Below are 111,930 nucleotides of genomic sequence, written 5' to 3' on the forward strand. Positions count from 1 at the left end.
GGCGGTGAGGCGCCGGTGGTCAGCGGCGGTGACGCGGCCGTCGTCCTCAAGGACGGGAAGAACTCCAAGGCCGGAACGGCGCTCCTGGAGTACCTCGCGACGCCGGAGGCCGCGGCCGTCTGGGCCGAGGCGGGCGGCTTCCTCTCCCCGAACAAGAAGCTCGACCTCGCCTCCTACGGCGACGACGTCAGCAGGGCCACCGCCAAGTCCCTGGTGGGCGCCGGGGACTCGGTCCGCTTCGACATGTCCGACCAGGCACCGGCGGCCTTCGGCGGCACCAAGGGCACGGGCGAGTGGAAGATCCTCCAGGACTTCCTGCGCGACCCGTCCGACCCGAAGGCGACCGCCGCGCAGCTGGAGGCCGCGGCGGCCAAGGCATACAAGGGCTGACCGGTCATGACCTCGACCCTGGTGAAAGAGGCGAGCCCGCCCACCGCCCCCGGACCGGCGCCGCTGCGGCGCCCCCGGCGGCGCCGGGCGGCCGTCGCCCTGCTCTTCGTCCTCCCCGCGCTGCTCCTGCTCGGCGCGCTCGTCGTCTACCCCGTGCTGTTCTCCGTCGGCCGCAGCTTCTTCGACGCCTCGGGAACCCGCTTCGTGGGCGGCGAGAACTACACCGAGATGTTCCGCGACCCGGCCACCCTCAAGGCCATCCGCAACACGGCGATCTGGGTCGTGATCGCACCCACGCTGCTGACCGGCCTCGGCCTGATCCTCGCCGTCCTGGTCGAGAAGGTCCGCTGGGCCACCGCCTTCAAGCTGCTGCTCTTCATGCCGATGGCGGTGTCCTTCCTCGCCGCCGGCATCATCTTCCGGCTCGCCTACGACCACGACCCGGACAAGGGCGTCCTCAACGCCGCCGTGACCGGCGTCCACGACGCCTTCGCCGACACCGCCTCCTACCCGACCGCGCGGGCGCGCGAGGGACAGGACGGCGGCCTGGTCAAGGCGGCGGACGGCGCGTACCGGACGAGTGCCGGGGTGTCCCCCGGGGAAACGGTGGCGCTCGGGCTCGTCGGGGTGCTGCCCGACGACCTGCCGTCCGGCACGGAGCCGGCGTACGGCGCGGCCGGACGCGAGGCGGCGCCCGGTGAGGTGCGCGGTGTCGTCTACCTGGACTTCACGCCCGGCGGGGGAGGGGAGCAGGGCAGGGTGGACCGGCGCGAGAGCGGGCTGCCCGGAATGACGGTAGAGGCCGTGCGCGACGGACGTACGGTCGCCACCGCCACCACCGCGTCCGACGGCTCCTTCCGCTTCGAGTCGCTGGCCGACGGCTCGTACGCCGTCGAGCTGCCCGCCTCGAACTTCGCCCCGCCCTACGAGGGCGTCTCCTGGCTCGGGCCCGCGCTGGTCACGCCCGCGATCATCGGCGCGTACCTGTGGATCTGGACCGGGTTCGCGATGGTGCTGATCGGCGCCGGCCTGTCGTCGCTGCCGCGCGACGCGCTGGAGGCGGCGCGGATGGACGGCGCGAACGAGTGGCAGATCTTCCGGCGGATCACCGTACCCCTGCTGGCGCCGGTGCTCACGGTCGTCTTCATCACCCTCGTCATCAACGTGATGAAGGTCTTCGACCTCGTCTACATCATCGCGCCCGGGCCGGTGCAGGAGGACGCGACGGTGCTCGCGACGCAGATGTGGCTGGTGTCGTTCGGCGGCGGCAACAACCAGGGGCTCGGCAGCGCGCTGGGCGTACTGCTCCTGCTGCTCGTCGTCCCGGCCATGGTCTTCAACGTCCGCCGCTTCAAGAGGAGTCAGCGATGAGGAGTCAGCGATGAACGCCGTCCGGCGCTATCTGGGCAACGGAGTCGTCCAGGCCTTCCTCGTGCTCGTCGGTCTCGTGTGGATGACGCCGCTGGCCGGGCTCTTCCTCTCCTCGCTCCGGTCGGCCGAGGAGACGGCGGAGGGCGGCTGGTGGACGGCGCTGGCCAGTCCCGGGCAGCTGTCCCTCGACAACTACTCGGCGCTGCTGGGCAACTCGGGCATCACCCAGGCCTTCTGGAACACGGTGCTGATCTCGGTGCCGACGACGGTGCTCGTCGTGGTCGTCGGGGCGCTCGCCGGGTACGCCTTCGCGTGGCTGGACTTCCCGGGGCGCGAGGCGATCTTCCTGATCGTCGTGGCGCTGCTGGTGGTGCCCGTGCAGATCGGGCTGCTGCCGGTCGCCAAGCTCTTCGGGCAGCTGGGGCTGTTCGGGACCATCCCGGGTGTGGTGCTGTTCCATGTGGCGTACGGGCTGCCGTTCGCGGTGTTCCTGCTGCGGAACTACTTCGCCGAGATGCCCAAGGAGATGCTGGAGGCCGCCCGCATGGACGGCGGCACCGAATGGCGGATCTTCATCCGGCTGGTGCTGCCGGTGGGGCGGCCGGCCATCGCCAGCCTCGCCATCTTCCAGTTCCTGTGGGTGTGGAACGACATGCTGGTGGCGCTGCTGTTCGCGGACAGCTCGGCGCAGCCGCTGACCGTGGAACTCCAGTCGCAGATCCGGCAGTTCGGGAGCAACATCGACGTGCTGGCGCCGGGGGCCTTCCTGTCGCTCGTCGTGCCGGTGGTCGTGTTCTTCGCCTTCCAGCGGCACTTCGTGCAGGGGGTCATGGCGGGGTCGGTGAAGTAGTGAGGGGCGGGGCGGTGAGGATTCTCCAGTGAGGATCCTCACCGCCCCGCCCCTCCAACGCCGAACGGGCCGGCTTAGGCCGATGCCGGCGGGTACAGCGACCTCGGCAACTGCGACGCCGCCGCCGAGTCCAGCAGCCACAGGGTGCGGGCGCGGCCCTTCGCGCCGGCCGCCGGGGCCTGGATCTCACCCGCGCCCGACAGGGCCATCGCGACCGCGTTCGCCTTGTCCTCGCCCGCCGCGAGCAGCCACACCTCGCGGGCCGCGCGGATCGCGGGCAGGGTGAGCGAGACGCGGGTCGGCGGCGGCTTGGGGGAGCCGTGGACGCCGATCACCGTGCGCTCCGTCTCCCGCACGCCCGGGTGCTCCGGGAACAGGGAGGCGACGTGCGTGTCCGGGCCGACGCCCAGCAGCAGGACGTCGAAGGACGGCACCGCGGCGTGGTTCTCGGGGACGGACGCCTCCGCCAGCTCCCGCGCGTACGCCGCCGCGGCGGCCTCCGCGTCGTCGCCGTGCGGGCCGTCGGACGCCGGCATCGCGTGCACCCGCTTCGGGTCCAGCGGCACCGAGTCCAGCAGCGCCCGGCGCGCCTGGGTGACGTTGCGCTCCGGGTCGCCCTCGGGCAGGAAGCGCTCGTCGCCCCACCACAGGTCGAGACGGCTCCAGTCGATCGCGTCCCGGGCCGGGGACCCGGCGAGCGCCGCGAGCAGGCCGTTGCCGTTGCGCCCGCCGGTGAGGACCACGGACGCGCTGCCCCGGGAGGCCTGCGCGTCCACGATCTTCGTGATCAGGCGGGCCGCGGCTGCCTCGGCCATCAGCTCCTTGTCGCGGTGCACGACCAGCTGAGGGGTCTCGCTCACTTCGCCGCCGCCTTCCTCACCGGTGTCTTCTCCTGCGCCGCGTCCTTCGCGCGGGCCTTCGCGACCGTTTCGACGGGAGCGGCGACCGCGACGGCGCCCTCCCGGCCGCCGGCGTCTCCTTTGGCCGGGGAGTTCAGCCGCTCCACCCCGTAGCGCAGCGCCGAGGCGTAGGTGTCGTCCGGGTCGAGGCGCCGCAGCTCCTCCGCGATCAGCTCGGCCGTGTCGCGGCGCTTGAGCGCCACCGCGCGGGACGGCTGCCCCTGGATCGACAGGTTCGCGAGCGACCCGTCGGCCCGGTCCAGGACGACCGGGCCGCAGTCGGTGTCCATCCGGACCGCCGTCAGACCCGGGCCGCTCGACGCGGACCGCTTCACCGGCACGTCCAGCCGGTCCGCCAGCCACATCGCCAGCAGCTCGCAGCTCGGGTTGAACTCCTCGCCCTCCACCTCGACCGCCTGCACCTGGCAGTCGACCTGGTCCAGGGCCGCCGCCAGCATCGAGCGCCACGGCGTGATGCGCGTCCACGACAGGTCGGTGTCGCCCGGCGCATAGGCGTCGGCACGGGCCGCCAGCTCCCGGACCGGCTCCTCGCAGGCGTAGGTGTCGGTGACCCGGCGCTGGGCGAGGGCTCCGAGCGGATCCCGGGCCGGGTCCAGCGGCGCGTTCACCGGCCACCACACCACGACCGGCGCGTCCGGCAGCAGCAGCGGCAGGACCACCGACTGGGCGTGGTCGACGACGTCGCCGTACAGCCGCAGCACGATCGTCTCGCCGGTGCCCGCGTCGGCGCCGAGGCGCACCTCGGCGTCCAGCCGGGACCTGGTCCGGTCCCGGGGTGAGCGCGAGACGCGCTTGATGACGACGAGCGTGCGCGAGGGGTGCTCGTGCGCGGCGTCGCTCGCGGCCTTCAGCGCGTCGTAGGCGTTCTCCTCGTCGGTGACGATGACCAGCGTCAGCACCATGCCGATGGCCGGGGTGCCGATGGCCCGGCGGCCGAGGACCAACGCCTTGTTGATCTTGCTGGCCGTGGTGTCCGTGAGGTCCGTCTTCATGGGCGGCGCCAGCTCCGTCCGTCTCGCTCCAGCATGTCGTCGGCCTCGACGGGGCCCCAGGTGCCGGCCGGATACTGGGCCGGCGTGCCGTGCTGGTCCCAGTACACCTCGATCGGGTCGAGGATCTTCCAGGACAGCTCGACCTCCTCCGTGCGCGGGAAGAGGTTCGCGTCGCCGAGCAGCACGTCCAGGATGAGGCGCTCGTACGCCTCGGGGCTGGACTCCGTGAAGGACTCGCCGTACGCGAAGTCCATGGACACGTCCCGGATCTCCATCGACGTGCCCGGCACCTTGGAGCCGAACCGGACCGTGACGCCCTCGTCGGGCTGGACGCGGATGACGATCGCGTTCGAGCCCAGTTCCTCGGTGGCCGTCGTGTCGAAGGGGGAGTGCGGGGCCCGCTGGAAGACGACCGCGATCTCCGTGACGCGTCGGCCCAGGCGCTTGCCGGTGCGCAGGTAGAAGGGGACGCCCGCCCAGCGGCGGTTGTCGATGCCGACCTTGATCGCGGCGTAGGTGTCGGTCTTCGACTTGGGGTCGATTCCCTCTTCCTCCAGGTAGCCGACGGCCTTCTCGCCGCCCTGCCACCCGGCCGCGTACTGCGCGTGCACGGTGTCCCGGCCCAGGTCCTTCGGGATCCGGACCGCGCCGAGCACCTTGGTCTTCTCGGCGGCCAGCGCGTCCGCGTCGAAGGAGGCGGGCTCCTCCATCGCGGTCAGCGCGAGCAGCTGGAGGAGGTGGTTCTGGATGACGTCGCGGGCGGCGCCGATGCCGTCGTAGTAGCCGGCCCGGCCGCCGATGCCGATGTCCTCGGCCATCGTGATCTGCACGTGGTCCACGTACGACCGGTTCCAGATCGGCTCGAACATCGTGTTGGCGAACCGCAGCGCCAGGATGTTCTGGACGGTCTCCTTGCCCAGGTAGTGGTCGATGCGGAAGACCTGGTCGGAGCCGAAGACCTCGTGGACGATCGCGTTCAGTTCCTCGGCCGACTTCAGGTCGTGGCCGAACGGCTTCTCGATCACCGCGCGGCGCCAGGAGCCGCTGGACTGGTCGGCCAGCCCGTGCTTCTTCAGCTGCTGGATGACGACCGGGAAGGACTTCGGCGGCACCGAGAGGTAGAAGGCGAAGTTGCCGCCCGTCCCCTGTGCCTTGTCCAGCTCCTCGATGGTGCCGCGCAGCCTCTCGAAGGCGTCGTCGTCGTCGAAGGTGCCCTGGACGAAGCGCATCCCCTGGATGAGCTGCTGCCAGACCTCCTCGCGGAACGGCGTGCGCGAGTGTTCCTTGACGGCGTCATGCACGACCTGGGCGAAGTCCTCGTGTTCCCAGTCGCGGCGGGCGAATCCGACGAGCGAGAAGCCCGGCGGCAGCAGACCCCGGTTGGCGAGGTCGTACACGGCGGGCATGAGCTTCTTGCGGGAGAGGTCGCCGGTGACGCCGAAGATGACCAGACCCGACGGCCCCGCGATGCGCGGGAGCCGTCGGTCTGCGGGGTCACGCAGCGGGTTGCTGCTTGACAATTCTCAGCCCTTCGAGGGAGCGAGGCGCTTGAGCTCCGCCTCCGTGGACTTGAGCAGGTCGTTCCAGGACGCCTCGAACTTCTCGACGCCCTCGTCCTCCAGGAGCTGGACCACCTCGTCGTAGGAGATCCCGAGCTTCTCGACCGCGTCGAGTTCGGCACGGGCCTGCTCGTAGGTGCCGGCGACGGTGTCGCCGGTGATCTCGCCGTGGTCCTCGGTGGCCAGCAGGGTGGCCTCCGGCATGGTGTTGACCGTGTTCGGCGCGACCAGGTCGGTGACGTACATGGTGTCGCTGTACGCCTTGTCCTTCACGCCGGTCGACGCCCACAGCGGACGCTGCTTGTTGGCGCCGGCCTTCTCCAGGGCCGCCCAGCGGTCGGTGGAGAACAGCTCCTCGTACGCCTGGTAGGCGAGGCGGGCGTTGGCGACGGCGGCCTTGCCGCGCGCGGCCTTGGCCTCGTCGGTGCCGAGCGCGTCGATCCGCTTGTCGATCTCGGTGTCCACGCGCGACACGAAGAAGGACGCCACGGAGTGGATCTGCGAGAGGTCCAGGCCGCGCTCCCTGGCCTTCTCCAGGCCGGTCTGGAAGGCGTCCATGACCTTGCGGTAGCGCTCCAGCGAGAAGATCAGCGTGACGTTGACGCTGATGCCCAGACCGATGGTCTCGGCGATGGCCGGCAGGCCCGCCTCGGTGGCCGGGATCTTGATGAAGGTGTTCGGCCGGTCCACCAGCCAGGCCAGCTGCTTGGCCTCGGCCACCGTCGCGTGCGTGTTGTGCGCCAGGCGCGGGTCCACCTCGATGGAGACCCGGCCGTCCTTGCCGCCGGTGGAGTCGAAGACGGGGCGCAGGATGTCGGCGGCGTCGCGGACGTCCGCCGTGGTGATCATGCGGATGGCCTCTTCGACCGTGACCCCGCGCACCGCGAGGTCGGCGAGCTGCTGGTCGTAGCCGTCGCCCTGCGAGATCGCCTTCTGGAAGATCGACGGGTTGGTGGTGACGCCCACGACGTGCTGCTGGTCGATCAGCTCGGCGAGGTTGCCGGACGTGATCCGCTTGCGGGACAGGTCGTCCAGCCAGATCGCCACGCCTTCATCGGAGAGGCGCTTGAGTGCGTCTGTCATGGAAATTGCATCTCCTACGTGTCGTATACGGGCGTCAGCGCCGAGCCGCGGCGAGGGATTCCCGCGCGGCGTCGGCCACGTTCTCGGCGGTGAAGCCGAACTCCTTGAAGAGCACCTTGCCGTCGGCCGAGGCACCGAAGTGCTCCAGCGAGACGATGCGGCCGGCGTCTCCCACGTACTTGTGCCACGTCAGGCCGATACCGGCCTCGACCGCGACACGGGCACGCACGGACGGGGGCAGGACGCTGTCCCGGTACCCCTGGTCCTGCTGCTCGAACCACTCGACGGACGGCATCGACACCACGCGCGTGGGCACACCGTCGGCCTGGAGCCGCTCGCGCGCCTCGACGGCGACGTGCACCTCGGAGCCGGTGGCGATGAGCACGACCTCGGCGTCGCCCCCGTCGGCCTCGAACAGGACGTAGCCGCCCTTGGCCGCGTCGTCGTTGGGCTCGTACGTCGGCACGCCCTGGCGGGTCAGCGCCAGACCGTGCGGCTGGCCCTTGCCGAACTCCTTCGTCCAGCGGCGCAGGATCTCGCGCCAGGCGATCGCCGTCTCGTTGGCGTCCGCCGGACGGACCACGTTCAGACCCGGGATGGCGCGCAGCGCGGCCAGGTGCTCGACCGGCTGGTGGGTCGGGCCGTCCTCGCCGAGACCGATGGAGTCGTGCGTCCACACGTACGTCACCGGCAGGTGCATCAGCGCCGACAGGCGGACGGCGTTGCGCATGTAGTCGGAGAAGACCAGGAACGTTCCGCCGTAGATGCGGGTGTTGCCGTGCAGCGCGATGCCGTTCATCTCCGCGGCCATCGCGTGCTCGCGGATGCCGAAGTGGATGGTGCGGCCGTACGGGTCCGCCTCGGGCAGCGGGTTGCCCGCCGGGAGGAAGGAGGACGTCTTGTCGATCGTCGTGTTGTTCGAGCCGGCCAGGTCGGCCGAGCCGCCCCACAGCTCGGGCACGAACGCGCCGAGGGCCTGGAGCACCTTGCCGGACGCGGCGCGGGTGGCGACGCCCTTGCCCGTCTCGAAGACCGGGATCTTCTCCTCCCAGCCCTTGGGCAGCTCACCCTTGGCGACCCGCTCGTACTCGGCGGCGCGGTCGGGGTTGTTGTCCCGCCACTGCTGGAAGGCCTTCTCCCACACGGCACGGGCCGCCTGGCCGCGCTCCAGGGCGCCGCGGGTGTGCTCGATGACCTCGTCGGAGACCTCGAAGGACTTCTCCGGGTCGAAGCCCAGGACGCGCTTGGTGGCCGCGACCTCCTCGTCGCCGAGGGCCGAGCCGTGCGCCGCCTCGGTGTTCTGCGCGTTCGGGGCGGGCCAGGCGATGATCGAGCGCATGGCGATGAAGGACGGCCGGTCGGTGACCTTCTTCGCCGCCTCGATGGCGTCGTAGAGCGCGTTCGGGTCCAGGTCCCCGTCCGGCTTCGGGGCGACGCGCTGCACGTGCCAGCCGTACGCCTCGTAGCGCTTGCAGGTGTCCTCGGAGACGGCGGTCTCGGTGTCACCCTCGATGGAGATGTGGTTGTCGTCCCAGAGCAGGACCAGGTTGCCGAGCTTCTGGTGGCCCGCGAGGGAGGACGCCTCGGAGGAGATGCCCTCCTGGAGGCAGCCGTCACCGGCGATGCAGTAGATGAAGTGGTCGAACGGGGAGGTGCCCTCGGCGGCCTCCGGGTCGAACAGGCCGCGCTCGTAGCGGGCGGCCATCGCCATGCCCACCGCGTTGGCGACACCCTGGCCCAGCGGGCCGGTCGTCGTCTCCACGCCCGTGGTGTGGCCGTACTCCGGGTGCCCGGGGGTCTTGGAGCCCCAGGTGCGGAAGGACTCCAGGTCCGCCAGCTCCAGGCCGAAGCCGGCCAGGTACAGCTGGGTGTAGAGGGTCAGGGACGAGTGGCCGGCGGACAGCACGAAGCGGTCGCGTCCGACCCAGTTCGCGTCGGCGGGGTCGTGCCGCATCACCTTCTGGAAGAGGGTGTAGGCGGCGGGCGCCAGGCTCATCGCCGTACCCGGATGGCCGTTGCCAACCTTCTGTACGGCATCGGCGGCCAGGACGCGGGCGGTGTCCACGGCCCGCTGGTCCAGTTCGGTCCACTCGAGGTCTGTGGTGGTCGGCTTGGTGCTCACCCTGAGTCAGGGCTCCTCTCCACATGTCGGATGCCGGTGCACGTGGGCGCCCACCGGCTGCCGGCGCGTCCGTGAGATCGGCCGGCCGCTGTCGAGCCTACCCCCGTAAGTACGTGCGTTTTTCCGCTGGAATCCAGACTGCCGGGACTCTTCTCGATCCGCCTGTCGACTGGGCGAAACCGCATTCGGCATGTGAATACGGCGCCGCTCATCTGACTGCTCAATCGACTCTCCGAACGCACGTCGGAGCACCCCTTCCAACACGACCCCACCCCGGCGAAGGCCGAGGTATGGGCAACGTCTAAAGTGGCGTGGTACGCGCGAGCCTTTACCGCCACTTCACACGGTCGGGCTTGCTGGGATGTCTCTGTCAGGGGTGTGCGTGACGGCCGTTGAATCCCGTCCTGCGGGGGTAATCGGGACGAGCCAGAGCCCGAGTCACCGGCCGTTCGGGGCCCGTGTCAAGGCGTTCGTGGCGCTGACCAAGCCGCGGATCATCGAGCTTCTGCTGATCACCACGGTTCCGGTGATGTTCCTCGCCGAACAGGGTGTTCCGGATCTGGGGCTGGTGCTGCTGACCTGCGTCGGCGGTTACCTCTCGGCCGGCGGCGCGAACGCGCTGAACATGTACATCGACCGCGACATCGACGCGTTGATGGACCGCACCTCGCAGCGCCCCCTGGTGACCGGCATGGTCAGCCCGGTGGAATGCCTCGTCTTCGGCATCACCCTGGCCGTCGTCTCCACCCTGCTGTTCGGCCTCACCGTCAACTGGCTGTCGGCCTGGCTCTCCCTCGGCGCGCTCCTCTTCTATGTGGTCGTCTACACGATGATCCTCAAGCGCCGCACCTCGCAGAACATCGTCTGGGGCGGCATCGCCGGCTGCCTGCCGGTGCTCATCGGCTGGTCGGCCGTGACCAACTCGATGTCCTGGGCGCCGATCATCCTCTTCGGGGTGATGTTCTTCTGGACGCCGCCGCACTACTGGCCGCTGTCCATGAAGGTGAAGGAGGACTACGCGCGCGTGGGCGTGCCGATGCTCCCCGTCATCGCCTCCAACAAGGTGGTCGCACGGCAGATCGTCATCTACAGCTGGGTGATGGTCGTGGTGTCGCTGCTGCTGACCCCGCTGGGCTACACCGGCTGGTTCTACACGGCCGTCGCCCTGCTGGCGGGCGGCATGTGGCTGTGGGAGGCGCACGGTCTCCAGAACCGTGCCAAGGCCGAGGTCACGGGCGGCAAGCTCAAGGAGATGCGGCTCTTCCACTGGTCCATCACCTACGTGTCGGTGCTGTTCCTCGCGATCGCGGTGGACCCCTTCCTGCGCTGAGGCCCCCGGGGGCCGTGTCCGACGGGCGGGGTGCGTGGCCAAGGCCACGCACCCCGCCCGTCGCCGTTCGATCTACCCGTCGGTAGCATCCTGCTCATGGCAGACACGCAGCAGGTGGACACGCAGCAGGGGGACCCGAAGGCCGACCGGCGCGCCGAGCGCCGGGTGGCGCGCCTCGCCCGGTCGATCGACTCCTTCTCCAAGGCGCACGGCGGCGCCGAGGCCCAGGTGGCCTACCTCGGTGAGCGCGGCGCCCGGATCGTCCTCGTGGGCGAGGACGGCGCCTGGGGAGACCTGGTCGCGCGCTCCCACGAGACGGCCCGGCAGGCCGTGGAGAAGTCCGGACTCACCGTCCACGAGGACTTCGACGGCGAGTTCGCCGCGAAGGTGACGACGGGCCGCTACGAGTGGTCGCGCATGGCCGGCATCCAGGTCGGCGGCCCGAGCAACACCTGAGACCGGGTTCACCCGTTAGGACCGTAGGAAGCCGTACGGCGCACGAGCCGTGACGGCCCGCGGTCCCGTCACGGGGGAGTCCGGATGATCGAAACGCCGTCCCTGGTGGACCAGTACTGCCACGGCGTCCTGAGAACGGAGCTGGGCCTCGGCACCTTCGAGGCCCAGCTGGCCCGCACCGAGGGTCCGCCCGCGCCGGGCACCACCCTCTTCGACACCCAGACCGGCTTCGCGGTACGCCGCTGGTGCCCGCCCCTGCTCGGCCTGGAACCGCACTGCCCGCCCGCCCGCTACCTGGCCCGGCGCCGGGAGCTGGGCGTCATGGAGGCCGACCGCAGGCTGCTGCGCGGCAGCGGCATCACCACCTACCTGGTGGACGCGGGGCTGCCCGGCGACCTGACCGGACCGGGGGAGATGGCGTCCGCGGCGGACGCCGACACCCACGAGATCGTGCGCCTCGAACTGCTGGCCGAGCAGGTCGCCGACACCTCCGGCACCGTCGAGTCCTTCCTCGCCAATCTCGCCGAGGCGGTCCACGGGGCCGCCGCGGGCGCGGTCGCCTTCACCTCCGTCGCGGGCGTACGGCACGGACTCGCGCTCGCCCCCGAACCGCCCGGCCCCGGCGAGGTGCGCGGGGCCGCCGGGCGCTGGCTGAGCGGGCGCGAGGTGGGCGGGGAACTGAGCGACCCGGTGCTGCTGCGGCACCTGCTCTGGATCGCCGTCGCCTCCGGACTGCCGCTCCAGCTGCACGCGGGCCTCGGCGAGCCGGGCCTGCGCATCGACCGCACCGACCCGGTCCTGCTCACGGACTTCGTCCGGGCCACCGCGGGTCTCGGCACCGACCTGGTCCTCCTGCACGGCTACCCGTACCACCGCCACGCCGCCCACCTGGCGGGCGTCTTCCCGCACGTCTACGCCGACTCCGGCGCCGCGCTGGTGCGCACCGGCGCCCGCGCCGCGACGGTGCTCGCGGAGATCCTGGAGCTGGCCCCGTTCGGCAAGATCCTGTTCTCCAGCGGCGCCCAGGGCCTGCCCGAGCTGCACGTGGTGGCCGCCCGCCTGTTCCGCGAGGCCCTCGGCCGGGTGCTGGGCACCTGGGTGGCCGAGGGGGCGTGGTGCCTGGGGGACGCGCAGCGGGTGGCCGCCATGATCGCGTCGGGGAACGCGGGCCGGGTCTACGGCCTGGAACCGGTCCCGGCGGGCGCGGTCAGGCCCGGCTGAGCGTCGCCTCCGCCGAGGGGCCGGGCACGCCGGCCGCCGGCTCGCACGCCCGCTCGCGCAGCGCCAGCACCACCCGAAGGACGCCGATCCACACCAGGCACGAGCCGAGCATGTGCAGCCCGACCAGGACCTCGGGCAGGTCGGTGAAGTACTGGACGTAGCCGATGACGCCCTGGGCCAGCAGCACCAGGAACAGGTCGCGGGTACGGGACAGCGGCCCCTTGGGCGCGTCCACGGCCTTCAGCACGAACCACAGGGCGAACGTCAGCGTCACCACGATCCACGCCAGCACGGCGTGCGCCTTGCTCACCGTCTCCCAGTCGACCGGCATCCGCTCGACCTCGCTGGAGTCGCCCGCGTGCGGACCGGCGCCGGTGACGACCGTGCCGACCGCGATCAGCAGTACGGAGACGACGGTCAGCACCCACACCATCTGCTGCACGGGCTTGCCGACCAGGGGCCGCGGTGCCGCGTCGCCCTCCCGGGTGCGCTGCCACATCACGGTCGCGACCGCGATCAGCGCGCTGGACAGCAGGAAGTGCGCCGCGACCGTGTACGGGTTGAGACCGACCAGGACCACGATGCCGCCGAGGATCGCGTTGCCCATCACGATCCAGAACTGCGCCCAGCCCAGCCGGGTCAGCGAGCGCCGGAACGGCTTCTGCGACCGCGCGGCGATGATCGCCCAGCCGACCGCCGCGCACAGCACGTACGTCAGCATGCGGTTGCCGAACTCGATGACGCCGTGGACGCCCATCTCGCTGGTGTTGGTGAGCGAGTCGTCGGTGCACTTGGGCCAGGTCGGGCAGCCGAGGCCCGAGCCGGTCAGGCGCACCGCGCCGCCGGTGACCACGATGACCACCGACATGATCAGGGCGACGAGGGCCGCCCGCCGGACCGTCCGGGGATCCGGGGTCCAGCGCGCGGCGATGAAGGCGAGCGGGTTGCGCACGGCGGCTGCGGCGTCGGCGCGGGTCACGTTTGGCACGCCGTCCATCGTAGGGGTCCGCTTGTGCACGCTTTCACGAGGGTCCGTCCGGGGCGCACGGTCCTACTCCCAGCGGAAGAACTTCCCGGCGGCCGCGAGTCCCGCGACCGCCCACACGGCGAGGACCGCCAGGTTCCCCCACGGCATCCCGGCACCGTGCTGGAGCACGTCGCGCAGCCCGTCCGACAGGGCGGAGATGGGCAGCAGCCCCAGCACGTCCTGCGCGGCGTCCGGGAACCTGTCCAGCGGCACGATCACCCCGCCGCCCACGAGCAGCAGCAGGAAGACCAGGTTGGCGGCGGCCAGCGTGGCCTCCGCCTTCAGCGTGCCCGCCATGAGCAGCCCGAGCCCGGAGAAGGCGGCGGTGCCCGCGACCAGGAGCAGCAGCACGGCCGCCGGGTTGCCGTGCGGCGACCAGCCCAGCGCGAAGGCGATCACCGTCAGCAGGACGATCTGGAGCACCTCGGTGACCAGCACCGACACCGTCTTCGCGGCCATCAGGGCCCAGCGGGGCAGCGGCGAGGCGGCCAGCCGCTTCAGCACCCCGTACCGGCGTTCGAAGCCGGTGGCGATGGCCTGCCCGGTGAACGCCGTGGACATGACGGCGAGGGCGAGCACGCCGGGGGCGAGGAAGTCGACCGCCTCCTCGGTGCCGGTGTCGACGATGTCCACGGTGCTGAACAGGACGAGCAGCAGCGTCGGGATGATCACCGTCAGCAGCAGCTGCTCGCCGTTGCGCAGCAGCATTCTCGTCTCCAGCGCCGCCTGCGCCGCGATCATCCGTCCGAGGGGCGCGGCACCGGGCTTCGGTGCGTACGTACCGGTCGTGGTGGTCATCCGCGCAGCTCCTTGCCGGTCAGCTCCAGGAACACGTCCTCCAGGGTGTGCCGCTCCACCGAGATGCGGTCCGGCATCACCCCGTGCTGGGCGCACCAGGAGGTCACCGTCGCCAGCAGCTGCGGGTCGACCTTGCCGACGACGCGGTAGGAGCCCGGCGTCAGCTCAGCCGCCGCCGAGTCCGGGGGCAGCGCCTTGAGGAGGGAGGCCACGTCCAGTCCCGGCCGGCCGGTGAACCGCAGGGTGTTCTCGGCGCCGCCGCGGCACAGCTGCTCGGGCGATCCCTGGGCGATGACCCGGCCCGCGTCGATGATGGCGACGTCGTCGGCCAGCTGCTCGGCCTCGTCCATGTGGTGGGTGGTGAGGATGACGGAGACGCCGTCGCCGCGCAGGTCCCGCACCAGGTCCCAGGTGGCGCGGCGGGCCTGGGGGTCCAGGCCGGCCGTCGGCTCGTCCAGGAACACCAGCTCCGGACGTCCGACCACCGCCATCGCCAGGGCGAGCCGCTGCTGCTGCCCGCCGGAGAGCCTGCGGTACGTGGTCCGGCCGCACGAGCCCAGGCCGAGCCGCTCGATCAGCGCGTCGACGTCCAGCGGGTGGGCGTGCAGTCTCGCGACGTGGCGCAGCATCTCGTCGGCCCGGGCGCCGGAGTAGACGCCGCCGGACTGGAGCATCACCCCGATCCGGGGCCGCAGCTCGGCGCCCTGCCGCACCGGGTCCAGGCCCAGGACGCGCACCGTCCCGGAGTCCGGTCTGCGGTATCCCTCACAGGTCTCGACGGTCGTCGACTTGCCCGCTCCGTTGGGGCCGAGTACGGCGGTGACGCCCGCCCCGGCCACCAGGTCCAGGCCGTCCACCGCGGTCTTCGTGCCGTACCGCTTCACCAGGGCCTGCACCTGGACCACGGGCTCGCTTCGCATGGGTCACGAGTCTAGGTAGACGGCGCGGCGCCCGGGCGCGGGGGTGCGGGATCTCCCCCGCACGGGGCGGGAGCGGTGCGTTTCCGGGCCGTCGGTCGCGGGGGCGGTGCGTATCCGTGCCGTCAGTCGCGGGGGCGGTGCATCGGCAGCCACCGTTCGGCGTAGGCGACCGCGTCCGGCAGGGGGAACAGGCGTGCGAGGGCCGCGCCGATGGTGCCGCGGGCGACCGGCCGGTCGCGTTCGAAGTCGTGGCCGAGTTCGTCGAAGCGGTCCGACGTGATCGACACCTCGGTCACCCGTTCCCAGCCCACCGGCCCCGGGCGCCCCACCTCCACCAGAGGAGAGGGGGTCCGGTATTCGGCCAGATGGAAGGCGGTGCACGCCTCGTAGCCCGCGCCGAGCAGCAGGACCCGGGCGCCGAGCCGTTCCAGCGTGGCCAGCGGGCTTCGCTCGCCGAGCCGGCAGTCGGTCGCGTGGCCCTCGACCACCTCGGCGGCGCGTGCCCCGAGGGCCGCGAACGAGGTCTGCGGATGTGCGCTGCGCAGGGCGCCGGGCCAGGTGCGCACGGTTTCCGGGACCACCCCGACGCCGCGCGAGGGCGTGATCAGCGGGTCGTAGGCGGGTGTCGCGGTGCGTACGGTGTCCCACCACTCCTCGGGAACCGGAGGGCTGGTCCACAGGGCCGGGTCCGACAGGTCACCCGTCTGCGTCGGGACCACCAGCGTGCCGGCCGGACCGAGGACGTCGAGCAGTCCCTGGACCGCCGCGACCGGCCCTCCGCAGACCCAGCCGAGTGAGCTGAGGGAGGTGTGCGCGAGGAGCGTGTCGCCGGTCCGCACACCCAGGTCGCGCAGTCCCGCCGCGATGGTGCCGCGGGTGACGAGTGGGCCGGTCGGAGGGGGTGTGGGCATGCCGGGGAGTGTCCCGCAGGCCCGCTCGGAACGCCACCGGATTGATCGATCAAAGATCGTTTCCGCAGGTCAGATTAGGTATACCTAAGTGACGCAGGGCACCGTAGGAAGATCCGGACGCGGCTTGCCCGCCTCCGAGGAATTACGCAACAATGGCGTTGTGAAAAACGTTGGCGAGGCTCCGCAGGAGGAACTCGCGACCGGTGAGCGGTCCACCCGCAACCGTGTCGCGCGCTCCATCCTGGACCACGGGCCGTCGACGGTCGCCGAACTCGCCGGGCGCCTGGGACTCACCCAGGCGGCGGTCCGGCGCCACCTCGACGCCCTGGTCGCCGACGACGTGGTCGAGGCACGCGAGCAGCGGGTCTACGGCACGCGCACGCGTGGACGCCCCGCCAAGGTCTTCGCGCTCACCGACTGCGGCCGCGACGCCTTCGACCAGTCGTACGACAAGCTGGCCGGGGACGCCCTGCGCTGGATCGCCGAGCGGGAGGGCGGGGAGCAGGCGATCGCCGCCTTCGCCCGGGCCCGGATCGCCGCCCAGGGCGGCGCCTACCGCGAGGCGGTCGAGTCCGCCCCGCCCGAGGAGCGCACCGAAGCCCTGGCCAGGGCCCTCAGTGCGGACGGGTACGCTGCTACCGCGCGGAGCGCACCCCATCCGCAGCAGGGCGAGCAGCTGTGCCAGCACCACTGCCCGGTCGCCCACGTCGCAGAGCAGTTTCCGCAGCTGTGCGAGGCGGAGACGGAATTTTTCGCCGAGCTGCTCGGTACGCATGTACAGCGGCTCGCGACCATCGCGCACGGCGACGGGGTCTGCACCACCTTCATTCCGAAGACCTCGCACGCGCCGCCCGCGGCGCACACGTCCAAGAACACCGCTAACGCATCCGCAAGCACGGCCGGGAGGAACCCCGCATGACTCTCCCCACGGAGACTGCCCACCCCGAGCTCGAGGGCCTGGGCAAGTACGAATACGGCTGGGCCGACTCCGACACGGCCGGCGCCTCTGCCAAGCGCGGCATCAACGAGGACGTCGTCCGCGACATCTCCGCGAAGAAGAACGAGCCGGAGTGGATGACCAAGCTCCGCCTCAAGGGCCTGCGCCTCTTCGAGAAGAAGCCCATGCCGAACTGGGGCTCGGACCTGTCGGGCATCGACTTCGACAACATCAAGTACTTCGTGCGCTCCACGGAGAAGCAGGCGGAGTCCTGGGAGGACCTGCCCGAGGACATCAAGAACACCTACGACAAGCTCGGCATCCCCGAGGCGGAGAAGCAGCGCCTCGTCGCCGGTGTCGCCGCGCAGTACGAGTCGGAGGTCGTCTACCACCAGATCCGCGAGGACCTGGAGGAGCAGGGCGTCATCTTCCTGGACACCGACACGGCCCTGAAGGAGCACCCGGAGCTCTTCAAGGAGTACTTCGGCACCGTCATCCCCGTCGGCGACAACAAGTTCGCCTCGCTGAACAGCGCGGTGTGGTCCGGCGGCTCCTTCATCTACGTGCCGAAGGGCGTGCACGTCGAGATCCCGCTCCAGGCCTACTTCCGTATCAACACGGAGAACATGGGCCAGTTCGAGCGGACCCTGATCATCGTCGACGAGGGTGCCTACGTGCACTACGTCGAGGGCTGCACGGCGCCGATCTACAAGAGCGACTCGCTGCACTCCGCCGTGGTCGAGATCATCGTCAAGAAGAACGCCCGCTGCCGCTACACGACCATCCAGAACTGGTCGAACAACGTCTACAACCTGGTCACCAAGCGCGCCGTGGCGTACGAGGGCGCGACCATGGAGTGGATCGACGGCAACATCGGCTCCAAGGTGACGATGAAGTACCCGGCCGTCTACCTGATGGGCGAGCACGCCAAGGGCGAGACCCTGTCCATCGCCTTCGCGGGCGAGGGCCAGCACCAGGACGCCGGCTCCAAGATGGTCCACATGGCGCCGAACACCTCGTCCAACATCGTCTCGAAGTCCGTGGCGCGCGGCGGCGGCCGTACGTCCTACCGCGGTCTCGTCGAGATCGGCGAGGGCGCCCACGGCTCCAAGTCGAACGTGCTGTGCGACGCGCTGCTCGTCGACACCATCTCCCGCTCCGACACGTACCCCTACGTGGACGTCCGCGAGGACGACGTGTCCATGGGCCACGAGGCGACCGTCTCCAAGGTCTCCGAGGACCAGCTCTTCTACCTGATGAGCCGCGGTCTGACCGAGTTCGAGGCGATGGCGATGATCGTGCGCGGCTTCGTCGAGCCGATCGCGAAGGAGCTGCCCATGGAGTACGCCCTCGAGCTCAACCGGCTGATCGAGCTGCAGATGGAAGGCGCGGTCGGCTGAGGCCCGTCCTTCGCAGCACTCCCCGATTTCTTGACGCAGGAAGAGAGCAGACCGACAGCCATGGCTGAGGCTCAGAACATCCCCGTGGGGTCCACCACCGCGGGCCAGATCGCGGTGGCCGCCGAGTCGACCGTCGCCACGCGCATGAGCGCGCCCGCGTCCTTCGACGTGGCGGACTTCCCGGTCCCCCACGGCCGCGAGGAGGAGTGGCGGTTCACGCCGCTGGAGCGGCTGCGCGGGCTGCACGACGGCACCGCGGTCGCCACCGGCGACGGCGTGAAGGTCGACGTCGACGCGCCCGAGGGCGTGGTCGTCGAGACCGTCGGCCGCGACGACGCGCGCATCGGCCGGGCCGGCACCCCGGTGGACCGGGTCGCCGCCCAGGCGTACTCCGCGTTCGAGAAGGCGGGTGTGATCACCGTCCCCAAGGAGACGGTCCTCACCGAGCCGATCCGCATCGCCGTGCACGGCGACGGCGGCACCGCCTACGCCCACCAGGTCGTCGAGCTGGGCGCCTTCGCCGAGGCCGTCGTCGTCATCGACCACACCGGTGACGCCGTGCTCGCCGCCAACGTCGACTACGTCCTGGGCGACGGCGCCAAGCTGACCGTCGTCTCCGTCCAGGACTGGGACGACAAGGCCGTGCACGTCGGTCAGCACAACGCGCTGATCGGCCGGGACGCCGGCTTCAAGTCCTTCGTCGTCACCTTCGGCGGCGACCTGGTCCGGCTGCACCCGCGCGTCGCCTACGCGGGACCCGGCGGCGAGGCCGAGCTGTTCGGCCTGTACTTCACCGACGCCGGCCAGCACCAGGAGCACCGCCTCCTGGTCGACCACAACGTCCCGCACTGCAAGTCCAACGTCGTCTACAAGGGCGCGCTCCAGGGCGACGACGCGCACGCGGTCTGGATCGGCGACGTGCTGATCGAGGCCGCGGCCGAGGGCACCGACACCTACGAGATGAACCGCAACCTCGTCCTCACGGACGGCGCGCGGGTCGACTCGGTGCCCAACCTGGAGATCGAGACCGGCGAGATCGTCGGCGCCGGCCACGCCTCCGCCACCGGCCGCTTCGACGACGAGCAGCTCTTCTACCTGATGGCGCGCGGCATCCCCGAGATCGACGCCCGCCGCCTGGTGGTCCGCGGCTTCTTCGCCGAACTGGTCCAGCAGATCGGTGTCCCGGACATCGAGGAGCGCCTGATCGCCAAGATCGAGGAAGAGCTGGAGGCGTCGGTCGCATGACCTTCGTACGCGTCTGCGGAGCGGACGAGCTGGAGGAGGACACCCCCAAGAGGGTGGAACTCGACGGCACGCCGATCTCCGTCGTGCACACCGAGGGCGAGCTGTTCGCGATCCACGACATCTGCTCGCACGCGAACGTCTCACTGGCCGAGGGCGAGGTCGACGACTGCCACATCGAGTGCTGGCTGCACGGCTCGCGCTTCGACCTCCGTTCCGGCAAGCCCGACAGTCTTCCGGCGACGCGCCCCGTCCCCGTTTACCCCGTAAAGATCGAAGGGGACGACGTGCTCGTCTCCCTCACCCAGGAGTCCTGAGGCACCCATGGCAACGCTTGAAATCCGAGACCTGCACGTCACCGTCGAGGCCGACAACGCCACGAAGGAGATCCTCAAGGGCGTCGACCTGACCGTGAAGCAGGGCGAGACGCACGCCATCATGGGCCCGAACGGCTCCGGCAAGTCGACCCTCGCCTACTCCCTCGCGGGTCACCCCAAGTACACGATCACCAGCGGCACCGTCCTGCTCGACGGCGAGGACGTCCTGGAGATGTCCGTCGACGAGCGCGCCCGCGCCGGCCTCTTCCTCGCCATGCAGTACCCGGTCGAGGTCCCCGGCGTCTCGGTCTCCAACTTCCTGCGCACCTCCGCCACCGCCGTCCGCGGCGAGGCCCCCAAGCTGCGCACCTGGGTGAAGGAGGTCAAGGAGGCCATGCAGAACCTCAACATGGACCCCGCCTTCGCCGAGCGCAACGTCAACGAGGGCTTCTCCGGCGGTGAGAAGAAGCGCCACGAGATCCTCCAGCTGGAGCTGCTCAAGCCGAAGGTCGCGATCCTCGACGAGACCGACTCCGGCCTCGACGTCGACGCCCTGCGGGTCGTCTCCGAGGGCGTCAACCGCGTCCGCGAGACCGGTGAGGTCGGCACCCTGCTGATCACCCACTACACGCGCATCCTGCGCTACATCAAGCCCGACCACGTCCACGTCTTCGCCAACGGCCGGATCGCCGAGTCCGGCGGCCCCGAGCTGGCCGACAAGCTCGAGGCCGAGGGCTACGAGGCATACACGAAGGGTGGCGCATCCGAGTGACACAGCTGCCGGGCCTCCTCGACACTGAGGCGATCCGCAAGGACTTCCCCATCCTGGACCGCCAGGTCCACGACGGGCGCAAGCTCGTGTACCTGGACAACGCGGCGACCAGCCAGAAGCCGCGACAGGTGCTGGACGCGCTCAGCGAGTACTACGAGCGCTACAACGCCAACGTCCACCGCGGTGTGCACGTCCTCGCCGAGGAGGCCACGGCGCTGTACGAGGGCGCGCGCGACAAGGTCGCGGAGTTCATCAACGCGCCCTCGCGGGACGAGGTGATCTTCACCAAGAACGCCTCGGAGTCCCTGAACCTCGTCGCCAACATGCTGGGCTGGGCCGACGAGCCGTACCGCGTGGACCACGAGACCGAGATCGTCATCACGGAGATGGAGCACCACTCCAACATCGTGCCGTGGCAGCTGCTCGCGCAGCGCACCGGCGCGAAGCTCCGCTGGTTCGGCCTGACCGACGACGGCCGCCTCGACCTGTCCAACATCGACGAGGTCATCACCGAGAAGACGAAGATCGTCTCCTTCGTGCTGGTCTCCAACATCCTGGGCACCCAGAACCCGGTCGAGGCGATCGTGCGCCGCGCCCAGGAGGTCGGCGCGCTCGTGTGCGTCGACGCCTCCCAGGCCGCGCCGCACATGCCGCTGGACGTACAGGCCCTCCAGGCCGACTTCGTGGCCTTCACCGGCCACAAGATGTGCGGCCCGACGGGCATCGGCGTCCTGTGGGGCCGCCAGGAGCTGCTGGAGGACCTCCCGCCGTTCCTCGGCGGCGGCGAGATGATCGAGACCGTCTCGATGCACTCCTCGACGTACGCCCCGGCGCCGCACAAGTTCGAGGCGGGCACGCCCCCGGTCGCGCAGGCGGTCGGTCTGGGCGCGGCGATCGACTACTTGCAGTCGATCGGCATGGACAGGATCCTTGCGCACGAGCACGCGCTGACCGAGTACGCGGTCAAGCGGTTGCTGGACGTCCCCGACCTGCGCATCATCGGCCCCACCACGGCCGAGGAGCGCGGCGCGGCGATCAGCTTCACGCTCGGCGACATCCACCCCCACGACGTGGGCCAGGTCCTCGACGAGCAGGGCATCGCGGTCCGGGTCGGCCACCACTGCGCCCGCCCCGTCTGCCTGCGCTACGGAATTCCTGCGACCACGCGAGCGTCGTTCTATCTGTACTCCACGCCGGCCGAGATCGACGCACTGGTCGACGGCCTGGAGCACGTACGGAACTTCTTCGGCTGACGGGACGAGCGAAGAGCATGAAGCTGGACTCCATGTACCAGGAAGTCATCCTGGACCACTACAAGCACCCGCACGGGCGGGGCTTGCGGGATGGCGACGCCGAGGTCCACCACGTCAACCCGACATGCGGCGACGAGATCACCCTCCGCGTGAAGTACGACGGCACGACGATCAGTGACGTCAGCTACGAGGGCCAGGGCTGCTCGATCAGCCAGGCGAGCGCCTCCGTGCTGAACGACCTGCTGGTCGGCAAGGACCTCGCCCAGGCGCAGCGGATCCAGGAGACCTTCCTGGAGCTGATGCAGTCCAAGGGCAGGATCGAGCCCGACGACGAGATGGAGGAGGTCCTGGAGGACGCGGTCGCGTTCGCCGGGGTCTCGAAGTACCCGGCCCGGGTCAAGTGCGCCCTGCTGAGCTGGATGGCCTGGAAGGACGCGACGGCCCAGGCGCTGGACGTCGCCGACGCCGAGAAGGAGACGACGGCATGACTGAGACCGTGGAAATGAAGCCTGCCTCCGAGGAGGAGGTCCGCGAGGCCCTGCTGGACGTGGTGGACCCCGAGCTGGGCATCGACGTCGTCAACCTGGGCCTGATCTACGGCGTCCACATCGACGACGCGAACATCGCGACCATCGACATGACCCTGACGTCGGCGGCCTGCCCGCTGACGGACGTGATCGAGGACCAGGCCAAGTCCGCCACGGACGGCCTCGTCAGCGAGCTGCGCATCAACTGGGTCTGGATGCCGCCGTGGGGTCCGGACAAGATCACGGACGACGGCCGCGAGCAGCTGCGGGCGCTCGGCTTCAACGTCTGAGACGGTCTGAGCCGCACCGCATTCCAGAACGGCGACGCCCATCGGGCGTCGCCGTTCTCGTGTCGTCGGGCCCTGCGTTATGTACGCTCGTACACATGGGATATCTGCTCCTGGCCGGAGCCATCGCCGCCGAGGTCGCCGGAACCACCGCCATGAAGTACAGCGAGGGCTTCAGCAGGCTGGTCCCCTCGCTGCTGACGGCGCTCGGGTACGTGCTCTCCTTCGCGCTGCTCGCGCAGACCCTGAAGGTGCTGTCCGTCGGCACCGCGTACGCCATCTGGGCGGGCGTGGGCACGGCCGCCATCGCCACGATCGGGGTGGCGTTCATGGGGGAGGGGATGACGCTCACCAAGGCCGCCGGGATCGCGCTGATCATCATCGGGGTCGTCGTCCTCAATCTGGGCGGCGCCCACTGATGTCCCGCCGCTACGACCCCGAGCGGCGCCAGCGCCTCATCGACGCGGCGATCCGGGTGGTCGGCCGCAAGGGCATCGCCGGCCTCAGCCACCGCACGGCCGCCGCCGAGGCGGACGTACCGCTGGGGTCGACGACGTACCACTTCGCGACCCTGGACGAGCTGCTGGTCGCCGCCCTGCGCCAGGCCAACGAGGGCTTCGCCAAGGTCGTGGCCGCGCACCCGGGCCTGTCCGACCCCGACGCCGACCTGCCGGGCGAACTGGCCCGCGTGCTCGGCGACTGGCTGGCCGGCGACCGCACGGGCGTGGAACTGGAGTACGAGCTGTACCTGGCCGCGCTGCGCCGCCCCGCTCTGCGTCCGGTGGCGGCGGAGTGGGCCGAGGGCGTCGCCGGCCTGCTCTCCCACCGCACGGACCCGCTCACGGCGCGGGCGCTGGTCGCGCTGATGGACGGCGTCTGCCTCCAGGTGCTGCTGACGGACACGCCGTACGACGAGGAGTACACCCGGGAGGTCCTGGCCCGGCTGATCCCGCCGACCCCACCGGGCCGGTGACCGCGGGGCGAGACGGCCGCGGGGTCGGCTCGCATCGGTGGGCGGCGGCCGGTTAGGTTGCCCTCATGACCGACACGACTGCTCCCCGCACCACCGGCGCCGTGGCCGCCGGGCTTGCCACCATCGCCGCCGACGGCACCGTCCTCGACACCTGGTTCCCGGCCCCCGAACTGTCCGCCGAGCCGGGCCCCTCCGGCACCCAGCGCCTCACGGCCGAACAGGCCGCCGGCCTTCTCGGCGCCGGCGCGACCGCCGCGGTCGGTCCGGACGCCCGCCGCGGTGTCGAGGTGGTCGCGGTCCGTACGGTCATCTCCTCGCTGGACGAGAAGCCGGTCGACACGCACGACGTCTACCTGCGCCTGCACCTGCTCTCCCACCGCCTGGTCAAGCCGCACGGCCAGAGCCTGGACGGCATCTTCGCCCACCTCGCCAACGTCGCCTGGACCTCGCTGGGCCCGGTCGCCGTCGACGACGTCGAGAAGGTCCGCCTCAACGCCCGCGCCGAGGGCCTGCACCTCCAGGTGACCTCGATCGACAAGTTCCCGCGCATGACGGACTACGTCGCCCCCAAGGGCGTGCGCATCGCCGACGCCGACCGCGTCCGCCTCGGCGCGCACCTCTCCGAGGGCACGACCGTGATGCACGAGGGCTTCGTCAACTTCAACGCGGGCACGCTCGGCACCTCGATGGTCGAGGGCCGTATCTCCGCCGGCGTCGTCGTCGGCGACGGCTCCGACATCGGCGGCGGCGCCTCCACCATGGGCACCCTCTCCGGCGGCGGCAACGTCCGCATCGTCATCGGCGAGCGCTGCCTGGTCGGCGCCGAGGCGGGCGTGGGCATCGCGCTCGGCGACGAGTGCGTGGTCGAGGCCGGCCTCTACGTCACCGCCGGCACCCGCGTGACGATGCCCGACGGCCAGGTCGTCAAGGCCCGCGAACTCTCCGGCGCCTCCAACATCCTCTTCCGCCGCAACTCGGTCACGGGCACGGTCGAGGCCCGCCCGAACAACGCGGTGTGGGGCGGCCTGAACGAGATCCTCCACAGCCACAACTGACCCGCCCCGGTCACCGGGCAGCGCCCCCTCGGACGGTCCCCGGGCCGTTCGGGAGGGCGCTCTCGTGGTTCTGGGGGAAGCGTCGTCCGGGGCCGGGGTCCTCTGGGAGGATGTGACGTCCGGTCACATGGGGGAGGGGTGCGTGAAGGAGGAGACGGGGTCCGGGACGGATTGGACCGCCGCCTACTCGGCGGTGCGGAACACCTACGAGCGGTACTGCGACAAGCTCCAGGATCTGCTCGCGCTGGTCCTGGACACGTACGGCATCGAGTACGTGCAGATGGAGGGCAGGGCCAAGGACGTCGCGAGTTTCACGGAGAAGATCCAGCGGAAGGGCGGGAAGTACGACGATCCGCTGGCCGAGGTGACGGATCTGGCGGGGATCCGCATCATCGCGTACTACGTGGAGGACGTCGAAAGGATCGCCAGCATCATCCGGCAGGAGTTCTCCGTGCTGGAGGAGCACAGCGGGGACAAGCAGGCGGAGCTGGCGGACAACGAGTTCGGGTACGCGTCGTTCCATCTGGTTCTGGAGCTGGCCGAGAAGCGGAGTTCACTTCTGGAGTGGCAGGAGTTCGCCGGCCGCAAGGCGGAGATCCAGGTACGGACCGCGCTCCAGCACGCGTGGGCCGCGGTCAACCACAAGCTGGACTACAAGAAGTCCCAGGACAGCCCCAGGGAGTTGCGGCGGCGCCTGTTCCGGCTGAGTGCCCTCTTCGAGCTGGCGGACGAGGAGTTCTCGAAGATCAGGCTCGAGGGGGAACGGATCTCCGCCGACTACGTCCGTGAGGTGCGCAGCGGCACCTACGACCTGGAGGTCAACGTCGACTCCGTGACGGCGTGGATCCGCGAGGATCCCCTGGTGGCGCGGGTGCGGCAGATCGCCCACCGGATCGGCTGGCCGCTGCTCGGCGACTCCGACCCCGTGCCGCCCGTGGACCGCAGGGACCTGGTGCACTTCCTGAACACGCAGGACATGACCCGCATCGGTGACCTCCGGGACGCCCTGGACCAGGGCGAAACCCTGATCGAGCCCGTCCTGCGACGGTTCATCGACGACGAGGAGGAACCGCACCCCACCTCCGTGGAGGACCTGATGACCCAGTTCCTCCTCGTCTACAAGAAGGCCCCCGTGGAGGTCTGGAACGCCTACTACGAGCCCACGGACGCGTTCTCGGCGGCGCGCGACCTGGTGCCGTAGGGGGCGTTCGCACGATCGCGACCCCACGCGCCCCCGCACGTACGGATGACGGCCCGTGACCTCGCGGCGGACTTGGCGGATGAACGGGTGGACGCAGAGTCCGATCAGACGCCGATCCGACGAGACGAGGGCCTGGTATGACGAACGAGCGGGCGAGGACCATGGCGCGTTGGCTGGCCGGGACGGGGGCCGCCGTGCTGGTGTGCTGGGTTCCGGCGGGAGCCGCGCACGCCGACGAGACGACCACCGGTTCGCACAACGGCCCCCGGGTCGGGCTCCTCAACGTCCACGTCGGGCAGATCGACGACCCCGCCGAGGACGTACTGGAGCACACCCTGCTGTTCGGCGACGGCTACGCCTGGAACTGAGCCGCCTCGGACGTCAGTTCCCGGTACGCCGCCAGCAGTGCGTCGGTCGTCTGCCGGTCCGTGGCCCGCAGGGGTGCGCGGACCGGGCCGCACGGCAGGCCCAGCGCGCAGAGCAGCGCCTTCGTGGTGACCGCGCCGGGCAGGCCCGCCGCCATCATCGGCTCGATCAGGGCGAGCGCCCGCCGCTGGAGGCGTGCGGCCCCCGCGGTGTCCCCCGCGTCGAAGGCGTCGAGGAGGGCGCGGAACAGTCCCGGGACGACGTTCGCGACCGTGCTGACGTACCCGGTGGCGCCGATCGCGTACAGGGCGAGGATCTGCTCGTCGCAGCCCGCGTAGTACGCCAGGCCGGTGCGGGACAGGACCTTCTGGGTGCCCAGCAGGTCGTAGGAGCAGTCCTTGACGGCGACGACGCGCGGGTGGCCGGCGAGGCGGACGAGGGTGTCGGGCTCGATGCGGGTGCCGGTGCGGCCGGGGATGTCGTACAGGGCGAGGGGGAGTCCGCAGGCGTCCGCGATCTCCCTGAAGTGCGCTTCCAGGGCGTCCTGCGGCGGGCGGCTGTAGTACGGCGCGACCACCAGCAGTCCGTCCGCGCCGGCCTTCTCCGCCGCCAGGGCCAGCTCGACGGTGTGCCGCGTGTCCGCCGTACCCACCCCGGCGACCAGTGCCGCCCGGTTCCCGACCGCCTCCCGCACCGCCGTCACCAGCGCCGACTTCTCGGCGTCCGTGGTGGTCGGCGACTCGCCCGTGGTGCCGGACAGCACCAGGCCGTCGCAGCCCGCCGCCACCAGCCGGTCGGCGAGCCGCTGGGCGCCGTCGAGGTCCAGCGCCCCGGAGTCGGTGAAGGGCGTGATCATCGCGCACAGGGCACGGCCGAAGGGGGGAGGGGCGGGGCGGTCGTCGTCTGTCGTCATGGGAGTAGTGTCGGCAGCCCCACACTGTAGCTCCACTTAATTTTTCTACGAGGTATGTGTAAGGAGTGCTGTAGGGAGGGGGTGCGGCCCGGCCGGGACCAGGGCAGGGGTAGTGCCCGGCGTCACGGGGTACCCGGGGTGCTTCCAACCGAGAGGAGGAGGTACACCGTGACCGGAACCATGCACACCAGGCCGGTGCACGACGAGCACCATTCCGTGGGCGAACTCGTCGGTCAGGCCACCGAGCAGCTCTCCCGGCTCGTGCGCCAGGAAGTGTCCCTCGCCAAGCTGGAGCTGGCGGAGAAGGGCAAGCGCGCGGGGCGCGGCGGCGGCATGCTCGGTGCCGCGGGCGCCGTCGCGTACGTCGGCCTGTTCGCCCTCGCCGGCACGGCCACCGCCGCGCTCTCGCTGGTTCTGCCCGTGTGGGCCGCGGCGCTCATCGTGACGGCGGCGCTGTTCGTGATCGCCGGCATACTCGCCGCGACCGGTCGCGCCCAGCTCCGTCGAGCCGTACCCCCCAAGCCCGAGGAGGCCCTCGGCAGCGTCAGGGCCGACGTGGACCAGATCAGGGAAAGGGCGCATCGATGACCGACGCGACGAGCGGGGACCGCCCGAGGACCGGTTCCACCGCGCAGCCCACCGGGGCCAAGGGCCCCGACGAACTGCGCAGGCAGATCGAACAGACCCGCAGCCAGCTCGGCGACACCGTGGAGGAACTGGCGGGGAAGGCGGACGTGAAGGGCCGCGCCAAGGCCCGGGCAGCCGACCTGCGGGACAAGGCCGGCGCCATGACCGTGCAACTGCGCAGTTCCGCCTCGCACGCGGGCCACACCGTGCAGGACAAGGCGGGCCGGGCCGGTCACTCCGCCGAGGAGCACGTGCCGGACCGGGCGCGCGGCGCCGTGCGGACGGGGCTGGGGCATCCGCGGGTGCTGCTGGTCGCCGGCGCGGCTGCGTGCGCCCTGGCCACGGCGGGCGTGCTGCGCCACCGCCAGCAGGGGCACCGCTGAACCACTGCGCACGCATGCGCACGCGAGCGACGAGGGACACCGCCCACGGGGTGCCCCTCGTCGCTCGCGTCGTACCGGCCGTAGAGGTGGCGCGGGGCGGCACTTGACCTCAACCAAGGTCGAGGTCACAGGGTGGTGCGTGCACCCGACGACCACCGACCAGTGGAGGCCGGCATGACCCGCCGTACCGACGCACACCCCGTACTCGACCGTCCCGACGTCGAGTCGCCCTTCTTCAGCACCTGGCGGGTGGGCACCCCCGAACGGCAGCGCCTTGCCGTCGACGCCGTCGCCCGCACCTGGGAGCGCCGTCCCTGGCCCGCCGACGGCCTGCTCGGCTACCACGTCTACACGGGTCACGACGGCAGCACACTGCTCCACCACTCGCAGTGGGCGAGCGAGCACGCCTACGAGGCCTTCACGAAGACCCACCGGCAGGAGCGCGTCGACGAGATCGACACCGCCGTGCCGGGCATCGAACGGCTCGGCCTCGGCCGGTACCGGCGCTACCGCAGCGGCACCCGCGAGAACGGGACCGCGCCCGTCCCGGGGTGCGTCGTGATCGTCGACGTCGAGTTCGAGAGCCCCGACCCCGACCGGCAGCGCGCCTGGGTCGACGCCGTCTTCGAGGCGCTGGAGAGCGAGCCGGAGCAGCACCCCGGCGGCATCTCCGCCCACTTCCACCTCAGCACCGACGGCACCCGCGTCCTCAACTACGCGGAGTGGGAGAGCGCCCAGGCCCACATCGACGCCCTCGCCGCACCCGGTGAGGGGATCGGCTCGGCGACGGCCGCGTGGCGGCGGGTCCAGAACTGGCCGGGCCTGAAGAGCAGTACGGTCGCCCGCTACGACCACGCCCTCGGCCTCGTACCCCGCTGAACCCGCCCCACCACGGCTCAGGTCACGGACGGAACCGCAGCACCTGCGGGTCGTGGTCGCTGACCTGGTCGTGGAACTCGGCGTTCACGTGCACGCTGTCGTACGACAGCCGCCCCGCCCACCGGATCGACGGACTGACCAGGATCTGGTCGAGGACCTGGCTGTTGCCCTGGTAGACGTACGAGTAACGCTCGCTCCTGGGCAGCGACTTGACCGCCGACCACAGGGCGCCGCCGTCCTCCAGGATGCGCGCGGTCTGCGAGAACTCGAAGTCGTTGATGTCGCCCAGCGCGACGACGTCGGCGTTCCGCTGCGCGGAGAGGATGTCCTTGACGAAGGTGTTCACGGCCTTCGCCTGGAGGTGGCGCTGGGTCTCCGAGGAGCGCGACGGCGGCTGGTACTGCGCCGTCAGGCCCTGGTCGCCGCCCTTGGAGTTGAAGTGGTTGGCGATGACGAAGACGGTGCGGCCGCGGAAGACGAACTCGCCTGCCAGCGGCTTGCGGCTGTTCTCCCAGGCCGGGTTCGCCGGGTCGACACGACCCGGGGAGTGCGTCAGCTCGGCCTCGCCGCGCACCCTGCGCACGCCCGTCGCGGTGGTCGCGTCGCCGCCCGCGCGGTCCGTGAACGAGACCCGCTCGGGGTTGAACAGGAAGGCCTGGCGGATGTTGCCGCCGGGCTCGCCGCCGTCCGCCTTGTCGACGGGGTCGATGCCCCGCCACTCGTAGCGCGGGCCGCCGGCCGCGGCGATCGCGTCGATCAGCCTGCCGACCGTCGCGTCGGCGGCCACCGTGCCGTCGTCCGTGGCGCCGTTGTTGTCCTGGATCTCCTCCAGGGACACGATGTCGGGCGACTTCAGGTTGTGCACGATCGCGTCGGCGTGCGCGGCGAAGGTGTCGTCCGAGGGGTCGAGGTTCTCGACGTTGTACGTCGCCACCGCCAGTTCCCGGCCGCTCTGCGGGCGGGTCGACTCACGCTCGGTCCCCCCGCTCCGAAGGGCGCCGATCTCGCTCGCCACCAGCGTGTAGCCGCCGAACTGGTTGTAGTCGAGCGGCCCGGCGGTGGTGCCGGCGAGGGTGTCGCCCACGTTGGCGTCGGGGAAGTCGGCCGGCTTGCCGAGCGACTGGATCTGGAGCCGGCCGGTGTTCTGGGCGTCGTAGGAGCCGTAGACGGCGCCGCCGCGGCGGTTCCGGTTCTCCCAGGGCTTCACCGTGACCCACAGCTCGGTGTACGGGTCGGAGGCGCCGGCCACCCGGGCGTCGGTGACCCGGACGGTCATGCCCTCCAGCGACTCGTAGCGGTCCAGGGCGTACCGGTCGGGGCGCAGCCGCAGGCCGTTGACGGACCCGTTCGCCGCCGGGTCGCCGTCGGGGGCGTACGCGCCCGGCACGGAGCGGGCGGAGAGGGTCGTCGCCGCCGGGAGCGCGTTGCCGCCGGAGACGACGGTGACCGTGGGGCGGGTGATCTCCGTCAGCGACTGGTTGCCCGAGGACGTGCCGCCCGGGACGTACTCCGAGACCGTGCCCGAGACGGTGACCGCGTCACCGACGGCGACCGCCGGGGCCGCGTTCGTGAAGACGAAGACGCCCTCGCTGGTGGCCGGGTCGGCGTCGGGCCGCGGATCCTGGATCCAGAACCCCTTGGAGGAGCCGTAGCCGCGGACACCGGTGACGATTCCGGCCACGTCCGCGACCTGCTTGCCCGCGTACGGCGACAGACGGGTGGTGCCCTGGATGTCGTGGACCCGCACCGGGCCCTCGGATGCGGAGCCGGCCCGCGCGGGCGAGGTGAGGACGAGGGTGGACGCCGCCGAGCACACTGCTGCGACGGTGAGCGCGGCGAGGCGCTTGGAGGACTTGCTGGCCAACGGGATCCCTCCGGGGACGTGACGTGGCGCCGGGACGAGGGTGGACGGCGGAGGGCCACAGGGCGCACGGACCCGCGTCACACACGTGTCCCCCCGCTCACCCCCCGCTTTCTACGCGCGTCAATCTCGTGCCTGGCCACGCGAGTTGTCAAGGTTTCGGCCATGTACGCCGTCCGACGGGGAGATGAACCGGGCGGCATGGGTTCAAACCCGTCTAGGCTGGGCCGTCGAGCCGTACGGCATCCGGATTCGGCCGTACGGCGGTCAAGGCGCGCGAGGAGAAACAGCCGATGTCAGACAGCTCCACCCTGCCGCCCGCACGGCTGCGCACCGAAGCGGAGCTGGCCCGCGAGGCACTGTCCACGCCGGTCCTCGCCCGGGCCGCGCGGCTGGCCCGCTGGGCCGGGGCGGACACCCGCGTCGACGCCGGGGGCGGACTCGCCGAGGAACAGCTCCCGGCCGCCGCCGAGCAGCTCGGACTGACCGGCGACGACGCGGCGGCGTACGCGAGCGAGGCATGGCGGATCGCCGTCGACACCGGCCTCGTCGAGATCACCGACGAGGAGGCGGGCACCGTCGCCGCGGGCGAGGACCTCGCCCTGCTGACCGGCGGCTCGCCGCAGGACGTGCTCGGGCTGTGGGTCACCGCCCTGGAGGCCGTCCTCGCCGACGCGAGCGTCCCCGACCTCGACGACCTGGTCGACGCCATGGCCGAGGGCGGCGAGGTCGACCTGTCCTCCCTCGACTGGGACCCGGAGGCCGAGGCAGAGTTCCTCGACGGCGTGCTCGGCAACCTCTACCTGCTCACCGTCGGCGAGGACGGCCCCGGCGAGGCCCCGGTGCCGCTGCCCGCGCTGGCCGCCTCCGTGATCGTGCCCAGCGACATGGGCGAGCCCAGCAACGAGGTGCTGGAGCAGGTGTCGGACGCGATGATGCGCCTGGACGACCAGTTCAGGCTGCTGGAACCGGTCGGGCTCGTCGAGTACCAGCCGGTCGACGAGGCCCTGATGGCCGACGCCGACGAGGAACCCGCGGCACCCGTCGACGAGACCGACGTCGCCCGCTACGGCATGGTGCGGCTCACCCCGCTCGGACTGTACGGACTGCGCGCCCGGCTCCTGGAGGCCGGCTTCGACGCACCGGCCGTCGGTGACCTGGCCGACAAGGGCGCCGACGCGCTCCTCGACGGCACCGCGCCCTTCCCGCCCGCCGCCGCGCACGCCGAGACCGAGCTGTGGCTGGCCGGGCGGAGCCCGCTCGACGCCGCCCGCGAGCTGCTCGCGGCGGCCCGCGGTTCCGACCCCGGCGCACCCCTGCGCCGGCTCCGCTGCCAGCAGGCCCTCTCGCTGGTCGGCAAGGAGGCCGAACCCGCGCTGCGCGAGGTCCTCGGCGACGCCGAACTGGGCGGCCTCGCCCGGGTGTGGCTCACCGAGCACGGTGCGCGGGACGTGCCGGCGCCGCCGCAGGAGATGGTCTTCTGGCTGACCATCGACACCCTCGCCGCGCAGCTCGCGGCCGAGGGCAACTCCGAGGAACTGCGGGCCCTGGTGGAGGGCCTGGCCCGGCAGCACAGCGGGTTCTTCGACACGGCCTGGCGGGTCGAGCACCCCGCCACACCGGACGTCCTGGAGGCGATGGGGCGGCTGCACCCCGACAAGAAGATCGCCAAGGAGGCCCGGAAGGCGGCGTTCAAGGCACGGTCGCAGCAGGGCGGCTGAGCGGCACGGCCCGGGCGTGCGGGGAGAGGTCTCCGCCAGTTCAACTCCCGTTCAGTGACGGGCGGGATCCCTGTTCAGCCACGGACGGAACCGTGACGCCGGACCGAGGTCCGCCACCCTCCACGGCACGCCCACCGTCACAGGAGACACCATGTCGCTCACCCGCAGGGACTTCGCCAGTCGATCCGCGCTCACCGGCGCCGGAGTGGCACTGGCGGGCAGCGTCGGCGCCCTCGCGACCGCCCCGAACGCCCTCGCGTCCACGGAGGCCGAGAGCGCGGCGGACGAGCACGGCAGCGGGCACGACCACGACCACCACCACGGTGGCGTCGGCTACGGGCCGCTGATCCCCGACCCCGACGGCATCCTCGCGCTGCCCGCCGGCTTCCGCTACGAGATCATCACCTACTCCGGGCGGACCCGGCTGGAGTCGGGCGAGTACACCCCCTCCAACCACGACGGCACCGCCGCCTTCCACGGCCCGCGCGGCACCACCCTCCTCGTCAACAACCACGAACTCGGCGGCCACCGCGACGACTGGCCGCACCCCGTCCCGCTCACCGAGGGCCTCGTCTACGACCCGGCCGCCGCCGGCGGCTGCACCGTCGTCGAGGTCCGGCGCGGCGGCCACGTCGCCGAATGGGTCGGCATCGCGGGCACCGCCACCAACTGCGCCGGCGGCAGCACCCCGTGGGGCACCTGGCTGACCTGCGAGGAGACCGAGGACCGGGCAGGCGAGGAGGGGATGACCAAGGACCACGGCTACGTCTTCGAGGTCGACCCCGAGGACCGGCGCGCCAACCGCGACCCCAAGCCGGTCAAGGCGCTCGGCCGCTACGCCCACGAGGCCGTCGTCATCGACCCCAAGCGCGGGCACGCCTACCTCACCGAGGACGCCTCGGGACCCAACGGACTGCTCTACCGCTGGACCCCGCCGGAGCACTTCCGGCACGGCCGGGGGCGGCTGCGCGGCCTCGCCGACGACGCCGGGGTCCTCCAGGCCTTCAAGTGCTTCGACTCCGGCGGCAAGTTCGTCGACGACCTCTCCCGGGCGACCAGGACCGGCACGGTCTACGGCGTCGACTGGGTCGACGTCCCCGACCGCGACGCGCGGACCACTTCGGTGCGCAAGCAGTTCGCCGCCGGGGAGGTCACCCGCGCCCGCAAGCTGGAGGGCATGTGGTGGGCGGACGGCGGCACGTACATCGTCTCCTCCTACGCCCGTGACGAGAGCCCGGGCCGCCCGCACGACGGGCAGGTCTGGTTCTACGACGCCAAGCGCCGCACCCTGACGCTGAAGGTCCTCCTCGGCGTCAACGCCGACCCGTCCGCCGACGGCGCCTTCGACGGCCCCGACAACATCACCGTCTCCCCGTACGGCGGCCTGGTCATCGCCGAGGACGGCGAGGGCGTCCAGCACCTCTTCGGCGCGACCGACAGCGGGCGCACCTACCCCATCGCCCGCAACGAACTGAACGTCGGCGACGAGGACGACCCTTCGTACAGCGAGTTCACCGGCGTCACCTTCTCTCCCGACGGCCGCACCCTGTACGCCAACATCCAGACGCCCGGCATCATGCTGGCGATCACGGGGCCGTGGAAGCGCCAGAAGCGCCGGTAACTAATTCGCTCGCCCGAACGGCGGCCGCCCTTTTAGAGTGATGAACGTCCAGGTGCGAAGGCAGGACCTACTTCCACTGATAATGGGGCGGTCGCGGGTTCGAGTCCCGTCACCGGCACAACGCGCCGGTGTAGCTCAGGGGTTGGAGCACCTTGTCGGTTCCGCCGACCTGAACTCTGGACACCCACAACTTCATGCACCTCCCGGTGCGCGGGCCGCGGCTACTTCTTCTCTCAAAAGAATCCCATGCCGCTGCCCACTTGATCTCGGGAGGCCCAGCAGTCGAAGGGTGCCTGGTGCGCAGGCAGCGGATACTTCCTTTGATCGGACGGTTGCGGGTTCGAATCCCGTCATCGACTTCGGGTCGGTGTAGCTCAATTCGGCAGAGCATCCGCACAGTCCCGTCGCCGATTCTGGCCTCGGGCACCCTTCTGCTGCCGTGTCTCCCTCCGGAAATGTTCGGGATTTCGAGCTTTCGAGAATTCGGGGGAATTCACCATGGCGCGTTTCAACACCAGGACCGCGAAGGCGCAGCCCACCTCGCGCGTGACCTCGACGGGCCGCGTGCTGCGCACCTGCGAGGGCGGCCGGGGCACCGAGCGCGACGCGCGCTCCGAGCTGTACCTGCTCGCGGTCGCCAACTTCGTCTCCCAGCAGACCTTCTACGAGTCCGGCGCCGCCCGCGACGAGCGCTTCGTCACGCTGGTGCGCGAACTCGCGGTCGCCGACCCGTCCTGGACGGCCGGCCTGCTCGGCTGGCTGCGCGGCGAGGGCAACCTGCGCACCGCCTCGATCGTCGGCGCCGCCGAGTACGTCAAGGCGCGGCTCGACCACGGTGTCACCGAAGGACCGGCGAACCGGCAGGTCGTCGCCTCCGTGCTGCGGCGTCCAGACGAGCCCGGTGAACTGCTCGCCTACTGGACCGCGACCTACGGCCGCGCCGTGCCGAAGCCGGTCAAGCGGGGGATCGCCGACGCCGTACGGCGGCTCTACCACGGCAAGTCGCTGCTGAAGTACGACACCGCGTCCAAGGGCTACCGCTTCGGCGACATCCTCAACCTGGTGCACGCGGCGCCCGACCCCGACAAGCCGTGGCAGGGCGAGCTGTTCCAGTACGCCCTCGACCGCCGGCACAACCCGGACACCGCGGTGCCGCCCGCCTCGAACCGCGTCCTGACCGCGCACCGCGAGCTGATGGCGCTGCCCGCCCCCGAGCGGCGAGCGGTGGTCACGGCACCCGACGGTGCCGAGCGGCTCGCGGCGGCGGGCATCACGTGGGAGATGCTGGCCGGCTGGCTCCAGGGGCCGATGGACAAGGCCGCCTGGGAAGCGGTGATCCCGTCCATGGGAGCGATGGCGCTCGTCCGCAACCTGCGGAACTTCGACGAGGCCGGTGTCTCGGACGAGGTCGCTGCCCGGGTCGCGGCGCGGATCGGCGACCCGGCCGAGGTGGCACGCTCGCGGCAGTTCCCCTTCCGCTACCTCGCCGCCTACCGGCACGCGCCGTCGCTGCGCTGGTCGTACCCGCTGGAGCGGGCGCTCGGCCACTCGCTGGCCAACGTGCCCGCGCTGGGCGGCCGGACGCTGGTCCTCGTGGACCGGTCGGGCTCGATGTTCTACTCGCGGATGTCGGACCGCTCCGAGCTGACCCGGGCCGACGCGGCCGCCGTCTTCGGCGCGGCGCTGGCGCTGCGGGCGGCCGACGCGGACCTGGTCGAGTTCGGTTCGTCGAGCAACCGCGTGACCTACCGCAAGGGCGAGTCGGTGCTGAAGGTCCTGGAGCGCTTCGGCGACCTCGGCGGCACCGACACCACCGAGGCGGTGCGGCGCCACTACAAGAAGCACGACCGGGTGCTGATCGTCACCGACGAGCAGTACACGTACAGCAGGCACGGCGACCCGACCGAGCAGGTCCCGGCGCACGTGCCCGTCTACACCTGGAACCTGGCCGGGTACCGGGCGGGCCACGGTCCGTCGGGCCGGGCGAACCGGCACACCTTCGGCGGGCTCTCCGACGCCGGGTTCCGGATGGTTCCGCTGCTCGAGGCGGGCCGGGACGCCGACTGGCCCTGGGACGCCCGGGACGAGCACGCGCGGTAGGGTGCCCGGAAGGTTGCCCGCTGTGCAGGGAGGGGCTGTGGCGCAGGTCAGGCCCATGCGGGCGGATGCCCGGCGTAATCGTGAGCGGTTGCTGGCGGTGGCGGCGGAGGCGTTCGCCGAGCACGGGGAGGGTGCCTCCCTGGACGACATCGCCCGGCGTGCCGGGGTCGGCGTCGGCACCCTCTACCGGCACTTCCCGACGCGGCAGGCGCTGCTGGAGGCCGCCTACCTGGAGCGCCTGGAGGCGATCGCGGCGCGCGCCGACGTGATCGCGGCCGCCGGGCCGCCCGGGGCGGCGCTCATGGCGTGGCTCGACGAGCTGGCCGTCGGGATGCTCCAGGTGCGCGGCCTCAAGGCGCTGCTCGGTACGGCCGTCACCGGCGGGGGACCCGCGTGCGGCGACTGTGTGCGCGGCGCGGCGACCCGGCTGGTGCGGGCCGCGCAGGAAGCCGGTGCGCTGCGGGCCGACGTGGAGCCGGTCGAGGTGCTGCGGCTGCTGCACGGCGTGGTGACGGCGGCCGAGGCGGCCGACGAGGTGGACGGGACGGCCGTACGGCGGTACCTGCTTTTGCTCATGGAGGGACTGGGGCAGGGACTGGGGCAGGTCTAGGGGCGCCGCGGCCGGGCGCCCCCAGGTGGCCCCGGTCGCCTACAGCGCCTGCGCGGCCGGCTTCACCATGCCCCGGACCGTGCGGGACTTGACGAAGTCACCCATGGCGGTCATCTCCCACTCGCCGGAGTACTGGCGGATCAGCTTCGCCATCATCACGCCGGTCTGCGGTTCGGCGCTGGTGAGGTCGAAGCGGACCAGCTCCTCGCCGCTCGCGGCGTCGATGAGGCGGCAGTAGGCCTTGGCGACCTCCGTGAACTTCTGGCCGGAGAAGGAGTTCACCGTGAAGACCAGGCCGCTGACCTCCTGCGGGAGCCGGCCGAGGTCGACGACGATCACCTCGTCGTCGCCGCCGCCCTCGCCGGTCAGGTTGTCGCCGGAGTGCTTGATCGCGCCGTTCACGATCGAGAGCTTGCCGAAGTAGCAGCTGTCGATGTGGTTGCGCTGCGGGCCGTAGGCGATGACCGACGCGTCCAGGTCGATGTCCTTGCCGCGGTACGCAGGCTCCCAGCCGAGACCCATCTTGACCTGCGAAAGCACCGGCCGGCCGCCCTTGACGAGGGACACCGTCTGGTTCTTCTGGAGGCTGACCCGGCCCTTGTCCAGGTTGATCTTCCCGGCGCCCGGGGCGGGGGCGGGCGGTGCCGGCGGCGCCGCCGGCGGAGCGGCGGGCATCGTGGGCGCGGCGGCCGGCGGGGGCGGCGGGGTGACCGCCCGGGGCTGGGCCGGGGGAGCGGCCGGGGCGGGCTCCTCCACTGTGACACCGAAGTCGGTGGCGATGCCGGCCAGGCCGTTGGCGTACCCCTGGCCGACCGCGCGGGCCTTCCAGGCGCCGTTGCGCAGGTAGACCTCCACGATGACCAGCGCGGTCTCGGCGCCGAGCTGCGGGGGCGTGAAGGTGGCGAGGACGGACTGGTCGTCGGCGTTGCGGATGGTGGCGGTCGGTTCGATGCCCTGGAAGGTCTGGCCCGCGGCGTCCGGGCTCGCGGTGACGACGATCTTCTCGATGCCCGGCGGGACGGCGGCGGTGTCGACCACGATCGCGTCCGGGGCGGTGCCGCCGCCGGAGCGGTAGGTCACGCCCTGGCCGGTGGGCTGGTTGTAGAAGATGAAGTCGTCGTCGGAGCGCACCTTGCCGTCGGCGGTGAGCAGCAGGCCCGAGACGTCGAGCCGCACGGGAGCGGCGACGTCCACCGTCACGCGGGCGGCGGAGAGGGGGATGTTCGAGCCGGGGGTCATAGCTGTCATGCCGGGTGAACGAGCGAGCGCGTTTTACCGTTCCCTTACCCGGCGGCCAATCGGGTCAGCGGCGGTTGCGGGGGTGGTCGCGGGCCGTGCGTTCGTTGCCGCGCTTGTAGTTTCCCGTCCAGCGGGCCATGACCAGCTGCGGATCGCCCGCGGTGACCTCTTGGAGGAAGCGGGCGGCTCGGGAGCCGTTGAGGGTGGTGGCGGGGTGGTTGTGGTGGGTGATGTGGACGGTGCCGTTCGCAGTGGCGGTGTAGGCGAAGCCGTGGGGTCCGGGCATGCGAGGGATCGTACGGTGGCACGGGGCGGCCGGCCCAGGGGATTTCGCCCCCGCCGCCCCTTCCCTTCCCGTCCCTGGGGGGCTGCGCCCCCAGACCCCCCCTTTTCGGCCTTCGGCCTCGTCCTCAAACGCCGGACGGGCTGAAAGACGAAGGGCTGCCTAGGGCACGACCACGATCTTGCGGCCCACTCCTGCCGCGAACTGCTCCAGGGCCTGGGGGTAGCGGGCCAGTTCGATGCGGTCGCTGATGAAGACGTCCGGGTCGAGGACGCCGTTCGCGAACAGCTCCGCCGCGCGCTCGTAGCTGTGCAGGACGGCCATCGAGCCGGTGATGGTGATCTCCTGGTTGTAGACGCGGTACGGGTCGATCTGCACGCGGGTCGCGTAGTCGGCGACGCCGAACTGGAGGAAGGTGCCCGCCTTGGCGACGCGGTCCAGGCCGTCCTGGATCGCCGCCGCGTTGCCCGTGGCATCGATGACGAGGTCCCAGCCCTGGGGGCGGTCCAGCTCGTCGGGCGTCGCGGCCGACCCCGTGACGCCGAGGCCGCGGGCCGTCTCCAGGCGCGCCGGGTTGAGGTCGACCATGTCGACGCTGGCCGCGCCGGTCCGCTTGGCCAGCTCCAGCATCATCAGGCCCATCGTGCCGGAGCCGTAGATGAGGACGTGGGCGCCCAGGCGGGACTGGAGGACGTCGTAGCCGCGGACCGCGCAGGACAGCGGTTCGATCAGGGCCGCGTCCTGGGTGCGGACGTGCTCGGGGAGCTTCACGCAGTTCGCCACGGGGGCCACCGCGTACTGCGCCGCGCCGCCCGCCGTCGTGACGCCGATGGCGGCCCAGCGCTCGCAGAGGTTGTTGTGGCCGTTGCGGCAGTAGCGGCACTCGAAGCAGTACAGGGAGGGGTCGACCGCCACCTGGTCGCCGACGGACACCTCGGTGACCTGGGCGCCGACGCCGACCACCTCGCCGGCGAACTCGTGGCCGGGCACGATGGGGAGCTTGGGCGCGAACTCGCCCTGGAGGATGTGCAGGTCGGTGCCGCACAGGCCGCAGGCGGCGACCTCGACGACGACGTCCCGGGGACCTGGCGTCGGGTCCGGGACCTCGGTGACGACGGCGCGGCCCACGGACTCGATGACGGCGGCCTTCATTTCACGGCTCCCAACGACAGGCCCTGGACCAGTTTGTCCTGGGCGGCGAACCCCGCGGCGAGCACCGGCAGGGAGATGACGAGCGACGCGGCGCACACCTTGGCCAGGAAGAGGCCCTGGCTGGTGATGAAGCCGGTCAGGAAGACGGGGGCGGTCTCGGCGACCACGCCCGTCAGCACCCGGGCGAAGAGCAGTTCGTTCCAGCTGAAGATGAAGCAGATGAGGGAGGTGGCGGCGATGCCCGGCAGGGCGATCGGGGCGACCACGCGGACCAGGATCGTGGGCAGCTTCGCGCCGTCCACCCGGGCCGCCTCGATGATCGCGACCGGGACCTCGGCGAGGAAGGACTGCATCATCCACACCGCGATCGGCAGGTTCATCGACGTGTAGAGGATGACCAGCAGCCAGATGTTGTCCAGCATGTCGGTGTTCTTGGCGAACAGGTAGATCGGCAGCAGGCCCGCCACCACTGGCAGCATCTTGGTGGACAGGAAGAAGAACAGGACGTCCGTCCACTTCTTCACCGGCCGGATGGACAGGGCGTACGCGGCGGGCAGGGCCAGCACCAGGACGAAGAGGGTCGAGGCGACCGACGCCACCGCAGAGTTGATCAGCGCGGGCCAGGGGCTGGCACCGCCGCCCGCGCCGAAGAACTCGCGGTAGCCGTCCAGCGTGAGCGACGCGGCGAAGGACGGCGGGTTGGTGGCGGCGTCCGCCTCCGAGTGGAAGGAGGTCAGCGCCATCCACGCGATGGGCAGGAAGAAGACGATGCCGGCCAGCCAGGCCACCAGGCCCAGTCCGGCGCCGGCCTTGCGGCGGGTCCGGGCCGGCTTGGCGGTGGTGGTGGCGGGTCGTACGGCGGTGGCACTCATGCGCGGCCGGCCTCCTCGCGGAACAGGGACGACACCACGCGCAGCGCGAAGGTGGCGATGATGATCGAGCCGATGACGACCAGGACGCCCGCGGCCGAGGCGAGGCCGTTCTCGTGGGCCTGGTAGAAGCTCTGGTAGACGGTGTAGGGCAGGTTGGCCGTGCCCAGGCCGCCGGAGGTGATGGTGAAGACGGCGTCGAAGTTCTGGACGATGTAGATCGAGCCGAGCAGGGCGCCCAGTTCCAGGTAGCGGCGCAGGTGGGGGAGGGTGAGGTGGACGAAGATCTGCCAGTCGCCCGCGCCGTCCACCCGGGCGGCCTCGATCTGCTGCTGGTCGCGGCTTTGCAGGCCGGCCAGCAGGATGAGCATCATGAAGGGCGTCCACTGCCAGATCAGTGACAACTCGACGGCGAGCAGCGGGGTGTTGGAGATCCAGTCCGGCTGCGGGCCGCCCACGTAGTGCAGCAGCCCGTTGAGCAGGCCGTACTCGGGGTTGTAGAGGACGTGCTTCCAGAGCAGGGCGGCGGCCACCGGGACCACCAGGAACGGCGCGATCAGCAGGGTGCGGACCACGCCCCGGCCCTTGAACCGCCGGTCGAGGAGCAGGGCGAGGGCCAGGCCGAGGACGAGGCTGGCCAGGACCACCGCCACCGTCAGCAGGATCGTCGTCCACACCGACTGGCGCAGGTCCGCGTCGCCGAGGACGTCGCCGTAGTTGGCGAAGCCGGTGAAGTGCCGGGCGTCCGGATAGAGGGAGTTCCAGTCGAAGAAGGAGATCACCAGGGTCGCCACGAAGGGCAGCTGGGTGACCGCGATCATGAAGATCAGGGCGGGGAGGAGAGGGGCGCGGGTGGCCCAGGCGCGCAGCCGGGAGGACGGCGGGCGGACGGTGGGGCGGGTCTGGTCGGGGGCGGCCGAGGGGGCCGTGGTCGTGGCGGTCATCGTCCCTCGTACTCCTCGGAGATCTTCTCGGCGAGCTGCTGGGACTTCTTCAGGGCCTCGTCGACGGACTGGCGTCCGGCGACGGCCGCGCTGATCTCCTGGGAGACCTTGGTGCCGAGGTCGGTGAACTCGGGGATGCCGACGAACTGGATGCCGGGCGCGGGCCGCGGCTGGACGCCGGGATCGCCCGGCTTCGCGCCCTCGATGGCCTCCTTGGTCATCTCCTGGAAGGCGGCGGCCTCCTTGGCGTAGGCCGGGTTCTCGTACGTCGAGGCGCGCTTGCCGGCCGGGACGTTGGACCAGCCGATCTCCTTGCCGACCAGCTGCTCGTACTCCTTGCTGGACGCCCAGGAGACGAACCTCCAGGCCTTGTCGGCGTTGCGGGAGGCCTTCTGGATGCCCCAGGCCCAGGTGTAGAGCCAGCCGGAGGAGTCCGTCTTCTCGACCGGGGCCGGCGCGTAGCCGACCTTGCCCTTGACCGGCGACTTCGCGGCGTCCAGGGACCCGGCCGCCGAGGTGGCGTCGTACCACATGGCGACCTTGCCCTGCGTCATGTTGTTGAGGCACTCGGCGAATCCGGACTGGGCGGCGCCGGACTGGCCGTGTTCGCGGACCAGGCCGACGTAGAACTTCGTCGCCTTCTCCCACTCGGGCGAGTCGAGGCGGGCCTGCCAGTCCTTGTCGAACCAGGTGCCGCCGAAGGTGTTCACGACCGTCGTCAGGGGTGCCATCAGCTCGCCCCAGCCGGGCAGCCCGCGCAGGCAGATCCCCTTCATGCCGGGTTCGGCCCCGTCCAGCTGGGCCGCGAGGTCGGCGACCTGGGTCCAGGTGGGGTGCTCGGGCATCTCCAGGCCCTCCTTGGCGAAGACGTCCTTGCGGTACATCAGGAAGGACGACTCGCCGTAGAAGGGCTGGCCGTAGAGCTTGCCGTCGTCGCCGGTGAGGGACTCGCGCATCGGGCCGAGGACGTCCTTCTCGTCGTACGCCGGGTCCTCGGCGACGTAGGGGTCCATCGGCTGGAGCCACTCGTTGCGGGCGTAGATCGGTATCTCGTAGTTGGAGAGGGTGGCGGCGTCGTACTGGCCGGCCTGGTTGGCGAAGTCCTGGCTGATCTTGTCGCGGACGTCGTTCTCCGGCAGCACGGTGAAGTTCACCTTGATGCCGGTCTCCTTGGTGAAGTGGTCGGCGGTGAGTTTCTGCAACTCGACCATCTGCGGGTTGTTGACCATCAGGACGTTGATGGCGTTGCCGCCGGATCCGGCGCCGCCCGCCCCGACCCAGCAGCCGGTGAGCAGCGGGGCGAGCAGCGTCCCTGCGGCGGCCATGGCGAGCGTGGCTCGCGGCCTCCGTCGGCTCTGGGTTCGCATGGATCGCTCCTGAACATATGGGGAGGTATGGGGCATGGAAAGGTGTGGGTGTGCCATGGGCGTGAGGGTGTGCGGTGCGGGGAGCGGGTCGGGTTTCAGACGCGGATGACCTGCGGTCCGAGCAGGGAGTAGCGGTGTGCCTCGGCGGTGGGCAGCAGCGTGCTGGTGACGATCGCCTCCAGGGCGCCGACCTCCGCGAACCGGCAGAAGCTCACCGCCCCGAACTTGGTGTGCGCGCCGGCGAACACGGTGCGGCGGGCGGCCCGGATGGCCTGCGCCTTGACCTCGCTGACCGCGGGGTCGGGGGTGGTGAGGCCGTGCTCGCGGGAGATGCCGTTGGCGCCGATGTACGCCAGGTCGACGACGAAGCCGGCCAGCATCTTCGTCGTCCAGTGGTCGACGGTGGCCAGGGTGCCCGGACGGACCCGGCCGCCGAGCAGCAGGACGGAGGTGTCGTCGGCCTCGGCGAGGGCGCCGGCGACCGGCAGGGACGCGGTGACCACGGTCAGCGGCCGGTCCCGGGGCAGGGCCTCGGCGATCAGCTGGGGGGTGAAGCCCTCGTCCACGAAGACGGTCTCCGCGTCGCCCAGCAGTTCGGCGGCGGCGGAGGCGATCCGGCGCTTCTCGGGCACGTGGCTGGTGGCGCGGAAGGCGAGCGTGGTCTCGAACCCGGCGCTCTCCACCGGATAGGCGCCGCCGTGGGTGCGGCGGACCAGGCCGTGGTCCTCCAGCGCGCGCAGGTCCCGGCGTACGGTCTCCTTGGCGACGCCCAGCTCGGTGGCGAGCGCGGTGACGTCGACCGAACCGGTGGCGCGGGCGACCCGCACGATCTCGCGCTGGCGTTCTTCCGCCGTCCTCGTGCCCATGCCGAACACCTGCCTCACCGCCCCGTCGCCGTGTCGTTGCCCGTTCGGGCCCGTGGGGGAAGTTCTACAGCGGTCGAGCGGCACTGACCAGGTCTGTTGCGGACCCGATACTGCCCGTGTGGGCCCGTTTGTGGCACCGGCTGCCCGTCTCGGACCTGGGGCTGAGCGCGGGACGGGGTGAGAACGGGCAGGGCGGATGCCCGCATACGGAAGCGGACGGGCCCGTTCGGTGCCCGTCCGCTTCTCGTGGGGTCGTGTTCCGGTCAGTACGGCCAGATCGGGGGGTCGGTCACGAAGTGGCCGCCCAGGTACGCGTGTGCCGGGTTGTCCGGGTCGAGCGCGCCCTGTTCCGCGACGAGTTTGGCGGCGTACGGCTCGGAGTCGTCCTGCGGCTCGTAGCCGAGCGCCCGCGCGGAGGTGAGGTCCCACCACAGGCGGGTGTTGGCCGAGGAGCCGTGGACGACGGTGTGCCCGACGTTCTCGGCGGTGAGGGCGGCGTGGAAGAGGCGGGCGCCGTCCGCGGGGCTCATCCACACCGAGAGCATGCGCACGCTGGTCGGCTCGGGGAAGCAGGAGCCGATGCGGACGGAGACGGTCTCGATGCCGTGCTTGTCCCAGTAGAGCTGGGCCAGGTCCTCGCCGAAGCACTTGGACAGGCCGTAGAAGGTGTCCGGGCGGCGCGGCGTGCCGACCGGGATGAGGGGGTCGTCGCCGCGGGGGCGCGGGGTGTAGCCGACGGCGTGGTTGGAGGAGGCGAAGACGACGCGGCGGACACCCTCCTCGCGGGCGGCCTCGTACAGGTTGTACGTGCCCTCGATGTTCGCCTTGAGGATCTTCTCGAAGGGGGCTTCCAGAGAGATGCCCGCGAGGTGGATGATCGCGTCGACGCCGCGGACCGCCTCACGCAGCGCGTCCCGGTCGGCGAGGTCGGCGACGATCGCGTCCGGCTCGCCCTCGACGGGGCGCAGGTCGAGCGGGCGCAGTGCGTAGCCGTGGGCGGGCAGCAGGTCCCGCATCAGGGTGCCGAGGCCGCCGGCGGCGCCGGTGAGCAGGACGGTGCGGGGAGCGGGCATCCTCGGGACTCCTAGGTCTGCTGCGGCGGCAGTCGTGCGGGTGCGTGCCTGGCGTTCATATGCGTGGACACGCTAAGGAATGGGTGGTGGGCCGTCAAGAGGGCGCCCTGCTTGACGGTGCACACGGGGCGGCTTAGCGTGGTCGCGTTCAGAAATATAGACGCGAATCATGAGTATGAGAATGGGGAGCGCCCGTGACCTCAGCCCCTCTCGCCGAACGGATCACGGCCCCCAGCGGGCCGCTGTTCTTCCCCGTCACGGCGTTCGGCCCCGACGGCGGCCTCGATCTCGACGCCTACCGCACCCATGTGCGCCAGGGGGTCGAGGCCGGGGCCGCCGCCGTGTTCGCCTGCTGCGGCACCGGCGAGTTCCACGCCCTCACGCCGGAGGAGTTCGAGGTCTGCGTCCGCGCGGCGGTCGAGGAGACGGCGGGCCGGGTGCCCGTGGTGGCGGGCGCGGGCTACGGCACCGCCCTCGCCGTGCGCCACGCCCGCCTCGCCGAGGCCGCCGGCGCCGACGGACTGCTGGCCATGCCGCCCTACCTGGTGGTCGCTGGCCAGGAGGGGCTGGTGCGGCACTACCGGGAGGTGGCCGCCGCGACCTCCCTCCCCGTGATCGTCTACCAGCGGGACAACGCCGTCTTCACCCCGGAGAGCGTGGTCGAACTGGCCCGCACGGACGGGATCTTCGGCCTCAAGGACGGGCTCGGCGACCTCGACCTGATGCAGCGCGTCATCAGTGCCGTGCGCACCGCGCTGCCCGGCGGCGACTTCCTGTACTTCAACGGCCTGCCGACCGCCGAGCAGACCCAGCTCGCCTACCGCGCGCTCGGCGTCACCCTGTACTCCTCCGCCGCGTTCTGCTTCGCCCCCGAGATCGCCCTCGCCTTCCACCGGGCACTGCGCACCGGCGACGACGCGCTCGCCCACCGTCTGCTCGACGGCTTCTACCGGCCGTTCGTCGAACTGCGCGCCCAGGGCCGCGGGTACGCCGTCGCCCTGGTCAAGGCGGGCGTACGGCTGCGCGGCCTGGACGTGGGGGAGGTGCGGACGCCGTTGCAGGAGCCGGCCGAGGACCACGTGAAGCAGCTCGCCCGGATCATCGAGCGGGGTTACGCGCTGCTCGACGCGGAGTCCGTCCCGGGGGAGGGCAAGTGAAGGCGTCGGCGTTCGTCTACCCGTGGGACGTCAACGGCGACCCGGACGCCCCCGCGCGCGTGGCGGACCTCGGTGTGTCCCAGGTGACGCTCGCCTCCGCGTACCACTCGACCCGCGCGCTCACCCCCCGTCACCCCCGCCACCGCGTCGTCACCGCCGAGCACGCCGCCGTGCTCTACGAGCCGGACGCCGCCCGCTGGCAGGGCCGCGTGCCGCGCCCGTACCGGGCCGGTGACTGGGCGCCCGGCGACGCCTGGGGCGAGGCCGCCGACGCCCTCGCGCGGGCGGGCCTGGAGGTGAGCACGTGGGTGGTCCTGGCCCACAACTCCCGCCTCGGCGCGGAACACCCGCACACCTCCGTCGTCAACGCCTACGGCGACCGCTACCCCTGGGCGCCGTGCGTCGCGCAGCCCGCCACCCGCGCGTACCTCACCGACCTGGCCGCCGAGGCGGCGGTGCGGCCCGGAGCGCGCGGCACCGAACTGGAGTCCCTCGGCTGGTACGGGCTCGCCCACCTGCACGCCCACGACAAGACCGGCGGGGTCGCCCTCGGGGACGCCGGGCAGTACCTCATGTCGCTCTGCTTCTGCCCGGACTGCCGGGACGGATACGGCGGTCAGGGCCTCGACGCCGACGAACTGGCCGCCGCCGTGCGCGCCGCGCTGGAGCCGGTGTGGCGGGGGACGGCGCCCTCGGACGGGGGCTGGGCGGGCGTCGAGAAGCTCCTCGGCGAGGCGCCGGCGAACGCCACGCGCGCGTGGCGGGACGAGACCGCCCGTACCCTCCAGGAGACGGCGGTCGCGGCCGTGCGCGCCGCGGCGCCCCCGGACTTCGAGGTCCTGCTCCACGCCGACCCCGTGTCCCACCACTGCGGCGCCAACGCCGGCGTCGACCCCGCGCACATCCTGTCCGTCGCGGACGGCGTGGTCGTGCCCTGCACGGGCGGCGCGGCCCTGCTGACGCCCTTCGCCGAGCAGAACCGCCCCGGTGCCGTCCTCGCCGCCAACCTCACCGTGGTCTCCGGCATGGGCGGCAGCCCGGCCACCCTCGCCGCGGACGCGTCCCACGCCGCCGAACGGGGCGCGACGGAACTGCGCCTGTACCACGCGGGCCTGGCGTCGGACGCCGACCTGAGGGGGGTGCGGTCGGCACTCGCGGAGCGGTGAGCCGGAGGGCGGCAGAGCCGGACGCCGTGGTTCGGCCCCGGGCTCACGGGCGGCCCCGCCGGGCCGTCACAGCCGCGTGCGGCCGGGACTCCCCCGCGGGCGGCGGGCGATGAGCGCCGCCGTCGTCAGCAGGGCGACGCCCAGGGCGGGCAGCAGCAACCGCGGGGGCACCGGCTCCACCAGGGCCGCTCCCGCCGCCAGGCCCAGGACGTTCGGGGCGAAGACGAGGGAGCCGGCCGTCGCGGTGACCCGGCCCAGGAGCGGTCCGGGCGTCTCGTGCTGGACCGCGGTCAGCGCGGCGATCAGCACCGCGGGCAGCCCCGCGCCGATCGCCGCGCCGGAGACCAGGGCCACCGCGTCGCTGGGGACCGCCCGCGCCGCGACCGCCACCGCGAACAGGGCGATCCCGGCGGCGGCGAAGCGGCGCCCGCCCAGTCGCCGCAGGGCGGGCCCGGCCAGCAGCCCCACCGTCACGGACCCGGCCCCCTGGACGGCGTACAGCGCACCCGCGTACGTGGGGGAGTGCCCGAGGCGGTCCACGACGGCGTAGACCGTGGCGCCGTTGACGCCGGCGCACAGCATCGTGGCGCCGCCGGCGAGGACGAGCGGGCGCAGCCGGGGGTGGCCCCACAGCAGGCGGGCGCCCTCGGCCGCCTGCCGCCATCCGTTCACCGCGGGGCGGGGCGGCGGCGCCTCGCGTACCCGCAGGGCCGCGTACACGCCCGTGGCCAGCACGAACGTCGCCGCGTCCAGCAGGGCCACGCCCGGGCCGCCGTACGCCGTGTAGAGGGCCGCGCCGGCCGGTGGCGCCACCAGTTTCATGCCCTCGTTGGCGGTGGTGCGCAGCCCGTTGAAGTCGCCGAGCAGCCGCGGCTCGACGGTGGCGGCGACGAGCGCCGCCTCGGCCGCGTCGTGGACGACGCCCGCCGCGCCGTACCCGAACAGCACCGCGAACAGCAGCCACAGCATGTCCGGTGAGTCGACGGCGAACAGCGTGAGCAGGAGGCCGGCCGTCAGCAGGCTCGTGGCGATCAGCAGCGGCCGGCGGCGCACGCGGTCCGCCACGGTGCCCAGCGCCGGGCCGGCCAGGGCCGGCGCCCACAGCGCGAGCACGCACAGCGCCGCGAGTCCGTCCGAGCCGGTGAGGTCCTTCACCCACACCCCGGACACGAGCCACATCGCCGAGGTGCCGAAGCCGGACACCACCACCCCGGTCAGATACAGGCCCGCGTCGCGGTCGCGCAGGACCCGGGACACCGCCCAGGGCCCACGCGTCCGGGGCGTCTTCTTCGTCCTTGGTGTCATGCCTGGTCAGCGTGGCCCTAAGGCCCGGCGCCGGGCATCGGGCAGGTGCCCTACCGGCCGCCCCCGCCGCCGATGAGTTCCGCGGTCCGGATCGGTCTACCTCCCAGGAGAGCAGGCCCGGCCGTCGCCCGAGGAGCACCCGATGACCCACGACACCACGACCCTCGATCTCGGCCCGCAGACGCGGGTCCTGGCCCGCCTCGCCGAGGGTGTGAGCGACGCGCGGCTGGGCGACCCGACGCCGTGCCCCGACCTCGCCGTCCGCAACCTGCTCGGCCACCTGACCGGCCTGTCCGTCGCCTTCCGCGACGCCGCGCGCAAGGACCTCGGCGCCACCACCGACACCGCCCCCGAGTCCTCCGTGCCGGACATCGGGCCCGGCTGGCGCGAGGAACTGGCCGGAGCGCTCGGCGAACTCGCGGTGGCCTGGCGCGACCCCGGCGCCTGGACCGGCATGACCCGGGCCGGCGGCATCGACCTGCCCGGCGACGTCGCCGGCGCCGTGGTCGCCGACGAACTGGTCGTCCACGGCTGGGACCTCGCCCGCGCGACCGGCCAGGAGTACCGCCCCGACCCGGCCGCGCTCCAGGCGGCGTACGGCCTGCTCAGCGCCGCCGCCGAGGAGGCCGACCGGGACGCGGGCATGTTCGGGCCGGTCGTCGCCGTGCCCGACGACGCGCCGCTGCTGGAGCGCGCGGTGGGCCTGAGCGGACGCGACCCCGGCTGGAGCCGCCCCGCCCGGTAGCGCCGGGGAACGGCCGGGGTGGTGGCGCCGCCCCGGCACGAACTTTCCTTTGTCAGAAGCATTGACGTGGCCTCGCGCCCCTCTTACCTTCAACGCGTCGTACTCCGTACGTCATATATGAGACGCGATACGCGAGATCGGATATCCGAAGTCGGACGTCCGGCGCCCGCGCATCCGACGCGAGACTCCGAGAGGCGCGCATGACCTCTGTGCCCACGCCGATCCCCTCCCGCACGCAGTACGTGCTGGAGGAGATCAAACGCCGCATCCTCACCGGCCGGCTGACGCCGGGCCAGGCCCTGGTCGAGACCGACCTCGCCGCACAGTTCGGGGTGTCCAAGACACCGGTGCGCGAGGCGCTCAAGACGCTGGCCGGGACCGGACTGGTCGTGATGAGCCAGTACAAGGGCGTCACGGTGCGCATGGTGGACGCGGACATGGCGCGCGAGGTCTACGACGTGCGGCTGCTCCTGGAGCCCGAGGCCCTGCGGCGCGCCGTGCGCCGCGGTGCCTCCCTGGACGCCGCCCGCTCCGCGCTGACCCGGGCCGACCAGGCCACCGACACGGCCGAACGGTCGCTGGCCAACCGCGAGTTCCACCGCGCCCTGTACGTGCCCTGCGGCAACCCGCTGCTCGGCCGGATGCTCGACGAGGTCCGCGACCAGGCGGCGCTCGTCTCCGCCGTCGCCTGGGCCGCCGACCCCTCCTGGCAGCGGGAGGCCGGCGAGCACCAGGAGATCCTGCGCCTCGCCCTCGCCGGTGACGCGGACGGCGCGGCCCGCGCCCTGCACGCGCACATCGCGTCCTTCGTCGAGCGGGCCTTCCCCGAAGCGGGGACGACGGCCCAGGAAGAGGACGGTCAGGCATGACAGCGACGTTCGAGACCCAGCGGGCGGCCCTGGCCGACGTGGTGGCGATCCCGGTGACCCCGTTCGCCGAGGACGGCTCCGTCGACCCCGCCACCTACCGGGCCCTGCTGCGTCGTCTGCTCGACGGCGGCATCACGACGCTCACCCCCAACGGCAACACCGGCGAGTTCTACGCCCTCTCCCCGGCCGAGCGGCGCCTGGTCACCGAGCTGACCGTCGAGGAGGCGGGCGACCGCGCCGCGATCCTGGTCGGCGTCGGCCACGACCTGCCGACCGCCGTCGCCTCCGCACGGCACGCCCGGGAACTGGGCGCCTCGATGGTGATGGTCCACCAGCCCGTCCACCCCTACGTCGCCCAGGGCGGCTGGGTCGACTACCACCGCGCCATCGCCGAGGCCGTGCCCGAACTCGGCGTCGTGCCCTACATCCGCAACGACCGGCTCACCGGCGCCCGCCTCACCGAACTCGCCGACGCCTGCCCCAACGTCCTCGGCGTCAAGTACGCCGTACCGGACGCCGCCAGGTTCGCCGCCTTCGCCCGCGACGCCGGCCTCGAACGCTTCGTGTGGATCGCGGGCCTGGCCGAGCCCTACGCCCCCTCGTACTTCAGCGCGGGAGCCACCGGCTTCACCTCGGGGCTGGTGAACGTCGCCCCGGCCGTGTCGCTGAACATGATCGAGGCGCTCCGCTCCGGCGACTACCCGGCCGCCATGAAGGTCTGGGAGCAGATCCGCCGCTTCGAGGAACTGCGTGCCGCCAACGGCTCCGCCAACAACGTCACCGTGGTCAAGGAGGCCCTCGCCGCCCTCGGCCTGTGCCGGCGCGAGGTCCGCCCGCCGAGCAAGCCCCTGCCCGAGAGCGAGCGCGCCGAGGTCGCCGCCATCGCCGCCGGATGGTCGATATGACACCCAGGAAATCCCCCGAACAGCTGCGCAGTCACCAGTGGTACGGCAGCGGCGTCTCCTCGGGCCTGCGCTCCTTCAGCCACCGCGCCCGCACCCGGCAGCTCGGCTACCTGCCCGAGGAGCACCTCGGCAAGCCCGTCATCGCCATCCTCAACACCTGGTCCGACATCAACCCCTGCCACGTCCACCTGCGCGACCGCGCCCAGGCGGTCAAGCGGGGTGTGTGGCAGGCGGGCGGATTCCCGCTGGAGTTCCCGGTCTCCACGCTGAGCGAGACCTTCCAGAAGCCGACGCCCATGCTCTACCGCAACCTCCTCGCCATGGAGACCGAGGAGCTGCTGCGCTCCTACCCGGTGGACGGCGCCGTGCTGATGGGCGGCTGCGACAAGTCGACCCCCGCCCTGCTGATGGGCGCCGCCAGCGTCGACCTCCCGGCGGTGTTCGTCCCCGCCGGGCCGATGCTCCCCGGGCACTGGCGCGGCGAGACCCTCGGCTCCGGCACCGACATGTGGAAGTACTGGGACGACATGCGGGCCGGCCTCATCGGCGACTGCGAGATGCACGAACTGGAGAGCGGTCTGGCCCGCTCGCCCGGCCACTGCATGACGATGGGTACGGCGTCCACGCTGACCGCCGCCGCCGAGGCGCTCGGCGTCACCGTCCCGGGCGCCTCCAGCATCCCGGCCGTCGACTCCGGGCACGACCGGATGGCCGCCGCGGCCGGCCTGCGCATCGTGGAACTGGTCCACCGGGACCGGAAACTGAGCGACATCCTCACCGCCGACGCCTTCGAGGACGCGGTCACCACGGTCCTCGGCCTCGGCGGCTCCACCAACGCCGTCATCCACCTGATCGCCATGGCGGGCCGCGCGGGCGTCACCCTCACGCTCGACGACTTCGACCGCATCGCCCGCACGGTGCCGGTCCTGGCCAACGTGCGGCCCGGCGGACAGACGTACCTGATGGAGGACTTCCACTTCGCCGGCGGCCTGCCCGGGTTCCTCTCCCGCATCACCGACCTGCTCCACCTGGACCGGCCCACCGTCGCCCACGACACGCTGCGGGAACAGCTGGACGGCGCCCTCGTCCACCACGACGACGTCATCCGGCCCCGGGACAACCCCGTCGCGAGCGAGGGCGGGGTGGCCGTCCTGCGCGGCAACCTCTGCCCGGACGGCGCGGTCATCAAGCACATCGCCGCCGAGCCGCACCTGCTCAAGCACACCGGGCGCGCGGTCGTCTTCGACGACTACCGGACCATGCAGCGCACCATCGACGACCCGGACCTGAACATCACCGCCGACAGCGTGCTGGTGCTGCGCGGCTCCGGCCCCAGGGGCGGCCCCGGCATGCCCGAGTACGGGATGCTGCCCATCCCCGACCACCTGCTCAAGCAGGGCGTGCGCGACATGGTCCGGATCTCCGACGCCCGGATGAGCGGCACGAGTTACGGCGCCTGCGTGCTGCACGTGGCGCCCGAGTCGCACGTCGGCGGGCCGCTGGCGCTGGTGCGCACCGGTGACTCCATCACCCTCGACGTCGAGGCGCGCTCGCTGCGGCTCGACGTGGACGACGAGGAGCTGGCACGGCGCCGGGCTGCGTGGACGCCGCCGCCCGCCCGCGCCGAGCGCGGCTACGGCGCGCTCTACGACGAACAGATCACCCAGGCCGACACCGGCTGCGACTTCGAGTTCCTGGCCCGCCCGGGCGCGGTGCGGGACCCGTACGCCGGCTGACCCCACCGCACGAAAGACCTCCGCACACCCCTGCACGCCGAGAAAGCGCTTCCTGCACGACCCGCGCACGACGTACCAGAACCAGAACGGAGAACTGTCATGGCCCAAGCCGCAGCCGTGGCGAAACCGCCCGCGCCACCCCGGCGGCGCCGTGCCTCCGCCACCCCGCGCAGGCTCCCCTACCTGCTGATCGGGCCGGCCGTCCTGCTGATGCTGGGCTTCATCGCCTATCCGGTCATCAGCGTCTTCTACTACAGCCTGCAGCACTACAACCCCACCAAGCCGTGGCGCAACGGCTTCGCCGGCTTCGACAACTTCGTCCGGATCTTCACCGACGACCCGGTGTTCCTGGACACCCTCGTCTTCAGCGCCAAGTGGGTCTTCGTCGAGGTCGGGCTGCAACTGCTCTTCGGCCTGGCGCTGGCGCTCATCGTCAACCAGACCTTCGTCGGCCGGGGCGTGGGACGCGCCCTGGTCTTCTCCCCCTGGGCCGTCTCCGGCGTGCTGACCTCCGCGATCTGGGTGCTGCTCTACAACTCCCAGACCGGCATCACCCGCTACCTCGCCGACATGGGCATCGGCTCCTACGGCACCAGCTGGCTCTCGGACACCTCCACCGTGTTCTCCGCGGCGGTCGTCGCCGACCTCTGGCGCGGCGTCCCCTTCTTCGCGATCCTCATCCTCGCCGACCTCCAGTCCGTCTCCAAGGACCTGTACGAGGCCGCCGAGGTCGACGGGGCGAGCCGCCTCAAGCAGTTCTGGCACATCACGCTGCCCCACCTCAAGGACGCCATCATCCTGTCCACCCTGCTGCGCGCGGTGTGGGAGTTCAACAACGTCGACCTGCTCTACACCCTGACCGGCGGCGGCCCCGCGGGAGTCACCACGACCCTGCCGCTGTACATCGCCAACACCAGCGTCGACGCCCACGACTTCGGCTACGCGTCGGCCCTCACCACGGTCGCGTTCGTGATCCTGCTCTTCTGCTCGATCGTCTACCTGCGGCTGAGCAAGTTCGGAGGCGAGAACAAGTGATCACCAAGGAGGCCACCGCGCCCGCCCCCGCGCCGACGCGGACCGACCACGAACCGCCGCGGTCGGCCGGGAAACGCCGCCCCGCCTGGGACGAGGTCCCCCGCTGGCAGATCTACCTCCCGCTCGGCATCTACCTGGTCTTCACCCTGGTCCCGTTCTACTGGATCCTGCTCTTCGCGCTGCGCCCGGCGGGCTCGACCTCGCTGGTGCCCTGGCCGATGACGTTCGACCACTTCGAGAAGGTGTGGACCGACCGCAGCTTCGGCACCTTCTTCCAGAACAGCGTCTACGTGGGCGTCGCCACCCTCGTGATGACCACCCTCGTCGCCCTGGCCGGCGGCTACGCCCTCGCCCGGTTCGACTTCAAGGTCAAGCGGGTCTTCATGCTGGGCCTGCTGTGCTCCCAGTTCGTGCCAGGCGCGCTGCTGCTCGTGCCGCTGTTCGAGATCTTCGCCGAACTCCAGATGATCAACTCGCTGGGCAGCGTCATCATCGCCGAGACCGTCTTCCAGCTGCCGCTGTCGATCATCCTGATCAGCAACTTCATCAAGAACGTGCCGTACTCCCTGGAGGAGGCGGCCTGGGTCGACGGCTGCGGCCGGTTCCGGGCCTTCCGGATCGTCGTGCTGCCGCTGCTGCGGCCGGGTCTGATCGCGGTGGGCTCCTTCGCCTTCGTGCACTCCTGGAACCACTTCCTGTTCGCCCTGATGTTCCTCAACAACCAGTCCAAGCAGACCATCCCGGTCGGCCTCAACTCCCTGATGAGCGCGGACAGCGTCGACCTCGGCGCGCTCGCCGCGGGCGGCATCATCGCCGCGGTCCCCGTCGTGATCGTCTTCGCCTTCATCCAGAAGTGGCTGATCACCGGCTTCAGCGCGGGGGCGGTGAAGGGATGAGCCCGCTTCCCGTCGTCCTCGCCGGCGCCCGCGGACACGGCCGCTGGCACGTCGCCAACATCCGCCGCCTGGAGCGGGCCGGACTGGTCCGGCTGGCCGGGATCTGCGAACTGACCCCGCTGACCGAGCAGGAGGCCGGCGGGGAACTCCCCGAGCAGTCCTCCGACTTCGGTGCCCTGCTGGACTCCACCGGCGCCCGGGTCGCGGTGGTCTGCACGCCGATCCCCACCCACACCGACCTCGCGCTGACCGCCGCCCGGCGGGGCGTGCACCTGCTCCTGGAGAAGCCCCCGGCGCCGTCCTACGCCGAGTTCCGGCGGATGGCCGACGGGGTCGCCGGGACCGGCGTGGCCTGCCAGGTCGGGTTCCAGTCACTCGGCTCGCACGCGGTGCCGGCGATCAGGGAACTGGTGGCCGAGGGGGCGATCGGTGAGGTCGTGGGCGTCGGCGGGGCCGGGGCGTGGGTGCGGGACGAGGCCTACTTCCGCCGGGCGCCCTGGGCGGGCAGGCGGCGGCTGGACGGCGCCGACGTGATCGACGGGGCGCTGACCAACCCGCTGGCGCACGCCGTCGCCACCGCCCTCGCGCTCGGCGGCACCACCCGCGCCGAGGACGTCACGGGCATCGAGACCGAACTGAGCCACGCCAACGACATCGAGGCCGACGACACCTCCTGCGTGCGGATCGGCACCGCGCGCGGGCACCGCGTCACCGTCGCCGCGACCCTGTGCGCGCAGCGGGCCGCCGAGCCGTACGTCCTGCTGCACGGCGGCAGCGGCCGCATCACCTTCTGGTACAAGCAGGACCGCATCCTGCTCCAGCGCGGCGGCCACGGCCCCGAGGAGTACCAGTACGGCCGCACCGACCTGCTGGAGAACCTGGTCGACCACCTCACCACTGGCGCCGCCCTGCTGGTGCCGCCGGACGAGACCGGTGCCTTCATGCGGGTCGTGGAGGCGATCCGCACGGCTCCCGACCCGGACCCGCTGCCCGCCGCCGCCTGGCACCGCGTCCCCGGGGAGAGCCGCCGCGTGGTCCCCGGCGTCGACGGACTCGTGGCGGCCGCCGCCGACACCCTCAGCCTCTACTCCGAGCTGGGCGCGCCCTGGGCGCCGCGCACCGAGCACGCGCTGAACGAGGTGAGTGCCCGGTGACCGGCGACGACACCCCGGTGCTGCGGGTGGCGGGCCGCCCCGTCGCCCGGTACCTCACCCGCCCCGAGTTGCCGTCGCGGCTCTCCCCGCGCCCCTGTCTGCACCCCGTCACCACCCTGGCCGGCACCCCCGTCACCGAGTTCCGCCCCGCCGACCACCTCCATCACCTCGGCGTCGGTGTCGCCGTTCCCGACGTCGAGGGGCACAACTTCTGGGGCGGGCGCACCTACGTCCGCGACCGCGGACCGACCGAGCTGGACAACCACGGCGCGCAGCGGCACACCGCCTTCCAGCTCCGCGACCCGGACGGCTTCGTCGAGGAACTGCGCTGGGTCGCCGCGGGCACCGAGCTGCTGCGCGAACGCCGCACCGTCGCCGCCACCGAACTCACCGCCACCGCCTGGGCGCTGGACTTCACCTTCTCCCTCACCAACGCCACCAGGGCCCCGCTCACCATCGGCAGCCCCGCCACCAACGGGCGCCCCGGCGCGGCCTACGGCGGCTTCTTCTGGCGGGCCCGCAAGGAGGGCGCGGCCCCGCGCGTCTTCACCGCCGGCCGGGAGGGCGAGCCGGAGGTCCACGGCCACCGCGCCGACTGGCTGGCGCTGAGCGGCGACACCTGGACGCTGGTCTTCGCCGGCGCCACCGAACGCACCCGGCGCGACCCGTGGTTCGTGCGCACCGAGGAGTACCCGGGGGTGGGGTCGTCGCTGGCCCACGACGACCGGGTGGCCGTCGCACCGGGGGACACCCTGGTCCGCCGGATCGTCACCGTGGTCGCCGACGGCCGCCTCGACGGCGACGGCGCCGCGGCCCTCGTCCGGAAGGCGGTCGGCCGGTGACCCCCGAGAGCGCGCGGACGTACACCAACCCCGTGCTGAACGCCGACTGGTCCGATCCGGACGTCGTGCGGGTCGGCGACGACTTCTACCTGACCGCCTCCAGCTTCGGCCGCGTCCCCGGCCTGCCCCTGCTGCACTCCCGGGACCTGGTCAACTGGACCCTGGTCGGGCACGCCCTGGACCGCCTGGAACCCGCCCACGCCTTCGCGGCGCCCGGCCCCGACCGGGGCGTCTGGGCACCGTCCCTGCGGCACCACGCCGACCGCTTCTGGATCTTCTGGGGCGACCCGGACCAGGGAGTCTTCCAGGTCAACGCTGCCGAGATCCGCGGGCCGTGGACCGCGCCCCGCCTGGTCAAGGCCGGCAAGGGACTGATCGACCCCTGCCCGCTGTGGGACGACGAGACGGGCGAGGCGTACCTCGTGCACGCCTGGGCCAGGTCCCGCTCCGGGATCAAGAACCGCCTCACCGGCCACCGCATGCACCCCGACGGCACCGAGGTCCTGGACGAGGGCGAGGTGATCGTCGACGCGGACCGCATCCCCGGCTGGTTCACCCTGGAGGGCCCCAAGCTCTACCGGCACGACGGCTGGTTCTGGATCCTGGCGCCCGCGGGGTCGGTCGAGACCGGCTGGCAGGGCGCCTTCCGCTCCCGCGGCTTCTTCGGGCCGTACGAGGAGCGGGTCGTCCTCGAACAGAAGGACACCGACGTCAACGGCCCCCACCAGGGCGGCTGGGTGCGCACGGCGTCCGGCGAGGACTGGTTCCTGCACTTCCAGCAGCGCGGCGCGTACGGGCGCGTGGTGCACCTCCAGCCCATGGTGTGGGGCGAGGACGGCTGGCCGGTGCTGGGCGACGACGGCGCCCCGGTCACCGAGCACCGGCGTCCCGCCCTGCCGCCGCAGCCGCCCGCCGCGCCGGCCACCGGCGACGACTTCCCCGGCGGTCGCCACGGCCGCCAGTGGTCGTGGACCGCCAACCCCCGCGACGGCTGGGCCACCCAGCACTCGGGGGACGGGCTGCGCCTCGCCTGCGTCCGCTCCGACGACGCGCACGACCTGCGCCGCGTGCCGAGCGTGCTCACCCAGCGGCTGCCCGGCGAGCCCGGCGTGGTCGAGGTGGAGCTGCGGCTGGACAGCGAGGAGCCGGGCGCGCGGGCCGGGCTCGCGGTCCTCGGCGACGCCTACCGCTGGATCGGGCTCCAGCGGGACGCCGACGGGACGGCGTACCTGGTGCACCGGTTCGCCGAGCCGGTGGCGCGGGCCGAGCGGGACGCCGACCGGCCCCTGCCCGCACCGCGGGGACGCGCGCTCCTGCGCGTGGAGACCGTCGCCGGGGCCCGGTGCCGTTTCTCCTACGACCTGGGCGACGGCCCGCGCCCCACCGGCCGGGACTTCGCCGCCACCCCCTGGGGCTGGGTCGGCGCCCTGCTCGGGCTGTTCGCCCTGGCGCCGGCCGGCCAGGGACACGCCGGCGCGGCCACCTTCACGCGGTTCCGCGTCGGACCGCACCCGCCCACCTACTGAACCACCCGAAGCTCCCCCTTTGTTGGATCCAGAAGAAGAGAGCCGACCAATGAGGATCAGCATGCTCAGCAGCAGAGGCACACGCAGGCGCCGGACGTCCGCCGCCGTCGCCCTGGGCGCCGTACTCGCGCTGACCGCCACCGCCTGCGGTGACGACGGCAGCGGGACCGGCGGCGGCAAGGGCGCGGAGGGCAGCGGCAAGGGGAAGATCGTCTTCTGGGACAACAACGGCGGTATCCGTACGGCCGTCTGGAAGGAGATCATCGCCGACTTCGAGAAGGCCAACCCGGACATCGACGTGGAGTACGTCGGGATCGCCGCCACCGAGTACCAGTCCAAGGTCGACACCGCCATCCAGGGCGGGGGCCTGCCGGACGTCGGCGGCGTCACCGCCTCGATGCTCGCGGGCTTCTCCGCCCAGGGCGCGCTGGAGCCGCTGGACGGGCGGCTCGCGAAGTCCTCCCTCAACGGGCAGCTCAACAAGGACATGGTCGAGTCCCTGAAGGCGGCCGGCGGCGGCGACGGCACCCTGTACTCGGTGCCGACCTCCGCCAACAACGGCGTCCTCTACTACCGCACCGACCTGTTCGAGAAGGCCGGGCTGGAGGAGCCGACCACCTGGGACCGCTTCTTCACGGCCGCCCAGAAGCTCACCAACGCCGGCAAGAACGAGTTCGGCTACACCATCCGCGGCGGCTCCGGCTCCATCGCCCAGGCGTTCGACGCGATGTACGGGCAGTCGGGCATCACCTCGTTCTGGGACGCCGACAAGAAGAAGACCACCGTCAACGACCCGAAGAACGTCGCGGCGCTGGAGAAGTACGCCGCCCTCTACAAGAAGGTCACGCCGGCCGCCGACGTCAACAACGACTTCGCCAAGATGGTCGCCCAGTGGGACACCGGCACGATCGGTCTGCTCAACCACAACCTCGGTTCCTACCAGGACCACGTGAAGGCGCTCGGGGCCGACAAGTTCCGCGGCATCCCGCAGCCGGTCGGCCCCGGCGGCAAGCGGGTCCAGGTGTCCAACCCGGTCGACGGGCTCGGCGTGTTCAAGAGCTCCAAGAACAAGGAGGCGGCCTGGAAGTTCATCGAGTTCGCCACCTCGAAGGAGCAGAACTCGAAGTTCAACGAGTCGGCCGGGCAGGTGCCGTCCAACACCGGGGCCGGGGAGGACGCGTGGATCCAGAAGGCCGAGCCGACGAAGCTGGCCGCTGAGGCGCTGAACGACGGGTCGACGACGATCGTGCAGCTGCCGTACTACCTGCCGGACTGGAACACGCTGTCCAAGTCGGAGAGCGAGCCGGCGTTCCAGAAGGTGCTGCTCGGGGACATGAGCGCGAAGTCGTTCCTCGACGACCTGGCCGAGAAGCTGAACGCTGCGCAGGCCGACTGGGTGGCGCAGGCGGGTTAGTTCATACCGAGCTTCGCCGTGGGGCGGCCCGTTGTATTCGGGGTGCGGGCCCTCCCCGGCTGGGCGCGCCCACGCGACGGAGTCGCTCATCGAAACAGCCCCGCGCCCCTGGGGGGTTGGTCCGCCCCCCGCCGCAAGGCCCTGGTGTGTCACCTCAACAACAAGGAGAGCCGCACTGTGAAACTGCGCCGAGTCGGCCTGCTGGCCGGCTGTACCACTCTCGTGCTGACCCTGACCGCCGCCACCGCCCAGGCCCGGCCCGGGCATCATCCTCCGCGCGATGCCGCCCGGCAGACGCTGCCGGCCAAGGACGGGTGGGCCTCGGCGGGGTCCGGGACCACCGGCGGGGCCGCCGCCGAGGCCGCCCGCGTCTTCACCGTGACCGACTGGGACGGGTTCCGTGCCGCGCTCGCCGTCGAGGGCACCGCGCCGAGGATCATCAAGGTGAAGGGGACCGTCGACGCCGTCGCCGCGGGATGTGACGCCTTCGCCGCGCCCGGCTACGACTTCGACGCCTACCTGGAGAAGTACAGCCCCGAGAACTGGGGCAGGGAGACCGACCTGAGCGCCGAGCCCGACGACAGTCCCGAGGGGCTGCGCCGTGCCTCCGCCGCCCGGCAGGACCTGGCCGTCAAGGTGGAGGTCCCCTCCAACACCACGATCATCGGCGTCGGCCGCGACGCCGGTCTCAAGGGCGCCAGTCTGCAGATCAAGGGAGTGGACAACGTCATCGTCCGCAACCTGACCTTCGAGAGCCCCGTGGACTGCTTCCCGCAGTGGGACCCCACGGACGGCGACAAGGGCAACTGGAACTCCGAGTACGACAGCGCCGTCGTGTACGGATCGACGCACGTCTGGCTGGACCACAACACCTTCACCGACGGCGACCACCCCGACAGCGCGGCGCCCACCTACTTCGGCATGCTCTACCAGCAGCACGACGGCCAGCTCGACGTCGTCCGCGGCGCCGACCTCGTCACCGCGTCCTGGAACGTGTTCACCGAGCACGACAAGACGATCCTGATCGGCAACAGCGACAGCGAGTCCACCGCCGCCGGCGACCGCGGGCACCTGAAGGTGACCTTCCACCACAACCTGTTCAAGAACCTCGTCGAGCGCGCCCCCCGGGTGCGGTTCGGGCAGGTCGACGTCTACAACAACCACTTCGTGGCCCGCGAGGACTACGCCTACAGCTTCGGCGTGGGCAAGGAGTCCCAGCTCGTCGCCGAGCACAACGCCTTCACGCTGCCCGACGGCGTCAGCGCCGCGAAGGTGCTCAAGCGCTGGAACGACGCGCCGCTCACCGCCGCGCACAACCGCGTCAACGGCCGCACCGTCGACCTGATCGCCGTGCACAACGCGGAGATCCCCGAGGAGACCCTGCGCTCCGGCGCCGGCTGGACGCCCACCCTGCGCACCAAGGTCCTGCCCGCCTGGGCGGTCCCGTTCGCCGTGGACCACGGCGCGGGCGCCGGACGCCTGCGCTGACCCGAAGGAGCATCCGCATGCCCAGACCCGCCCTGTCCCGCAGGGGATTCCTGGCGACGACCGCCGGCGCGGGCGCCGCCCTCGGCCTCACCGCCCGCCCCGCCGCCGCCGGCCCCCGAAACCACCCGCGCCCCTTCGGCCGCCACGGCTCACCGGCCGCCCGGCGCTCCCCGAAGACCCTGTACGTCGACCCGCACGGCCGCGGCGACTTCACCTCCGTGCAGGACGCCGTGACCGCGGCCGCGGGGAGCGGCTGGACGCTGGTCCTCGCCCCCGGCACCTACCGCGAGACGGTCCTGCTCGACATCGACCGCACCGAGGCGACCTGGATCGGTGCCTCCGGGGATCCGCGCGACGTCGTCATCGTGTACGACAACGCGGCCGGCACCCCCAGACCGGACGGCTCCGGCACGTACGGCACCAGCGGGTCGGCCACCACCACCCTGCGCGCCGACGGCTTCACCGCCCGCCACCTCACCTTCGCCAACGACTGGCTGCGCGCCGACCACCCCGGCGTCACCGGCACCCAGGCCGTCGCGGTCAAGGTCCAGGGCGACCGCTCCGCCTTCCACCACTGCCGCTTCCTCGGTCACCAGGACACCCTCTACGCCGACAGCCGCGACCTCTCCCACTTCGCCCGCCAGTACTACGCGCACTGCCACGTCGAGGGCGACGTCGACTTCGTCTTCGGCCGGGCGACCGCGGTGTACGAGCACTGCGACTTCCGCACCCTGGACCGCACCGACCTCGGCGCCGCCCCCTACGGCTTCGTCTTCGCGCCGTCCACGGCGGGCGCCAACCCGCGCGGCTACCTGGTGACCGGCGGCCGCGTCGACAGCGAGGCCCCCGACGGCCACTACAAGCTGGCCCGCCCCTGGGTGCCCAGCTCCGACGGCACCGCCCGGCCGATGCTCACCGTGCGCGAGTCCCGCCTCGGCCCGGGCATCGACGCCCGCGCGCCCTACGCGAACATGCGGGACGAACACCCCTGGCAGCGCCAGCGGTTCCGGGAGTACCGCAACACCGGGCCCGGCGCCGCGGTGACCGTCCCGGAGAACCGGCCCCGGCTCACCCGCGCCGAGGCGGCGGCGCACACCCGGGAGGCGTACCTGGGCGACTGGCGGCCGTACCGGCGCAGGACCTGACGGGCCCAGCGGGTCCGGCACTTGACCCCGCTTGACGCGAATTTTGCCAGGTAAAGGGGCGCGGATCCGGCCACGGGTCTCGCGCCCGCCCGGGTGACGCGCGTAGAAACATGTGTCATGCATAAACCACTGCGCCTCGCGACCGTCACCGCCGCCTGCGCCGTCGCCGGTGCCGTCCTGTACGGCACGGGCGCCGCCACCGCCGGCCAGTCCACCGCCAACTCCACCCACGAGCCCTACAACATCGGGCAGCTGGCCAAGGACATCGACGCCTACTACGGCACCACCCTCGACGCCGACGGCGTCTACCAGGCATCCCCGGACAGCCCGTACGCCGCCGACCTGGCCCGGGCCGACGCCGCCGCGAGGAAGCAGATCGACCGGGCGGCCCGCACGGCATCCCACCGGCACACGAAGCCGGCCGTCGTCTTCGACATCGACGACACGCTTCTCCTCAGCCTCGACTACGAGAAGAAGAACAACTACGGCTACGACAGCGCCACCTGGGCCGCCTACGTCGACCGCGCCGACCGTCCCGCCGTCCCCGGCAGCCCCGGACTCGTCCGCTACGCCGAGAAGAAGGGCGTCGAGGTCTTCTACAACTCGGGTCTGGGCGAGGACCAGCGCGACGCCGCCGTGCGGAACCTGAAGAAGGTGGGGGCCGACGTGAACCTCGACGCCGCCCACATGTTCCTCAAGGACAAGGCGCACCCGCCGTCCTACCTGGCCCACTGCGCCACCCCCGGCACCTGGACCTGCACCACCGTGCAGTACAAGGCGGGCACCCGCCGGCACATCGAGCGTGACCTCGGGTACGACGTCGTCGCCAACGTCGGCGACCAGTACTCCGACCTCCAGGGCGGCTACGCGGACCGCACGTACAAGCTGCCCAACCCGACGTACTTCGTCGAGTAGCGCGAGGGCGTCAGCCGCTCTCGCGTGGCGCGAAACCGCCCTCCACCGAGTGGCGTCCGGACGCCGCGGTGGCCGTCGCCGAGTAGCGGTCGCCGCGCGCGTCCCGGCCACCGCGCTCGTGGTTGTACTGCCCGGCGAACATCCACTCGCCCGCCGGGACGGTGCGGCCCGGCTCGAGGGTCCACCGGTAGACGAGGAAGCCGTCCCGTTCCCCGGCCGTGAACGTGAAGTCGGCCTCCGGCAGCGAACGCCACGCGCCCGTGGAGGTGACCGAGCCGGTCTGCGCGACCCGCAGTTCGACGGTGAGCGCGGTCAGCGGAGCGCTCGTCCTCAGGGTGATGTTGCTCTGCGCCCAGAACTCGTTGCTGTGCGGGTCCACCGCGCCGGCCGACCACAGCGGCCCGGGCTCCCGCGGCCCGGGCTCCCGCGAACCGGGCGGGGCGGCGACCGAGCGCGGTGCGGGAGCGTCCCCGTCCACCGTCGACGCGGCCAGGGAGCCGCCGGCCACCAGCACACCCGCCACCGCCACGGTCGCCCCGGCCACCCGCGCCCAGCCCGGCAGCGCACGGGGCGGCCGACGGTGCCCGGGGGTGTCGTCCCCGGCCGCCATGCCGCGCTCCACCCGGGCCAGGATGCGCGTCCGGTCCGGCTCGTGCGCCCCGGCCGCCCGGCGCAGCCGGGCGCGCAGCTCCGCGCCGGCGTCCCGCCGCCCGGTCATCCGGCCCCTCCCGCGGCCTCACCGCCGCGCGCGAGCGCCGCGCGCACCTGCCGAGGAGCGGCCCGGGTGCCGAGCAGCCGCTGGAGTTCGGCCACGCCCTTCGAGGTCTGGCTCTTGACCGTGCCCACCGAGACGCCCAGGGCGAGCGCCGTGTCCCGCTCGGAGAGGTCGAACCCGTGCCGCAGCACCACACAGGCCCGCTTGCGGAACGGCAGCCGGCGCAGCGCCTCCCGCACGTCGACCACCCCGGCGACGTCCGGGTCCTCCGTCCGCTGCTCGCGCTGCGACCAGAACAGGGCGGCCCGTCTGCGCTCGCGCACGGCGGCACGGATACGGGAGCGGGCCAGGTTGGCGACGACACCGCGCGCGTACGCCACCGGGTGGTCGGCCGCGCGCACCCGGTCCCAGCGGTGCCACAGGGCCAGCAGGGCGTCCGCCGCGAGGTCGTCGGCGGCGTCCGGCTCGCCCGTCAGCAGCTGGGCGAGCCGGGCCAGTTCGGCGTAGTGGAGTTCGAAGAAGGCGTGGAACTCCGCGGCGTCGTCGTCGTCGGCTCTTCCCACGGGCGGGCTCTCCTCGCAGCGGCTTCCCGGCGTCGAACACCGTACGGCAGACCGAACCCGCGGGGGAGGGTCAGCTCTTGAGCGCCGCCTCCATCATCGCCTTGGCCACCGGGGCCGCCAGGCCGTTGCCGCTGACCTCGGAGCGGGCCGCGTCGGACTGCTCGACGATGACCGCCACGGCGACCTCCTTGTCCGAGGAGTCGGACTTGGCGTACGACGTGAACCAGGCGTACGGCGTCTTGCTGTTGTTCTCGCCGTGCTGGGCCGTGCCCGTCTTGCCGCCCACCGTGGCGCCGGCGATCTGCGCGTTCGACCCGGTGCCCTTGTCGACCACGGTCTGCATCGCCGACTGGAGCTGCTCGGCGGTGTCGGAGCCGACGATCCGCTTCGAGTCCGCGTCGGAGTGGTCCTCCAGGGTGTCGCCGCCGCTGTCGGTGACCTGGGACACCATGTGCGGGGAGACCAGCTCGCCGCCGTTGGCGAGGGCCGCCGAGACCATCGCCATCTGGAGCGGGGTCGCCGTCACGTCGAACTGGCCGATGCCCGTGAGGGCGGTCGACGAGCTGTCCATGTCCTTCGGGTACACGCTGGTGTACGCCCGGACCGGCACGTCCTGCGACTCGTCGTTGAAGCCGAACTTCTCCGCCATGGCACGCAGCTCGTCCTGGCCGAGGTCGACGGCCATCTTCGCGAACACGTTGTTGCACGAGTACTGGAGCGCGGTGCGGATCGTGGCGTTCTCGCAGGGCGCGTTCGGGTTCTCGTTGGACAGGTCCGTCGTGGTGCCCGGCAGCCGGTAAGGGTCCGGGCTGTCGGTCTTCTCGTCCACCGACCCGTACAGCCCGTTCTCCAGCGCGGCGGCCGCGACGACCAGCTTGAAGGTGGAGCCCGGCGGCAGCGGCTGGCGCAGCGCGCGGTTGGTCAGCGGCTTGTCCGGGTCCTTCGTGAGCTTCTCCCAGGCCTCGCCCGCGGTGTTGGCGTCGGTGAGCGACGTCGGGTCGTACGAAGGGGTCGACACGACCGACAGGATCCTGCCCGTCTTCGGGTCGATCGCGACGGCGGCGCCCTTCGTCTCGCCCAGGGCGTCGAACCCGGCCTTCTGCACGGCCGGGTCGATGGTCGTGACCACGTTCCCCGGCTCGGCGCGCTTGTTGGTGATCGTGTCCATGACGGTCTTGAGCCGCGGGTCCGTGCCGTTGAGCACGTCCTGGTAGACGCCCTCCAGCTGGGTCGGCGCGTACGCCTGCGAGGCGTAGCCCGTCACGGCCGCGTACAGCTTGCCGTTCTCGTACGTGCGTTTGTGAGCGAGGTCGCTCCCCTCCGTGGACGCCGAGCCGGTGACCGACCGGCCGCCCACGATGATGTTCCCGAGCGGCTCCGCGTACGTCTCGATCGCGTTGCGCCGGTTGTCCTTGCTGTCCGCGAGCGCCCGGCCCTCGTAGAACTGCACCCAGGTCGCCCTGATCAGCAGAGCGAACACCAGGAGCAGCGTGAGGACCGATGCGCGCCTGATCGTCTTGTTCATCCCGCTGACAGGACGAACGGCCCGGGGCCGATCGTTCCATGTGCCCCGTTTTCTCATCGTCCGTTCATGTGGCCCCTCTGGTGAAGCCGGCGTCGTAGGCCCGGATCACCGCCTGGGTCCGGTCCCGGCTGCCGGTCGGGCCGAGCAGCGCGGGCGCCCAGCGGGCCAGCAGTGCGCCGCAGACGGCGGCGCACCCGGCGAGCGCGACCAGCATCGCGGCGCCCGCGACCGGCGCGAGGGCGAGCGACCAGGTGTGCCGGAGGACACCGGGCAGCCCCGCCCGGTCGTCCCGCAGCGCCGGAACGAACGGCAGCGCCATCAGCGCGACCGCGAACGGCGGCACCGCGAGCGACATCCCCGCGACGACGCCACCGCAGCCCAGGTGCAGTGTGAAGCAGGCCGCCGTGCGCCCCTTCTCGCCCCTGGTGCGGGCGGGCCCGTGGGCGAGCCGGTCCGGCCCGACCCCGCACAGCGACCGCACGACCCCGGACTCCAGCGGCCGGGTCAGCGGGAACAGCGAGGTGACGGCGGCCGGCGGCAGCCCGACGGCGAACGAGGCCAGTTGCAGGCGCAGCGACCCGAAGACGTCCGCGTCCCCGGCGACCGGGCCGACGACGACCGAGCCGACCAGGACGTACGGCACGGCGAGCGCGCCGCCGAGGATCAGATGGATCCACCGCAGCCGCGCTCGCCGCCCGAACAGCAGCCCGGCCAACGAGGTCACGGCCGGGTGCCGGGGGCGGCCGACCGCCGGGCGGGGAAGTGGGCACCGCCCGACGCGAGGAGCGGGCCGACGGCCGTCCGGCCGGCGTGGGCGAGCGTCCTCGGCGCTGTCGGCCGGTCGGCGGGATCCTCCGCCGGGTGACCATGATCGTCGCCGATGGTGTCTCGCTCCTGCCGGACAGCCGTGTGATCGAGCCGGAGCCGGAGCCGGAGCCGGAACACGGCCGTCGCCCGCAGCGGCCCGCGAGTCCGGATGGGCCCCGGCGACGTGGCGGCCGGTGAGGGCGTGGGTGCGAACGTCCGCGTCATGCCTCCACGATCCCGTGCGGACACCCCGGGCACATCACGCGCGGCGACGATCCGTCTCCGCCGCGCGGCGGAGGGGGTCAGTGCGCGAGGTGGAGGACGACCTCGTCGATCTCCTCGCCCCGCGCCGTCGCGAAGCCCCTGGCCCGGGCGGTCGTCTCGAAGCCGCACTTCTCCAGCACCCGCCGCGACCCGGCGTTGTCGGCCGCCGCACGGGCGTACAGCGGGCGGTCCGGCACCTCGGCGAGCAGGGCCCGCAGCGCGGCCGTCGCCACCCCGCGGCCCCAGTACGCCCGGTCCACCCAGTAGGTGACCTCGCGCTCGCCCGGCTCCCCGTACACCGCCGCGCTGCCCACGACGTCACCGTCGCCGAGGATGGTCCGCACGATGTCGGCGGAGGCCCGGATCCTGCTCCAGTGGGCCGCGAACGCGTCCCAGTCGGCCGGGTCCTTCGGCGTGAAGGCCGCCATGCGCAGGGCCTCGGGATCGTTCATCTGCCGGAAGAACACGGGCAGATCGCTGTCGTGGACGTCGCGCAGTGCGATGAGCATGGCTCAGAGCCTACGCGTGGCCAGTGTCAGCCGGTCCCGGGCGTCGAACAGCGCGTCCTTCACCATCTGTTCGTGCGCGGGCGTCAGCCGCGCCACCGGCACCGAGCAGCTGATCGCGTCCCGCGCGGGGGTGCGGTAGGGCACCGCCACGCCGAAGCAGCGCAGCCCCAGCGTGTTCTCCTCGCGGTCCACGGCGAAGCCCTGTTCCCGCACCAGGCGCAGCTCCTCGATGAGCTTCTCCCGGTCGGTGATGGTGTGCTCGGTGAGCGCGGGCAGCGTCTGCGGCAGCATCTTGCGGACCTGCTCGTCGGTGTAGGTGCTCAGCAGCGCCTTGCCCAGCGAGGTCGAGTGCGCGGGCAGCCGCCGGCCGACCCGGGTGAACGGCCGCAGGTAGTGCTGCGACTGCCGGGTGGCCAGATAGACGACGTTCGTGCCGTCCAGGCGCGCCAGGTGGATGGTCTCCGTCGTGTCGTCGGAGAGCCGGTCCAGCGTCGGCCGCGCCGCCGCGACCACCTCGTCGCCGTCGATGTACGAGGTGCCGACCAGCAGCGCCCGTACGCCGATGCCGTACCGCGTGCCCGTGGCGTCCGTCTCCACCCAGCCCAGCTCCACCAGCGTGCGCAGCAGCATGTAGAGACTGGACTTGGGATAGCCGACGGCCTCCTGGACCGACGCGAGGGAGTGCATACCGGGGCGTCCGGCGAAGTATTCGAGCAGTTCAACCGTCCGCACCGCGGACTTGACCTGCGCTCCGCCCCCCGTCTCGCCAGCCGACATCGCCCTTGACCCCTTCGTTCGCCGGGAAATAGTCTCGAACAGCATATTCATCAGCAGAGACAGCGTTCAGTATATCGAACGGTCGGATGCAGAGCACGTGGAGGGACCCGCGGTGGCAGCAGCACCAGTCTGGAGTGTCGACCCCCGTACCGGGAAGCAGCGTGAACAGGTCGCGGTGGAAGCCACCGCCCACGAGGTGGACGACGCCGTCCGCGCCGCGCACGCCGCCCGCGGCGCCCTCGCGGACCGTACCGTCCGCGCCGCCTTCCTGCGCGGCGCCGCCGACGAACTGAAGGCCGCCGAGGGCACCCTGGTCGAGGTCGCCGACGCGGAGACCGCGCTCGGCCCGGTCCGGCTCACCGGCGAACTCGCCCGCACCTGCTACCAGCTGCGCGCCTTCGCGGACATCGTGGACGAGGGCGAGTTCCTCGGTGTCGTGGTCAACCACCCCGACGACACCGCCACCCCGCCCATCCCGGACCTGCGCCGCTACAAGGTGCCGCTCGGCGTCGTCGCCGTCTACTCGGCCTCCAACTTCCCGTTCGCCTTCTCCGTCCCCGGCGGCGACACCGCCAGCGCCCTCGCGGCCGGCTGCCCGGTCGTCGTCAAGGCCCACCCCGACCACCCGGCCCTGTCCGAACTGGTCGCCAAGGTGCTGCGCCGCGCCGCCGCCCGGCACGGCATCCCGGACGGCGTACTCGGCCTGGTGCACGGTTTCGAGGCCGGCATCGAACTGATCCGGCACCCGCTCGTCGCGGCGGCCGGCTTCACGGGCTCCGTCCGCGGTGGCCGCGCGCTCTTCGACGCGGCGGCGGCGCGGCCGGTACCGATCCCCTTCCACGGCGAGCTGGGCTCGCTGAACCCGGTCGTCGTCACGGAGGCGGCGGCCGCCGAGCGGGCGGACGCGATCGGCGCGGGCCTGGCAGGCTCGATGACCCTGGGCGTCGGCCAGTTCTGCGTGAAGCCGGGCCTGGTCCTGGTGCCGGCGGGCGCCGCCGGTGACGGCCTGGTCAAGACGCTCACGGACGCGGTCAGCGACACCGACGCCGGGGTCCTGCTCGACCACCGCATGCGGGACAACTTCGTCGCCGGCGTCGCCGAGCGCGCGGCACTGCCCGACGTTGAGTCGCCGGTGACGCCGGGCGCGGGCGGCGAGCACACCGTCGCCGCCGGGTTCCTCACCGTGCCGGCCGCGCGGCTCGCGGCGGAGGGGGAGCACGATCTGCTCCTTGAGGAGTGCTTCGGGCCGGTCACCGTGGTGGCCCGCTATCAGGACGAGGACGAGGTACGGGGCGTGCTGTCGCGGCTGCCGGGCAACCTCACGGCGACCGTGCAGCTCTCCTCCGCAGAGGTCGCGGGCGAGGGGAGTGGTGCCGAGCTGCTCGGTGCGGTGACGCCGCTGGCGGGGCGGGTGCTGGTGAACGGGTGGCCGACGGGGGTCGCCGTGGCGGCGGCTCAGCATCACGGGGGGCCGTACCCCGCGACGACGTCGACGTCCACGTCGGTGGGCGGGACGGCTGTGGAGCGGTGGCTGCGGCCGGTGGCGTACCAGGGGGTGCCGGAGGCTTTGCTGCCGGCCGAGCTGCGGGACGGGAATCCTCTGGGGCTGCCTCGGCGGTTCAACGGGGTGCTTGAGCGGTAGCGCCGCGGGGGTGCGGGTTTCGTCGCGGGGTGCTGCGACGTCGTGGCTGGTCGCGCAGTTCCCCGCGCCCCTGAGTGTCTCCACCCGATCGGAGAGAATCAGTACATGGACATCGCGCTTCCCGAACTGCCCTTTCCCCTCCGCCCCTACGGACCCGACGGTGAGTGGTCCTACGAAGGTGGTGTGCTCACCGGGGTGGCGGGGGCCCGGCAGGACCGGTTCGTCACGCCGACCGGGGAGGCGCTGGACACCCCGTCCGACGCGCCCCGGCTGCTCGGCGCGCCCGACGGGGACTTCCAGCTCGTCGCCCGGGTCACCGTCGGGTTCAAGGGGGCCTTCGACGCCGGGGTGCTCTACGTGCACGTCGGTGAGCGGGCGTGGGCCAAGCTGTGTCTGGAGTACTCGCCGGACGTGCCCACCGTCTGCACGGTGGTCACGCGGGGTCACTCCGACGACTGCAACTCCTTCACCGTGGACGGGAGTTCCGTCTGGTTCCGGGTCAGCCGCAGCGGGCGGGCCTTCGCCTTCCACGCCTCGCTCGACGGCGAGCGCTGGACCTTCGTCCGGCTTTTCACGCTCGGCGACGCGGAGGAGACCGGTGCGGCCCTGGTCGGCTTCCTGGCCCAGGCGCCGACGGGGGAGGGCTGCGTCGTGACGTACGACCGCCTGGAGTTCCGGCCGGGCTGGCCGGCGGACCTGCGCGACGGCAGCTGACGCAACCGGAGGGGTGGTCGCGCGCGTCCTGCGGTGCATGATCAGCGAACGTGTGACCGGAAACAGGGTGATCCGCACCGTCCTGCCCGCCGAGGCCGAGACCGTCGCAGCCCTGCACGCCAGGGCCCGGGCGACGTACTACCCCGACGGGTTGCCCGAGGACGGTCTCGACTGGCCGGCCCGCTGGCGCACTACCGTGGAGCGGGCCGACGGGCACGTGCTGTGCGCGGTCGAACAGGGGCGCATCGCCGCCATCGCCTCGTTCCGGGTCCCGGAGGACGGAGCGGCGGACACGGTCAAGCTGTTCCAGTTCCACGTCGACCCCGACCACTGGCGCGCCGGCCTCGGCACCGCACTGCACGCCGCCTGCGTCGAGCAGTGGCAGGCCGACGGCCGGCGGGCGGCGGTGCTGGACGTGCACGTCGACAACCGGCGGGCGCAGGCCTTCTACGCCCGCCTGGGCTGGGTCCCGGACCCCGAGAACCCGCCCGCCGAGGGCGACCACCACCTGTTCCTGCGTTTCCGGGTGCCCGGGGAATGAGGTCCGCTGCTTGAACGTTCACGTATGGGCGCGGAGAGGGCCTCCGCACCCGTACGACCTGGAGAAGAGCCGAGACATGCGCGTCGAGATCTGGAGCGACATCGCCTGCCCGTGGTGCTACGTGGGCAAGGCCCGCTTCGAGAAGGCGCTGGCGGCCTTCCCGCACCGGGACGGCGTAGAGGTGGTCCACCGGTCGTTCGAGCTGGACCCCGGGCGGGCCAAGGAGGACGTGCAGCCGGTGCTGACGATGCTCACCGCCAAGTACGGCATGAGCGAGGCGCAGGCGCGGGCCGGTGAGGACAACCTCGGCGCGCAGGCCGCCGCCGAGGGCCTGGACTACCGCACTCGCGACCGCGACCACGGCAGCACCTTCGACATGCACCGGCTGCTGCACCTCGCCAGGGAACGGGGCCGCCACGACGCCCTGCTGGACGCCTTCTACCGGGCCAACTTCGCCGAGGAGCGCTCCGTCTTCAACGACGACGAGCGGCTCGTGGAACTGGCCGTCGCCGCGGGTCTGGACGCCGACGAGGCCCGTGCGGTGCTCGCCGACCCCGCCGCCTACGCCGACCACGTCCGCGCCGACGAGCGCGAGGCCGCGCAGCTCGGGGCCACCGGAGTGCCGTTCTTCGTGCTCGACCGGGCCTACGGCGTCTCCGGCGCCCAGCCCGCCGAGGTCTTCGCCCAGGCGCTGACGCAGGCGTGGGGCGAGCGCACCCCGCTGAAGCTGATCGACGACGGCGGCGCGGAGGCGTGCGGTCCCGACGGCTGCGCGGTGCCGGGGGCCGAGAACCCCAGGTGAGGGCCCGTACATAAGCGTTGCTTGGAGAAACCGCGTAGAAATACGCAATGGACGGGGAGGTCACGGGGCCGCACAGTGGTGCCATGGAGAGCTTCGAGAATCTCGTCCGTGCCGAGTTCGCCCCGAAGACCACGTACCTCAACACCGCCAGCACCGGCCTGCTGCCGGCCAGGTCCCTCGTCGCGATGCGGGACGCGGCGGCGTCGGCCGCGGCCGGGCAGCCGCTCGACATGTTCGCCGGCGTCGAGGCGTGCCGGTCCGCCTACGCCCGGCTCGTGGGGGTGCCCGCCACCCGGGTCGCGGCCGGTGCCTCGGTGGCCACCTACAGCGGCCTGGTCGCCGCCGCGCTGCCCGCGGGCGCCGAAGTCCTCACCGCCGAGGCCGACTTCGCCTCGCTGGTGAACCCCTTGTACATGCGGGACGACCTCAAGGTGCGCGCCGTGCCCCTGGAGCGCCTCGCCGAGTCGGTGGGCCCGGACACCGCGCTCGTCGCGGTCAGCTCGGTCCAGTCGGCCGACGGGCGGATCGCCGACCTCGCGGCGGTGCGGGACGCGGCCCGGGCGCACGGGGCGCGGACGCTGATCGACGTCTCCCAGGCGAACGGCTGGCTGCCGACGGCCGCGGACGACTTCGACTTCGTGGTCGCCGTCGCCTACAAGTGGGTGCTCTGCCCGCGCGGCGTCGCCTTCCTCGTCGTACCGGAGGACCTGGGGGTGTCGGCCGGGCTGGCGCCGCTGTTCGCCGGATGGGCGTCGGGGGAGCACCCCTGGGACAGCTGCTACGGCCCCGTCCAGGAGCTGGCGCACTCGGCCCGGCGCTACGACGAGAGCCCCGCGCTGTTCTCGTACACCGGCGCCCGGCACTCGCTGGCGCTGATCGAGGAGCTGGGCGTGGACGCCGTGCACGCCCACGACACCGGTCTCGCCGACCGGTTCCGCGCGGGGGTGCTGTCGCTGGGCCACGAGCCGGTGGCCGCGCCGGGCTCCGCCATCGTGTCCGTGCCCGGCCTCGGCCGGCGCAGGGACGAGGTGAGCCGGGCCGGCGTCGAGGTCTCCGACCGGGCGGGCAACCTGCGGGCCGCCTTCCACCTGTACAACACGGCGGCCGACGTCGACCGGCTGCTGGACGTGCTGGCCGGCTGAGAACACGCATCGGGCAGGAGCCTCCCGTCCCACACAAAAGGCCCCTGCCCGAGTTCAGACGCGGGTCACCTCACCGGGGTGAAGTCCCGCGCGCCGATGAACTCCGGCCGCCGGATCGGTGCCGCGAACGGCTCGACGGCGGTGTTCTCGACGCTGTTGAAGACGATGAACACGTTGCTGCGCGGGAACGGCGTGATGTTGTCGCCCGATCCGTGCATGCAGTTGCAGTCGAACCAGGTCGCCGAACCGGCCTTGCCGGTGAACAGCTTGATGCCATACTCCGAGGCCATGCTCGTCAGGGCCTCGTCGGACGGTGTCCCCGCGTCCTGCATCATCAGGGACTTCTTGTAGTTGTCCTTCGGCGTGGCCCCCGCGCACCCGAGGAACGTCTTGTGCGACCCCGGCATGATCATGAGACCGCCGTTGGTGTCGTAGTTCTCGGTGAGCGCGATCGAGACCGAGATCGTCCGCATGTTCGGCAGGCCGTCCTCGGCGTGCCAGGTCTCGAAGTCCGAGTGCCAGTAGAAGCCGCTCGCGCCGAAACCGGGCTTGACGTTGATCCGCGACTGGTGGACGTAGACGTCCGAGCCGAGGATCTGACGGGCCCGCCCGACCACTCGTTCGTCCCGCACGAGGTTGGCGAAGACCTCGCTGATCTTGTGCACCTCGAAGACCGACCGGATCTCCTTGGACTGCGGCTCGACGATCGAGCGCTCGTCCGCGCGGATGGCCGGGTCGGAGGTGAGGCGCTCCAGCTCCCGCTGGTAGACCGCGACCTCGTCCGGCCCGATGAGCTGGTCGATGGCGAGGAAACCGTCGCGCTCCAAGGACTGGAGGTCACCCTGCGGGACGGGACCGGGAGTGTCGGGGGAGCCCCAGACGACCGGGTCCTGCCGGGGGGTTGCCACCTCGGTGGCGCCGCGGGTGGGATAGAGATCGGTGACGTTCGTGGTCATGGTCACGATGACTCACACCTCCTCGGTGAGCAGCGGGTAGACGCCGTTCTCGTCGTGGTCCTCCCGTCCGGTCACGGGCGGGTTGAAGACGCACAGGCAGTGGAAGTCCTCCTTGACCTTGAGCGTGTGCCGCTCATGGCCGTTGAGGAGGTACATCGTGCCCGGCGTGATGGTGTACGTCTTCCCCGTCTCGCGGTCGGTCAACTCGGCTTCGCCCTTGGTACAGACGACGGCCTCGATGTGGTTCGCGTACCACATCGACGTCTCCGTACCCGCGTACAGAATCGTCTCGTGGAGGGAGAAGCCGACCTTCTCCTTCGCGAGGACGATGCGCTTGCTCTCCCAGGTGCCGGACGCCGACTTCACGTGCCGGTCGGTGCCTTCGATCTCCTTGAACGAACGGACGATCACGGTGTTGCGATGCCTCCTAGGTGAAGGGTGTGCAGGGTCCCCGGCGCCCTCGGTCACGCGGGCCGAAGGCGCCGGAAGCAGTGGTGGTGTCAGGCCGTCTCACGCACGGCCCGGGCGAGGGTCTTCATGCCCTCGTCCAGCTCTTCGGGCGTGATGGTGAGCGCCGGGAGCAGTTTGACGACCTCGCTCTCGGGGCCGGACGTCTCGATGAGCAGCCCGAGCTCGAAGGCGCGCTTGGCGACCTTCCCCGCGCGGTCCTTGTCGTGGAACTCCAGGCCCCAGACCAGGCCGCGGCCCCGGTACTCCTTGACGTCCGCGAGGTTCTCCTCGGTGATGGCGATCATGTGCTGCTCGACCTGCTCACCGCGGGTGCGGGTCTGCTTCTCCATCGCCGACCCGTCGGCCCAGTACGTCTCCAGCGTGGCGGTCGCGGTGACGAAGGCCGGGTTGTTGCCGCGGAAGGTGCCGTTGTGCTCGCCCGGCTCCCAGACGTCCAGCTCCGGCTTGAACAGGCACAGCGACATCGGCAGGCCGTAGCCGCTGATCGACTTGGAGACGGTCACGATGTCCGGCGTGATGCCCGCCTCCTCGAAGGAGAAGAAGGCGCCGGTCCGGCCGCAGCCCATCTGGATGTCGTCCACGATGAGAAGCATGTCCTGGCGTGCGCACAATTCCGACAAGGCGCGCAGCCACTCGGGCCGGGCGACGTTGATGCCGCCCTCGCCCTGCACCGTCTCGACGATCACGGCGGCCGGCTTGTTCAGGCCGGAGCCCTGGTCCTCGAGCAGCCGCTCGAACCACAGGAAGTCCTCGACGGTGCCGTCGAAGTAGTTGTCGAACGGCATCGGCGTGCCGTGCACCAGCGGGATGCCGGCGCCGGCCCGCTTGAAGGCGTTGCCGGTCACGGCCAGCGAGCCCAGCGACATGCCGTGGAAGGCGTTGGTGAACGACACGATCGACTCGCGCCCCTTCACCTTGCGCGCCAGCTTGAGCGCGGACTCCACGGCGTTGGTGCCCGTCGGGCCCGGGAACATGACCTTGTACGGCAGGTCACGCTTGCGCAGGATGATGTCCTGGAACGTCTCCAGGAAGCGGCGCTTCGCGGTGGTCGACATGTCGAGACCGTGCGTGACGCCGTCCCGCTCCAGGTAGTCGATCAGGGCGCGTTTCAGGACCGCGTTGTTGTGCCCGTAGTTGAGAGAGCCTGCTCCGGCGAAGAAGTCGAGGTACTCGTGGCCGTCCTCGTCGTACATGCGGCTGCCCACAGCACGGTCGAACACGGTGGGCCAGCCGCGGCAGTAGCTACGCACCTCGGACTCGACAGTCTCGAAGACGCTGAGGTCGGGCTGGGTGATGGTCACGACGAATCGCTCCTCGTGGGGTGAGGGTGGGAGAGGAAGGTCGTACGAATCCGGCGGGAACCGGTGTGGTCCTCGGCGGGAAGTCTGGGGGGCCGGACGGGTCAGGGGGTGCCCGGCCGTCCGGGCGTCCGGCGGGTCAGCCGGCTGCGGTCAGGGGACCGATGCGGTACAGGACCTCGGGCTCGTGCGGCCCGTCCGGGAAGAGGTCCGTGTCGAACAGCACCTCGCGATCGAGCCGGGCACCGTGCCGCTCGGCGAACGAGGTGAACAACCGCTGGGACGCGGTGTTGTCGGGGGAGATGGTGGTCTCCAAGGTCGTCGTCGCGCACTCCGCGACAGTGCGGGCGACCAGCCCGTCGAGCAGAGAAGCCGCGAGCCTTCGTCCACGGTACGCCTCGTCCACGGCCACCTGCCACACCAGCAGCGTGTCCGGCCGGTCGGGCCGGATGTAGCCGGTGACGAAGCCGACCGGCACCCCGTGCCCGTCGCGAGCAACGGCCGAGGTGGCGGCGAAGTCCCGGCACCAGAGCAGGTAGCTGTACGACGAGTTCAGGTCGAGGGTCTTGGAATCCTTGGCTATCCGCCACAGGGCGGCGCCGTCGGCCACTCTCGGACGATCGATTTGCAGGTCTGCTTGCGCGGCAGTCATGCAAATTGAATTTACCGAGGGAATTTCAAAATTGCATCGCCGGACGGGGTTACGGATCGCTGCCTCGTGTGTTATCACGCGGGCGCGTACCTTCGCGCGAGCAGACGGCAACTTGTCATGATTTGACCCGGGCAAACGTCGCGAAGCGGACAGCATGTGTATCGGGTCACAATCTCGTAACCCATGCGCGACGTGTCCGAAATGCGTGGCTCCGCGTTCGCGAAATCTTTGTGTTTAGGTCAAGAGAAAGCGGGCAGAAGAATATGGGATCCTGTGCTGGACGGGAATTCTTCTATTGTGTAAGTGCGGGATAAGGGAATTCCCTTGAATTCATGCTCCGGAAAGGCCGGCTCGGACCGGCCGCTCCCAGGCGTCCCCGGCGGCCCGCCGGGCGCCCTCCGCATCGGCCTTCCGTCCCGCCTCCGCCAGCGCGGCACCCAGTGCCGTCAGGCAGCCCTGTACGGCCATGAGCGTCGCGTCCGGTCCGTAGTGGTTGACCCGGACCATCTCGCCGGCCAGCGCGCCCCCGCCCGCGGCCAGCGGCAGCGCGGGGTCGGCCGCCAGGGCCCGGGCCACGAGCGCGGACGCGTCGACGTCCGACGGCGTCCGCAGCGTCGTGGCGACCGGCGCCGCCTCCGTCGCCTCGTACACGTACGGCTCCAGGCCGCCCAGCGCGAGGGCGCCGGCCCGGGTGGCCGCCGCGGCCGCCGCGTGCCGGGCCATCACCGTCTCGGGACCCTCCGCCTCGATGCGCTCGACGCAGGCCTCCAGCGCGAGCATCTCCAGCTGGGCCGGCGCGTGCAGCAGCGCCTTGCGGCCGCCGTCGATCCAGCGCTCCTTCCAGTCCAGCAGCGAGAGGTACGACCGGCGCGGTGCCGCCGGGTTCGCCGCCATCCGCGCCCACGCCCGCTCGCTGACCGACACCGCCGAGACCCCGGCCGGACCGCCCATCGCCTTCTGCGCGCCGATCACGCACAGGTCCACGCCCCACGCGTCCGGCAGCACCGGCTCGGCGCCCACGGAGGCCACGGCGTCCAGGTAGAACAGCGCGCCCTGCGCCCGGACGGCCTCGCCGATCTCCGCGACCGGGTTGGTGTTGCCGGTCGCCGCCTCGGCGTGCACCAGCGACACGAAGTCGATCTCCGGGTGCTCCGCGAAGGCCCCGCGCACCTGCTCGGCGGAGACGGCGGTGTGGAACGGCACGGCGAGGTCGTGCACGGTCGCGCCGCAGTCCCGCAGCCAGTTCCCGAAGGTCTGCCCGTACGGCCCGGTGACGATGTTGAGCGCGACGGTGCCCGGCCCGGCGGCGGCACGGATCGCGCCCTCCAGCGGCAGCAGCGCCTCGCCCTGCATGACCACGACGTCCTGCGCGGTCCCGAGCAGACGCGCGACCCGGTCCTCGATCGCGGCGAAGCGACCGGCGGTCAGCGGGGGGAGGTCCAGGAGCGGGTGGGTCACGTCGGGCTCTCTTCGGTACGGGCAGGTGTACGGAACGTACGAGTCGAGAGTAACCATGACCTCTGCCACCACTCGCCACCGAGTCCATCCGTTGCGACACCCCCACGCCCGGAATTGTGGCTTCCGCTACAGCGGTGGGCGCCTTGGGGCTGATGAACTCCCCTCCGTGTTCGCTGTCTTGACGCTTCTCCTCGCCGCGGCGGCCACGGCCGCCGTCCTCGCCCGGACCACCCGGAACGGGGTGCGCCGCGACGGCACGTCGCCCGCCGCCGTCCCGCGACCGGCCGCCGCCTCCCCGGCCGCCGGCGCGCCGTTCCGGGTGCTCGCCGGGTGCGCCGCCGCCGGAGCCGTCCTGCTGTACGCCTGGGGCGCGCTGTGCGTGATCCTCGCGGTCGTGGAGGCGGAGGACGGTGGCACCGGCTCCGCGCCGCTGCGGCCCTGCCGCACGGACGCGCACCTGGAGCTGTCCGGGCGGATCGTCGGCTACTCGGTCTCCTGGCTGCCCCTCGGCTTCCGCTGCGAGACCGCCGACGGCGACGGCTACACGTCGGACGACGTCCCCGGCTACGTCAACCCGTGCACCGCCGTCCTCGCCCTGACCGCCGCGGCGGGCGCCGTCGCGGCCGGGTACGCGACCGAACCGCGGGCCCGGGCCGCGGCGCGCAGCGGTGGCGCCGACCGGCCTTCCGGACACCCCCGGGGCCCGGTTTAGGGTGCGGGCATGAGCGATCGCGCGGTGCTGCACGTCAAGGGTCGGGTGCTCGTCGGACCGGACGAGGTCCGCGACGAGGTGTGGGTGATCGACGGCCGGGTCTCCTACGACCGCCCCGCCGGTGCCACCGACGTCCGCACCGTCGAGGGCTGGGCGCTGCCCGGCCTGGTCGACGCGCACTGCCACGTCGGCCTCGACCAGCACGGCGCCGTCCCGGAGGACGTGGCCGAGAAGCAGGCGCTGACCGACCGGGACGCGGGCACGCTGCTCATCCGCGACGCGGGCTCGCCGTCCGACACCCGCTGGATCGACGACCGCGAGGACCTCCCGAAGATCATCCGGGCCGGCCGGCACATCGCCCGCACCCGCCGCTACATCCGCAACTACGCCTGGGAGGTCGAGCCGGACGACCTCGTCGCCTACGTCGCCCAGGAGGCCCGCCGCGGCGACGGCTGGGTGAAGCTGGTCGGCGACTGGATCGACCGCGACCTCGGCGACCTGTCGGCCTGCTGGCCGCGCGGCGCCGTCGAGGCGGCGATCGCGGAGGCCCACCGCCTCGGTGCCCGCGTCACCGCGCACTGCTTCGCCGAGGACTCCCTGCGCGACCTGGTCGAGGCCGGCATCGACTGCGTCGAGCACGCCACGGGCCTCACGGACGACACGATCCCGCTCTTCGCCGAACGGGGCGTCGCCATCGTGCCGACCCTCGTCAACATCGCCACCTTCCCCGCCCTCGCCGACGGCGGCGAGTCCCGCTTCCCGCGCTGGTCGGCCCACATGCGCCGACTGCACGAACGCCGCTACGACACCGTGCGCAGCGCCTACGACGCCGGTGTCCCCGTCTTCGTCGGCACCGACGCGGGCGGCGCCCTGGCCCACGGCCTGGCCGCGGCGGAGGTCGGCGAGCTGGTCACCGCCGGTATCCCGCCCCTGGAGGCCCTCGCCGCGACCACCTGGGCCGCGCGCAGCTGGCTCGGGCGTCCCGGCCTGGACGAGGGGGCGCCGGCGGACCTGGTGGTGTACGACGAGGATCCGCGCGCCGACGTGCGCGTGCTCGCCGCTCCGCGCCGGGTGGTGCTGAACGGGCGGGTCGTCGGTTAGCCGACGGGAGTGACGGCGGCGAACACCCGTGCCGGAAGATTCGAAAGGGTTCGCCAAAACTCCACGAAGGGGTGAAGTGACCCTGGATCGCTGACGGTTCGGCGTGCGCGGGGACATTCTTTCCGGGTCCCAAGCATGTCGCTCATGCGTGTCCCGCACGCATGTCTCACTGGGGGTCCCACCACCTTGAACGGCAACACCTTCCGCATGCCCGCACGCCGCCTCGCCACCGTCGCGGCGGCCACGGCCCTGGCCGCCGGTCCCGCGGCCCTGGCCGGCGCGGGCGCCGCCCACGCGACCGGTGACCACGGCCGCGCGAGCGCCACCGTGCTGCGCACCGGGCTCGACGTCTCCCTGCTCAACAAGACCGTGAACGTCCCGCTCGCGGTCACCCTGAACGAGGTGCGGGCCCCCGAGAGCGCCGAGAAGACCGCGCTGACGGCCCGCCTGGACGGCGTCGACGGCGGCAAGCCCTTCAGCGTCCTGCGCGCCGACGTGGCCGAGGCCGGGGCGACCGCGGACGCCGGGAAGAGCGAGGGCCGTACCAAGCTCGCCAAGGCGCGGCTCCACGTCCCCGGGCTGCCGCTGCTGTCGGTGATCGAGGTCGAGCAGGTCACCTCCAGGGCGACGTGCGAGGCCGGGAAGAAGCCGGTCGCCGAGGCCAACCTGCTGGGCGCCGTGACGGTCCTCGGCAAGAAGGTCACGCTGACCACGGCCGGGACGACGGACGTGAAGGTGCCGGGCGTCGGCGAGGTGCGGCTCGACCTGTCGAAGACCGAGACCACCTCCCGCACGGCCGCCGCCACCGCGCTCGAACTGAAGGTGTCCGTCAACCCGCTCGACCTGAACGTCGCCGAGGTGCACGGCACCGTCACCCTGGCGCAGGCGACCTGCGAGGCACCGACGGCGCCCGCGGACGATGCCGAGCAGCCCCCGGTGAAGGCCGAGGAGCCCCCGGCCGGCCAGGAGGCCGAGCCCGCCGCCGAACCGGCGGCCGACGCCAGGCCCCAGGGCGCCCGCGCCGAGGCCGACCTCGCCGAGACGGGCGGCAGCTCCGCGACCCCGTACGTCGCGGCCGGCGCCGCGGCCCTGGTCCTGGCGGGCGGCGGGGCGCTGGTCCTGGCCCGGCGCGGGCGCGGCTGACACGTCGGGGGCACGGCGGCACACGCGGCGACCGGGGTGCCCGGCCGCCGCGTGTTCCGCCGGGGCGGGCCCGGGGGAGGCGTACGCGCGGGGGAGGGGGCTCGTCGGCGCGCGTCCCGCCCGGCTCGAGCCCCGCGAGGGCGGGTCCGCTCCCGCGCCCCGCGGCCGGGGCCGTCACCTCGGGTCGGGGGCGTCTGGCCCGGGCCGGTATCGCTTTCGCGCGTCCCGCCCGGGTCCCACCCCGCGAGGGCGGGTCCGCCCCGCCGCCCCACGGCCGGAGCCGTCCCCCCGGGGCGGGGGCGTCAGGCCGGGGCCGGTATCGCCCTCGCGCGTCCCGCCCGGGTCGAACCCTGCGGGGGCGGGTTCCGCTCCCGCGCCCCGCGGCCGGGGCCGTCCCCCCCCCCCCCCGGGCCGGGGGGCGTCAGGCCGGGGCCGGTATCGCCCGTTCCAGGGCCCGCAGGAACCTGTTCGACGTGGCACGTTCCCGGACCGCGAGGCGGAGCCACTCCTCGTCCAGCCCGGGGAACGTGTCCCCGCGCCGCACCGCGAATCCGAGGCCGCGCAGCCGGTGGCGCACCGCGGCGGCGTGGGGGAGGCGGACGAGGACGAAGGGGCCCTCGGCGGGCTCGACGACCCGCAGACCGGCCCCGGCGAACTCCCCGAGCCCGGCGACCAGATGGGCCCGGTCCGCGGCGACGCGGTGGGCGGCGTGGGCCGCCTCCGCCAGCGCCCGCGGCGCCACACACGCCTCGGCCGCCGCCAGCGCGGGCGTGGACACCGGCCACAGAGGCTGCGCCCGCTCCAGCTCGGCCACCGTCTCCGGCGCCGCCAGGACGTAGCCGATGCGCAGCCCCGCCAGCCCCCACGTCTTGGTCAGGCTGCGCAGGACGACCAGCCCCGGTACGTCGACGCGCCCCGCCAGCGCCTCCCGCTCGCCCGGCACCGCGTCCATGAACGCCTCGTCCACGACCAGTGTCCGCCCGGGACGGGCCAGCCCCGCGAGCACACCCGCCGGGTGCAGGACCGACGTCGGGTTGGTCGGGTTGCCGACCACCACCAGGTCGGCGTCCTCCGGGACGGCCGCCGGACCGAGACGGAATCCGTCCGCGGCCCGCAGCAGCACCCGGTCGACCGTGTGCCCGGCATCCCGCAGCGCCGCCTCCGGCTCCGTGAACTGGGGGTGCACCACGACCGGCCGCCGCACCTTCAGCGCCCGCGCCAGCAGCACGAACGCCTCCGCGGCCCCCGCCGTCAGCAGCACCCGCTCCACCGGCAGCCCGTGCCGCGCCGCCACCGCGGCCCGCGCCGCCCGCCCGTCGGGGTAGGCGGCCAGCGAGCCCAGCGAGGCGGCCACGTGCTCGCGCAGCCACACCGGGGGCGTGTCCGCGCGGACGTTCACGGCGAGGTCCACCAGCGCCGAGCCGTCGTCGCGTACCTCGGCGTCCCCGTGGTGCCGCAGGTCGTGGCCCAGGGTTCCCGGCTCAGCGCGCATGGGAGTGTGCGTGTCCATACGCGTGATGGTGCCGCACCCCGTCGTCCGCCCCGGCGCCCGGGTCCGCCGTCCCGCGCCCGGACCGGCGTACCACCGCGCAGGTCGCCCGCGCCGGACGCGCCGCCGATCTGCGCTTGGGCACGAGGAGCGCTCCGCCACCCGCCAGCGCCGCCGCCTCGGCTACCGACGGGGTGCCCACGGCCGCCAACGCGGCACCGGAGGGATGGGGCACCCCGACCGCCGCCAGTTCCGCCGCGCCGTAGGTCACCAGCGGCACGCCCAGCCGCTCGGCGGCCCCGGCGATCCCGGGCTCCGCGGCCCTCGTGTCGAGGGTGGCCAGCTCCGTGACCGACGCGGCGGTCAGCCCCGCCTCGCCCAGTGCCAGCGCCACCAGCGCGAGCACCTCGTCGACCGGTACGCCCCGGGACGCGCCGACGCCGACGACGACCGACGGCGCGGGCCGCGCCGCACCTCCGGGCACGGAATCCGCTTCGGTTCCGCTCATCCTGCGCATCTTTACCGCCGTTGCCGCTGTCGTGCGCGCGTGAACGCGCCCTGATCGGATAGCAAGGGCCCATGGCGGTCTTCGTCGCGCTCGGCGCGTTCCTGATGACGCTGGCCGGCGGCTGGACGGCACAGCGCGTGACCGACCGGCGCCACCTGGTCCTGGGGCTGGCCGGCGGCCTGATGCTGGGCGTCGTCGGCCTCGACCTGCTGCCCGAGGCACTGGAGGCGGCCGGCGACGAGGTGTTCGGCGTACCCGAGGCGCTGCTGCTCTTCGTCGCCGGCTTCCTCCTCGCGCACCTGGTGGAACGCCTGCTGGCCGCCCGCCGCGCCGCGCACGGCGCCGACGAGCACGCGCGGCGCTCGCCCCAGGTGGGTCTCACGGCGGCCGCCGCGATGGTCGGGCACAGCGCGATGGACGGCGTGGCCATCGGCGCCGCCTTCCAGGTGGGCGGCGGCATGGGCGCGGCCGTGGCGATGGCGGTGATCGCCCACGACTTCGCGGACGGCTTCAACACCTACACGCTGACCAGCCTGTACGGGAACGCCCGCCGCCGCGCGATCGCGATGCTGGTCGCCGACGCCCTGGCACCCGTGGCCGGCGCGGCCTCCACCCTGCTCTTCACGATCCCGGAGGGCGCGCTCGGCGCGTATCTCGGCCTGTTCGGCGGCGTACTGCTCTACCTCGCCGCCGCCGAGATCCTGCCCGAGGCCCATCACGAGCACCCGGCCCGCTCGACCCTGCTGTGCACCGTTGCCGGCGCGGCCTTCATCTGGCTGGTGGTCGGCATCGCGGAGTGAGCGGCCGCCGTTCACGACGCCCGGCACCTCTCCACGAACCGGCGGGCGACCGACGGCTGCGCCGCCCAGTGCGTGTGCAGGTAACTCGCGTGCACGCCACCCTCGACGAACCCCTCGACGCGCCGCTGAGGCGTCCGCATCCCCCACGCCGGCGCCGCTCCGGCCCCCGGCTCCACGACGGTCCGGTGGAACTCGTGCCCCCGCATCCGCGTCCCCGCCACCGCCAGCGGGCTGTCGGTCAGCGCCACGCAGTCCCGGTACCCGAGGGTGAGCCGCCCGGACATCCGCGCGGAGGCGTCCAGCACACCGCACATGGGCAGCCCGTCCAGCTCCCGGCCCAGGTACAGCAGTCCCGCACACTCCGCCGCGACGGGCGCACCCCCGCGCGCCAGCTCGGCGACGGACTTCCGCAGCCCCTCGTTGGCCGACAACTCGGAGACGTACACCTCCGGGAATCCGCCCCCGATCACCAGCCCCCGCGTCCCCTCCGGCAACTCCTCGTCCCGCAACGGATCGAAGACGACGACTTCGGCCCCCGCCGCCGCGAGCAGTTCGGCGTGCTCGGCGTAGGAAAAGGTGAACGCGGCCCCGCCCGCGACGGCGACCCGGGGCTTCTCCAGCCGCGGCGGGGGCGAGGAACGCACCACCTCACCCGCGTCCCAGGCCGCACCGGACAACCCCCCGGACCCCCGGGCCAACGCCACCAGCCCCTCCAGGTCGCACCCCTCGGAGACCAGCGCCGCCATCGCCCCGACGGCGTCGACCGCCGCCGCGCCCCGCTCGGCGACCGGCACCAGCCCCAGGTGCCGCGACGGCGTCTCCACCGGCGCGGCCCGCCGCAACGCCCCCAGCACCGGCACCCCTACGGAGTCCAGCGCCTCCCGCAGCATCACCTCGTGCCGGTCCGACCCGACCTTGTTCAGGATCACGCCCCCGACCCGCACGTCCGGATCGAAGGACACGAACCCGTGCACCAGCGCCGCCACCGACCGCGACTGCGCCGACGCGTCCACGACCAGCACCACGGGCGCCCGCAGCAGCTTGGCCACGTGGGCGGTGGAGGCGAGTTCACCTTCCCCGGCCGCCCCGTCGTACAGCCCCATCACGCCCTCGATCACGGCGATGTCGCAGCCGCGCGCCCCGTGCAGGAACAGCGGCTCCACCAGCTCGGGCCCGCACAGGTAGGCGTCGAGGTTGCGTCCCGTCCGCCCGGTGGCCAGCGCGTGGTACCCCGGGTCGATGTAGTCGGGCCCGACCTTGTGCGGGGACACGGCGAGCCCCCGCGCGGCGAGCGCGGCCATCAGCCCGGTGGCCACGGTGGTCTTGCCGCTGCCCGAGGAGGGCGCGGCCACCACCAGTCTGGGGACGGAGGCCGGTATGGCGGCCGTCACCACTCGATGCCCCTCTGCCCCTTCTGGCCGGTGTCCATCGGGTGCTTCACCTTGGACATGTCGGTGACCAGGTCGGCGAAGTCCACCAGTTGCCGCGGCGCGTTCCGCCCGGTGATCACGACGTGCTGGGTGCCGGGCCGGTCGCGCAGTACGGACACGACCTCGTCGGTGTCGATCCACCCCCAGTGCAGCGGGTAGGCGAACTCGTCCAGGACGTACAGCTTGTACGTCTCGGCCGCGAGGTCGCGCTTGACCTGCTCCCAGCCCTCCCGGGCCTTCTCCTCGTTGTCCTGCTGCTGGTCGCGCTGGACCCAGGACCACCCCTCGCCCATCTTGTGCCAGTCGACGGTGCCGCCCTCACCGGATGCGCCGAGCACCCGCAGGGCGTTCTCCTCGCCGACCTTCCACTTGGCCGACTTGACGAACTGGAACACCCCGACGGGCCATCCCTGGTTCCAGGCGCGCAGCGCCAGCCCGAAGGCGGCGGTGGACTTGCCCTTCCCGATCCCCGTGTGCACGAAGACCAGCGGCCGGTTGCGCCGCTGTCGGGTCGTCAGTCCGTCGTCCGGTACGACACTCGGCTGTCCCTTGGGCACTACGCGGCCCTCCTTGATCCCGTCTCACGTACGTCCTTGACCAGCCCCGCGATCGAGTCGGCCCGCAGCTCGTCGAGGGTCACCGCCGTACCGCCCAGCTCACCCGCGAGCCGCCCGGCGAGCCCCAGCCGGATCGGCCCCGTTTCGCAGTCCACGACCACGGAGGCGGTGCCCTCGGCCGCGAACAGCCGCGCCGCGCGCCCCGCCAGCGCCACCGGCTCCACACCCCCGGTGGCCCGCCCGTCCGTCACCACCACGACCAGCGCCCGGCGTGCCGGGTCCCGCAGCCGCTCCACCCGCAGCACCTCGTGCGCCTTGAGCAGCCCGGCCGCGAGCGGCGTGCGCCCGCCGGTCGGCAGCGACTCCAGCCGGGCCGCCGCCGCGTCCACCGACGACGTCGGCGGCAGCGCCACGTCGGCGGCCGAACCCCGGAAGGTCACCAGACCCACCTTGTCCCGCCGCTGATAGGCGTCCAGCAGCAGCGACAGCACGGCGCCCTTAACGGCGCTCATCCGCTGCCGCGCCGCCATCGACCCGGAGGCGTCCACGACGAACAGCACGAGGTTGCCCTCACGCCCCTCGCGGGTCGCCTGCCGCAGGTCGTCCCGGCGTACCACCAGACCGCGCCCCGCCCGGCCGCGCTCGCGCTGGTGCGGAGCCGCCGCCTGCACGGTCGCCGCCAGGTGCAGCTTGGTCAGCGCGCCCCGCGGCCGGCGGGCGCCGGTGGTCCGCCCGTGCTCGGTCCGGGCCCGGGAGCGCCGCCCGGCGGCGCCCTCGCCGAGTCCGGGCACGCTCAGCGCCTTGGTCCGGAACGGCTCGGCGGCCCGTACGGCGGACCGCTCCCCGGCGCCGCCCCCGGCGGGTGCCGCCCCCGGTTCGTCACCGGTACCGGCCTCGGGCGGGACGCCCGCGTCGTCCGCACCGCCCTGCGGCCCCTCCTCGGGCGGTCGTCCACCGCCGCCACCGGGACCCTCCGGCCCGGGGTCGGGGTCCGGGTCCGGATCGGGGTCGTCCTCGCCCGGGTCGCCGAACTCCTCCAGCGTCTCGTCGAGCTTGTCCTCGTCGAGGCCGGGCGCGTCGAAGGGGTTGCGCCGCCGCCGGTGCGGCAGCGCGAGGAGCGCCGCCTGGCGGACGTCCTCCGCCAGGACGTCGGTCCGCCCGGCCCAGGCCGCCAGCGCGGTCGCGGTCCGGGCCATCACGATGTCGGCCCGCATGCCGTCCACCTCGAAGGCGGCGCAGGTCGCCGCGATCTGCCGCAGCGCCGCGTCGCCGAGCGTCACCGACGGCAGCAGCTCCCGGGCCGCCACGATCCGCGCCCGTACGGCCGCCTCCTCGTCCGCCCAGCGGGCCACGAAACCGGCCGGGTCGTCGTCGTGCGCGAGCCGGCGCCGTACCACCTCCACCCGCTGGTCGGGCTCGCGCGAGGCGGAGACCTCCACCGTCAGCCCGAACCGGTCCAGCAACTGCGGGCGCAGCTCGCCCTCTTCGGGGTTCATGGTGCCGACCAGCAGGAACTTCGAGGCGTGCCGCACCGACACGCCCTCGCGCTCGACGTACGAGGCGCCCATCGCGGCGGCGTCGAGGAGCAGGTCCACCAGGTGGTCGTGGAGGAGGTTGACCTCGTCCACGTACAGGATCCCGCGGTGCGCGTCGGCCAGCAGCCCGGGCTCGAAGGCCTTCACGCCCTCCGCGAGCGCCCGCTCGATGTCGAGGGCGCCGACGAGCCGGTCCTCGGAGGCGCCGACGGGCAGTTCGACCATCCGCGAGGGACGCTCGGTGGCCGTCCCGGGCTCGTGCGGACCGTCGGGGCAGCCCGGGTCGGGCGATGCCGGGGAGCAGGAGAAGCGGCAGCCCGGGACCACCGCCACGGCCGGCAGCAGCGCCGACAGCGCGCGGACGGCCGTCGACTTGGCGGTGCCCTTCTCGCCGCGCACCAGCACGCCGCCGACCGCCGGTGAGACGGCGTTCAGCAGCAGCGCGAGGCGCAGGTCGTCCTGGCCGACGACGGCCGTGAACGGGAACGGGGTATCGGTCACTTGTTGTCGTCCTCCACGTCGCGCGGGTCGCGCTCGTCGGGTGCGTCGCGTTCGGGTTCCCTCGGGCTCATGCGGGCGCCCCCGGTGGCACGAAGGGGAGCCCGGGCGGCGCCCCGGACTCGATGAGCCGCCACAGCGCGTCGGTGTCCGCGTGCTGTTCGATCAGGTCGCCGAGCCGGTCGAGCTGCTCCTCGCGCAGCGCGGCGAACGAGGTGTCCGGGGCCGGCACGAACCGGCGGCCCGCGGCGGCGGCCACCTCGCGCAGGAACGCCCGCCTGAAGCCGTCCGACTCCAGCGAGCCGTGCCAGTGCGTGCCCCAGGTCTGGCCGACCCGGCAGCCGTCCAGGAAAGGGACTCCACCCAGGACTTCGGCGACACCGTGGTGGATCTCGTAGCCCTCGACGCGCTCGCCGAGGGCCTCGCCCACGGGGCGGGTCAGGGTCTTCTCGCGGGCGAACCGCACCCGCACGGGCAGCAGTCCGAGCCCGTCGACGTGCCCGGCGCGCGACTCGACGTCGTCCTCGATGTGCTCGCCGAGGAGCTGGAACCCGCCGCACACGCCGAGCACCGGCCGGCCCTCGGCCACCCGGCGCGCGAGTCCCTCCGCCAGCCCCCGCTCGCGCAGCCACTCCAGCGCCCGGACCGTCCCGCGCGTCCCCGGCACGATCACCAGGTCGGCGTCGGCCAGTTCCTCGGGCCGGTCCACGAACCGCACCACCACGCCCGGTTCGGCGGCCAGCGCGTCCACGTCCGTGAAGTTGGACATCAGCGGGACCGCGCAGACGGCGACCCGCAGCACGTCCTCGCCGACCGGCGGCGCGACCACGGACTCCCGCACCGTGCCGCGCAGCGAGACCCGCAGACCGTCCTCCTCGTCGATGCCGAGCCCGTGCCGGAAGGGCAGCACCCCGTACGTCCGCCGCCCGGTCAGGCCGTGCAGCATGTCGAGGCCGGGCTCCAGGAGCGACACGTCGCCGCGGAACTTGTTGACGAGGAACCCGGCGACCAGCGCCTGGTCCTCGGGCGAGAGCAGCGCCACCGTGCCGAAGAAGGAGGCGAAGACGCCCCCGCGGTCGATGTCGCCGACGATCAGCACGGGCAGCCCGGCGCCCCGCGCGATCCCCATGTTCACGATGTCGGTGCGGCGCAGGTTGATCTCGGCCGGGCTGCCCGCGCCCTCACAGATCACCGCGTCGTAGGTGCCGCGCAGCTCGGCCAGCGAGTCGAGCACCGTGCCGAGCAGCCGCTCCTGCCGCCCGCCGTGGTAGCCGCGGGCGGTCATCTCGCCGACGGGCCTGCCGAGCAGCACCACCTGGCTGCTGCGCTCGCCGCCGGGCTTGAGCAGCACCGGGTTCATCAGCGCGGTCGGCTCCACCCGGCAGGCCTGGGCCTGCATGGCCTGGGCCCGCCCGATCTCCGCCCCCTCGCGCGTCACGAAGGAGTTGAGCGACATGTTCTGCGCCTTGAAGGGCGCGACCTTCACGCCCTGGCGCACCAGCCAGCGGCAGATCCCGGCCGTGACGACGCTCTTGCCGGCGTCGGAGGTGGTGCCGGCGACGAGGAGTCCACCGTTCATGACGTACGTCCCTTCCTGACGGCCCCGCGCACCAGCAGCCGGGCGCCCACGCACGCGACGAGCGCCAGCCCTCCCACGCGCCGGGAGAGCCGTGCGGCCCGTTCGATGTCGCCGGAACCGGCCCGGACGGCGCGCCCCGACGCCCCGTTGAGCACGGGCCGGTGCTCGACCCGCCCGCCGTAGGAGAGCGTCCCGCCGAGCCGCACTCCGAGGGCGCCCGCGAAAGACGCCTCCACGGGACCGGCGTTGGGGCTCGGGTGGAGTCCGGCGTCCGCGCGCCAGGCCCGTACGGCGCCCCGCGGATCGCCGCCGGCCACTATGGCCAGCAGGGCGGTCAGGCGGGCGCCCGGCCAGCCCGCGAGGTCGTCGAGGCGGGCCGAGGCCCAGCCGTACCGCCGGTAGCGGGGCGACTTGTGGCCGACCATGGCGTCCAGGGTGTTCACCGCCCGGAAGCCGAGCAGCCCCGGCACTCCGCCGGCGGCACCCCACACCAGGGCACCCACCACGGCGTCCGAGGTGTTCTCGGCGACCGACTCCACGACCGCCCGCGCGATCCCGTCGGCGTCCAGCGACTGCGGGTCCCGCCCGCACAGGTGCGGCAGCCGCGCCCGGGCCGCCTCGACGTCCCCGGCCTCCAGGGCCCGGCCGATGGCGAGCGCCTCGCGCACCAGCGACGTACCGCCGACCACGGCCCAGGTGGCCGCGCCGGTCAGCGCGACCGAGGCGGCGGGGGAGCGGCGTACGGCGTGCGCGGCGGCCGAGCCCAGGGCGGTGGCGCCACCGGCGCACACCAGGGTGTGCAGCGCGCCCCAGCCCCGGTGGTCACGCCACAGCACCCGTTCCACGGCACCGGCGGCGCGGCCGAACGCGGCGACCGGATGTCCGCGGCGCGGGTCGCCGAGGAGGAGGTCACCGAGCAGCCCGGCGGCGGCGCCGTACGCGAAGACGCGTCCGGCACGCACGGGTTCAGCCGGTCACACGGGCAGGAGAGCACCTGGTACTGAACGTCGATCGGCAGCCGGGCATCGCGTCGCGTCCTCACTCAGGGTGTCCACGCCCTGGTTCGAAGAGTCCGGCGGTGAGAGTTCCTGGCTACCGGGGTCTGACCCCCGGTCACAGTGGCGGGACCGCGCCGGAATCGCACCGGGCTTCCTCTCCTGCCGCCGTAAGTGGCCCCGGAAGTCCACCACGGCGCGAGAACACCCGTCAACCTGGCGTTGACCTGCGGCGGGGGAGTGTGCCGAGCCCCACACACGGGTGGTGCGCGCCGGTACACGAAGGGGCGGGGCGCGCGACGGTCCGAGTCCGTCCCGCGCTCCGCCCCGGGGTGTGCCGTGGGTCAGGCGACGATCAGATAGATGCCGTACGCCACCGCCGCCGCGCAGGCCGCGAAGCACGCGTACGCGCCGGTGACCGCGAGGGCCGCGGAGCCGCCCGCGGCGGTGGCCCGCTCCTGGCGGGAGAGGCCGGCGATGCCGAGGGTGAACAGGCCCACCAGGGCCACGGTGGCCACGAGGCTGACGCCGAAGACGGAGCCCAGTGCTGCCCAGTCGATGCTCATGGGGGTTCGCTTCCTTCGTACCCGGGACGCGGGCTCAGACGGTGGTGGCGGCCGACGCGGGCCTGGCCTCGGACGGGTCGGCCGGCAGCTCCTCGGCCAGGTGCGCCGGGGGCGGGGAGACGGCGGCCATCGCCGTGGTGACCACACCGGCCGACTCGGGCTCGTGGGGGTCGACGACGTTGGTGTGGTCGACGACCTCGCGCCGGGAGATCTTCCAGATGGCGGCGCTGGAGGCGACCAGGAAGACCGCGACGCAGGCCGTGCCCCAGTCGCCCATGCGGCAGACCCACTCGGCGATCGCGGCGACCAGGGCCGCGGCCGGCAGCGTCAGACCCCAGGCGACGAACATCCGGGTGGCCGTGGACCAGCGCACCACGCCGCCCTTGCGGCCGAGGCCGGCGCCCATCACCGCACCGGAGACCGAGTGCGTGGTGGAGAGGGAGAAGCCGAGGTGGGAGGAGGCCAGGATGACCGTCGCGGCGCTGGTCTGGGCGGCGAAGCCCTGCTGCGGCTGGAGGTCGGTCAGGCCCTTGCCCATGGTGCGGATGATGCGCCAGCCGCCGAGGTAGGTGCCGAGCGCGATGGCGATGCCCGCGGAGAGGATGACCCACAGGGGCGGGTCGGAGTCGGGGGCGAGCGCGCCGCCGGCGACCAGGGCGAGAGTGATGATGCCCATCGTCTTCTGGGCGTCGTTGGTGCCGTGGGCCAGCGAGACCAGCCCGGCGGAGGCGATCTGCCCGGCGCGGTAGCCCTTGGCGGCGGCCTTGCCGTCGGCCCGGCGGCCGAGCCGGTAGGTCAGCCGCGCGCCCAGCAGCGCCGCGACACCGGCGACGATCGGGGCGGCGATCGCGGGGATCAGCACCTTGGTGACGAGCGCGTCGCCGTTGACGGCGCCGACGCCGGCCGAGGCGACCGCGGCACCGATCAGACCGCCCATCAGGGCGTGCGAGGAACTGGACGGGAGGCCGACCAGCCAGGTCAGCAGGTTCCAGAGGATCGCGCCGACCAGGGCGGCGAAGATGACCTCGGGACGGATGCCGGTCTCGTCGACGAGACCCTTGGAGATCGTGTTGGCGACCTCCACCGAGAGGAAGGCGCCTACAAGGTTGAGGACGGCGGACATCGCCACCGCCACCTTGGGCTTGAGCGCACCGGTCGAAATGGTCGTTGCCATCGCGTTCGCGGTGTCGTGGAAACCGTTCGTGAAATCAAACGCGAGTGCGGTTACCACCACAATCGCGAGGATCAGCGAGAAGCTTTCCATTTACCCAGGCAATCGTTCGAGGTCATTGGCTGGACGAACGTAGGTAACCATGGTGAACGGAAGATGAACTGGGCAGGGCGTCGCGGTGACCGGAAGCGGCGTCGCCGCCTCCCTCTGCGTGGCCGTCCCGGTGCTCTCCGGAGACGCCCCTGGCAGGATCACCGCCAGACCGGCCGGCGACCGGCCCGGAGAGGCGCGGGAGCGCTCGTGAGGAGACGGTGACTGTGACGTATTCGCGGGTCGGACGGGCTGCCGGCCCGGACGAGGAGCGGGCCTGGACGGACCTCGTCGCGGCGGCCCGGCGCACGGTCGCGGACGGGCTCGTGGTCGGTACCTCCGGCAATGTCTCGGTGCGCGTCGGCGACACGGTCCTCGTCACCCCTTCGGGTGTGCCGTACGACCGTCTGGCGCCGGGTGACGTGACCGGCGTCGCCCTCGACGGACGACAGGTGCTCGGCACCCTCCTCCCCACCAGCGAACTGCCCCTGCACCTCGCCGTGTACCGCGCGGACGACGCCGCCCGGGCCGTCGTCCACACCCACGCCGTGCACGCGACCGCCGTCTCGCTGCTGGTGCCCGAACTGCCGCCCGTGCACTACATGACCGCCGCCCTCGGCGGCCCCGTCCGGGTCGCCCCGTACGCCGCCTACGGCACCGAGGAGCTGGCCCGCGGCATGCTCGATGCCCTCGACGGCCGCACCGGCTGCCTGCTGCGCAACCACGGCACGCTCACCTACGGCACCTCCCTCGACCAGGCGTACGACCGCACCGCCCAGCTGGAGTGGATGTGCCGGCTCTGGCTGACCGCCTCCTCGGTCCCGGGCCGCACCCCCTCGCTCCTGACGCCGGCGCAGTTGGCGGAGGCGGCGGAGCGGCTCCGGGGGTACGGGCAGCAGGGCTAGGCCGGCCGGGGGGACCCCGGAACGGGCCGGCGCGGCGCGTACCCGTCCCGTTCCGGGGTACCGGCAGCGGGACCGCACCATGGCTCCCCGGCCCCGGCGGACTGGCGGAAGGCGCCCCTGACGGAGCGTCGTCACCCCCCGTCCACAGCCCACTGGCCGCCCGAGGACTCCACCAGGAGACTGGCCCCATGCGCACTGTCACAGCAACGGCCGCCGCCCTCACCGCAGCCCTGGCGGCCGGCGCAGCGAGCGTCGCCGCCGGCCGGCTCGCCAGCGACGCCGCGCTCAAGGCGCCCCCCGGCCGGCCGCTGCCCACCGAACCCCGGCTCACCGTGCACGGCACCGCGGCCGGCCGGATCACCCTCACCCGGGACCTGGCCGCGCTCCGCCCCGGCCGCTACGGACTGGCGGGCGACGGCTCCCACGCGGTCGTCGGCCCGGTCCTCGACTCCGCCGAGCACGGCGCCGACACCGTCGTGCGCCGCCTCGAACGCGTCACGCACGGCACGCTGGAGGCCGGGGACCGCGCCTGGTTCACGCCGAACCTCTACGTCGGCAACCCGGGCAGCGCCCTCGACCTCGACCACGCGGACGTCCAGATCCCGGGCGAACTCGGCCCGCTCCCGGCCTGGTTCGTGCCCGGCGCCCGCCCCACCTGGATCATCGCCGTGCACGGCCTGGCCGCCACCCGCGAACACGTCCTGAACCTGCTGGCCCCCCTGCACGACCGCAGCGTCCCGGTGCTCGCCCTCGCCTACCGCGGCGACGTCGGCGCACCGCCCTCGCCCGACGGGCTGCACCACTTCGGCGAGACCGAGTGGCGCGACCTGGACGCGGCCGTCCGCTACGCCCTCGACCACGGCGCCCGCCAGGTCGTCCTGCTCGGCTGGTCCACCGGCGCCACCATGGCCCTGCGCACGGCCGCCCTCTCCGGCGTGCGCGGGCGCATCGCGGGGCTCGTACTGGACTCCCCGGTCCTCAGCTGGGAGACCACCCTGCGCGCCCTCGCCGCCGCCCGCCGCACCCCCGGACCGCTCCTGCCGCTCGCCGTCCGCGCCGCCCAGGGCCGCGCCGGACTCCACGCCGACCAGGACACCGGCACGGCGGGCCTGCACCGCCCCGCCGTCCCCACGCTGATCTTCCACGGCCCCGGCGACACGGTGGCCCCCTGGCGGCTCTCCCGGCGGCTGGCCGAAACCCACCCCCGCCTGGTCGCCCTGCACACCGTCCGGGACGCCCCGCACGGCGCCATGTGGAACGCCGACCCCGACGACTACGAAGAGAAGCTCCGCCGCTTCATGACCCCCCTGGTGTGACCCGGCACGGCACCGTGGCAGCGTGTGATCCTCCGGTTCCGTTTAGCGCCGTACCACTGGCCTGATCCGGTGCCCGGGCAGCGCGCCCGACCCCCGACTCCGCCCTCCCCGGCGGCCGTCGGGGCATTCCGTTTGGGTTTTCGGACCGTCAACCGGAAGACTGCACCCGTGACGTCCCGTATCCCGCGCGACTCCAGGCTTCGACTCGTCCGCCCACGACCCCTGGCCGCCGCCCCCCAAGCGATCAACCAGCGGCGTCCGCGCCGCCCCGCACCGCGCCCCCCGGAGGGCACACCGGCCCGGTCGGAGCTGGCCCGCATGGCGCGTTCCGGTCTGGCCGGCGCGGCCCGCGTCGCCCGCTGGGCCGACTCCGAGCTGGGCCCCGGCCGCGGCAGCGCCACCGCCGACGGCAAGGCCACCCTCTCCGACGCCACCGCCGGCCAGGCGGCCCGCGAACTGGGCCTGACCGCCGCGCAGGTCCGCGCCGACTGGGACACCGCCCGCCTCGCCGGACTGGTCGAGGTGCACGGCGACACCGCCCGCCCCGGCTGGCGGCTGCGCGCCTGGAACCGGGACGACAGCGCGGTGCTGCGCGGCTGGGTCGCGCTCTTCGACGCCTGGTCGCTCGCCCACCCCGAGCCCGCCGGCGAGGAGCCCGCCGCCGTCGCCGAGGTCGTCTCCGCGATGCCCCAGGTGCTCTCCTTCCTCCAGCTGTCCGCCGGGCCCGTCCCCGTGGACCAGCTCCTTGACCTGCTGGAGCAGCGCGTCACCGAGCTGCGCACCGAACGCTGCGAGGTGCCCTACGGCCCCCGCCTGGAGCCCGGCCCCCAGCCGGTCCCGGACGTCACCGCCGACACCCCGCTCGCCCCGCTCCTGGACTGGGCCCTGCACGCCCTCGCCTCCGTCGGCGCCCTCACCTGCGGCGACGGACAGGCCACGCTCACCCCGCTCGGCAACTGGGCGGTCTGGGTCAAGCTGGAGCAGATCTGCGTGGCCGCCCAGAGCCCCGCCGGGAACATCGAGCAGCCGGCCGAGGACATGCTCCGCGGCTGCGCCCAACTCCGGCCCAACGCCGCCCGCGCCGAGTACCGCGCCTGGCTCGCCGCCCGGCCCGTCGGCAGCGCCGTCGCCGAGCTGCTCGCCGCCGCGCGCGGCGAGGACGCCCTGCTGCGCGGCCTCGCCTTCGACGCGCTGCGGGTGGTCGGCGCCCCCGCCGAGCCCGATGTGCGCGGCGTGGTCGACGAGCCGACGCTGCGGCCGTACGCCCTGCTGTGGCTGGCCGAGCACGACGGCGCCGACCCCGAGGACGCCCACGAGGTCCTCACCCGCCGGGAGGCGACCTGGCTCTGGGTGGACACCGCGGCCGCCGTCGCCGACCACGGGGAGGCACCGCTGCTCGTCCGGCACCTGGAGGCGGCGGTCCAGTTCACCGTGCCGGCGCTGCTCGACGAGGTCCGCGCGGTCGGTCACCCCCGCACCGTGCAGGTCCTGGTGGCCCTCGCCGCCGCCCATCCCGACCCCGCCCTGGCCAAGGCCGTACGCCGGGCCGCCTTCCAGGTCCACACCGGCGGCAGCTGACCGACGGGGCGTGCGCGGCCGAGGGGGCTAGCCGGCCACCTCCGGCGCGTACGTCCCGAAGCTCCAGATGTTGCCCTCCAGGTCACGGGCCATGTAGTCGCGCGAGCCGTAGTCCTGGTCCGTCGGGGGCATCAGGATCTCCGCGCCGTGTTCCACGGCCTGCCGGTGATGGGCGTCGACGTCCTCCACGACGACGTACACCCCCGTCGTGCCGGAGTTCTTCATCGCCTCGTCGAAGCGGCTGCCCGTGCCCCTGGAGCCGAGCATGACCGCGCCGTTGCCCTGGGCCAGCTCGGCGTGGGCCACCGTGCCGTCCTCGCCCTCGTACACCGCGAGCTCCCGGAAGCCGAAGGCCTCGGTGAGCTGCCGGACCGCCGCCTTGGCGTCCGCGTACAGCAGCGTCGGAAAGATGCTCGGGCGACCGCCGTCGGTGCCTGCCATGCCGATCACTCCCTCGTGAGCCGGCGGACGGCGCCGGCCCCGTGTGTCCAGTCTGGCACCGCCCACCGACACCGGAACCGGGGAAAAGGGGTTGCACCGCCCCGTTAGACTGGCCCCCATGGCCACTCTCCTCGCGCATTAGACGGCGGGAAACGTCCTCAGCCGCCCATCCCGCCCCCACCCGCCCCAGGAGTCTGACCGTGATCTCCGCCTCCGGCATCGAGCTGCGCGCCGGTGCCCGCGTCCTCATCGAAAGCGCCACCTTCCGCATCGCCAAGGGCGACCGCATCGGCCTGGTCGGCCGCAACGGCGCCGGCAAGACCACCCTCACCAAGGTGCTCGCCGGCGAGGGCCAGCCCGCCGCCGGAGCCGTCACCCGCTCCGGCGAGGTCGGCTACCTCCCGCAGGACCCGCGCACCGGCGACCTCGACGTGCTCGCCCGCGACCGCGTCCTGTCCGCCCGCGGCCTCGACGTGCTGATCCGCAAGATGCGGGAGAACGAGCAGCGCATCGCCAACGGCCAGGGCGCCACCCGCGACAAGGCGCTCAGGCAGTACGAGCGCCAGGAGACCGAGTTCCTCACCAAGGGCGGATACGCCGCCGAGGCCGAGGCCGCCACCATCGCCGCCGCGCTCAACCTGCCCGACCGGGTCCTCGGCCAGCCCCTGCACACCCTCTCCGGCGGTCAGCGCCGCCGGATCGAGCTGGCCCGGATCCTCTTCTCGGACGCCGACACCCTGCTGCTCGACGAGCCGACCAACCACCTCGACGCCGACTCGATCGTCTGGCTGCGCGACTACCTGAAGACCTACCGCGGCGGCTTCATCGTGATCTCCCACGACGTCGACCTGGTCGAGACGGTCGTCAACAAGGTGTTCTACCTGGACGCCAACCGCTCCCAGATCGACGTCTACAACATGGGCTGGAAGCTCTACCAGCAGCAGCGCGAGGCCGACGAGAAGCGCCGCAAGCGCGAGCGGCAGAACGCGGAGAAGAAGGCGTCCGCGCTGCATTCGCAGGCCGACAAGATGCGCGCCAAGGCCACGAAGACCGTCGCCGCGCAGAACATGGCCCGCCGGGCGGACAAGCTGCTGGCCGGGCTGGAGGCGGAGCGGAAGTCCGACAAGGTCGCCAAGCTCCGCTTCCCCGAGCCGGCGCCCTGCGGCAAGACCCCGCTGACCGCCGAGGGCCTCTCGAAGTCGTACGGCTCCCTCGAGATCTTCACCGACGTCGACCTGGCCATCGACAAGGGCTCCCGGGTCGTCATCCTCGGCCTCAACGGCGCGGGCAAGACCACGCTGCTCAGGCTCCTCGGCGGCGTCGAGAAGCCCGACACCGGCCAGGTCGTCGAGGGCCACGGCCTCAAGCTCGGCTACTACGCCCAGGAGCACGAGACCCTCGACCCCGAGCGCACCGTCCTGGAGAACATGCGCTCCGCCAACCCCGACCTCGACCTGGTCGAGGTCCGCAAGACGCTGGGTTCGTTCCTGTTCTCCGGGGACGACGTGGACAAGCCCGCCGGGGTCCTGTCCGGCGGCGAGAAGACGCGCCTCGCGCTGGCCACCCTCGTGGTGTCCTCGGCGAACGTGCTGCTCCTCGACGAGCCCACCAACAACCTCGACCCGGCCAGCCGCGAGGAGATCCTCGGCGCGCTGCGCACCTACAAGGGCGCCGTCGTCCTGGTCACCCACGACGAGGGCGCCGTCGACGCCCTCCAGCCGGAACGGATCATTCTGCTTCCGGACGGCGTCGAGGACCTGTGGGGCGCCGACTACGCGGATCTCGTCGCCCTCGCTTGATCGAAAGGATGATCCACTGAGTATGGATCATTCGGCCGAGTCGTGATCCACCATCTGTGTGAGATCTCCTCATCAAGAGGTGCGTCCTACATCCAATTCGCGGCCGGACCCCCCATCGCCCGGGGTCCGGCCGCGACGCCTTTCTGACCTGGAATTACGCGCGGAAACCCGTTCGGCGGTACGGGCGCGAATCTCTGGAATTCCGCATTCCACATGTGGGGACACGCTCCTGTCGTCACATCCTTGACTCATCGACCTTGCCGAATGGGTGGCCAGGAGGCGCGGAAGGGGTGATCATGAGGAGACCAGAGCGCACTTCCTTGAGGAGGCACGGGTGGCCGAGACTCTGAAGAAGGGCAGCCGGGTTACCGGCGCCGCGCGCGACAAGCTCGCGGCAGACCTGAAGAAGAAGTACGACGCCGGTGCGAGCATCCGGGCGTTGGCCGAGGAAACCGGCCGCTCGTATGGCTTTGTGCACCGCATGCTCAGCGAGTCGGGCGTCACGCTCCGAGGGCGTGGCGGGGCTACCCGGGGCAAAAAGGCCACATCGGCCTGACACCCCGGTGGCCCCTCGGCTCCGACAGTGAAGGTGGTCACCCGGTCGGTCGTCCGACCGTCCGGGTGGTTACTGTGCAGTCACTTAGCTTCGCCGTCACACGGCTTCCGGGCCGGCGTGCGGCGGGGACGACGACCGCACCTTTCGGAGGCGCCCCATGGCTTCGCCCGCCCACGACACCGGTCCCGCACTCGACCGGGACGGCGTGCGGCTCACCGTCGACGACGCGATCGCCACGGTGACGCTGACCAACCCCGCCAAGCGCAACGCGCAGAGCCCCGCTCTGTGGCGGGCGCTCGCCGAGGCCGGCCGGCTGCTGCCCGGTTCCGTCCGGGCCGTGGTGCTGCGGGCCGAGGGCAAGTCCTTCTCGGCCGGTCTCGACCGGCAGGCGTTCACGCCCGAGGGCTTCGACGGCGAACCGTCGTTCATCGACCTCGCGCGGGGCGGCGACGCCGAGCTGGACGACGCCATCGCGGAGTACCAGGAGGGATTCACCTGGTGGCGGCGCGGCGACATCCTGTCCGTCGCGGCCGTGCAGGGGCACGCCATCGGGGCGGGCTTCCAGCTAGCCCTCGCCTGTGACCTGCGGGTCGTCGCCGACGACGTTCAGTTCGCCATGCGCGAGACCAGCCTGGGCCTGGTGCCGGACCTGACCGGCACGCACCCCCTGGTGTCCCTCGTCGGCTACGCCCGCGCGCTGGAGATCTGCGCGACCGGGCGCTTCGTCATGGCCGAGGAGGCCGTGAACAGCGGCCTGGCCAACCTGGCCGTACCCGCGGACCAGCTCGACGGCGCCGTGCACGACCTGGTGTCGGCGATCCTCGCCGCGCCCCGCGACGCGGTCGTCGAGACCAAGGTCCTCCTCCAGGGCGCCCAGCACCGCGACTACGAGGCCCAGCGCACCGCGGAGCGGGCCGCCCAGGCACGCCGCCTGCGCGACCTGGCGGGGCTCGGGGAGTAGTCCGACAGGGCGCGACGCCGCGGTCGGTGGGTGCCTCAGCCGACCGCCGTCACCACCACCGCCACCGACGGACGGTCCGGCAGCGACTCGGACACCGCCGCGCGGACCCGCCGGGCCACCTCCACGGCCCGGTGGTCCGCCGCCACCGCCAGCTCCAGCCGGACGTGGCGGCGCGGCAGCGCACCCTCCCGCGCCGGCGGCTCCGTCACATGGACCGGACGGCCCAGGACGCCGGTCAGCCGGACCACACCCGGTACCCCCAGCGCGGCCCGGGCGACCCGCCCTTCGTCCCCGTCCCCGCCCTCGTCACCGACGCCACCCCCGGCATCGTCGGCGGTGGCGTCGCCCGGCTCCGGCCCCGGCTCCGGTCCGTCGTCCGGCCGAGACCCGTGTGGCTCCCGCCCGTCAGCCGCGTCCGCGGGCGTGTCCAGCAGACCCGTCGCCCGCAGGTCCACGTCCGTCACCGCGAGGCCGAGACCGTCGGCCGCCGCCTCCGTCAGCGCCGCCCGCAGCCGCGCGGCGGTCGCGTGCAGCGGCTCCGCGGCCGCCATCGCGCCGACCGCCGTCGCCGTGAAGTCGGCCGTCACCCGCAGCGGCCCGGGCGGCAGGGCGCCCAGCGGCGGCGGCACCGCCGGCTCCCGTGTGTCCCGCGGGTCCGCGAGCCCGACGCGCAGACCACCGGGGCACACCCCGGCCACGTCCCGGGCCGCCGTCAGAAGCACCTCCCGCGCGGCACGTTCCGCGATCCATGCCCCGTCCCCGGGTCCGCCCAGCGGCAGCAGCCTGCCGAGCCCCAACCGCTCCCGCACCGTGCGCGTCCACCGGTCCGCCGTCGTCATTCCTCCACCCTGCCGCATCCGTGGCGCGCCGCGCCCCAACCAGATCTACCGTGGTCACAGGGAATACGACCGGAAGGGACGTACGGCCATGACCGACATGGAGAGCCACCGGGCCGGGCAGGACACGATCGATACCCCCGGTGCGGGCAAGGGTCAGATCCGGCGCGGCGGTGGAGCCCCCGCGAGCAGGGGAAGGACCACCATCGCCGACGGCGTCGTCGAGAAGATCACCGGAATGGCGGCACGCGACGTCGCCGGTGTGCACGCCATGGGCAGCGGCATGTCACGCACCTTCGGCGCCGTACGCGACAGGGTGCCCGGCGGGACCAAGTCCGGTGTGACACGGGGGGTGAAGGCCGAGGTAGGGGAGAAGCAGACCGCCCTCGACCTGGAGATCGTCGTCGAGTACGGCGTGTCGATCTCGGACGTGGCCCGGGACGTGCGGGAGAACGTGGTGGCCGCGGTGGAGCGGATGACCGGTCTCGAGGTCGTCGAGGTCAACATCGCCGTCAGCGATGTGAAGCTGCCCGACGAGGAGGACGAGGAACCGGAGCCCCGGATCAAGTGACGTGGAGGACGAGGCAGCGGTGAACGAGGGGAGCGCACCATGAGCATGGCCGTGGTCGGCCTGATCGCCGGCATGGCGCTGGGGTTCGCCGGGTACTTCGGCGGTTTCGGCGCCTTCCTGCTGGTGGCGGCCCTCGGCGCGGTCGGGTTCGTCGTCGGCCGCCTCCTGGAGGGCGACATGGAGCTAGGTGACTTCTTCCGCACCCGCGACGACCGACGGCGGTGACCGGCGTGAGCGGTGGGGCCGGCGAGCTCCTGCAACCCCCGGCGGCCGTCGCACCCGGCGAGCGCGGTGCCACGCGGATCGCCGACCGGGTGGTCGCCAAGGTCGCCGCCCAGGCGGCCCGCGAGGCGGTCGGTCCGCTCCATCCGGACGCCGCGCGCCCGCACGCGAGCGTGGCCGTCCACCACGACGTCGCGCACGTCCGGGTCCACCTCGAACTCGACTACCCGTGCGACATCGGCGCCCGCTGCGGTCAGGTGCGTCACCAAGTCGTGCAGCGGGTAAGGACGTTGGTGGGCATGGCGGTGCCGGAGGTCGCCGTTCAGGTGGAGCGGCTGCACCTGGCGCGGGAGTACGGCGCGAGTCGGGGGAGGACGCGATGAGCGAGTCCCAGGGCCCCGAGGCGGCCGAGGGCAGCACCCGGCGTCTGCCGGTCGTGGAACCCGGCCCCGAGCAGCCCGGTCCGCCCGCCGTGGAGAAGCACGTCCCCGACGCGCCGGAGAGCGGAACGGCCCACCGCTTCTGGTCCGCGCGCCGCGTCCCCGCCGGCATCGTCGCCCTCCTGGTCCTGGTCCTCGCGGGGGCCTTCCTCTACGACGTGGTCGCCGTCCGCACCGGCCGCGACGCCCTCGGCTGGCGCCGCGACCTGGCCCGGCAGCTCGCGGAGCGCCCCCTCGACGACACGTGGGTGCTGGTCGGCGCGGGAGTCGCCGCGGCCCTCGGGCTCTGGCTCCTGCTGCTGGCGCTCACCCCCGGCCTGCGCAGGGTGCTGCCGATGCGGCGCACCCACCCGGACGTACGCGCCGGGCTGCACCGGGACGCGGCCGCCACCGTGCTGCGCGACCGGGCCATGGAGGTCGCCGGGGTGCAGTCGGCCCGGGTGCGGATGCGCCGCCGCAAGGCACGCGTGCGCGCACTGTCGCACTTCCGTGAACTGGACGACGTACGGGCCGATCTGGACGGCGTGCTCGAGGACGCGGTGCGCGGGCTCGGCCTGGCCCGGCCGCCTGCCGTGTCCCTGCGGGTGGCGCGTCCCGGCCGGAAGGGGTGAGGGCGGTGCTCAAGACCGTCGACCGTGTGCTGACCGGGCTCGTGGGCCTGGTCCTGCTCGCCCTCGGCGGCGCCGTGCTCGCCGTCGGGTTCGACGTCCCCGCGCCCTCCTGGTGGGTCCACCAGGGGCCGCACGACGTGCTGCTCAGTACCGCCGAGCGGACCCGCTGGCGGGACGCCGGCTGGTGGTGGCCGGTCGTCATCGCGGCGCTCGCCGTGCTGTTGCTGCTCGCCCTGTGGTGGCTGGTCGCGGTGCTGCGCCGCCGTCGGCTCACCGAGGTCCTGGTCGACACCGGGGACGGCGAGGCCGCGTCGCTGCGCGGCCGGGCGCTGGAGGGCGTCCTCGCCGGGGAGGCGGACCGGGTGGACGGGGTGGAGCGGGCCGCGGTCCGGCTCACCGGACGCCGCGACGCCCCGAGGACCCGCGTCCGGCTGCTGCTGGCCCCGCACGTCGATCCCGGCACCGCCCTGCACGACCTCACCACCGGGGCCCTGACCCACGCCCGGGACTCGGCCGGCCTCCCGTCCCTGCCGGCGGAGGTCCAGCTCCGCGGCGTCAAGCACCACGCCGAACGCGTCAGCTGACCGACGCGTCCGGCGTGCCGCCAGAACCGGTGCCGCCAGAACCGGTGCCGCCAGCACCGGTGCTGCTAGAACCCGTGCCGCACGCCGCCGTCCACGGGCAGCATCACGCCGGTGAGGTACGACGCCGCCGGGGACAGCAGGAACGCCGCGGTGCGGCCGAACTCCTCCGGGGTGCCGTAGCGGCGCAGGGGGATGCGGGACTCGGCGGCCGCCCTGGTCGCCTCCGGGTCGGCGGACAGCCCGTCCAGCTCGCGCACGCGGTCGGTGTCGACGCGGCCCGGCAGCAGGCCGACGACGCGGATGCCGCGCGGGCCCAGTTCGTCGGCGAGGGACTTGGCGAAGCCGGCCAGCCCCGGCCGCAGGCCGTTGGAGATGGTCAGGCCCGGGATCGGCTCGTACACCGAGCCCGACAGCACGAACCCGACCACCCCGCCCTCCTCCAGCTCGGCCGCCGCGCCCCGGGCCAGCCGCACCGCGCCGAGGAACACCGACTCGAACGCCGCCTGCCACTGGTCGTCCGTGTTGTCGGCGACGAACCCCGGCGGCGGCCCGCCCACGCTGATCAGTACGCCGTCGAAGCGGCCGAAGCGCTCACGCGCGGTCGCGATCAGCCGCTCGGGCGCCTGCGGGTCCGCGTTGTCCACGGCCACGCCCACCACGTCCGGGCCCAGCGCGGCCGCGGCCTGGGCGACGCTCTGCTCGTCCCGCCCGGTGACGACCACCTTCGCCCCGTCGGCGACCAGTTCGCGCGCGGCGGCGTTGCCCAGCCCCCGGGTCGCTCCCGTGACGACGTACACCCGGTCCTTCAGTCCAAGATCCATGGTCCTATCCTGCCCCTTCCTCCCCGAACAGGGCGAGGGCGGTGTTCACCAGACCGACGTGACTGAACGCCTGCGGGAAGTTGCCGAGCTGGTGTCCGGTCGCCGGGTCGTACTCCTCGGCCAGCAGCCCCACGTCGTTGGTGAGCGCCACCAGCCGCTCGAACAGCTCCCGGGCCTCCTTCGTCCGGCCGGTCGCGTGCAGCGCGTCCGCGTACCAGAACGAGCACACGAGGAACGTCCCCTCGTTGCCCGGCAGTCCGTCGACGGGCTCCCCCTCGGTGCTGTAGCGGCGCACCAGGCCGTCCCGGGTCAGCTCCGCGCCGATGGCGTCGACCGTGCCGACGACCCGGGGGTCGTCCGGGGGCAGGAAGCCGACGCGCGGTATCAGCAGCAGCGAGGCGTCCAGCTCCCGCGAGCCGTAGGACTGGGTGAAGGTGTTCCGCTCCGGGTCGTACCCCTTCTCGCACACCTCGCGGTGCACCTCCTCGCGCAGCGCGCGCCAGCCCTCCCGGTCACCGCCGCCCAGCTCGGGATGGGCCTCCAGGGTGCGCACCGCCCGGTCCAGGGCCACCCACGTCATCACCTTCGAGTGCACGAACTGCCGACGTCCGCCGCGCACCTCCCAGAGCCCCTCGTCGGGCTCCCGCCACGTGGTGGCCAGGAAGTCCATCAGGGCGCACTGCAACTCCCACATCTGCGGCCGCGGGTGCATGCCCGCCTGCCGGGCCAGCGACAGCGAGTCCATGACCTCGCCGTACACGTCCAACTGAAGCTGGTTCACCGCGTCGTTGCCGATCCGTACGGGGGCCGCCCCGCCGAAGCCGGACAGCCACGGCAGCTCGAACTCCGGCAGCCGCCGCTCGCCCGCGAGGCCGTACATGATCTGGAGGTCGTCGGGGCTGCCCGCGACAGCGCGCAGCAGCCAGTCGCGCCATGCCTCGGCCTCCTCCAGGTATCCGGCCGACAGCAGGGCGCCCAGGGTGAGCGTGGAGTCGCGCAGCCAGCAGAAGCGGTAGTCCCAGTTGCGCACGCCGCCCGGCTCCTCGGGCAGCGAGGTGGTGGGGGCGGCCACGATGCCGCCGGTGGGCTGGTAGGTGAGCGCCTTCAGCGTGATCAGGGAGCGGACCACGGCGTCCCGGTGCGGACCGTCGTAGCGGCATCGCGCGGCCCACGCCCGCCAGTCCTCGACACTGTGCTCCAGCGCGACGAACGGGTCGATCAGCGGCGGACGCTGCTCGTGCGAGGGGTGCCAGGTCAGCACGAACGCGACCTTCTCGCCGGCGGCGACCGTGAACTCCGAGTGCGTTCCGAAGTCCTCGCCCCAGCTGCGCACCTCGGGTTCGCTGCGCAGCCACGCCGAGTCCGGCCCGGCGACGGCCACCCGGTGCCCGTCGGTCCTGCGCACCCACGGGACGACCGAGCCGTAGTCGAAGCGCAGCCGGAGCACGCTGTGCATGGTGACCTCGCCGCTCAGGCCCTCCACGACCCGCACCAGGTCCGGGGCGCGGTCCCGCTGGGGCATCAGGTCGGTGACCCGGACCGAACCGTCCTCGGTCTCCCACTCGGTGTCGAGGACGAGGGTGTCCGGCCGGTAGGCGCGCCGGGTGCAGCGCTCGGCGCTCTTGGGCGCGATGCGCCAGTGCCCGTTGTCCTCGTCGCCCAGGAGCTTGGCGAAGCAGGCCGCGGAGTCGAAGCGGGGGAGGCAGAGCCAGTCCACGGAGCCGTCCGTGGAGACCAGGGCGGCGGTCTGCTGGTCGCCGATGAGCGCGTAGTCCTCGATGTCGGTGTGCACGGGAATCGTCTTCCCGACCGGGAGGGGCGCAATCGGCCCCGCCGTCCGGCTACACCGCGGCGGGCTCCGCGGCCTCCTCGGTCTCGTCCTCGCCCTCGTCGCCCTCGCCGTCCTGGGAGGCCCGGTCCCGGACCTCGCGGCGGACCAGCACGAACCAGCCGATCGGCACGCCGGTGGCGAACAGCCACCACTGGACGGCGTACGCCATGTGGTTGCCGATGCTGTCGTGGTCGGGCTCCGCGATCAGCTCGGGGGTGTCGCCCGCGGGCTTCGGCTCGGTCATCTCGACGTAGCCGCCGAGGACCTCCTTGCCGAGGCGCTCCGCCTGCTGCTCGCTGTTGATGAGCATGACCTGGCGGTCGGGCAGGCCCTCGACGTTCTTGATGCCGCTGTCCTCGGTCGTCTGGTCGGGCATCAGCCGGCCGGTGACGGTGGTCTCGCCCGCCGGGGGAGCCGGGATCTTCGGGAAGGCGGTCTGGCTGGCGCCGTTCGAGGGGATCCAGCCCCGGTTGACCATCAGCACCTTGCCGTCGTCCAGTACGAACGGGGTGAGGACGTGGTAGCCGACGCGGTCGTCCGCGTTGGTGCGGCGGCGCACGACGACCTCCTCGGCGGTGTCGAAGCGCCCCTTGGCCGTCACCCGGCGGTAGAGGTCGTCGTCGCCGATCCTCGCCCCGGGTGAGGTCATGGTCTCGGCCGGTACGGGCCGGGCCGCCAGCGAGTCCGCGATCACCTTGTTCAGCGCGACCCTGTGCTCGTGGCGGTGCAGCTGCCAGAAGCCCAGCTCGATCATCGTCGGGATGAGCGCGAGCGCCACGAGGGTGAGGATCACCCACTGGCGGGACAACAGGAACCGGTACACCCCACGACGGTACAACTCGGTCGTGGGGCGCGACGCGGCGGGTGGGGGCTTGCGCGGGCCGGGGCTCAGACCTTGTCGACGATCCCCGCCCTCCCCTCCGCGCGGGCGCAGTGGGCGCCGCAGTACCAGTGGCCCTCGACCTCGACGCCCTGGCCGATGATCTGCACCCGGCAGTGCTCGCAGATGGGTGCCATCCGGTGGATCGCGCAGGAGAAGCAGTCGAAGACGTGCACCGCTCCCTGGGCGTGGACCTCGAAGGTCATGCCGTAGTTGTTGCCGCAGACTTCACATGTCGCCATGCGCCACAGGGTGGGCCGTCGTCGCCACGCGGGCGAGCGGACGCCGGGCGAGTCGCCGGGAATCACCCGTCCGTACGGCCTGTCCGGGCCCCGTCACGACCCCGTCCCGGCCCCCGTCACGACCCCGGTCACGGAGCCGCGTCGGCCGCCTCGACGTCCGCGAGCAGCTGTCCGAACGCCGCCTCGTCCACCACCGGCGTGCCGTACTGCCGGGCCTTGACCACCTTGGAGGTGCCCGAGTCCGGGTCGTTGGTGACCAGCAGGCTGGTCAGCCGGGACAGACTGGTGGCCACGTGCAGCCCGGCCTCGGTCGCCCGGTCCTCCAGCAGGTCCCGCTCCACGGAGGTGTCACCCGAGAAGGCGACCCGCATGCCCTGCTTGAGCCTTTTGCCCGCTTCGTACCGGCCCGGGTTGGGATACGGGCAGGCGGGCCTCTTGCGGGCGGGGCGCCAGCTGTTCGGCCGGTAGGAGCCGTGACCCGCCTGCTGCCCGATGCGGGGCGCGGGCCGGTCCGACCACTCGGTCAGCGGCCGGCACTCGTGCAGCGGCAGCCGCACGCCCCCGGCCGCCGCCGCGGCCAGGCTCGGCCGGAACGCCTCCGCCAGCACCCGCGCGTCGTCGAGCGCGTGGTGCGCCCGCTGCTGGACGACGCCGTAGTGGGCGGCCAGCGACTCCAGCTTGTGGTTGGGCAGGGGCAGGCGCAGCTCCTTGGAGAGCGCGATGGTGCACAGCCGTTGACGCACCGGCGCCTCACGCCGCGCGCGGGCGTACTCGCGGGCGATCATCTGCCAGTCGAAGACCGCGTTGTGCGCGACGAGGACCCTCCCGTCGAGCCGGGCCGCGAACTCCTCGGCGACGTCGGGGAAGAGCGGCGCGTCCCGCAGTACGTCGCTCGTCAGACCGTGTATCCACACCGGACCCGGGTCCCGCTGCGGATTGACCAGGGTGTACCAGTGGTCCTCGACCTCGCCGCGCGCGTCCAGCCGGTACACGGCGGCGGAGATGATGCGGTCGTCGCGGGCCAGGCCGGTGGTCTCCACGTCGACGACCGCGTATCCCCGCGGATACGCGGCCGGCCAGGCAGTCGCGGACGGCGCCGCGGTCGTACGGTCTTCGAGCATGGTCACTGAGGATACGGGCCGGGACCGACACCGCGGTGCCGGAGGTGCCGCCCGCGACGCCGGCGAAACGGTTCCTCCGTCAAGTTCTCCGCCACCGGGCGGGGTTGCTCACCACCGGATCGGTACCGGAAGGGCCGTCAGGAGACCCGACACCGCGACCACCGCCCCCAGCGCGACGACCTCCGCGCGCGCGGGGGAGCAGGCCGTCAGCGGGTCCGCCGCGCGGCTCAGCCGGATCCTGGCCCACAGGGCGAGGGCGGCGACGGCGGCCACCAGGAGCACCTTGGCGAGCAGCACCCGCCCGTACGCCGTGTCCGTCAACTGGTCCACGATCGTGCCCGGCTCCATCCGGCGCAGCGAACTGCCCACCCCGGTCGCCGTGAGGGCGGCCAGCAGAACGGCCGCCACGCGCGCGTAGAGGCCGAGCAGCGCCGGACCCGTCTCGGCACCCCGCCACCGCCGCAGCGTCCGCAGGGCGTACAGCAGGCCGCCCGCCCACAGCGAGGCGCACGTCAGATGGACGAGGGTCAGACCGGAGCCGATCAGCGGGCTGTACTCGGTCGTGGGGTGGGCGCGCAGCGCCTCCGCGACGATCACGACGGCCAGCGGCCACACCTGGCTGCCGGGCCGGCGCGAGGCGGCGCAGAGACCGGCCGCGAGGAACCCGTTGACCTCCAGCAGCGCGAGCTTGCCGTCCCGGGAGGCGTAGAGACCGCCCACGTCGATGTCGGCGGCGCCGGCCGGCACCAGGTTGCCGGTCGCCACGACCGACGCCAGCCCCAGGGCGGCGACGAAACCGGCCGCGGCCGCGTACGCCGACCAGCTGCGGGGCCGCTTCGGGGGCGCGCCGGGCAGCGACCGGGCCAGCCGGTTCACGAACAGTTCGCCGAGCGGAACGCACAGCGCGGCGAAGAGCACCGCGCGCAGCAGCGCGATGCCGCCGGTGCCCGGTGCCTCGGCCTCCCCCGTGCCGCGCAGGGCGGGGGAGGGGCCGAGCAGCGGTATCAGCGCGGCCAGCGCCACCAGCGCGAGTACGGCCGCGGTCCGGCCGGTACCGGACGGCGTCGCGTGCCGTCCGGTACCGGTGGCCGGGGACTTGGGTCGTATCGGGGTCACCCCAGGATCTTCACCAAGTCCCCAGATCCGGGCAAGTTCCCCGGTGGTTACCCGCTACCAGCGCACCGCGTCCAGCGCGTCGGCCGTGCCCCACCCGTAGAAGCCGTTGCGGTTCTTCGAGCCCTCGCACACCGCGTCGACCTTGCCGTCGCCGTCGATGTCGTACGGCTTGGTGCACGGCGTGGCGTCGGCCTGCGCGTACAGCAGCGCCTTGACCAGGGCCGGCGGGGCGTACGGGTGCGTCGACTTGATGAGCGCGGCGACGCCCGCGACGTGCGGCGAGGCCATCGACGTACCGGCCATGTAGCCCCACTTGCCGCCGGGCAGCGTGCCGAGGATCAGGCCACTGGTGGCGGGCGGCGCCGGCGTCTGGTAGGCCGTCGAGTCACCGCCGGGCGCGGCGATGTCGATGACGCCCAGACCGTGGTTGGAGAACGACGACTTGAGGCCCTTCGCACCGGTCGACGCGACCGTCACGACACCCGGCAGCTGGGTCGGGATGTCCAGGCACTCGGACGGGTCGACGGTCCGGTCGCCGGGGGTCGTGTCGTTCGGGGAGGACGGGTCGGTGATCTCGTCGGCGGAGAGGTCGTAGTTCTCGTTGCCGGCCGCGGCGACGTTGACCGCGCCCTTCTTCTCCGCGTACCGCGAGGCCCGGGTGACGGCCTCGACGAGCGCCTTCTGGTCCGGGTCGTCCTTGCAGTTGAAGTACCAGGGGTCGGTGTAATAGCTGTTGTTGGTCACGTCGACGCCGTGCTCGGCCGCCCACACGAAGCCGCAGACCACGGCCTCGGTGTAGAAGAAGCCGTCGGGGTTGGACACCTTGATGCCGGAGACCTTCACCCCGGGCGCCACACCGGTCATGCCGACGCCGTTCTTCGCGGCGGCGATCTCACCGGCCACGTGCGTGCCGTGCGGGCTCTCCGCCGCGCCCGGCCGCCAGGCGCCGTCGGTGGTGTCCGGCTTGCCCGAGACGCAGTTGACGGACGCGTCCCGGTCGAAGTTCGGGGCGATGTCCGGGTGGGTGTCGTCCACGCCGGTGTCGATGACGGCGACGGTCACCTTCTTGCTGCCCAGCGTCTTCTCGTGCGCCTTGTCCGCCTTGATGGCGGGCAGGTCCCACTGGAGGCCCTCCAGCGGGTCCTGGCCCTCGGCGGCCTCGGCGGCGGCGATCTCCTTGCCGCTGAGGACCCTCGGCGCGCCCGTGTCGGTCGTGGCGGCCGAGGGCAGCGGCGCGGTACGCGTGGCGCCGGCCGAGTGCACACCCCGCACCTTGCGGACGGACCCCGCGAAGTCCGGGTTCGCGGAGTGGACGACGACCACGCCGATCCGGTCGTACGACGTCACGATCGTGCCGCCGGCCTTGGCTATCGCCTTGCGCACGGAGGCCGAAGGCCCGTGCCCGGGCGAGACGTTGACGACGTAGCTGAGCGAGGTCGCGTCCGCCGCGGAGGAGGGGGCGGCCTCCGCCGCGACGGCCGGGTTGCCCGGCAGGAACGCCAGCGAGGCGGCCACGGCCAGGCCGGCCGGGATCGCGAGGGCGCGGCGGTGACGGGCGAGAGGTGCTGTCATGTGCGGTGTCTCCAGTTCGTTGCTGAAACCGGTGCGTGACGGGAAGGAAGGTGGAGGGGGGCCGGTGCCGGGCGGGTCACTTCACCGCGCGGAGCGCGTTGACGATGCCGAAGCCGTAGAAGCCGTTGACACGCGCGCCGCCCTCGCACGTGGCGTCCTGCGCGCCGTCGCCGTCCTGGTCGTAGGAGTCGGGGCAGCCCGGGTTGTCCGCCTGTGCCTTCAGCAGCCACTGCAACTGCGCGGGGGACGCCCAGGGGTGCTTCGACTTCAGCAGCGCGGCCACGCCCGCCGCGTGCGGCGAGGCCATCGAGGTGCCCTGGAGGTAGCCGTACGCGTTGTTCGGCATGGTCGACAGGATGCGGCCGTTCTTCGACGGCGTGTCCGGGATCTGGTAGCGCCCGTCGCCGCCCGGCGCGGCCACGTCGACGACGCCCTCGCCGTACGAGGAGTAGTACGACTTCTCCTTGTCGACGCCCGTGGCGCTGACCGTGACGACGCCCGGCAGCTGGGTCGGCACGTCGTAGCACTCGTGCGGGTCGATCGTCCGCGTCACCGGCGTGGAGTCGTCGGGGCTGGAGTCGTCGACGATCGCGTCGGAGTCCAGGTCGTGGTTGGAGTTGCCGGCGGAGGCGAGGTGCAGGGTGCCCTTGCGCTGGGCGTACAGCTGGGCCCGGTTGACCGCGTCGACGATCGCGCGCTGGTCGGGGTCGTCCATGCAGTTGTACAGCCACGGGTCCACGTAGTAGCTGTTGTTGGTGATCTCCACGCCCCGGTCGGCGGCGAACATGAACGCGCACACGACGTTCTCGGGGTAGAAGAGCCCGTTGTCCGGGTCGCTCACCTTGATGCTCGACACCTTCACGCCCGGTGCGACACCGGCGACGCCGATGCCGTTGCGGGCGGCGGCTATCTCGCCGGCCACGTGGGTGCCGTGGTAGTCCTCGGCGGTGTACGGCCGCCAGGCGCCCGCGCTGGTGTCCGCCTTGCCGCCGACGCAGTTGGCGGACTGCGAGGCGGAGAAGTTCGGGGCGAGATCGGGGTGGGTGTCGTCGACGCCGGTGTCGATCACGGCGACGGTGACGCGGGAGCTGCCCGGGTTGATCTTCGCGGCCTTGTCGGCGCCTATCGCGCGCAGGTCCCACTGGTCCGCTTCCAGCGGCTCGCCCGCTCCCGCGGCCCCGGACGCCCGGGCGGTCCGCGCGGCCTGCCCGGCCGTGAGCGGCTGGACGGCGCCCTGGTCCGTCGTCGCGGCGGCGGTCAGCGGCGCCGTGCGGGTCGCGCCCGCCGACCGCACGCCCCGGACCTCGCGCATCGCGGCGGCGAAGCCGGGCTCGGCCGAGTGGGCGACGATCACGCCGATCCTGTCGTACGTGGCGACCACGGTGCCGCCCGTCCTGGATATCGCGCGCTGCACGGACGCGATCGTCCGGT

110 protein-coding genes, 1 tRNA gene, 1 pseudogene and 1 riboswitch (2 of these 113 only partly in view) are annotated in these 111,930 nt (G+C 72.6%); of the genes and pseudogenes, 62 read left to right on the forward strand and 50 right to left on the reverse strand.

The window, feature by feature from the left end:
* The 3 genes in view from ACZ67M_RS05425 to ACZ67M_RS05435 are tightly spaced (at most 10 nt apart) and all read left to right on the forward strand, a layout consistent with a single transcriptional unit that may run on beyond the window.
* Window positions 1–390, forward strand: partial view of an ABC transporter substrate-binding protein gene (locus ACZ67M_RS05425; protein ID WP_469849623.1) — the 3' portion only. Its footprint begins 939 nt before the window's first position; only the last 390 of its 1,329 coding nucleotides appear in the window; its start codon lies beyond the left edge, outside the window; it ends in the stop codon at window positions 388–390.
* Window positions 391–396: 6 nt separating this feature from the next.
* Window positions 397–1,761: an ABC transporter permease subunit gene (locus ACZ67M_RS05430; protein WP_392103538.1), complete on the forward strand. Its 1,365-nt coding sequence runs from the start codon at window positions 397–399 to the stop codon at window positions 1,759–1,761.
* 10 nt (window positions 1,762–1,771) lie between these two features.
* Window positions 1,772–2,611, forward strand: coding sequence for a carbohydrate ABC transporter permease (locus tag ACZ67M_RS05435; protein WP_125492569.1), 840 nt, complete (start codon window positions 1,772–1,774; stop codon window positions 2,609–2,611).
* 74 nt (window positions 2,612–2,685) lie between these two features.
* On the opposite strand, the gene pgl is transcribed toward ACZ67M_RS05435, so the two are convergent.
* Genes pgl through tkt form a run of 5 tightly spaced genes read right to left on the reverse strand, consistent with a single transcriptional unit; the run spans window position 2,686 to window position 9,287 of the window.
* A complete protein-coding gene (gene pgl, locus ACZ67M_RS05440) occupies window positions 2,686–3,471 on the reverse strand; it encodes a 6-phosphogluconolactonase (RefSeq protein ID WP_361361303.1) in 786 nt (261 codons plus the stop codon).
* Complete coding sequence (gene opcA / locus ACZ67M_RS05445) at window positions 3,468–4,523, reverse strand: glucose-6-phosphate dehydrogenase assembly protein OpcA (protein WP_385803690.1); 1,056 nt, start codon at window positions 4,521–4,523, stop codon at window positions 3,468–3,470. Before opcA ends, pgl begins: the two co-directional genes overlap by 4 nt.
* Window positions 4,520–6,043 (reverse strand): glucose-6-phosphate dehydrogenase, encoded by a 1,524-nt coding sequence (zwf, locus tag ACZ67M_RS05450; RefSeq protein WP_361361299.1) that lies wholly within the window; start codon window positions 6,041–6,043, stop codon window positions 4,520–4,522. Before zwf ends, opcA begins: the two co-directional genes overlap by 4 nt.
* Window positions 6,044–6,046: 3 nt before the next feature.
* On the reverse strand, window positions 6,047–7,165 hold the full coding sequence (tal, locus tag ACZ67M_RS05455; protein ID WP_361361297.1) for a transaldolase: 1,119 nt from the start codon (window positions 7,163–7,165) through the stop codon (window positions 6,047–6,049).
* Window positions 7,166–7,199: 34 nt separating this feature from the next.
* The gene (gene tkt / locus ACZ67M_RS05460; RefSeq protein ID WP_469849626.1) at window positions 7,200–9,287 is read right to left on the reverse strand and encodes a transketolase; all 2,088 of its coding nucleotides are present in this window, start codon (window positions 9,285–9,287) and stop codon (window positions 7,200–7,202) included.
* Window positions 9,288–9,648: 361 nt separating this feature from the next.
* Here tkt and ACZ67M_RS05465 point away from each other — a divergent pair, with 361 nt between their 5' ends.
* The 3 genes from ACZ67M_RS05465 (at window position 9,649) to ACZ67M_RS05475 (ending at window position 12,294) form a co-directional block, all read left to right on the forward strand.
* The gene (locus tag ACZ67M_RS05465; protein WP_373462942.1) at window positions 9,649–10,617 is read left to right on the forward strand and encodes a heme o synthase; all 969 of its coding nucleotides are present in this window, start codon (window positions 9,649–9,651) and stop codon (window positions 10,615–10,617) included.
* A gap of 96 nt (window positions 10,618–10,713) precedes the next feature.
* The gene (locus tag ACZ67M_RS05470) at window positions 10,714–11,073 is read left to right on the forward strand and encodes a hypothetical protein (RefSeq protein WP_161332850.1); all 360 of its coding nucleotides are present in this window, start codon (window positions 10,714–10,716) and stop codon (window positions 11,071–11,073) included.
* An 84-nt stretch (window positions 11,074–11,157) separates the two neighbouring features.
* A complete protein-coding gene (locus tag ACZ67M_RS05475; RefSeq protein ID WP_361365824.1) occupies window positions 11,158–12,294 on the forward strand; it encodes an amidohydrolase family protein in 1,137 nt (378 codons plus the stop codon).
* On the opposite strand, the gene ACZ67M_RS05480 is transcribed toward ACZ67M_RS05475, so the two are convergent.
* The 4 genes from ACZ67M_RS05480 to ACZ67M_RS05495 form a co-directional block, all read right to left on the reverse strand.
* Window positions 12,281–13,291 carry a COX15/CtaA family protein gene (locus tag ACZ67M_RS05480; protein ID WP_361365827.1) on the reverse strand — a complete coding sequence of 337 codons (1,011 nt, stop codon included), beginning with the start codon at window positions 13,289–13,291 and terminating at the stop codon, window positions 12,281–12,283. The two genes, ACZ67M_RS05475 and ACZ67M_RS05480, sit on opposite strands and share 14 nt — an antisense overlap.
* Before the next feature lie 54 nt (window positions 13,292–13,345).
* Complete coding sequence (locus tag ACZ67M_RS05485) at window positions 13,346–14,119, reverse strand: ABC transporter permease (RefSeq protein WP_392018420.1); 774 nt, start codon at window positions 14,117–14,119, stop codon at window positions 13,346–13,348.
* Window positions 14,116–15,039, reverse strand: a complete 924-nt coding sequence (locus ACZ67M_RS05490) for an ABC transporter ATP-binding protein (RefSeq protein ID WP_125492579.1) — start codon at window positions 15,037–15,039, stop codon at window positions 14,116–14,118. Before ACZ67M_RS05490 ends, ACZ67M_RS05485 begins: the two co-directional genes overlap by 4 nt.
* Window positions 15,040–15,161: 122 nt before the next feature.
* A complete protein-coding gene (locus ACZ67M_RS05495; RefSeq protein WP_469849629.1) occupies window positions 15,162–15,950 on the reverse strand; it encodes an AAC(3) family N-acetyltransferase in 789 nt (262 codons plus the stop codon).
* A gap of 160 nt (window positions 15,951–16,110) precedes the next feature.
* On the opposite strand from ACZ67M_RS05495, the gene ACZ67M_RS05500 reads away from it, so the two are divergent.
* The 13 genes from ACZ67M_RS05500 (at window position 16,111) to ACZ67M_RS05560 (ending at window position 26,282) form a co-directional block, all read left to right on the forward strand.
* Window positions 16,111–16,869, forward strand: coding sequence for a helix-turn-helix transcriptional regulator (locus ACZ67M_RS05500; protein WP_361365839.1), 759 nt, complete (start codon window positions 16,111–16,113; stop codon window positions 16,867–16,869).
* The gene (sufB, locus tag ACZ67M_RS05505) at window positions 16,866–18,287 is read left to right on the forward strand and encodes a Fe-S cluster assembly protein SufB (protein ID WP_122614852.1); all 1,422 of its coding nucleotides are present in this window, start codon (window positions 16,866–16,868) and stop codon (window positions 18,285–18,287) included. The genes ACZ67M_RS05500 and sufB overlap by 4 nt, the downstream gene beginning before the upstream one ends.
* Window positions 18,288–18,347: 60 nt before the next feature.
* Entirely contained in the window at window positions 18,348–19,532 is a 1,185-nt protein-coding gene (gene sufD, locus ACZ67M_RS05510; protein WP_361365842.1) for a Fe-S cluster assembly protein SufD, read from the forward strand.
* Window positions 19,529–19,846 (forward strand): non-heme iron oxygenase ferredoxin subunit, encoded by a 318-nt coding sequence (locus ACZ67M_RS05515; protein ID WP_064727285.1) that lies wholly within the window; start codon window positions 19,529–19,531, stop codon window positions 19,844–19,846. The genes sufD and ACZ67M_RS05515 overlap by 4 nt, the downstream gene beginning before the upstream one ends.
* Before the next feature lie 7 nt (window positions 19,847–19,853).
* On the forward strand, window positions 19,854–20,618 hold the full coding sequence (sufC, locus tag ACZ67M_RS05520) for a Fe-S cluster assembly ATPase SufC (protein WP_114531887.1): 765 nt from the start codon (window positions 19,854–19,856) through the stop codon (window positions 20,616–20,618).
* Window positions 20,615–21,871, forward strand: coding sequence for a cysteine desulfurase (locus ACZ67M_RS05525; RefSeq protein ID WP_361365845.1), 1,257 nt, complete (start codon window positions 20,615–20,617; stop codon window positions 21,869–21,871). Before sufC ends, ACZ67M_RS05525 begins: the two co-directional genes overlap by 4 nt.
* A gap of 17 nt (window positions 21,872–21,888) precedes the next feature.
* Window positions 21,889–22,359, forward strand: coding sequence for a Fe-S cluster assembly sulfur transfer protein SufU (sufU, locus tag ACZ67M_RS05530; RefSeq protein WP_122614849.1), 471 nt, complete (start codon window positions 21,889–21,891; stop codon window positions 22,357–22,359).
* The gene (locus tag ACZ67M_RS05535) at window positions 22,356–22,688 is read left to right on the forward strand and encodes a metal-sulfur cluster assembly factor (protein ID WP_064727279.1); all 333 of its coding nucleotides are present in this window, start codon (window positions 22,356–22,358) and stop codon (window positions 22,686–22,688) included. Before sufU ends, ACZ67M_RS05535 begins: the two co-directional genes overlap by 4 nt.
* A gap of 95 nt (window positions 22,689–22,783) precedes the next feature.
* A complete protein-coding gene (locus tag ACZ67M_RS05540) occupies window positions 22,784–23,104 on the forward strand; it encodes a DMT family transporter (RefSeq protein ID WP_125493823.1) in 321 nt (106 codons plus the stop codon).
* Window positions 23,104–23,658 (forward strand): TetR/AcrR family transcriptional regulator, encoded by a 555-nt coding sequence (locus tag ACZ67M_RS05545; protein WP_469849632.1) that lies wholly within the window; start codon window positions 23,104–23,106, stop codon window positions 23,656–23,658. Before ACZ67M_RS05540 ends, ACZ67M_RS05545 begins: the two co-directional genes overlap by 1 nt.
* Window positions 23,659–23,723: 65 nt before the next feature.
* A complete protein-coding gene (gene dapD / locus ACZ67M_RS05550) occupies window positions 23,724–24,713 on the forward strand; it encodes a 2,3,4,5-tetrahydropyridine-2,6-dicarboxylate N-succinyltransferase (RefSeq protein WP_393726203.1) in 990 nt (329 codons plus the stop codon).
* A 142-nt stretch (window positions 24,714–24,855) separates the two neighbouring features.
* Window positions 24,856–25,914, forward strand: a complete 1,059-nt coding sequence (locus ACZ67M_RS05555) for a GTP pyrophosphokinase (RefSeq protein WP_392240117.1) — start codon at window positions 24,856–24,858, stop codon at window positions 25,912–25,914.
* Between the two features lie 137 nt (window positions 25,915–26,051).
* Window positions 26,052–26,282 (forward strand): hypothetical protein, encoded by a 231-nt coding sequence (locus ACZ67M_RS05560; protein ID WP_125493819.1) that lies wholly within the window; start codon window positions 26,052–26,054, stop codon window positions 26,280–26,282.
* On the opposite strand, the gene dapA is transcribed toward ACZ67M_RS05560, so the two are convergent.
* The gene (gene dapA / locus ACZ67M_RS05565) at window positions 26,267–27,193 is read right to left on the reverse strand and encodes a 4-hydroxy-tetrahydrodipicolinate synthase (protein WP_469849635.1); all 927 of its coding nucleotides are present in this window, start codon (window positions 27,191–27,193) and stop codon (window positions 26,267–26,269) included. The genes ACZ67M_RS05560 and dapA overlap by 16 nt on opposite strands.
* 168 nt (window positions 27,194–27,361) lie before the next feature.
* Here dapA and ACZ67M_RS05570 point away from each other — a divergent pair, with 168 nt between their 5' ends.
* The 3 genes from ACZ67M_RS05570 to ACZ67M_RS05580 all read left to right on the forward strand — a co-directional run bounded on the left by ACZ67M_RS05570 (window position 27,362) and on the right by ACZ67M_RS05580 (window position 29,082).
* Window positions 27,362–27,781: a phage holin family protein gene (locus ACZ67M_RS05570; protein WP_234953415.1), complete on the forward strand. Its 420-nt coding sequence runs from the start codon at window positions 27,362–27,364 to the stop codon at window positions 27,779–27,781.
* On the forward strand, window positions 27,778–28,203 hold the full coding sequence (locus ACZ67M_RS05575) for a DUF3618 domain-containing protein (RefSeq protein ID WP_376304043.1): 426 nt from the start codon (window positions 27,778–27,780) through the stop codon (window positions 28,201–28,203). The genes ACZ67M_RS05570 and ACZ67M_RS05575 overlap by 4 nt, the downstream gene beginning before the upstream one ends.
* Window positions 28,204–28,377: 174 nt before the next feature.
* Entirely contained in the window at window positions 28,378–29,082 is a 705-nt protein-coding gene (locus tag ACZ67M_RS05580; RefSeq protein WP_361365865.1) for an antibiotic biosynthesis monooxygenase family protein, read from the forward strand.
* 22 nt (window positions 29,083–29,104) lie between these two features.
* Here ACZ67M_RS05580 and ACZ67M_RS05585 read toward each other — a convergent pair whose 3' ends face one another.
* Window positions 29,105–30,946 carry an endonuclease/exonuclease/phosphatase family protein gene (locus tag ACZ67M_RS05585; protein WP_469849637.1) on the reverse strand — a complete coding sequence of 614 codons (1,842 nt, stop codon included), beginning with the start codon at window positions 30,944–30,946 and terminating at the stop codon, window positions 29,105–29,107.
* A 290-nt stretch (window positions 30,947–31,236) separates the two neighbouring features.
* On the opposite strand from ACZ67M_RS05585, the gene ACZ67M_RS05590 reads away from it, so the two are divergent.
* The 5 genes from ACZ67M_RS05590 to ACZ67M_RS05610 all read left to right on the forward strand — a co-directional run bounded on the left by ACZ67M_RS05590 (window position 31,237) and on the right by ACZ67M_RS05610 (window position 36,995).
* Window positions 31,237–32,664, forward strand: coding sequence for a hypothetical protein (locus ACZ67M_RS05590; protein ID WP_469849638.1), 1,428 nt, complete (start codon window positions 31,237–31,239; stop codon window positions 32,662–32,664).
* A gap of 151 nt (window positions 32,665–32,815) precedes the next feature.
* A complete protein-coding gene (locus ACZ67M_RS05595; RefSeq protein WP_469849639.1) occupies window positions 32,816–34,285 on the forward strand; it encodes a PhoX family protein in 1,470 nt (489 codons plus the stop codon).
* 45 nt (window positions 34,286–34,330) lie between these two features.
* A tRNA-Ile gene (locus tag ACZ67M_RS05600) sits at window positions 34,331–34,400 on the forward strand.
* Window positions 34,401–34,783: 383 nt separating this feature from the next.
* Complete coding sequence (locus ACZ67M_RS05605) at window positions 34,784–36,385, forward strand: TROVE domain-containing protein (protein ID WP_469849641.1); 1,602 nt, start codon at window positions 34,784–34,786, stop codon at window positions 36,383–36,385.
* Between the two features lie 37 nt (window positions 36,386–36,422).
* Window positions 36,423–36,995, forward strand: a complete 573-nt coding sequence (locus ACZ67M_RS05610; RefSeq protein ID WP_392018404.1) for a TetR/AcrR family transcriptional regulator — start codon at window positions 36,423–36,425, stop codon at window positions 36,993–36,995.
* A gap of 39 nt (window positions 36,996–37,034) precedes the next feature.
* Here the strand turns inward: ACZ67M_RS05610 and ACZ67M_RS05615 are convergent, their stop codons facing one another.
* The 8 genes from ACZ67M_RS05615 to ACZ67M_RS05650 form a co-directional block, all read right to left on the reverse strand.
* Complete coding sequence (locus tag ACZ67M_RS05615; protein WP_451856121.1) at window positions 37,035–38,234, reverse strand: TerD family protein; 1,200 nt, start codon at window positions 38,232–38,234, stop codon at window positions 37,035–37,037.
* A 64-nt stretch (window positions 38,235–38,298) separates the two neighbouring features.
* Window positions 38,299–38,520, reverse strand: a complete 222-nt coding sequence (locus ACZ67M_RS05620) for a hypothetical protein (protein WP_385801314.1) — start codon at window positions 38,518–38,520, stop codon at window positions 38,299–38,301.
* A 159-nt stretch (window positions 38,521–38,679) separates the two neighbouring features.
* Complete coding sequence (locus ACZ67M_RS05625; protein WP_122614833.1) at window positions 38,680–39,669, reverse strand: zinc-dependent alcohol dehydrogenase family protein; 990 nt, start codon at window positions 39,667–39,669, stop codon at window positions 38,680–38,682.
* Window positions 39,666–40,541 carry a carbohydrate ABC transporter permease gene (locus tag ACZ67M_RS05630; RefSeq protein ID WP_125495811.1) on the reverse strand — a complete coding sequence of 292 codons (876 nt, stop codon included), beginning with the start codon at window positions 40,539–40,541 and terminating at the stop codon, window positions 39,666–39,668. The genes ACZ67M_RS05625 and ACZ67M_RS05630 overlap by 4 nt, the downstream gene beginning before the upstream one ends.
* Window positions 40,538–41,482 (reverse strand): carbohydrate ABC transporter permease, encoded by a 945-nt coding sequence (locus ACZ67M_RS05635; protein ID WP_361365885.1) that lies wholly within the window; start codon window positions 41,480–41,482, stop codon window positions 40,538–40,540. The genes ACZ67M_RS05630 and ACZ67M_RS05635 overlap by 4 nt, the downstream gene beginning before the upstream one ends.
* On the reverse strand, window positions 41,479–42,849 hold the full coding sequence (locus ACZ67M_RS05640) for an ABC transporter substrate-binding protein (RefSeq protein WP_469849645.1): 1,371 nt from the start codon (window positions 42,847–42,849) through the stop codon (window positions 41,479–41,481). The genes ACZ67M_RS05635 and ACZ67M_RS05640 overlap by 4 nt, the downstream gene beginning before the upstream one ends.
* 95 nt (window positions 42,850–42,944) lie before the next feature.
* Complete coding sequence (locus tag ACZ67M_RS05645) at window positions 42,945–43,715, reverse strand: DeoR/GlpR family DNA-binding transcription regulator (RefSeq protein ID WP_361365890.1); 771 nt, start codon at window positions 43,713–43,715, stop codon at window positions 42,945–42,947.
* Window positions 43,716–43,978: 263 nt separating this feature from the next.
* Window positions 43,979–44,788, reverse strand: coding sequence for an NAD-dependent epimerase/dehydratase family protein (locus ACZ67M_RS05650; RefSeq protein ID WP_361365893.1), 810 nt, complete (start codon window positions 44,786–44,788; stop codon window positions 43,979–43,981).
* Window positions 44,789–44,982: 194 nt separating this feature from the next.
* Between ACZ67M_RS05650 and ACZ67M_RS05655 the strand changes: the two genes are divergently transcribed.
* The gene (locus ACZ67M_RS05655; RefSeq protein WP_392018399.1) at window positions 44,983–45,945 is read left to right on the forward strand and encodes a 5-dehydro-4-deoxyglucarate dehydratase; all 963 of its coding nucleotides are present in this window, start codon (window positions 44,983–44,985) and stop codon (window positions 45,943–45,945) included.
* Window positions 45,942–47,111, forward strand: a complete 1,170-nt coding sequence (locus ACZ67M_RS05660) for a hypothetical protein (protein ID WP_469849647.1) — start codon at window positions 45,942–45,944, stop codon at window positions 47,109–47,111. Before ACZ67M_RS05655 ends, ACZ67M_RS05660 begins: the two co-directional genes overlap by 4 nt.
* A 66-nt stretch (window positions 47,112–47,177) precedes the next feature.
* Here the strand turns inward: ACZ67M_RS05660 and ACZ67M_RS05665 are convergent, their stop codons facing one another.
* Window positions 47,178–48,416, reverse strand: a complete 1,239-nt coding sequence (locus tag ACZ67M_RS05665; RefSeq protein WP_469849649.1) for an MFS transporter — start codon at window positions 48,414–48,416, stop codon at window positions 47,178–47,180.
* Window positions 48,417–48,558: 142 nt separating this feature from the next.
* On the opposite strand from ACZ67M_RS05665, the gene ACZ67M_RS05670 reads away from it, so the two are divergent.
* The 13 genes from ACZ67M_RS05670 to ACZ67M_RS05730 all read left to right on the forward strand — a co-directional run bounded on the left by ACZ67M_RS05670 (window position 48,559) and on the right by ACZ67M_RS05730 (window position 63,086).
* A complete protein-coding gene (locus ACZ67M_RS05670) occupies window positions 48,559–49,161 on the forward strand; it encodes a TIGR03086 family metal-binding protein (protein ID WP_469849650.1) in 603 nt (200 codons plus the stop codon).
* Window positions 49,162–49,361: 200 nt separating this feature from the next.
* On the forward strand, window positions 49,362–50,030 hold the full coding sequence (locus ACZ67M_RS05675) for a GntR family transcriptional regulator (RefSeq protein WP_385801327.1): 669 nt from the start codon (window positions 49,362–49,364) through the stop codon (window positions 50,028–50,030).
* Window positions 50,027–50,935, forward strand: coding sequence for a dihydrodipicolinate synthase family protein (locus tag ACZ67M_RS05680; protein ID WP_329470237.1), 909 nt, complete (start codon window positions 50,027–50,029; stop codon window positions 50,933–50,935). Before ACZ67M_RS05675 ends, ACZ67M_RS05680 begins: the two co-directional genes overlap by 4 nt.
* Entirely contained in the window at window positions 50,932–52,671 is a 1,740-nt protein-coding gene (gene araD, locus ACZ67M_RS05685) for an L-arabinonate dehydratase (RefSeq protein WP_361365911.1), read from the forward strand. Before ACZ67M_RS05680 ends, araD begins: the two co-directional genes overlap by 4 nt.
* A gap of 99 nt (window positions 52,672–52,770) precedes the next feature.
* Window positions 52,771–53,706, forward strand: coding sequence for a carbohydrate ABC transporter permease (locus tag ACZ67M_RS05690; protein ID WP_122614821.1), 936 nt, complete (start codon window positions 52,771–52,773; stop codon window positions 53,704–53,706).
* Complete coding sequence (locus ACZ67M_RS05695) at window positions 53,703–54,602, forward strand: carbohydrate ABC transporter permease (RefSeq protein WP_469849653.1); 900 nt, start codon at window positions 53,703–53,705, stop codon at window positions 54,600–54,602. The genes ACZ67M_RS05690 and ACZ67M_RS05695 overlap by 4 nt, the downstream gene beginning before the upstream one ends.
* Entirely contained in the window at window positions 54,599–55,756 is a 1,158-nt protein-coding gene (locus tag ACZ67M_RS05700) for a Gfo/Idh/MocA family protein (protein WP_392018387.1), read from the forward strand. The genes ACZ67M_RS05695 and ACZ67M_RS05700 overlap by 4 nt, the downstream gene beginning before the upstream one ends.
* On the forward strand, window positions 55,753–56,598 hold the full coding sequence (locus ACZ67M_RS05705) for a DUF6807 domain-containing protein (RefSeq protein WP_385801334.1): 846 nt from the start codon (window positions 55,753–55,755) through the stop codon (window positions 56,596–56,598). Before ACZ67M_RS05700 ends, ACZ67M_RS05705 begins: the two co-directional genes overlap by 4 nt.
* A complete protein-coding gene (locus tag ACZ67M_RS05710; RefSeq protein WP_469849655.1) occupies window positions 56,595–58,124 on the forward strand; it encodes a glycoside hydrolase family 43 protein in 1,530 nt (509 codons plus the stop codon). Before ACZ67M_RS05705 ends, ACZ67M_RS05710 begins: the two co-directional genes overlap by 4 nt.
* Window positions 58,125–58,173: 49 nt before the next feature.
* A complete protein-coding gene (locus ACZ67M_RS05715) occupies window positions 58,174–59,538 on the forward strand; it encodes an ABC transporter substrate-binding protein (protein WP_467322806.1) in 1,365 nt (454 codons plus the stop codon).
* A 177-nt stretch (window positions 59,539–59,715) separates the two neighbouring features.
* Window positions 59,716–61,026, forward strand: a complete 1,311-nt coding sequence (locus ACZ67M_RS05720; protein ID WP_469849656.1) for a pectate lyase family protein — start codon at window positions 59,716–59,718, stop codon at window positions 61,024–61,026.
* Between the two features lie 17 nt (window positions 61,027–61,043).
* The gene (locus ACZ67M_RS05725) at window positions 61,044–62,171 is read left to right on the forward strand and encodes a pectinesterase family protein (protein ID WP_469849658.1); all 1,128 of its coding nucleotides are present in this window, start codon (window positions 61,044–61,046) and stop codon (window positions 62,169–62,171) included.
* A gap of 117 nt (window positions 62,172–62,288) precedes the next feature.
* Window positions 62,289–63,086, forward strand: a complete 798-nt coding sequence (locus ACZ67M_RS05730; RefSeq protein ID WP_392103506.1) for an HAD family acid phosphatase — start codon at window positions 62,289–62,291, stop codon at window positions 63,084–63,086.
* A 10-nt stretch (window positions 63,087–63,096) separates the two neighbouring features.
* On the opposite strand, the gene ACZ67M_RS05735 is transcribed toward ACZ67M_RS05730, so the two are convergent.
* The 6 genes from ACZ67M_RS05735 to ACZ67M_RS05760 form a co-directional block, all read right to left on the reverse strand.
* A complete protein-coding gene (locus ACZ67M_RS05735; protein ID WP_469849659.1) occupies window positions 63,097–63,804 on the reverse strand; it encodes a hypothetical protein in 708 nt (235 codons plus the stop codon).
* On the reverse strand, window positions 63,801–64,364 hold the full coding sequence (locus tag ACZ67M_RS05740; protein ID WP_469849660.1) for a SigE family RNA polymerase sigma factor: 564 nt from the start codon (window positions 64,362–64,364) through the stop codon (window positions 63,801–63,803). The genes ACZ67M_RS05735 and ACZ67M_RS05740 overlap by 4 nt, the downstream gene beginning before the upstream one ends.
* Window positions 64,365–64,434: 70 nt before the next feature.
* A complete protein-coding gene (locus ACZ67M_RS05745) occupies window positions 64,435–65,889 on the reverse strand; it encodes a peptidoglycan D,D-transpeptidase FtsI family protein (protein WP_469849661.1) in 1,455 nt (484 codons plus the stop codon).
* A gap of 64 nt (window positions 65,890–65,953) precedes the next feature.
* A complete protein-coding gene (locus ACZ67M_RS05750; RefSeq protein ID WP_469849663.1) occupies window positions 65,954–66,613 on the reverse strand; it encodes a hypothetical protein in 660 nt (219 codons plus the stop codon).
* A 385-nt stretch (window positions 66,614–66,998) separates the two neighbouring features.
* The gene (locus ACZ67M_RS05755; RefSeq protein ID WP_122614809.1) at window positions 66,999–67,469 is read right to left on the reverse strand and encodes a GNAT family N-acetyltransferase; all 471 of its coding nucleotides are present in this window, start codon (window positions 67,467–67,469) and stop codon (window positions 66,999–67,001) included.
* A 3-nt stretch (window positions 67,470–67,472) separates the two neighbouring features.
* Window positions 67,473–68,246, reverse strand: coding sequence for an IclR family transcriptional regulator (locus ACZ67M_RS05760; protein WP_122614808.1), 774 nt, complete (start codon window positions 68,244–68,246; stop codon window positions 67,473–67,475).
* A gap of 112 nt (window positions 68,247–68,358) precedes the next feature.
* Here ACZ67M_RS05760 and ACZ67M_RS05765 point away from each other — a divergent pair, with 112 nt between their 5' ends.
* From ACZ67M_RS05765 to ACZ67M_RS05785, 5 genes are all read left to right on the forward strand, one after another.
* Entirely contained in the window at window positions 68,359–69,888 is a 1,530-nt protein-coding gene (locus ACZ67M_RS05765; RefSeq protein WP_469849665.1) for an aldehyde dehydrogenase (NADP(+)), read from the forward strand.
* A 105-nt stretch (window positions 69,889–69,993) separates the two neighbouring features.
* Window positions 69,994–70,602: a DUF1349 domain-containing protein gene (locus tag ACZ67M_RS05770; RefSeq protein WP_392018365.1), complete on the forward strand. Its 609-nt coding sequence runs from the start codon at window positions 69,994–69,996 to the stop codon at window positions 70,600–70,602.
* Window positions 70,603–70,639: 37 nt separating this feature from the next.
* Window positions 70,640–71,143 carry a GNAT family N-acetyltransferase gene (locus ACZ67M_RS05775; RefSeq protein WP_361365953.1) on the forward strand — a complete coding sequence of 168 codons (504 nt, stop codon included), beginning with the start codon at window positions 70,640–70,642 and terminating at the stop codon, window positions 71,141–71,143.
* Between the two features lie 76 nt (window positions 71,144–71,219).
* Window positions 71,220–71,945 (forward strand): DsbA family oxidoreductase, encoded by a 726-nt coding sequence (locus ACZ67M_RS05780; protein WP_469849667.1) that lies wholly within the window; start codon window positions 71,220–71,222, stop codon window positions 71,943–71,945.
* Window positions 71,946–71,992: 47 nt separating this feature from the next.
* A complete protein-coding gene (locus ACZ67M_RS05785) occupies window positions 71,993–73,087 on the forward strand; it encodes an aminotransferase class V-fold PLP-dependent enzyme (protein ID WP_469849669.1) in 1,095 nt (364 codons plus the stop codon).
* 65 nt (window positions 73,088–73,152) lie between these two features.
* Here ACZ67M_RS05785 and thpD read toward each other — a convergent pair whose 3' ends face one another.
* From thpD to ACZ67M_RS05810, 5 genes are all read right to left on the reverse strand, one after another.
* Window positions 73,153–74,052: an ectoine hydroxylase gene (gene thpD, locus ACZ67M_RS05790; RefSeq protein WP_469849750.1), complete on the reverse strand. Its 900-nt coding sequence runs from the start codon at window positions 74,050–74,052 to the stop codon at window positions 73,153–73,155.
* Window positions 74,053–74,055: 3 nt separating this feature from the next.
* Window positions 74,056–74,454: an ectoine synthase gene (locus ACZ67M_RS05795; protein WP_121746346.1), complete on the reverse strand. Its 399-nt coding sequence runs from the start codon at window positions 74,452–74,454 to the stop codon at window positions 74,056–74,058.
* Window positions 74,455–74,543: 89 nt separating this feature from the next.
* The gene (ectB, locus tag ACZ67M_RS05800; RefSeq protein WP_355832837.1) at window positions 74,544–75,815 is read right to left on the reverse strand and encodes a diaminobutyrate--2-oxoglutarate transaminase; all 1,272 of its coding nucleotides are present in this window, start codon (window positions 75,813–75,815) and stop codon (window positions 74,544–74,546) included.
* Window positions 75,816–75,951: 136 nt separating this feature from the next.
* Window positions 75,952–76,464 (reverse strand): diaminobutyrate acetyltransferase, encoded by a 513-nt coding sequence (gene ectA, locus ACZ67M_RS05805; RefSeq protein WP_307011072.1) that lies wholly within the window; start codon window positions 76,462–76,464, stop codon window positions 75,952–75,954.
* Between the two features lie 330 nt (window positions 76,465–76,794).
* Window positions 76,795–77,922 (reverse strand): pyridoxal-phosphate-dependent aminotransferase family protein, encoded by a 1,128-nt coding sequence (locus ACZ67M_RS05810; RefSeq protein WP_469849670.1) that lies wholly within the window; start codon window positions 77,920–77,922, stop codon window positions 76,795–76,797.
* A 166-nt stretch (window positions 77,923–78,088) separates the two neighbouring features.
* Between ACZ67M_RS05810 and ACZ67M_RS05815 the strand changes: the two genes are divergently transcribed.
* The 3 genes from ACZ67M_RS05815 to ACZ67M_RS05825 all read left to right on the forward strand — a co-directional run bounded on the left by ACZ67M_RS05815 (window position 78,089) and on the right by ACZ67M_RS05825 (window position 80,878).
* Entirely contained in the window at window positions 78,089–78,634 is a 546-nt protein-coding gene (locus ACZ67M_RS05815; protein WP_469849671.1) for a hypothetical protein, read from the forward strand.
* A gap of 9 nt (window positions 78,635–78,643) precedes the next feature.
* Entirely contained in the window at window positions 78,644–79,735 is a 1,092-nt protein-coding gene (locus tag ACZ67M_RS05820) for an amidohydrolase family protein (RefSeq protein WP_161327293.1), read from the forward strand.
* A 186-nt stretch (window positions 79,736–79,921) separates the two neighbouring features.
* Window positions 79,922–80,878: an SCO1860 family LAETG-anchored protein gene (locus ACZ67M_RS05825; protein WP_469849672.1), complete on the forward strand. Its 957-nt coding sequence runs from the start codon at window positions 79,922–79,924 to the stop codon at window positions 80,876–80,878.
* 421 nt (window positions 80,879–81,299) lie between these two features.
* Here ACZ67M_RS05825 and cobC read toward each other — a convergent pair whose 3' ends face one another.
* Both cobC and ACZ67M_RS05835 read right to left on the reverse strand, forming a co-directional pair.
* Entirely contained in the window at window positions 81,300–82,388 is a 1,089-nt protein-coding gene (gene cobC, locus ACZ67M_RS05830) for an Rv2231c family pyridoxal phosphate-dependent protein CobC (RefSeq protein ID WP_469849674.1), read from the reverse strand.
* A gap of 22 nt (window positions 82,389–82,410) precedes the next feature.
* Window positions 82,411–82,875, reverse strand: a pseudogene (locus tag ACZ67M_RS05835) (cobalamin biosynthesis protein); the annotation flags it as partial.
* Window positions 82,876–82,946: 71 nt separating this feature from the next.
* On the opposite strand from ACZ67M_RS05835, the gene ACZ67M_RS05840 reads away from it, so the two are divergent.
* Window positions 82,947–83,675, forward strand: coding sequence for a ZIP family metal transporter (locus ACZ67M_RS05840; RefSeq protein WP_361365973.1), 729 nt, complete (start codon window positions 82,947–82,949; stop codon window positions 83,673–83,675).
* 11 nt (window positions 83,676–83,686) lie between these two features.
* Here the strand turns inward: ACZ67M_RS05840 and ACZ67M_RS05845 are convergent, their stop codons facing one another.
* The 7 genes from ACZ67M_RS05845 to ACZ67M_RS05875 form a co-directional block, all read right to left on the reverse strand.
* Window positions 83,687–85,066 carry a cobyrinate a,c-diamide synthase gene (locus ACZ67M_RS05845; RefSeq protein WP_469849675.1) on the reverse strand — a complete coding sequence of 460 codons (1,380 nt, stop codon included), beginning with the start codon at window positions 85,064–85,066 and terminating at the stop codon, window positions 83,687–83,689.
* Window positions 85,063–85,662, reverse strand: a complete 600-nt coding sequence (cobO, locus tag ACZ67M_RS05850) for a cob(I)yrinic acid a,c-diamide adenosyltransferase (RefSeq protein WP_392018348.1) — start codon at window positions 85,660–85,662, stop codon at window positions 85,063–85,065. The genes ACZ67M_RS05845 and cobO overlap by 4 nt, the downstream gene beginning before the upstream one ends.
* On the reverse strand, window positions 85,662–87,698 hold the full coding sequence (locus ACZ67M_RS05855; RefSeq protein WP_469849676.1) for a putative cobaltochelatase: 2,037 nt from the start codon (window positions 87,696–87,698) through the stop codon (window positions 85,662–85,664). The genes cobO and ACZ67M_RS05855 overlap by 1 nt, the downstream gene beginning before the upstream one ends.
* A 67-nt stretch (window positions 87,699–87,765) precedes the next feature.
* Window positions 87,766–89,274: a cobyric acid synthase gene (locus ACZ67M_RS05860; RefSeq protein ID WP_361365981.1), complete on the reverse strand. Its 1,509-nt coding sequence runs from the start codon at window positions 89,272–89,274 to the stop codon at window positions 87,766–87,768.
* Entirely contained in the window at window positions 89,271–90,236 is a 966-nt protein-coding gene (locus ACZ67M_RS05865) for a cobalamin biosynthesis protein (protein ID WP_469849678.1), read from the reverse strand. The genes ACZ67M_RS05860 and ACZ67M_RS05865 overlap by 4 nt, the downstream gene beginning before the upstream one ends.
* Window positions 90,237–90,337: 101 nt before the next feature.
* Window positions 90,338–90,477, reverse strand: a riboswitch (cobalamin riboswitch).
* A 136-nt stretch (window positions 90,478–90,613) separates the two neighbouring features.
* Window positions 90,614–90,835 (reverse strand): hypothetical protein, encoded by a 222-nt coding sequence (locus ACZ67M_RS05870; protein ID WP_064727214.1) that lies wholly within the window; start codon window positions 90,833–90,835, stop codon window positions 90,614–90,616.
* Between the two features lie 34 nt (window positions 90,836–90,869).
* On the reverse strand, window positions 90,870–92,099 hold the full coding sequence (locus ACZ67M_RS05875; protein WP_361365987.1) for an inorganic phosphate transporter: 1,230 nt from the start codon (window positions 92,097–92,099) through the stop codon (window positions 90,870–90,872).
* 224 nt (window positions 92,100–92,323) lie between these two features.
* Here ACZ67M_RS05875 and ACZ67M_RS05880 point away from each other — a divergent pair, with 224 nt between their 5' ends.
* The 3 genes from ACZ67M_RS05880 (at window position 92,324) to ACZ67M_RS05890 (ending at window position 95,895) form a co-directional block, all read left to right on the forward strand.
* The gene (locus tag ACZ67M_RS05880; protein WP_469849680.1) at window positions 92,324–93,001 is read left to right on the forward strand and encodes a class II aldolase/adducin family protein; all 678 of its coding nucleotides are present in this window, start codon (window positions 92,324–92,326) and stop codon (window positions 92,999–93,001) included.
* A gap of 188 nt (window positions 93,002–93,189) precedes the next feature.
* Entirely contained in the window at window positions 93,190–94,317 is a 1,128-nt protein-coding gene (locus ACZ67M_RS05885; protein WP_361365992.1) for an alpha/beta hydrolase, read from the forward strand.
* Between the two features lie 168 nt (window positions 94,318–94,485).
* A complete protein-coding gene (locus tag ACZ67M_RS05890) occupies window positions 94,486–95,895 on the forward strand; it encodes a hypothetical protein (protein WP_361365995.1) in 1,410 nt (469 codons plus the stop codon).
* A gap of 27 nt (window positions 95,896–95,922) precedes the next feature.
* Here ACZ67M_RS05890 and ACZ67M_RS05895 read toward each other — a convergent pair whose 3' ends face one another.
* The gene (locus ACZ67M_RS05895) at window positions 95,923–96,336 is read right to left on the reverse strand and encodes a VOC family protein (RefSeq protein WP_385801388.1); all 414 of its coding nucleotides are present in this window, start codon (window positions 96,334–96,336) and stop codon (window positions 95,923–95,925) included.
* Window positions 96,337–96,536: 200 nt separating this feature from the next.
* Here ACZ67M_RS05895 and ACZ67M_RS05900 point away from each other — a divergent pair, with 200 nt between their 5' ends.
* The 3 genes from ACZ67M_RS05900 (at window position 96,537) to ACZ67M_RS05910 (ending at window position 99,652) form a co-directional block, all read left to right on the forward strand.
* The gene (locus tag ACZ67M_RS05900) at window positions 96,537–98,135 is read left to right on the forward strand and encodes an ABC-F family ATP-binding cassette domain-containing protein (RefSeq protein WP_361366001.1); all 1,599 of its coding nucleotides are present in this window, start codon (window positions 96,537–96,539) and stop codon (window positions 98,133–98,135) included.
* A 334-nt stretch (window positions 98,136–98,469) separates the two neighbouring features.
* Window positions 98,470–98,691, forward strand: a complete 222-nt coding sequence (locus tag ACZ67M_RS05905) for a helix-turn-helix domain-containing protein (protein WP_003976983.1) — start codon at window positions 98,470–98,472, stop codon at window positions 98,689–98,691.
* Between the two features lie 157 nt (window positions 98,692–98,848).
* Window positions 98,849–99,652 carry an enoyl-CoA hydratase/isomerase family protein gene (locus tag ACZ67M_RS05910; protein WP_361366004.1) on the forward strand — a complete coding sequence of 268 codons (804 nt, stop codon included), beginning with the start codon at window positions 98,849–98,851 and terminating at the stop codon, window positions 99,650–99,652.
* Between the two features lie 35 nt (window positions 99,653–99,687).
* On the opposite strand, the gene ACZ67M_RS05915 is transcribed toward ACZ67M_RS05910, so the two are convergent.
* On the reverse strand, window positions 99,688–100,491 hold the full coding sequence (locus tag ACZ67M_RS05915) for a nucleopolyhedrovirus P10 family protein (protein WP_469849681.1): 804 nt from the start codon (window positions 100,489–100,491) through the stop codon (window positions 99,688–99,690).
* Between the two features lie 88 nt (window positions 100,492–100,579).
* Here ACZ67M_RS05915 and ACZ67M_RS05920 point away from each other — a divergent pair, with 88 nt between their 5' ends.
* From ACZ67M_RS05920 to amaP, 5 genes are read left to right on the forward strand one after another with little or no spacing between them, the layout of a single operon-like run.
* Window positions 100,580–101,059 carry an Asp23/Gls24 family envelope stress response protein gene (locus tag ACZ67M_RS05920; protein WP_361366010.1) on the forward strand — a complete coding sequence of 160 codons (480 nt, stop codon included), beginning with the start codon at window positions 100,580–100,582 and terminating at the stop codon, window positions 101,057–101,059.
* 39 nt (window positions 101,060–101,098) lie between these two features.
* Window positions 101,099–101,284: a hypothetical protein gene (locus ACZ67M_RS05925; RefSeq protein WP_122614781.1), complete on the forward strand. Its 186-nt coding sequence runs from the start codon at window positions 101,099–101,101 to the stop codon at window positions 101,282–101,284.
* Window positions 101,281–101,664, forward strand: coding sequence for a hypothetical protein (locus ACZ67M_RS05930; protein WP_361366012.1), 384 nt, complete (start codon window positions 101,281–101,283; stop codon window positions 101,662–101,664). Before ACZ67M_RS05925 ends, ACZ67M_RS05930 begins: the two co-directional genes overlap by 4 nt.
* Window positions 101,661–102,332, forward strand: coding sequence for a DUF6286 domain-containing protein (locus ACZ67M_RS05935; protein WP_392103480.1), 672 nt, complete (start codon window positions 101,661–101,663; stop codon window positions 102,330–102,332). Before ACZ67M_RS05930 ends, ACZ67M_RS05935 begins: the two co-directional genes overlap by 4 nt.
* On the forward strand, window positions 102,329–102,916 hold the full coding sequence (gene amaP / locus ACZ67M_RS05940) for an alkaline shock response membrane anchor protein AmaP (protein WP_361366018.1): 588 nt from the start codon (window positions 102,329–102,331) through the stop codon (window positions 102,914–102,916). Before ACZ67M_RS05935 ends, amaP begins: the two co-directional genes overlap by 4 nt.
* 65 nt (window positions 102,917–102,981) lie before the next feature.
* Here the strand turns inward: amaP and ACZ67M_RS05945 are convergent, their stop codons facing one another.
* From ACZ67M_RS05945 to ACZ67M_RS05980, 8 genes are all read right to left on the reverse strand, one after another.
* Window positions 102,982–103,737: an SDR family oxidoreductase gene (locus tag ACZ67M_RS05945; protein ID WP_161328394.1), complete on the reverse strand. Its 756-nt coding sequence runs from the start codon at window positions 103,735–103,737 to the stop codon at window positions 102,982–102,984.
* Between the two features lie 4 nt (window positions 103,738–103,741).
* Window positions 103,742–105,529, reverse strand: coding sequence for a glycoside hydrolase family 15 protein (locus ACZ67M_RS05950; RefSeq protein WP_469849684.1), 1,788 nt, complete (start codon window positions 105,527–105,529; stop codon window positions 103,742–103,744).
* Between the two features lie 49 nt (window positions 105,530–105,578).
* Window positions 105,579–106,391 (reverse strand): SURF1 family cytochrome oxidase biogenesis protein, encoded by an 813-nt coding sequence (locus tag ACZ67M_RS05955; RefSeq protein WP_392018325.1) that lies wholly within the window; start codon window positions 106,389–106,391, stop codon window positions 105,579–105,581.
* 65 nt (window positions 106,392–106,456) lie between these two features.
* The gene (locus tag ACZ67M_RS05960) at window positions 106,457–106,690 is read right to left on the reverse strand and encodes a hypothetical protein (RefSeq protein ID WP_071528763.1); all 234 of its coding nucleotides are present in this window, start codon (window positions 106,688–106,690) and stop codon (window positions 106,457–106,459) included.
* A 128-nt stretch (window positions 106,691–106,818) separates the two neighbouring features.
* Window positions 106,819–107,811 (reverse strand): DEDDh family exonuclease, encoded by a 993-nt coding sequence (locus ACZ67M_RS05965; protein ID WP_360892919.1) that lies wholly within the window; start codon window positions 107,809–107,811, stop codon window positions 106,819–106,821.
* 108 nt (window positions 107,812–107,919) lie between these two features.
* A complete protein-coding gene (locus ACZ67M_RS05970) occupies window positions 107,920–108,927 on the reverse strand; it encodes a CopD family protein (protein ID WP_392103474.1) in 1,008 nt (335 codons plus the stop codon).
* Between the two features lie 54 nt (window positions 108,928–108,981).
* On the reverse strand, window positions 108,982–110,499 hold the full coding sequence (locus ACZ67M_RS05975; RefSeq protein ID WP_469849687.1) for a S8 family peptidase: 1,518 nt from the start codon (window positions 110,497–110,499) through the stop codon (window positions 108,982–108,984).
* A gap of 76 nt (window positions 110,500–110,575) precedes the next feature.
* On the reverse strand, window positions 110,576–111,930 hold the 3' portion of the coding sequence (locus tag ACZ67M_RS05980) for a S8 family peptidase (RefSeq protein WP_469849689.1). The gene runs 187 nt beyond the window's last position; only the last 1,355 of its 1,542 coding nucleotides appear in the window; the start codon falls outside the window, past its right edge; the stop codon is at window positions 110,576–110,578.

It is taken from the genome of Streptomyces sp. NPDC107500, from assembly GCF_055582785.1.

Excerpts from the sequence above, each read along its gene's own strand:
- ACZ67M_RS05745 (WP_469849661.1), bottom strand. The coding sequence starts at position 65,889 with ATGAACAAGACGATCAGGCGCGCATCGGTCCTCACGCTGCTCCTGGTG.
- ACZ67M_RS05680 (WP_329470237.1), top strand. The coding sequence starts at position 50,027 with ATGACAGCGACGTTCGAGACCCAGCGGGCGGCCCTGGCCGACGTGGTG.
- ACZ67M_RS05620 (WP_385801314.1), bottom strand. The coding sequence starts at position 38,520 with ATGCCCGGACCCCACGGCTTCGCCTACACCGCCACTGCGAACGGCACC.
- ACZ67M_RS05935 (WP_392103480.1), top strand. The coding sequence starts at position 101,661 with ATGAGCGAGTCCCAGGGCCCCGAGGCGGCCGAGGGCAGCACCCGGCGT.
- cobC (WP_469849674.1), bottom strand. The coding sequence starts at position 82,388 with ATGGACACGCACACTCCCATGCGCGCTGAGCCGGGAACCCTGGGCCAC.
- ACZ67M_RS05650 (WP_361365893.1), bottom strand. The coding sequence starts at position 44,788 with ATGCCCGCTCCCCGCACCGTCCTGCTCACCGGCGCCGCCGGCGGCCTC.
- sufB (WP_122614852.1), top strand. The coding sequence starts at position 16,866 with ATGACTCTCCCCACGGAGACTGCCCACCCCGAGCTCGAGGGCCTGGGC.
- ACZ67M_RS05870 (WP_064727214.1), bottom strand. The coding sequence starts at position 90,835 with ATGAGCATCGACTGGGCAGCACTGGGCTCCGTCTTCGGCGTCAGCCTC.
- ACZ67M_RS05475 (WP_361365824.1), top strand. The coding sequence starts at position 11,158 with ATGATCGAAACGCCGTCCCTGGTGGACCAGTACTGCCACGGCGTCCTG.
- ACZ67M_RS05730 (WP_392103506.1), top strand. The coding sequence starts at position 62,289 with ATGCATAAACCACTGCGCCTCGCGACCGTCACCGCCGCCTGCGCCGTC.
- ACZ67M_RS05915 (WP_469849681.1), bottom strand. The coding sequence starts at position 100,491 with ATGACGACGGCGGACCGGTGGACGCGCACGGTGCGGGAGCGGTTGGGG.
- ACZ67M_RS05770 (WP_392018365.1), top strand. The coding sequence starts at position 69,994 with ATGGACATCGCGCTTCCCGAACTGCCCTTTCCCCTCCGCCCCTACGGA.
- ACZ67M_RS05875 (WP_361365987.1), bottom strand. The coding sequence starts at position 92,099 with ATGGAAAGCTTCTCGCTGATCCTCGCGATTGTGGTGGTAACCGCACTC.
- ACZ67M_RS05485 (WP_392018420.1), bottom strand. The coding sequence starts at position 14,119 with ATGACCACCACGACCGGTACGTACGCACCGAAGCCCGGTGCCGCGCCC.
- ACZ67M_RS05965 (WP_360892919.1), bottom strand. The coding sequence starts at position 107,811 with ATGCTCGAAGACCGTACGACCGCGGCGCCGTCCGCGACTGCCTGGCCG.
- ACZ67M_RS05590 (WP_469849638.1), top strand. The coding sequence starts at position 31,237 with ATGTCAGACAGCTCCACCCTGCCGCCCGCACGGCTGCGCACCGAAGCG.
- ACZ67M_RS05670 (WP_469849650.1), top strand. The coding sequence starts at position 48,559 with ATGACCCACGACACCACGACCCTCGATCTCGGCCCGCAGACGCGGGTC.
- ACZ67M_RS05780 (WP_469849667.1), top strand. The coding sequence starts at position 71,220 with ATGCGCGTCGAGATCTGGAGCGACATCGCCTGCCCGTGGTGCTACGTG.
- sufD (WP_361365842.1), top strand. The coding sequence starts at position 18,348 with ATGGCTGAGGCTCAGAACATCCCCGTGGGGTCCACCACCGCGGGCCAG.
- ACZ67M_RS05725 (WP_469849658.1), top strand. The coding sequence starts at position 61,044 with ATGCCCAGACCCGCCCTGTCCCGCAGGGGATTCCTGGCGACGACCGCC.
- ACZ67M_RS05580 (WP_361365865.1), top strand. The coding sequence starts at position 28,378 with ATGACCCGCCGTACCGACGCACACCCCGTACTCGACCGTCCCGACGTC.
- ACZ67M_RS05640 (WP_469849645.1), bottom strand. The coding sequence starts at position 42,849 with ATGCGAACCCAGAGCCGACGGAGGCCGCGAGCCACGCTCGCCATGGCC.
- ACZ67M_RS05820 (WP_161327293.1), top strand. The coding sequence starts at position 78,644 with ATGAGCGATCGCGCGGTGCTGCACGTCAAGGGTCGGGTGCTCGTCGGA.
- sufU (WP_122614849.1), top strand. The coding sequence starts at position 21,889 with ATGAAGCTGGACTCCATGTACCAGGAAGTCATCCTGGACCACTACAAG.
- ACZ67M_RS05490 (WP_125492579.1), bottom strand. The coding sequence starts at position 15,039 with ATGCGAAGCGAGCCCGTGGTCCAGGTGCAGGCCCTGGTGAAGCGGTAC.
- ACZ67M_RS05645 (WP_361365890.1), bottom strand. The coding sequence starts at position 43,715 with ATGGGCACGAGGACGGCGGAAGAACGCCAGCGCGAGATCGTGCGGGTC.
- ACZ67M_RS05755 (WP_122614809.1), bottom strand. The coding sequence starts at position 67,469 with ATGCTCATCGCACTGCGCGACGTCCACGACAGCGATCTGCCCGTGTTC.
- ACZ67M_RS05860 (WP_361365981.1), bottom strand. The coding sequence starts at position 89,274 with ATGAACGGTGGACTCCTCGTCGCCGGCACCACCTCCGACGCCGGCAAG.
- ACZ67M_RS05920 (WP_361366010.1), top strand. The coding sequence starts at position 100,580 with ATGACCGACATGGAGAGCCACCGGGCCGGGCAGGACACGATCGATACC.
- ACZ67M_RS05785 (WP_469849669.1), top strand. The coding sequence starts at position 71,993 with ATGGACGGGGAGGTCACGGGGCCGCACAGTGGTGCCATGGAGAGCTTC.
- tal (WP_361361297.1), bottom strand. The coding sequence starts at position 7,165 with ATGACAGACGCACTCAAGCGCCTCTCCGATGAAGGCGTGGCGATCTGG.
- ACZ67M_RS05635 (WP_361365885.1), bottom strand. The coding sequence starts at position 41,482 with ATGACCGCCACGACCACGGCCCCCTCGGCCGCCCCCGACCAGACCCGC.
- ACZ67M_RS05675 (WP_385801327.1), top strand. The coding sequence starts at position 49,362 with ATGACCTCTGTGCCCACGCCGATCCCCTCCCGCACGCAGTACGTGCTG.
- ACZ67M_RS05545 (WP_469849632.1), top strand. The coding sequence starts at position 23,104 with ATGTCCCGCCGCTACGACCCCGAGCGGCGCCAGCGCCTCATCGACGCG.
- ACZ67M_RS05885 (WP_361365992.1), top strand. The coding sequence starts at position 93,190 with ATGCGCACTGTCACAGCAACGGCCGCCGCCCTCACCGCAGCCCTGGCG.
- ACZ67M_RS05760 (WP_122614808.1), bottom strand. The coding sequence starts at position 68,246 with ATGTCGGCTGGCGAGACGGGGGGCGGAGCGCAGGTCAAGTCCGCGGTG.
- araD (WP_361365911.1), top strand. The coding sequence starts at position 50,932 with ATGACACCCAGGAAATCCCCCGAACAGCTGCGCAGTCACCAGTGGTAC.
- ACZ67M_RS05430 (WP_392103538.1), top strand. The coding sequence starts at position 397 with ATGACCTCGACCCTGGTGAAAGAGGCGAGCCCGCCCACCGCCCCCGGA.
- ACZ67M_RS05775 (WP_361365953.1), top strand. The coding sequence starts at position 70,640 with ATGATCAGCGAACGTGTGACCGGAAACAGGGTGATCCGCACCGTCCTG.
- ACZ67M_RS05945 (WP_161328394.1), bottom strand. The coding sequence starts at position 103,737 with ATGGATCTTGGACTGAAGGACCGGGTGTACGTCGTCACGGGAGCGACC.
- ACZ67M_RS05630 (WP_125495811.1), bottom strand. The coding sequence starts at position 40,541 with ATGAGTGCCACCGCCGTACGACCCGCCACCACCACCGCCAAGCCGGCC.
- ACZ67M_RS05625 (WP_122614833.1), bottom strand. The coding sequence starts at position 39,669 with ATGAAGGCCGCCGTCATCGAGTCCGTGGGCCGCGCCGTCGTCACCGAG.
- ACZ67M_RS05605 (WP_469849641.1), top strand. The coding sequence starts at position 34,784 with ATGGCGCGTTTCAACACCAGGACCGCGAAGGCGCAGCCCACCTCGCGC.
- sufC (WP_114531887.1), top strand. The coding sequence starts at position 19,854 with ATGGCAACGCTTGAAATCCGAGACCTGCACGTCACCGTCGAGGCCGAC.
- ACZ67M_RS05690 (WP_122614821.1), top strand. The coding sequence starts at position 52,771 with ATGGCCCAAGCCGCAGCCGTGGCGAAACCGCCCGCGCCACCCCGGCGG.
- ACZ67M_RS05435 (WP_125492569.1), top strand. The coding sequence starts at position 1,772 with ATGAACGCCGTCCGGCGCTATCTGGGCAACGGAGTCGTCCAGGCCTTC.
- ACZ67M_RS05480 (WP_361365827.1), bottom strand. The coding sequence starts at position 13,291 with ATGGACGGCGTGCCAAACGTGACCCGCGCCGACGCCGCAGCCGCCGTG.
- dapA (WP_469849635.1), bottom strand. The coding sequence starts at position 27,193 with ATGACGACAGACGACGACCGCCCCGCCCCTCCCCCCTTCGGCCGTGCC.
- ACZ67M_RS05515 (WP_064727285.1), top strand. The coding sequence starts at position 19,529 with ATGACCTTCGTACGCGTCTGCGGAGCGGACGAGCTGGAGGAGGACACC.
- ACZ67M_RS05925 (WP_122614781.1), top strand. The coding sequence starts at position 101,099 with ATGAGCATGGCCGTGGTCGGCCTGATCGCCGGCATGGCGCTGGGGTTC.
- dapD (WP_393726203.1), top strand. The coding sequence starts at position 23,724 with ATGACCGACACGACTGCTCCCCGCACCACCGGCGCCGTGGCCGCCGGG.
- ACZ67M_RS05960 (WP_071528763.1), bottom strand. The coding sequence starts at position 106,690 with ATGGCGACATGTGAAGTCTGCGGCAACAACTACGGCATGACCTTCGAG.
- ACZ67M_RS05910 (WP_361366004.1), top strand. The coding sequence starts at position 98,849 with ATGGCTTCGCCCGCCCACGACACCGGTCCCGCACTCGACCGGGACGGC.
- ACZ67M_RS05575 (WP_376304043.1), top strand. The coding sequence starts at position 27,778 with ATGACCGACGCGACGAGCGGGGACCGCCCGAGGACCGGTTCCACCGCG.
- ACZ67M_RS05495 (WP_469849629.1), bottom strand. The coding sequence starts at position 15,950 with ATGCCCACACCCCCTCCGACCGGCCCACTCGTCACCCGCGGCACCATC.
- ectA (WP_307011072.1), bottom strand. The coding sequence starts at position 76,464 with ATGACTGCCGCGCAAGCAGACCTGCAAATCGATCGTCCGAGAGTGGCC.
- ACZ67M_RS05840 (WP_361365973.1), top strand. The coding sequence starts at position 82,947 with ATGGCGGTCTTCGTCGCGCTCGGCGCGTTCCTGATGACGCTGGCCGGC.
- ACZ67M_RS05465 (WP_373462942.1), top strand. The coding sequence starts at position 9,649 with ATGTCTCTGTCAGGGGTGTGCGTGACGGCCGTTGAATCCCGTCCTGCG.
- ACZ67M_RS05535 (WP_064727279.1), top strand. The coding sequence starts at position 22,356 with ATGACTGAGACCGTGGAAATGAAGCCTGCCTCCGAGGAGGAGGTCCGC.
- ACZ67M_RS05560 (WP_125493819.1), top strand. The coding sequence starts at position 26,052 with ATGACGAACGAGCGGGCGAGGACCATGGCGCGTTGGCTGGCCGGGACG.
- ACZ67M_RS05700 (WP_392018387.1), top strand. The coding sequence starts at position 54,599 with ATGAGCCCGCTTCCCGTCGTCCTCGCCGGCGCCCGCGGACACGGCCGC.
- ACZ67M_RS05975 (WP_469849687.1), bottom strand. The coding sequence starts at position 110,499 with ATGACAGCACCTCTCGCCCGTCACCGCCGCGCCCTCGCGATCCCGGCC.
- ACZ67M_RS05470 (WP_161332850.1), top strand. The coding sequence starts at position 10,714 with ATGGCAGACACGCAGCAGGTGGACACGCAGCAGGGGGACCCGAAGGCC.
- ACZ67M_RS05715 (WP_467322806.1), top strand. The coding sequence starts at position 58,174 with ATGAGGATCAGCATGCTCAGCAGCAGAGGCACACGCAGGCGCCGGACG.
- ACZ67M_RS05540 (WP_125493823.1), top strand. The coding sequence starts at position 22,784 with ATGGGATATCTGCTCCTGGCCGGAGCCATCGCCGCCGAGGTCGCCGGA.
- opcA (WP_385803690.1), bottom strand. The coding sequence starts at position 4,523 with ATGAAGACGGACCTCACGGACACCACGGCCAGCAAGATCAACAAGGCG.
- ACZ67M_RS05895 (WP_385801388.1), bottom strand. The coding sequence starts at position 96,336 with ATGGCAGGCACCGACGGCGGTCGCCCGAGCATCTTTCCGACGCTGCTG.
- ACZ67M_RS05595 (WP_469849639.1), top strand. The coding sequence starts at position 32,816 with ATGTCGCTCACCCGCAGGGACTTCGCCAGTCGATCCGCGCTCACCGGC.
- ACZ67M_RS05665 (WP_469849649.1), bottom strand. The coding sequence starts at position 48,416 with ATGACACCAAGGACGAAGAAGACGCCCCGGACGCGTGGGCCCTGGGCG.
- ACZ67M_RS05735 (WP_469849659.1), bottom strand. The coding sequence starts at position 63,804 with ATGACCGGGCGGCGGGACGCCGGCGCGGAGCTGCGCGCCCGGCTGCGC.
- ACZ67M_RS05615 (WP_451856121.1), bottom strand. The coding sequence starts at position 38,234 with ATGACCCCCGGCTCGAACATCCCCCTCTCCGCCGCCCGCGTGACGGTG.